This window comes from Streptomyces sp. NPDC054770 (assembly GCF_053611985.1).
Genome location: NZ_JBSHBL010000004.1, coordinates 184863 through 276563, shown reverse-complemented (window position 1 = coordinate 276563; position 91701 = coordinate 184863). Strand labels below are relative to the sequence as shown.

At 71.6% G+C, this 91701-nt stretch carries 80 protein-coding genes (1 of these 80 cut by a window edge); 53 read left to right on the top strand and 27 right to left on the bottom strand.

The window, feature by feature from the left end:
- The 3 genes from ACWGKQ_RS06630 to truA form a co-directional block, all read left to right on the top strand.
- A partial coding sequence (locus tag ACWGKQ_RS06630; protein ID WP_308437683.1) for a DNA-directed RNA polymerase subunit alpha C-terminal domain-containing protein occupies positions 1–456 on the top strand: 456 nt, incomplete at its 5' end.
- Between the two features lie 192 nt (positions 457–648).
- Positions 649–1146: a 50S ribosomal protein L17 gene (gene rplQ / locus ACWGKQ_RS06625; RefSeq protein WP_351957589.1), complete on the top strand. Its 498-nt coding sequence runs from the start codon at positions 649–651 to the stop codon at positions 1144–1146.
- A gap of 122 nt (positions 1147–1268) precedes the next feature.
- Complete coding sequence (gene truA, locus ACWGKQ_RS06620; protein WP_453290754.1) at positions 1269–2114, top strand: tRNA pseudouridine(38-40) synthase TruA; 846 nt, start codon at positions 1269–1271, stop codon at positions 2112–2114.
- A 3-nt stretch (positions 2115–2117) separates the two neighbouring features.
- Here truA and ACWGKQ_RS06615 read toward each other — a convergent pair whose 3' ends face one another.
- The 6 genes from ACWGKQ_RS06615 to ACWGKQ_RS06590 form a co-directional block, all read right to left on the bottom strand.
- The gene (locus ACWGKQ_RS06615) at positions 2118–4145 is read right to left on the bottom strand and encodes an acyltransferase family protein (protein ID WP_453290753.1); all 2028 of its coding nucleotides are present in this window, start codon (positions 4143–4145) and stop codon (positions 2118–2120) included.
- A 36-nt stretch (positions 4146–4181) separates the two neighbouring features.
- Positions 4182–5279: a sugar phosphate nucleotidyltransferase gene (locus tag ACWGKQ_RS06610; protein WP_453290752.1), complete on the bottom strand. Its 1098-nt coding sequence runs from the start codon at positions 5277–5279 to the stop codon at positions 4182–4184.
- 14 nt (positions 5280–5293) lie between these two features.
- Positions 5294–6520 carry a glycoside hydrolase family 113 gene (locus tag ACWGKQ_RS06605; RefSeq protein ID WP_453290751.1) on the bottom strand — a complete coding sequence of 409 codons (1227 nt, stop codon included), beginning with the start codon at positions 6518–6520 and terminating at the stop codon, positions 5294–5296.
- A gap of 21 nt (positions 6521–6541) precedes the next feature.
- Positions 6542–7993 carry a glycosyltransferase family 2 protein gene (locus ACWGKQ_RS06600; RefSeq protein WP_453290750.1) on the bottom strand — a complete coding sequence of 484 codons (1452 nt, stop codon included), beginning with the start codon at positions 7991–7993 and terminating at the stop codon, positions 6542–6544.
- Between the two features lie 261 nt (positions 7994–8254).
- Positions 8255–9643: a glycoside hydrolase family 26 protein gene (locus ACWGKQ_RS06595; RefSeq protein WP_453290749.1), complete on the bottom strand. Its 1389-nt coding sequence runs from the start codon at positions 9641–9643 to the stop codon at positions 8255–8257.
- A 247-nt stretch (positions 9644–9890) separates the two neighbouring features.
- Positions 9891–10769 (bottom strand): hypothetical protein, encoded by an 879-nt coding sequence (locus ACWGKQ_RS06590; protein ID WP_453290748.1) that lies wholly within the window; start codon positions 10767–10769, stop codon positions 9891–9893.
- A gap of 366 nt (positions 10770–11135) precedes the next feature.
- Here ACWGKQ_RS06590 and rplM point away from each other — a divergent pair, with 366 nt between their 5' ends.
- The 3 genes from rplM to glmM all read left to right on the top strand — a co-directional run bounded on the left by rplM (position 11136) and on the right by glmM (position 13673).
- Positions 11136–11579, top strand: coding sequence for a 50S ribosomal protein L13 (gene rplM / locus ACWGKQ_RS06585; RefSeq protein ID WP_123974783.1), 444 nt, complete (start codon positions 11136–11138; stop codon positions 11577–11579).
- Between the two features lie 42 nt (positions 11580–11621).
- Positions 11622–12134 carry a 30S ribosomal protein S9 gene (gene rpsI, locus ACWGKQ_RS06580; protein ID WP_093499626.1) on the top strand — a complete coding sequence of 171 codons (513 nt, stop codon included), beginning with the start codon at positions 11622–11624 and terminating at the stop codon, positions 12132–12134.
- A gap of 180 nt (positions 12135–12314) precedes the next feature.
- The gene (glmM, locus tag ACWGKQ_RS06575) at positions 12315–13673 is read left to right on the top strand and encodes a phosphoglucosamine mutase (RefSeq protein WP_453290747.1); all 1359 of its coding nucleotides are present in this window, start codon (positions 12315–12317) and stop codon (positions 13671–13673) included.
- A gap of 94 nt (positions 13674–13767) precedes the next feature.
- Here glmM and coaA read toward each other — a convergent pair whose 3' ends face one another.
- Positions 13768–14757, bottom strand: a complete 990-nt coding sequence (gene coaA, locus ACWGKQ_RS06570) for a type I pantothenate kinase (RefSeq protein WP_453290746.1) — start codon at positions 14755–14757, stop codon at positions 13768–13770.
- A 67-nt stretch (positions 14758–14824) separates the two neighbouring features.
- Entirely contained in the window at positions 14825–15208 is a 384-nt protein-coding gene (locus tag ACWGKQ_RS06565) for a hypothetical protein (protein ID WP_453290745.1), read from the bottom strand.
- Between the two features lie 169 nt (positions 15209–15377).
- Here ACWGKQ_RS06565 and glmS point away from each other — a divergent pair, with 169 nt between their 5' ends.
- The 8 genes from glmS (at position 15378) to ACWGKQ_RS06525 (ending at position 23700) form a co-directional block, all read left to right on the top strand.
- Positions 15378–17225: a glutamine--fructose-6-phosphate transaminase (isomerizing) gene (gene glmS / locus ACWGKQ_RS06560; RefSeq protein WP_453290744.1), complete on the top strand. Its 1848-nt coding sequence runs from the start codon at positions 15378–15380 to the stop codon at positions 17223–17225.
- Between the two features lie 16 nt (positions 17226–17241).
- A complete protein-coding gene (locus ACWGKQ_RS06555; RefSeq protein ID WP_453290743.1) occupies positions 17242–17613 on the top strand; it encodes a holo-ACP synthase in 372 nt (123 codons plus the stop codon).
- Positions 17614–17679: 66 nt separating this feature from the next.
- Positions 17680–19128 carry an NAD(P)H-hydrate dehydratase gene (locus tag ACWGKQ_RS06550; RefSeq protein ID WP_453290742.1) on the top strand — a complete coding sequence of 483 codons (1449 nt, stop codon included), beginning with the start codon at positions 17680–17682 and terminating at the stop codon, positions 19126–19128.
- A 218-nt stretch (positions 19129–19346) separates the two neighbouring features.
- The gene (locus ACWGKQ_RS06545; RefSeq protein ID WP_453290741.1) at positions 19347–20270 is read left to right on the top strand and encodes a L,D-transpeptidase family protein; all 924 of its coding nucleotides are present in this window, start codon (positions 19347–19349) and stop codon (positions 20268–20270) included.
- Between the two features lie 59 nt (positions 20271–20329).
- Entirely contained in the window at positions 20330–21538 is a 1209-nt protein-coding gene (gene alr / locus ACWGKQ_RS06540) for an alanine racemase (protein WP_453290740.1), read from the top strand.
- A 129-nt stretch (positions 21539–21667) separates the two neighbouring features.
- Positions 21668–22930, top strand: coding sequence for an alpha/beta fold hydrolase (locus ACWGKQ_RS06535; RefSeq protein WP_453290739.1), 1263 nt, complete (start codon positions 21668–21670; stop codon positions 22928–22930).
- Complete coding sequence (gene tsaE, locus ACWGKQ_RS06530) at positions 22896–23408, top strand: tRNA (adenosine(37)-N6)-threonylcarbamoyltransferase complex ATPase subunit type 1 TsaE (RefSeq protein WP_453290738.1); 513 nt, start codon at positions 22896–22898, stop codon at positions 23406–23408. The genes ACWGKQ_RS06535 and tsaE overlap by 35 nt, the downstream gene beginning before the upstream one ends.
- A 130-nt stretch (positions 23409–23538) precedes the next feature.
- Positions 23539–23700 carry a hypothetical protein gene (locus tag ACWGKQ_RS06525; protein ID WP_453290737.1) on the top strand — a complete coding sequence of 54 codons (162 nt, stop codon included), beginning with the start codon at positions 23539–23541 and terminating at the stop codon, positions 23698–23700.
- Between the two features lie 127 nt (positions 23701–23827).
- Here the strand turns inward: ACWGKQ_RS06525 and ACWGKQ_RS06520 are convergent, their stop codons facing one another.
- The gene (locus ACWGKQ_RS06520; RefSeq protein WP_453290736.1) at positions 23828–24391 is read right to left on the bottom strand and encodes a hypothetical protein; all 564 of its coding nucleotides are present in this window, start codon (positions 24389–24391) and stop codon (positions 23828–23830) included.
- 124 nt (positions 24392–24515) lie between these two features.
- On the opposite strand from ACWGKQ_RS06520, the gene tsaB reads away from it, so the two are divergent.
- From tsaB to ACWGKQ_RS06500, 4 genes are read left to right on the top strand one after another with little or no spacing between them, the layout of a single operon-like run.
- Positions 24516–25172 (top strand): tRNA (adenosine(37)-N6)-threonylcarbamoyltransferase complex dimerization subunit type 1 TsaB, encoded by a 657-nt coding sequence (tsaB, locus tag ACWGKQ_RS06515; protein WP_453290735.1) that lies wholly within the window; start codon positions 24516–24518, stop codon positions 25170–25172.
- Positions 25173–25189: 17 nt separating this feature from the next.
- Positions 25190–25756, top strand: a complete 567-nt coding sequence (locus ACWGKQ_RS06510) for a GNAT family N-acetyltransferase (protein WP_453290766.1) — start codon at positions 25190–25192, stop codon at positions 25754–25756.
- On the top strand, positions 25749–26843 hold the full coding sequence (tsaD, locus tag ACWGKQ_RS06505) for a tRNA (adenosine(37)-N6)-threonylcarbamoyltransferase complex transferase subunit TsaD (protein ID WP_453290734.1): 1095 nt from the start codon (positions 25749–25751) through the stop codon (positions 26841–26843). The genes ACWGKQ_RS06510 and tsaD overlap by 8 nt, the downstream gene beginning before the upstream one ends.
- Positions 26840–27103, top strand: a complete 264-nt coding sequence (locus tag ACWGKQ_RS06500) for a hypothetical protein (protein WP_453290733.1) — start codon at positions 26840–26842, stop codon at positions 27101–27103. The genes tsaD and ACWGKQ_RS06500 overlap by 4 nt, the downstream gene beginning before the upstream one ends.
- Here the strand turns inward: ACWGKQ_RS06500 and ACWGKQ_RS06495 are convergent.
- The 3 genes from ACWGKQ_RS06495 to ACWGKQ_RS06485 form a co-directional block, all read right to left on the bottom strand.
- Complete coding sequence (locus ACWGKQ_RS06495) at positions 27100–27741, bottom strand: TetR/AcrR family transcriptional regulator (RefSeq protein WP_453290732.1); 642 nt, start codon at positions 27739–27741, stop codon at positions 27100–27102. The two genes, ACWGKQ_RS06500 and ACWGKQ_RS06495, sit on opposite strands and share 4 nt — an antisense overlap.
- Positions 27738–28409 (bottom strand): DUF998 domain-containing protein, encoded by a 672-nt coding sequence (locus ACWGKQ_RS06490; protein WP_453290731.1) that lies wholly within the window; start codon positions 28407–28409, stop codon positions 27738–27740. The genes ACWGKQ_RS06495 and ACWGKQ_RS06490 overlap by 4 nt, the downstream gene beginning before the upstream one ends.
- Positions 28410–28655: 246 nt before the next feature.
- Positions 28656–30959 (bottom strand): beta-xylosidase/alpha-l-arabinosidase, encoded by a 2304-nt coding sequence (locus ACWGKQ_RS06485; protein ID WP_453290730.1) that lies wholly within the window; start codon positions 30957–30959, stop codon positions 28656–28658.
- A 169-nt stretch (positions 30960–31128) separates the two neighbouring features.
- Between ACWGKQ_RS06485 and ACWGKQ_RS06480 the strand changes: the two genes are divergently transcribed.
- The 7 genes from ACWGKQ_RS06480 to ACWGKQ_RS06450 all read left to right on the top strand — a co-directional run bounded on the left by ACWGKQ_RS06480 (position 31129) and on the right by ACWGKQ_RS06450 (position 38101).
- On the top strand, positions 31129–32160 hold the full coding sequence (locus tag ACWGKQ_RS06480) for a LacI family DNA-binding transcriptional regulator (RefSeq protein ID WP_453290729.1): 1032 nt from the start codon (positions 31129–31131) through the stop codon (positions 32158–32160).
- Positions 32161–32262: 102 nt separating this feature from the next.
- On the top strand, positions 32263–33615 hold the full coding sequence (locus ACWGKQ_RS06475) for an endo-1,4-beta-xylanase (protein WP_453290728.1): 1353 nt from the start codon (positions 32263–32265) through the stop codon (positions 33613–33615).
- Positions 33616–33699: 84 nt separating this feature from the next.
- Positions 33700–34761, top strand: coding sequence for an LCP family protein (locus ACWGKQ_RS06470; protein ID WP_453290727.1), 1062 nt, complete (start codon positions 33700–33702; stop codon positions 34759–34761).
- Between the two features lie 112 nt (positions 34762–34873).
- A complete protein-coding gene (locus tag ACWGKQ_RS06465) occupies positions 34874–35098 on the top strand; it encodes an FG-GAP repeat protein (protein WP_453290726.1) in 225 nt (74 codons plus the stop codon).
- A complete protein-coding gene (locus ACWGKQ_RS06460) occupies positions 35095–36255 on the top strand; it encodes an FG-GAP and VCBS repeat-containing protein (protein WP_453290725.1) in 1161 nt (386 codons plus the stop codon). The genes ACWGKQ_RS06465 and ACWGKQ_RS06460 overlap by 4 nt, the downstream gene beginning before the upstream one ends.
- Positions 36256–36379: 124 nt before the next feature.
- Entirely contained in the window at positions 36380–36736 is a 357-nt protein-coding gene (locus ACWGKQ_RS06455) for a YciI family protein (protein ID WP_453290724.1), read from the top strand.
- 111 nt (positions 36737–36847) lie between these two features.
- Entirely contained in the window at positions 36848–38101 is a 1254-nt protein-coding gene (locus tag ACWGKQ_RS06450; protein WP_453290765.1) for an RNA polymerase sigma factor, read from the top strand.
- A 19-nt stretch (positions 38102–38120) separates the two neighbouring features.
- On the opposite strand, the gene ACWGKQ_RS06445 is transcribed toward ACWGKQ_RS06450, so the two are convergent.
- Together ACWGKQ_RS06445 and ACWGKQ_RS06440 are read right to left on the bottom strand one after the other, a co-directional pair.
- Positions 38121–41432, bottom strand: a complete 3312-nt coding sequence (locus ACWGKQ_RS06445) for a hypothetical protein (protein ID WP_453290723.1) — start codon at positions 41430–41432, stop codon at positions 38121–38123.
- A 52-nt stretch (positions 41433–41484) separates the two neighbouring features.
- The gene (locus tag ACWGKQ_RS06440) at positions 41485–42663 is read right to left on the bottom strand and encodes a class I SAM-dependent methyltransferase (protein ID WP_453290722.1); all 1179 of its coding nucleotides are present in this window, start codon (positions 42661–42663) and stop codon (positions 41485–41487) included.
- A gap of 90 nt (positions 42664–42753) precedes the next feature.
- Between ACWGKQ_RS06440 and ACWGKQ_RS06435 the strand changes: the two genes are divergently transcribed.
- The 5 genes from ACWGKQ_RS06435 to groL all read left to right on the top strand — a co-directional run bounded on the left by ACWGKQ_RS06435 (position 42754) and on the right by groL (position 47620).
- Positions 42754–43641, top strand: coding sequence for a polysaccharide deacetylase family protein (locus ACWGKQ_RS06435; protein WP_453290721.1), 888 nt, complete (start codon positions 42754–42756; stop codon positions 43639–43641).
- Positions 43638–44456: a polysaccharide deacetylase family protein gene (locus ACWGKQ_RS06430; RefSeq protein WP_453290720.1), complete on the top strand. Its 819-nt coding sequence runs from the start codon at positions 43638–43640 to the stop codon at positions 44454–44456. The genes ACWGKQ_RS06435 and ACWGKQ_RS06430 overlap by 4 nt, the downstream gene beginning before the upstream one ends.
- Before the next feature lie 131 nt (positions 44457–44587).
- Complete coding sequence (locus ACWGKQ_RS06425; protein ID WP_453290719.1) at positions 44588–45355, top strand: pirin family protein; 768 nt, start codon at positions 44588–44590, stop codon at positions 45353–45355.
- Between the two features lie 212 nt (positions 45356–45567).
- On the top strand, positions 45568–45876 hold the full coding sequence (gene groES, locus ACWGKQ_RS06420) for a co-chaperone GroES (RefSeq protein WP_004955293.1): 309 nt from the start codon (positions 45568–45570) through the stop codon (positions 45874–45876).
- 118 nt (positions 45877–45994) lie between these two features.
- On the top strand, positions 45995–47620 hold the full coding sequence (groL, locus tag ACWGKQ_RS06415; protein ID WP_453290718.1) for a chaperonin GroEL: 1626 nt from the start codon (positions 45995–45997) through the stop codon (positions 47618–47620).
- A gap of 129 nt (positions 47621–47749) precedes the next feature.
- Here groL and ACWGKQ_RS06410 read toward each other — a convergent pair whose 3' ends face one another.
- The 3 genes from ACWGKQ_RS06410 to ACWGKQ_RS06400 form a co-directional block, all read right to left on the bottom strand.
- The gene (locus ACWGKQ_RS06410) at positions 47750–48457 is read right to left on the bottom strand and encodes an ester cyclase (RefSeq protein ID WP_453290717.1); all 708 of its coding nucleotides are present in this window, start codon (positions 48455–48457) and stop codon (positions 47750–47752) included.
- Positions 48458–48557: 100 nt separating this feature from the next.
- Complete coding sequence (locus ACWGKQ_RS06405) at positions 48558–49331, bottom strand: SDR family NAD(P)-dependent oxidoreductase (protein WP_453290716.1); 774 nt, start codon at positions 49329–49331, stop codon at positions 48558–48560.
- 96 nt (positions 49332–49427) lie between these two features.
- Positions 49428–50096 (bottom strand): MOSC domain-containing protein, encoded by a 669-nt coding sequence (locus ACWGKQ_RS06400; RefSeq protein WP_453290715.1) that lies wholly within the window; start codon positions 50094–50096, stop codon positions 49428–49430.
- A 79-nt stretch (positions 50097–50175) separates the two neighbouring features.
- Between ACWGKQ_RS06400 and ACWGKQ_RS06395 the strand changes: the two genes are divergently transcribed.
- The gene (locus tag ACWGKQ_RS06395; protein WP_453290714.1) at positions 50176–51075 is read left to right on the top strand and encodes a LysR family transcriptional regulator; all 900 of its coding nucleotides are present in this window, start codon (positions 50176–50178) and stop codon (positions 51073–51075) included.
- A 150-nt stretch (positions 51076–51225) separates the two neighbouring features.
- On the opposite strand, the gene ACWGKQ_RS06390 is transcribed toward ACWGKQ_RS06395, so the two are convergent.
- Positions 51226–51555, bottom strand: a complete 330-nt coding sequence (locus ACWGKQ_RS06390) for a WhiB family transcriptional regulator (RefSeq protein ID WP_453290713.1) — start codon at positions 51553–51555, stop codon at positions 51226–51228.
- A gap of 381 nt (positions 51556–51936) precedes the next feature.
- On the opposite strand from ACWGKQ_RS06390, the gene ACWGKQ_RS06385 reads away from it, so the two are divergent.
- From ACWGKQ_RS06385 to ACWGKQ_RS06370, 4 genes are all read left to right on the top strand, one after another.
- Entirely contained in the window at positions 51937–52548 is a 612-nt protein-coding gene (locus ACWGKQ_RS06385; RefSeq protein ID WP_003948568.1) for a response regulator transcription factor, read from the top strand.
- Between the two features lie 277 nt (positions 52549–52825).
- Positions 52826–53413 (top strand): sigma-70 family RNA polymerase sigma factor, encoded by a 588-nt coding sequence (locus ACWGKQ_RS06380; protein ID WP_352359547.1) that lies wholly within the window; start codon positions 52826–52828, stop codon positions 53411–53413.
- Between the two features lie 201 nt (positions 53414–53614).
- Positions 53615–55117 (top strand): IMP dehydrogenase, encoded by a 1503-nt coding sequence (gene guaB, locus ACWGKQ_RS06375; protein WP_453290712.1) that lies wholly within the window; start codon positions 53615–53617, stop codon positions 55115–55117.
- A gap of 116 nt (positions 55118–55233) precedes the next feature.
- Entirely contained in the window at positions 55234–56358 is a 1125-nt protein-coding gene (locus tag ACWGKQ_RS06370; protein ID WP_453290711.1) for a GuaB3 family IMP dehydrogenase-related protein, read from the top strand.
- 112 nt (positions 56359–56470) lie between these two features.
- Here the strand turns inward: ACWGKQ_RS06370 and ACWGKQ_RS06365 are convergent, their stop codons facing one another.
- Positions 56471–57679 (bottom strand): nucleotide sugar dehydrogenase, encoded by a 1209-nt coding sequence (locus ACWGKQ_RS06365; RefSeq protein WP_453290710.1) that lies wholly within the window; start codon positions 57677–57679, stop codon positions 56471–56473.
- Positions 57680–57921: 242 nt separating this feature from the next.
- Here ACWGKQ_RS06365 and ACWGKQ_RS06360 point away from each other — a divergent pair, with 242 nt between their 5' ends.
- Together ACWGKQ_RS06360 and ACWGKQ_RS06355 are read left to right on the top strand one after the other, a co-directional pair.
- Complete coding sequence (locus ACWGKQ_RS06360; protein WP_453290709.1) at positions 57922–58050, top strand: hypothetical protein; 129 nt, start codon at positions 57922–57924, stop codon at positions 58048–58050.
- Positions 58047–59753 carry a glycerol-3-phosphate dehydrogenase/oxidase gene (locus ACWGKQ_RS06355; protein ID WP_453290708.1) on the top strand — a complete coding sequence of 569 codons (1707 nt, stop codon included), beginning with the start codon at positions 58047–58049 and terminating at the stop codon, positions 59751–59753. The genes ACWGKQ_RS06360 and ACWGKQ_RS06355 overlap by 4 nt, the downstream gene beginning before the upstream one ends.
- Positions 59754–59875: 122 nt before the next feature.
- Here ACWGKQ_RS06355 and ACWGKQ_RS06350 read toward each other — a convergent pair whose 3' ends face one another.
- On the bottom strand, positions 59876–60919 hold the full coding sequence (locus ACWGKQ_RS06350) for a serine hydrolase domain-containing protein (RefSeq protein ID WP_453290707.1): 1044 nt from the start codon (positions 60917–60919) through the stop codon (positions 59876–59878).
- 169 nt (positions 60920–61088) lie between these two features.
- Here ACWGKQ_RS06350 and ACWGKQ_RS06345 point away from each other — a divergent pair, with 169 nt between their 5' ends.
- From ACWGKQ_RS06345 to ACWGKQ_RS06315, 7 genes are all read left to right on the top strand, one after another.
- The gene (locus ACWGKQ_RS06345; RefSeq protein ID WP_453290706.1) at positions 61089–63170 is read left to right on the top strand and encodes a serine/threonine-protein kinase; all 2082 of its coding nucleotides are present in this window, start codon (positions 61089–61091) and stop codon (positions 63168–63170) included.
- 137 nt (positions 63171–63307) lie between these two features.
- The gene (locus tag ACWGKQ_RS06340) at positions 63308–66205 is read left to right on the top strand and encodes a protein kinase (protein WP_453290705.1); all 2898 of its coding nucleotides are present in this window, start codon (positions 63308–63310) and stop codon (positions 66203–66205) included.
- A 182-nt stretch (positions 66206–66387) separates the two neighbouring features.
- On the top strand, positions 66388–68187 hold the full coding sequence (locus tag ACWGKQ_RS06335; RefSeq protein WP_453290704.1) for a serine/threonine-protein kinase: 1800 nt from the start codon (positions 66388–66390) through the stop codon (positions 68185–68187).
- A gap of 66 nt (positions 68188–68253) precedes the next feature.
- The gene (locus ACWGKQ_RS06330) at positions 68254–69903 is read left to right on the top strand and encodes a serine/threonine-protein kinase (RefSeq protein ID WP_453290703.1); all 1650 of its coding nucleotides are present in this window, start codon (positions 68254–68256) and stop codon (positions 69901–69903) included.
- A gap of 123 nt (positions 69904–70026) precedes the next feature.
- A complete protein-coding gene (locus ACWGKQ_RS06325) occupies positions 70027–71061 on the top strand; it encodes a serine/threonine-protein kinase (RefSeq protein ID WP_453290702.1) in 1035 nt (344 codons plus the stop codon).
- 136 nt (positions 71062–71197) lie between these two features.
- Positions 71198–72823 (top strand): succinic semialdehyde dehydrogenase, encoded by a 1626-nt coding sequence (locus ACWGKQ_RS06320; protein WP_453290701.1) that lies wholly within the window; start codon positions 71198–71200, stop codon positions 72821–72823.
- Positions 72824–72900: 77 nt separating this feature from the next.
- Positions 72901–74676: a GMC family oxidoreductase N-terminal domain-containing protein gene (locus ACWGKQ_RS06315; protein WP_453290700.1), complete on the top strand. Its 1776-nt coding sequence runs from the start codon at positions 72901–72903 to the stop codon at positions 74674–74676.
- Between the two features lie 138 nt (positions 74677–74814).
- Here ACWGKQ_RS06315 and ACWGKQ_RS06310 read toward each other — a convergent pair whose 3' ends face one another.
- Complete coding sequence (locus tag ACWGKQ_RS06310; RefSeq protein ID WP_453290699.1) at positions 74815–75864, bottom strand: LAETG motif-containing sortase-dependent surface protein; 1050 nt, start codon at positions 75862–75864, stop codon at positions 74815–74817.
- Between the two features lie 239 nt (positions 75865–76103).
- Between ACWGKQ_RS06310 and ACWGKQ_RS06305 the strand changes: the two genes are divergently transcribed.
- The gene (locus tag ACWGKQ_RS06305) at positions 76104–77243 is read left to right on the top strand and encodes a hypothetical protein (RefSeq protein ID WP_453290698.1); all 1140 of its coding nucleotides are present in this window, start codon (positions 76104–76106) and stop codon (positions 77241–77243) included.
- Positions 77244–77840: 597 nt separating this feature from the next.
- Here ACWGKQ_RS06305 and ACWGKQ_RS06300 read toward each other — a convergent pair.
- On the bottom strand, positions 77841–78122 hold the full coding sequence (locus tag ACWGKQ_RS06300) for a chorismate mutase (RefSeq protein WP_453290697.1): 282 nt from the start codon (positions 78120–78122) through the stop codon (positions 77841–77843).
- Positions 78123–78641: 519 nt separating this feature from the next.
- Here ACWGKQ_RS06300 and guaA point away from each other — a divergent pair.
- Positions 78642–80207, top strand: a complete 1566-nt coding sequence (gene guaA / locus ACWGKQ_RS06295; RefSeq protein WP_453290696.1) for a glutamine-hydrolyzing GMP synthase — start codon at positions 78642–78644, stop codon at positions 80205–80207.
- Positions 80208–80446: 239 nt separating this feature from the next.
- Positions 80447–81241 (top strand): class II aldolase/adducin family protein, encoded by a 795-nt coding sequence (locus ACWGKQ_RS06290; RefSeq protein WP_453290695.1) that lies wholly within the window; start codon positions 80447–80449, stop codon positions 81239–81241.
- Positions 81242–81273: 32 nt separating this feature from the next.
- On the opposite strand, the gene ACWGKQ_RS06285 is transcribed toward ACWGKQ_RS06290, so the two are convergent.
- Entirely contained in the window at positions 81274–82161 is an 888-nt protein-coding gene (locus ACWGKQ_RS06285; RefSeq protein ID WP_453290694.1) for a DUF4429 domain-containing protein, read from the bottom strand.
- A 188-nt stretch (positions 82162–82349) separates the two neighbouring features.
- Here ACWGKQ_RS06285 and ACWGKQ_RS06280 point away from each other — a divergent pair, with 188 nt between their 5' ends.
- Positions 82350–83627, top strand: a complete 1278-nt coding sequence (locus ACWGKQ_RS06280) for a hypothetical protein (RefSeq protein WP_453290693.1) — start codon at positions 82350–82352, stop codon at positions 83625–83627.
- A gap of 268 nt (positions 83628–83895) precedes the next feature.
- On the top strand, positions 83896–84435 hold the full coding sequence (locus ACWGKQ_RS06275; protein WP_453290692.1) for a DoxX family protein: 540 nt from the start codon (positions 83896–83898) through the stop codon (positions 84433–84435).
- 30 nt (positions 84436–84465) lie between these two features.
- On the opposite strand, the gene ACWGKQ_RS06270 is transcribed toward ACWGKQ_RS06275, so the two are convergent.
- Both ACWGKQ_RS06270 and ACWGKQ_RS06265 read right to left on the bottom strand, forming a co-directional pair.
- Entirely contained in the window at positions 84466–84675 is a 210-nt protein-coding gene (locus ACWGKQ_RS06270) for a hypothetical protein (protein ID WP_453290691.1), read from the bottom strand.
- Positions 84662–86089, bottom strand: a complete 1428-nt coding sequence (locus ACWGKQ_RS06265) for a PspC domain-containing protein (RefSeq protein ID WP_453290690.1) — start codon at positions 86087–86089, stop codon at positions 84662–84664. Before ACWGKQ_RS06265 ends, ACWGKQ_RS06270 begins: the two co-directional genes overlap by 14 nt.
- Before the next feature lie 199 nt (positions 86090–86288).
- Here ACWGKQ_RS06265 and ACWGKQ_RS06260 point away from each other — a divergent pair, with 199 nt between their 5' ends.
- Together ACWGKQ_RS06260 and ACWGKQ_RS06255 are read left to right on the top strand one after the other, a co-directional pair.
- Complete coding sequence (locus ACWGKQ_RS06260; RefSeq protein WP_453290689.1) at positions 86289–87581, top strand: PspC domain-containing protein; 1293 nt, start codon at positions 86289–86291, stop codon at positions 87579–87581.
- Positions 87578–88303, top strand: a complete 726-nt coding sequence (locus ACWGKQ_RS06255; protein WP_453290688.1) for a LuxR C-terminal-related transcriptional regulator — start codon at positions 87578–87580, stop codon at positions 88301–88303. The genes ACWGKQ_RS06260 and ACWGKQ_RS06255 overlap by 4 nt, the downstream gene beginning before the upstream one ends.
- A 35-nt stretch (positions 88304–88338) precedes the next feature.
- Here the strand turns inward: ACWGKQ_RS06255 and ACWGKQ_RS06250 are convergent, their stop codons facing one another.
- Positions 88339–89400 (bottom strand): NlpC/P60 family protein, encoded by a 1062-nt coding sequence (locus ACWGKQ_RS06250; RefSeq protein ID WP_453290687.1) that lies wholly within the window; start codon positions 89398–89400, stop codon positions 88339–88341.
- 426 nt (positions 89401–89826) lie between these two features.
- Between ACWGKQ_RS06250 and ACWGKQ_RS06245 the strand changes: the two genes are divergently transcribed.
- Positions 89827–90180 (top strand): hypothetical protein, encoded by a 354-nt coding sequence (locus ACWGKQ_RS06245; protein WP_453290686.1) that lies wholly within the window; start codon positions 89827–89829, stop codon positions 90178–90180.
- A gap of 39 nt (positions 90181–90219) precedes the next feature.
- Here the strand turns inward: ACWGKQ_RS06245 and ACWGKQ_RS06240 are convergent, their stop codons facing one another.
- Positions 90220–91197, bottom strand: a complete 978-nt coding sequence (locus ACWGKQ_RS06240; protein ID WP_453290685.1) for a tellurite resistance/C4-dicarboxylate transporter family protein — start codon at positions 91195–91197, stop codon at positions 90220–90222.
- 192 nt (positions 91198–91389) lie between these two features.
- Between ACWGKQ_RS06240 and ACWGKQ_RS06235 the strand changes: the two genes are divergently transcribed.
- On the top strand, positions 91390–91701 hold the 5' portion of the coding sequence (locus tag ACWGKQ_RS06235) for a class I SAM-dependent methyltransferase (RefSeq protein WP_453290764.1). The gene runs 498 nt beyond the window's last position; the window shows 312 of its 810 coding nt (coding positions 1–312); it begins with the start codon at positions 91390–91392; the stop codon falls past the right edge of the window.

Below are 91701 nucleotides of genomic sequence, written 5' to 3'. Positions count from 1 at the left end.
GACAAGCTGATCGTCGACGTCGAGACCAAGCAGGCGATGCGGCCGCGTGACGCCATGGCGTCGGCCGGCAAGACCCTGGTCGAGCTGTTCGGTCTCGCCCGCGAGCTGAACATCGACGCCGAGGGCATCGACATGGGCCCGTCCCCGACGGACGCCGCCCTCGCCGCCGACCTCGCGCTGCCGATCGAGGAGCTGGAGCTCACCGTCCGCTCCTACAACTGCCTCAAGCGTGAGGGCATCCACTCCGTGGGTGAGCTGGTCGCGCGCTCCGAGGCGGACCTCCTGGACATCCGCAACTTCGGTGCGAAGTCCATCGACGAGGTCAAGGCGAAGCTGGCCGGCATGGGCCTGGCCCTGAAGGACAGCCCGCCCGGATTCGACCCGACGGCTGCGGCTGACGCCTTCGGCGCTGATGACGACGCTGACGCCGGTTTCGTGGAGACTGAGCAGTACTGATTCGGCTGCCGGTCAGTTGTGGCTGGTCGCGCCCACGCGGCGGAGCCGCAAATGCAATGCAGCCCCGCGCCCCTTACGGGGCGCGGACCCTCCGGAGTTGAAAAGAACCCCGGATCTCCGACGGGCAACCGCCCGCTCGGATACTGACCCCGGTACCTGATACGGCCGGGGCAGAGACACAGGAGTAGAACCATGCCGAAGCCCACCAAGGGTGCCCGTCTGGGCGGCAGTGCCGCGCACGAGAAGCTGCTTCTCGCGAACCTCGCGAAGTCGCTCTTCGAGCACGGCCGCATCACCACCACCGAGGCGAAGGCCCGCCGCCTGCGCCCGTACGCCGAGCGTCTGGTCACCAAGGCGAAGAAGGGCGACCTTCACAACCGCCGTCAGGTGCTCCAGGTCATCACGGACAAGAGCATTGTGCACACGCTCTTCACCGAGATCGGCCCGCGGTACGAGAACCGTCCGGGTGGCTACACCCGGATCACCAAGATCGGTAACCGTCGTGGCGACAACGCGCCCATGGCTGTCATCGAGCTGGTGGAGGCGCTGACGGTTGCCCAGCAGGCGACCGGTGAGGCCGAGGCCGCGACGAAGCGTGCGGTCAAGGAGGCCGAGGAGACCAAGGTCGAGGAGACCAAGGCCGACGAGGCTCCGGCCGACGAGGCTGCCGAGGAGTCCAAGGAGGCGTAAGCCGTCCTTTGGCTGCCGGTCCGTCGTGGTCGCGCAGTTCCCCGCGCCCCTTCGGGGGCGCGTCAGTGGGCCCGTTCCTTTCCAGGGACGGGCCCGCTTTCTTGCCCTGAGAGGATTCTCCTGTGAGTGACGAAGTTCAGTCCGGCCGCGTCCGCGTCCGTCTCGACCTGTCCTACGACGGCACCCACTTCCACGGCTGGGCCAAGCAGGCCGGTGGGAAGCGGACCGTGCAGGGGGAGGTCGAGGACGCGCTGCGGGTCGTCACGCGGTCGCAGGACACGGTGTACGAGCTGACCGTGGCCGGGCGGACGGATGCCGGGGTGCACGCGCGGGGACAGGTGGCGCATGTCGATCTGCCGGCCGGGGTGTGGGAGGAGCAGCGGGAGAAGCTGCTGAAGCGGCTCGCCGGGCGGCTGCCGAAGGACGTGCGGGTGTGGTCGGTCGGCGAGGCGCCGGCGGGGTTCGACGCGCGGTTCGCGGCGCTGTGGCGGCGGTACGTGTACCGGGTCGGGGACCGGCCGGGAGGCGTGGACCCGCTGCTGCGCAACCATGTGCTGTGGCACGACTGGGAGCTGGACGTCGATGTCATGCACGCCGCTGCCAAGTCGCTCGTCGGGGAGCACGACTTCGCCGCCTACGCGAAGAAGCGCGAGGGCGCGACGACGATCCGGGAGATCCTCGGCTTCGGGGTGAGCCGGCGCGCCGACGGGGTCGTCGAGATCGAGGTCCGGGCCGACGCCTTCTGCCACAACCAGGTGCGGTCGATGGTCGGCGCGCTGCTGTTCGTGGGGGACGGGCACCGGGGCGTGGAGTGGCCGCGGAAGGTGCTGGACGTCGGGGTGCGGGACAGCGCCGTACACGTCGTACGGCCGCACGGGCTGACCCTGGAGGAGGTCGCGTACCCGGCGGCCGACCAGCTGCTGGAACGGCAGCGGCAGGCTCGCCGGGTACGGGTGCGGACGGCCTGAGGGTCAGCCGGCCAGGGCCTTCTTGACGGTCGGCTTGAGGAAGGGCGCCAGTGACTTGGCGTAGCTGCCGGTCATGTGGCTGTTGTCGAAGTAGACGATCTGGTCGGCGATCACCGTCGGGCAGACGTTGTCCGCGCAGAACGCGGGCAGCGAGTCGACGACCGTGGCCCCGTGGCGTTCCGCCACCTTCTGCTCGATGACGCGGAAGTCGGGGTATTCCACGGCCGTCTTCTCGTCGGGGCTGCAGGCGGTGACGTCGTGGATGTGGGTGGCGAGGCAGTCCGGGACGTTCCGGCCGGGCTGCGGGGTGTCGGTGATGTAGACGAGCCTGGCGCCGGAGGCCTCGAACTTCTTGAACGCCTTCTCGGCGCCGGACTCGGTCACCTCGCGCCGGATGCGGCTGGTGACCACGATGACGTCCGGCTCGAGGTCCCCGATGCTCTTGAACGCCGACTCCCGCCAGCTGTCGCACTCGGAGTACTCGCGGTTCAGCTCGGGGTTCTTGATGGCGTAGACCTCGGGGGAGCAGCCGCCCTTCGCCATGGTCACCACCTTGACGTGCAGGGACTGCCCGAGCTCGTTGAAGGCGTCGCCCCACTGCCAGGCGTGCGAGTCGCCGATGACGACGAGCGTGTGCTTCCCCGTCTTGTCGCCGATGACGCAGTTGTCGCGCATGACGAACTTCTCGACGTCGGTGTTGTCGATGCAGCCGTAGTGGGTCGTGTCCTTGGGCGCGGTCGCCAGCGCGTTCAGCGCGGTCGCCGACAGTTCGCCCTGGGTCGCGGCCTTCCGCACCGACGCCTCGCCGGCGTACCCGGTGGCGCCCCCGCTCACGGCGGCGGCCGAGGTGGCGAGGTTGAGCGGGATGAACAGGGCGCACGCCGTGGCGGCGGCGGCACTCGCGGTGGCCGTGCCGCCGGCGAAGATGCCCTTCCAGGGGGTCGCCACCAGCTGCGGGTTGTTCCGGAACCTGGCCTCGACGACGTAGTACATGAGGACGGCCAGGATGAAGGAGAGCGACAGTACCCGGAAGCGGTCCGAGTAGGTGATGTCCCGTCCCACGACGTCGGGCCACAGGACCAGGATCGGCCAGTGCCAGAGGTACCAGCCGTAGCTCACGTTGCCGACGTAGTTGGTCACCGGGTTGTGCAGGATCGTTTCCACGCCGAAGCGGGGGTTGGCACAGCCGCCGGCGATGATCACGCAGGCGCCCAGCACGGGGCCGGCCACCGCGTAGCCCGGCAGCGGGGTCTCCTTGGTGATGACGAGCGCCGTGCCGATGGTGGTCGCCAGGCCCAGCCAGGAGATCACGGCCGCCAGCCCCTGGTTCATGCGGGAGAGCAACGGCGCGCCGAGGGCCAGCAGGATGCCGGAGGCGAGCTCCCAGATACGGGTCTGGGTGCCGAAGTAGGCGAGGGGCTGGTTCTCGGCGGTCTGCCTGACCGACAGGTACAGCGACCCGCCGATCGCGGCGATCAGGAACACCGCGACCAGGGCGCGGTTGCCGAGAATCCTGCGGGACAGCCAGGCCGTGACGACGAGGACGATCGGGGCGGCCACATAGAACTGCTCCTCGATGCCCAGCGACCAGAAGTGCTGGTACGGGGACTGGGTCCCGTCGTTCGCGAAGTAGTCCGTGCCGGTCTCGACGAGGCGCCAGTTCATGAAGCTGAGCGCCGCGCTGAGACCGTCCTTCATGGTCTCGCGGAACCTGAGCGGGCTGGCGTAGAGCCAGGCCACGGCCGCCGTGGTGATCACGACGACGGCCATGCCCGGGGCGAGCCGCCGCATCCGGCGCGCCCAGAACTTGCTCAGCGACACCTTGCCGGTCCTGTCGATCTCGGCGAGGAGCTGGCTGCCGATGAGGAAGCCACTCAGCACGAAGCTGACGTCCACGCCGCCGTGGATGTCGATCAGGCCGACGTGCATCGTGACCACCATCATGATGGCGACGGCACGCAGGCCCTGGATGTCCGGCCGGTACTTGCGCAGGCGTTCTGTCTGCTCGGCCGGGGAGCGATGGCGGGTCAACGGTTCTCCAGTAACTGTGTCCGGTCGGACCGGCGGTCAGTGGGCCGTCAGGCAGGCGGCAGCCGTACCGCTGACGCGCACCCCTTGGCTGGGAATGCGGATGCCGCACGACAACCGCAGCTGGGCGGGCAGCTCGTTCTCGGCGCCGACGTGCGCGTGGCAGCCCACCACGACCTCGCGGAGGAACGATTCACTGCCGATCGAAGAGTCGTGGTCGACCACGGACTCGTGGATTCTGGCGCCCTCGGCCACGGTGACGTGCGCGCCGACGATGGAGCGCTCGACGACCACGCGCGGGCCGAGGACCGCGTACGGGCCGACCGTCGAGCCGCCCGTGACGAGGGCGCTCGGGTGCACGGTGGCCGTGGGATGGATCAGCGCCTCGGCCGGCGGTCCCACCAGCGGCGAGGCCGCCCTCCCGGTGACCAGGTCGGCCGACCCCTGGACGAAGGCCAGCGGGGTGCCGAGATCGCGCCAGTAGTCGTCCGTGGTGTGGCCGAAGACCCGCCCGCCGTCCGCGACGAGCCGGGGGAAGGTCTCCTGCTCGACGCTGACCTCCCGGTCGCCGGGGATGGCGTCCAGGACGGACCGGCGGAAGACGTAGCAGCCGGCGTTGATCTGGTCGGTGACGCACTCCTCCTGGGTCTTGGGCTTCTCCAGGAAGGACAGCACCCGGCCGGACCCGTCGGTGGGCACCAGGCCGAAGGCCCGGGGGTCGGCGACCCGGGTGAGGTGCAGCGTCACGTCCGCGTCGTTGGCCTCGTGGTACGCCAGGACGCCGCGCAGGTCCACGCCGGAGAGGATGTCGCCGTTGAGGACGAGCACCGGGGCGTCGGCCGGGCCGCGCAGCAGCCGCCCGGCGTTGCGGATCGCCCCGCCGGTGCCGAGCGGGACCTCCTCGACGGCGTAGGAGATGTCCAGGTCCCGGGAGAAGCCCCGGAACTCCTCCTCGAAGAGGCCGGCGAGATAGGACGTGGCGAACACCAGGTGCTCGACACCGGCGTCCATCAGCTTGGCCACCTGGTGCCGGATGAAGGAGGAGCCCGCGACGCCGAGCAGCGGCTTCGGGGTGTGGTTGGTCAGTGGGCGCAGGCGGGTTCCCTTGCCGCCCACCAGGATGATGGCTTCCTGCATGAGTGCCTCGCTGGTCAGCTAGCGGTGGTGGTTCCGGGGCCTGCGTAGTCCGAGGTGAAGCAGTTCTTGATCGCTTTCTCGGACTGGGGGCGGCCGGCGAAGTCGAGCCGGGAGGCGACCTTGTCGTCGGGCTTGGTGTTCGGGTCGTCGTCGAAGTAGATCGACCACCAGTAGACGCCGCTCATCTCGCGTTCCTGGACGACCTTGCAGACGGCGGTGTACCAGTTGGCCTGCACCTCGGGGTTGACCGCCCGCTTGGTGTAGAAGTCGCCGGGGGCGTGGTAGGCGCCGTTCATGGCCCCGATGCCGGCCTCGGCGACGGTGATCTTGGGGAGGGAACCGGTGGCCTTCTTGTCCAGCCACGTGTCCCAGCCGTCGACCAGGTCCTGCACCGAGGCGTCGTCGTCGACCTTGACCGGGAAGTAGGCGTCGATGCCGAGGTGGGTGACCGGCATGGTGATCGGGCCCTCGACGTAGTTGTCCCAGTTCGCGTCGTAGGTGACCTCGCCGCTGAACACCTTCTCGGCGCCGTCCACGACGGTCTCCCAGTGCGGGTCGCCCTCCAGGGAGTTCAGCTCGGTGCCGATGACGAAGGTGGCCGCCTTCTCGCTCTCCGCGGCCTTCAGGTACGGGGTGACGAGCTTCTCGTACGAGGTGAACCAGGCGCCGCGGTCGGCGGGCTTGATGGCGCCGCGCCAGCCGTTCTCGGACTTCAGGGAGTGCTCGTCCATCAGCGGCCGGATGGTGGTGCGCAGTCCGGCCTCGTGGAAGATCTCCAGGACCCGGGCGAGCCGGTCGGGGGCCGGCGTCTTGTCACCCCGGCGGACCGTCGTGGAGGCGAGCTTCCCGGTGAAGAACGGGAAGGAGATGCTGACCGAGTTGGCGTGCAGGCCGACCAGGTAGTTCGCGTGCAGCCGGGCCTGCTTCTCGATGTAGTCGAGGGAATGCCTGGGGTTGTCCTCCCAGTAGAGCTGGGCACCCCACTGCGGCATGCCCTTCTTCCACTCCTTGTCCACCTTGGCGACCTCGGTGGTCGGCGAGGGTGCCGCGGAGGTCGTGCCGTCGCCGCTCGTGGCGCCGGCCGGCCCGCTGGGCTCCTTGCCGTCGAGCACCAGGTGGGGCACGAACGAGCCCGACGACCACTGCAGCGGGTGGTCGCCGACCACGAAGGGGGTCGCGACCACGACGGCGATGACGGTGACGGGGAGCACGGCGAGCAAGGGCAGGCGTGCGCGCTTCATGACTGTGGGGTCTCTTCCGGGTCAGGCGGGCTTGGCGATGACGACGAACTTGTTCTCCTCGCGGCGGATGAACTTCCACAGCCCCTTGATGCCGCCGATCCCCTCGATGAGGGAGAAGAAGGGCAGCATCACGAGGACGGCCATGGGTTCCCACCACCGGCGCCTGCCGTTGACGGAGGCGATCGCGTTGAGCCGCAGCCCTTCCCAGTACGCCCAGATCACATAGGCGAAGCTGATCGACCAGAGGATGACCACGGACTGGGTCACGGGGGAGGTGTTCATGTCGCCGATGAACCAGGCCACGAACAGGATCGTGCCGACGTGCTGGAGCGGACCGAGGATCCAGCTCGTCACGCAGATGGTCAGGAACCAGCGGTAGCGCAGCGGCACCTTGCGGTTGAAGCAGAGGGCGACCAGGCCCCAGGCCCAGCGCTCGCGCTGCTTGATGAAGTCCTGGGTGTTGGCGGGCGAGGCGCCGTAGCAGCGGCCGTTGAACCAGTCGCTGCGCCCCGGGTAGAGGCGGCAGAAGGTCAGGGCCAGCCGGGCGTCCTCGACGATCTCCCTCGGGCCGAAGTCCCAGCCGATCTCCGCCTCGATGGAGGCACGGATGACGAGCAGCTCGCCGTGCACACCGGCGGCCGGGGTGCCGAGGCCGGTGAAGGCGCGGAACCGGGCGATGTCGTCGGCGGGGCGGATCGCGTCGGCGAACCAGGTGAGCAGGGACACCGCGTTCTCGCGCGGGTACGTGAGGATGCCCTGCGCCATGTGCTTGACCTCTTCGGGGGTCGCACGGCGCTGCCGGTTGATGAACTGGGCCAGGGACGCCGCGGTGTCGGGGCCGACCCCGGTGTCGTCGTCCATGTGCAGCACCCACACGTGGTCGAGGGCCTCGCCCTCCTCGATGCGCAGCTCGTGGGCGTAGTTGTTGGCGCGGGCCTTGAAGCGGGTGCCGTTCTTGGTCTGGTAGGCCTTCGGGACCGTGACCACGCGGATCAGGTGGCTGGTCGCGGCCAGCGCGTCGATCCGCTCGGCGGCCTCGCAGCCCTCCTCGGTGAGCACGTCCACGCGCATGTACGGGAACCACTCCGGCAGGTGCTCCACGTAGGAGAGCACGGAGCGCTCCAGGGCCGGGTAGGTGTCGTGGCGCCCGATCGTCGGCACCAGCACGATCAGGAAGTCCTGGTCGGCCGGCGCCGGCGGGGTCATCAGATGGGCCTTGCGGATCCGGCGGCGGATGAGCAGGAAGCCCTGGATCGATACCAGCACCCCGGGCACCGGAAGGGCCCAGCAGATGGTGATCAGCCAGGCCAGCGGCGAGTCGCTGGGTGTGTAGGACCACAGGCTGAAGAGAGTCAGGAACACCAGCGGGATCAGGAACGGCAGGATGCCCGGTTTCCAGTCAGCAGTGCGCTTGGCCAGCTTCGCGGTGTGCCGCGAATGCGGGTTTCCCCCGTCGACCACTGTCGATGCCATACGGCTACATGCTCTTCCGTGAGATCGGTGACTGCCGGACGGCATGGCTCGGCAACGGGACGGGTGACACGAGCAACCTCGTCCCACCCGCCTCGTTCCGGGCCGTGATGTGCCCCCCGGCGCCTTCTTCGGCGTTCTTCGGCCGGCTCAGATGCCCCCCCGGGCGACCTGCGCCACCGGCCGAGTAAGAAAACAAATCCTGCCACGTAAGAATCAGCCATGAAGCATCGGTGAGCAAGATGTAGTGGGAAAGTAATAAACCTATGTCTTGTGCAACGAAGTCCAGTCGAAACCCGTCCGCTTGTCCCCGGCGCCGGTGATGACCTGCGAAGACGCATAAGTCTGTTTCACGTCTTCTGGTGAGTTTTTTCCGGTCGGGCTGGAGGTGTTGGCGTATGTCAGTGCCTGGCCCCATACCGTCCAGAGCACCCACGGGGTGTCCGAAAGTGTGCTTCCCTGGGCGGAGCCGAGCGGAACGTAGAAGGACTCGGCCAGGGCGCGGGGGCGGTCGTAGCGCTCCAGACCGCGGTACCAGACCTCGGTCCACGGCCTGCCCCGGAACGGCCGCCCGGGGGTGTCGCTGTAGTCGTCCACGCCCACGACGTCGACGTACCGCCCGCCCGGGTAGTAGTCGCCGGGTTCCCTCGCGAAGGTGCCCTCCCAGGCGCTGGGCGCCCAGACGAAGAGCAGGTTGTGCAGGCCGCGGCTGTTCACGAGGTAGTCGTATGTGACATGCCACAGCTTCCGGTAGGCGGCCGGATCCTGCCCCGCCCACCAGAACCCGTGGCCCGGCCTGGCGTTCATCTCGTGGTACGGCCGCAGCAGGACCGGCACCCCGTGCTCGGCCAGGTACCCCAGGTGGTCGGCGAGGTAGCCGAGGTCCAGCAGCAGGGCCTGGTGTTCGGCGGTGCCTGGGGTGACCACCCGGCCGAACCAGCCGCCGTCCCGGGCCGCGGGGGAGTTCTGGTACCGGGTCTGCTCGAAGCCCTTGACGGTGCTGCCCGGGTAGGGCTGGTGGAAGGAGAAGCCGACGATGCCCGCCGGACCGCCCCCGTTCTGCGGCAGGCTCACCCGGGTCCCGGAGGCGCAGTCGAGGTGCGTGCCCGAGGGGTGGTACGACCCGTCCGCCGGGCGGGGCAGCCCCGCCCACACCCCGAGCGCCAGGTCCACCGCGTCGTCGACGTACCCCCAGCACCTGCGGCAGCTCGGCCACGAGGAACGGGAGTACGAGCGCGGCTCGCCCACCGCCCAGCCCGGCTGCCCGTACCCCGGCCCCAGGTCCAGCTCCACGAACCCCGGGAACCTGCCGGTGATGTCGTGGGCCTTCTTGTAGTAGTAGCCGGGCTGCTTGGTGCCCCGGTAGTCGCCGTACGACGCGTTGTAGCGCTCGTTGTGCAGCTCGACGTGCTGGCCGATGACCGTCCGGGACGGCTCGCCGCGCCGCGCCCGGTTCTCCAGGCCGGCGAGCAGGGCGTAGACCCGGCGGGCGGCGGGTGTCGCGTGCGGGTCCCGGGCGCGCAGGTCGGCGGGGACCGGGCGCGGGCCGCCGCTCCCGGCGGCCCCGGGCCGGGTCGCCCACCAGGTCAGGGGGGCGAGCAGCGCCGCCGCCACCCCGGCCCCGACGAGCCGGATCCGCCCGCGCATGTGCATGTCCCCGACCCCTCCCCGCCCAACCCCGTGCACACCGATTCTGCCTGGCGGCGGAACCGGCCTGCCGAGCCGTGCCGGCGGGGGAGCGGGGTGGGGCCTAAGCGGTCAGGCGAAGTCCGCTGCGGTTCGGCAGCGCCCCGAAGGGGCGCGGGGCTGTATCAACATGCGGCTCCGCCGCGTGGGCGCGACCAGCCAGGACGGCGCCGCAGTCGGCAGACGGCACAGTGCGGCACTTCCAGCGGAGCGCTCAGTTCTGGGCCGCTGCCGATGCCTGGGCCTCGCCGCGGCGGTGGATCTGGCGGAAGGTGAACTCCGCCAGGTCGTCGCCGGTCTGGAAGACCTTGGTGTCCTTGGTGGTGACGTTCTTGCCGTTGAGGAAGCCGGCGGTGGTGAAGTAGGCGTAGCGGCCGTACGCGTTGGTCGTCGTACGGCAGACGCCGGAGTCGCAGAAGGCCTTCACGCCGGAGCCCGCCAGGGCGGTGACGAAGCCCTTCTTGTCGGCCTCGGTCTTGGCCTTGCTCGCCTGCGCCTCGGTGTTGAAGACGGCCACGCCGACCGTCACCGCGACGCCGTCCTTGAAGTAGGTGACCCGCAGCAGACGGGTGCAGCCGCCCTTGTCCAGGATGTCCGGGAGGGTGCCCTTGGCGGCCGTGGAGCACTTCTTGGTGTCGGCCGTGGCGCCCTTCTTGTACACCGTCTCGCCCACGGTCAGCTGGGTGCCCGGGAAGAGGGTCTCGGCGCTGAGCGGCGCGGTGTCCTTCTGCACGCTGGATATGAACTCCTCCGGGTCCAGCGGCGGCGGCGCGCTGGTCGGCGCGAAGGACGGCACCGAGCCGGCCGAGTCACTGGGCAGCGAGGCGCTCGCGGGCAGGTTGGTGGGCGTGCCGGAGGCGTTGTCGTCGCCGTTCGCGGACACCACGGCCATCGCGACGGCGGTGCCGATCGCCAGCGTGGCGACCACGCCACCGCCGATGAAGAACACTCTGCGCCGCTTGTTCCGCGTTTCCGAGGCCTCGGCGAGCGATGCCCAGTCCGGCGTCTGGCCGGTGCCGCTGCTCCAGGGCTGCTGAGACTGCGGTTTCCACGGATCCCACTGGGACTGAGGTCCCCCCTGCCCATAACTCATGGGGCGCATCTTAGACGGGGGCCGGGGGGTACCGGTGCGACTGTACGAACAGTGATAGGGGACCTTTGGGGGCAGGACGGCGCATCCCGGTGCGGCCGGGCGCCCCGGGTTTCTGCCAATGTCGGCGGAGATTCGTCGGGAGGCCCGCGGGAGCTCGTTTTGACCCGTCCGGGGCCGTCCTTGTACGCTTGCTCTTCGTTGTGTATTGGCTTGCTCATTCTCACGGGACGGGCCCTTACACCGGTCCACCGGGCCGATGACCAGCAACCCCACGTACGCGGTATGCGTCGCCGCAGTGGCTCAGGCTGTCGTGATCGTTTCGGTGACCTGTTCAGGACCATTCACTCGAAGCGAAGGCTACGAACCGTGCGTACGTACAGCCCCAAGCCCGGCGATGTGACGCGCCAGTGGCACGTCATCGACGCCCAGGACATCGTCCTGGGCCGTCTCGCCACCACTGCGGCGTCCCTCCTGCGGGGCAAGCACAAGCCGATCTACGCCCCTCACGTCGACACCGGTGACTTCGTCATCATCATCAACGCCGACAAGGTGCACCTGTCCGGCAACAAGCGGACCCAGAAGATGGCCTACCGCCACTCCGGCTACCCGGGTGGTCTGCGCTCCGTCCGCTACGACGAGCTGCTGGACAAGAACCCCGAGAAGGCCATCGAGAAGGCCGTCAAGGGCATGCTCCCCAAGAACACCCTGGGCCGTCAGATGCTCTCCAAGCTGAAGGTCTACCGAGGCGAGAACCACCCGCACGCTGCGCAGCAGCCGGTTCCGTTCGAGATCACCCAGGTCGCGCAGTAGTTCCGGCCACCCCCTAAGACTGAAGAGAATCTGAGGAGCATCGTGGCCGAGACCACTGCCGAGCAGCCGCTCGAAGAGCTTGACATCGACAGCTACACCACGGAGTCGGACGTCCCCGTCGAGGGCGAGTACACCTCCGAGTCCCTCGCGTCCCGCTTCGGCGACCCGCAGCCGGCCGCCGGCCTGGGCCGTCGCAAGAACGCCATCGCCCGCGTCCGGATCGTCCCGGGCACCGGCAAGTGGAAGATCAACGGTCGCACCCTTGAGGACTACTTCCCCAACAAGGTGCACCAGCAGGAAGTCAACGAGCCCTTCAAGGTGCTGGAGCTCGAAGGCCGTTACGACGTCGTCGCCCGCATCGCCGGTGGCGGTGTCTCCGGTCAGGCCGGTGCGCTCCGTCTCGGTGTCGCCCGCGCGCTGAACGAGGCCGACGTCGACAACAACCGCGGCCCGCTCAAGAAGGCCGGCTTCCTCAAGCGCGACGACCGTGCGGTCGAGCGCAAGAAGGCCGGTCTGAAGAAGGCCCGCAAGGCCCCGCAGTACAGCAAGCGCTAATCACCAGCTGCCTGCACGTACTCCGAACGCCCCGGCGGCACGCCACATGTGCCGTCGGGGCGTTCGTTTATTCCAGCCAAGGGCGTATAACGACACAAGACGCTCAAAGGCTGGTGTGATCGCATGACTAAGCGCCTGCCATCATTCCCTGGCAGCAAGGACGCTTCTTCAGGAGGACAAGTGGGACGACTCTTCGGCACGGACGGCGTGCGCGGTGTCGCCAACGCGGACCTGACCGCCGAAATGGCGCTCGGCCTGTCCGTCGCGGCGGCGCACGTGCTGGCCGAGGCGGGCACGTTCGAGGGCCACCGGCCGACGGCGGTCGTCGGACGGGACCCGCGTGCGTCCGGGGAGTTCCTGGAGGCGGCCGTGGTCGCGGGCCTGGCCAGCGCCGGTGTCGACGTCCTGACCGTGGGGGTCCTGCCGACGCCGGCCGTCGCGTTCCTGACCGGCGCGCTCGGCGCCGACCTCGGTGTCATGCTCTCCGCCAGCCACAACGCCATGCCCGACAACGGCATCAAGTTCCTCGCCCGCGGCGGGCACAAACTCGACGACGAGCTGGAGGAGCGGATCGAGGCGGTGTACGAGTCGCACCGGCACGGCGAGCCCTGGGAGCGGCCCACCGGCGCGGGCGTCGGCCGGGTCCGGCCGTACGACGAGGGCTCCGAGCAGTACGTCACCCATCTCCTCGGCGTGCTCCCGAACCGGCTCGACGGACTGAAGATCGTCCTGGACGAGGCGCACGGCGCGGCCGCGGGGGTCTCGCCGGAGGTGTTCCGCCGGGCCGGCGCCGAGCTCGTCACCATCGGCGCGGAGCCGGACGGCCTCAACATCAACGACGGCTGCGGCTCGACCCACCTCGGTCCGCTGAAGGCCGCGGTCGTCGAGCACGGCGCCGACTTCGGTATCGCGCACGACGGGGACGCGGACCGGTGCCTGGCCGTCGACCACACCGGTGCGGAGGTCGACGGCGACCAGATCATGGCCGTGCTCGCTCTCGCCCTGCGGGAGCGGGGTGCGCTGCGCGCCGACACCGTGGTCGCCACCGTCATGTCCAACCTCGGCTTCAAGCTGGCGCTGGAGCGGGCGGGGCTGCACCTCGTGCAGACCGCGGTCGGCGACCGGTACGTCCTGGAGGAGATGAAGGAGCACGGGTACGCCCTCGGCGGCGAGCAGTCCGGCCACGTCATCATCCTCGACCACGCGACGACCGGTGACGGCACGCTGACCGGGCTGCTGCTGGCGGCGCGGGTCGCTCAGACCGGGCGGTCGCTGCGGGAGCTGGCGGGCGTGATGGAGCGGCTGCCGCAGGTGCTGATCAATGTGCCCGACGTGGACCGGACGCGGGTGAAGACGTCCGGGGATCTGGCGGCGGCCGTGGCCGAGGCGGAGCGGGAGCTGGGGGAGACGGGGCGGGTACTGCTTCGCCCTTCGGGCACCGAGCCGTTGGTACGGGTGATGGTGGAGGCGGCCGACATCGAGCAGGCGCGGTCGGTGGCGGGGCGGTTGGCGGACGCCGTGAAGTCCGCACTGGGGTAACGCCGTTCCGGGTTCGGGGTGCCGGGGAAGGTGCGCTGCGGGCTGACGGTTCGTCGTGGCCGGTCGCGCAGTTCCCCGCGCCCCTTCGGGGCGCTTAGAGCTTGCGGAGTCGCAGTCGCTGCACCTTGTGGTCCGGGCCCTTTCTGACGACCAGGGTGGCGCGGCCGCGGGTCGGGGCGATGTTCTCCACCAGGTTGGGCTTGTTGATGGTGCGCCAGAGGCCGCGGGCGTAGTCGACGGCCTCGTCCTCGGACACCTGGGTGTACTTCCTGAAGTACGAGTCCGGGTTCTGGAAGGCGGTCGCGCGCAGCTTGCGGAAGCGGTTGAGGTACCAGTGCTCGATGTCCTCGGTGCTCGCGTCGACGTACACGCTGAAGTCGAAGTAGTCGGCGAGACCGACCCGGGTGCGGCCGTCCTTGCCGGGGAGCGCGGGCTGCAGGACGTTGAGGCCCTCGACGATGAGGATGTCCGGGCGGCGGACCGTGAGCCTGCGCTCGGGGACGATGTCGTAGATGAGGTGGGAGTAGACGGGGGCGGTGACCTCGTCCTTGCCGGCCTTGATGTCGGCGACGAAGCGGGTCAGGGCCCGGCGGTCGTACGACTCGGGGAAGCCCTTGCGGGACATCAGGCCGCGGGCTTCCAGCTCCTTGGTCGGGAGCAGGAAGCCGTCCGTCGTCACCAGCTCCACCCGGGGGTGTTCGGGCCAGCGGGAGAGCAGGGCCTGGAGGAGCCGGGCGACGGTGGACTTCCCGACGGCCACCGAGCCGGCGACGCCTATGACGAACGGGGTGCCGGACTGGGAGCCCTGTTCGCCGAGGAAGGTGTTCAGGGCGCCCCTGAGGCCGTCCGTGGCACCGACGTACAGATTGAGCAGCCGCGACAGCGGGAGATAGATGTCCCGGACCTCGTCGAGGTCGATGACGTCACCGAGGCCGCGCAGCTTCTCGACCTCCTCGGCGGTGAGCGGCAGCGGCGTCTTGTCGCGCAGCGCGCTCCACTCGGCACGGGTGAGGTCGAGGTAGGGAGTCGCCTCCGGCCTGTGCCGGTGGGCGCTCCGGGGGATCGGGGAGACCGGAGAGATCACATTCCATTGTTAACGGAGTTTGAACGGGGTGGGAGGTGGGGTCGGTCACGTGGACCTCGTGGAGCCCTCAGTCCTCGCCGTCCGGCACGGCGCCGGAAGCCCTGCGCAGGACGAGGCTCCGGCCCGCCATCCGCGCGAGCGCCTTCGCGCGCGCGACGAAGATCTCCGGGTCGTCCATCCCGGCGGTCACCTGCGGCGGATAGATCTCGGAATCGACGTGACCGGGAAACATGTCGCGCAAAGCGGTCAGAACATTCGTCTGATCCGGCTCCGGGAATTCACCGACGAACACATGGCCCGAGGCGGCACCCGCGGCGATGTCGCGCCTGGCCCGGTCGTCCGCCACATACCGGAGAACAAAGGCGGCCACATCGGCGAAGAGGGCGGAAGTGGCGAACCAGTTGAGGTCCTCTCCCGGCCCGCTCGACGGCAATGACACGAGCTTGGTCATCGTTCCCCTTCCCTTGGCGAGTAGTGCGACCGGCGGACGCGGTACCGAACCTGTCACAGCCAGGCCCGGGAGTGGTACGGCGTCGGCCGGTCTCGAATGCCGGTTTAATTTCCGATTTCGGGCACGCTGAGCCGTGTTCGGGCGAGGGGTGGCACTTAGGCTGCCGCCCATGTGCGGAATCGTGGGATACGTGGGGGCGCAGTCTGCGCTCGATGTGGTGGTCGCCGGGCTCAAGCGACTGGAGTACCGGGGTTACGACTCGGCAGGCGTCGCCGTGCTCGCGGACGGCGGGCTGGCCTCGGCGAAGAAGGCCGGGAAGCTGGTGAACCTGGAGAAGGAACTGACGGAGCGGCCGCTGCCGGCCGGTGCCACCGGCATCGGGCACACCCGCTGGGCCACGCACGGCGGGCCGACGGACGCCAACGCGCATCCGCATCTCGACAACGCGGGCCGGGTCGCCGTCGTCCACAACGGGATCATCGAGAACTTCGCCGCGCTGCGGGGGGAGTTGGCCGAGCGGGGGCACGACCTGGCCTCCGAGACGGACACCGAGGTGGTCGCGCACCTGCTGGCCGAGGAGTTCTCCGGCACCGCCGACCTCGCCGAGGCGATGCGGCTGGTGTGCCGGCGCCTGGAGGGCGCGTTCACACTGGTCGCGGTGCATGCCGACGATCCGGACGTGGTCGTGGGCGCACGCCGGAACTCCCCGCTGGTGGTGGGCGTTGGAGAGGGCGAGGCCTTTCTCGCCTCGGACGTCGCCGCGTTCATCGCCCACACGCGGTCGGCGGTCGAGCTGGGCCAGGACCAGGTGGTGGAACTGCGCCGGGACGGCGTGACGGTGACGGGCTTCGACGGCGCCCCGGCGGACGTCCGCTCGTACCACGTCGACTGGGACGCGTCGGCAGCGGAAAAGGGGGGTTATGACTACTTCATGCTCAAGGAGATCGCCGAGCAGCCCAAGGCGGTCGCCGATACGCTCCTGGGCCGCATCGACGCGAACGGCTCGCTGACGCTGGACGAGGTCCGGATCGGCGCCGCCGAGCTCCGGGAGGTCGACAAGGTCGTCATCGTCGCGTGCGGTACGGCCTTCCACGCCGGCCTCATCGCCAAGTACGCCATCGAGCACTGGACGCGGATCCCGTGCGAGGTGGAGCTGGCCAGCGAATTCCGGTACCGGGACCCGATCCTGGACTCGCGCTCCCTGGTCATCGCCATCTCCCAGTCCGGCGAGACCATGGACACCCTGATGGCGCTGCGGCACGCGCGGGAACAGGGCTCGAAGGTCCTCGCGATCTGCAACACCAACGGCTCGACGATCCCGCGCGAGTCGGACGCGGTGCTGTACACCCACGCCGGGCCGGAGGTCGCGGTCGCCTCGACGAAGGCGTTCCTGACCCAGCTGGTCGCCTGCTACCTGGTGGCGCTGTACCTCGGCCAGGTACGGGGCACCAAGTGGGGCGACGAGATCAGCGCGGTCGTCCGGGACCTGTCCCACATCTCCGGCGAGGTCGAGCGGGTGCTGGAGACCATGGAGCCGGTACGGGCGCTGGCGCGCTCCCTCGCCGACAAGAAGACGGTGCTGTTCCTCGGCCGGCACGTCGGCTACCCGGTGGCCCTCGAAGGTGCCCTGAAGCTCAAGGAGTTGGCGTACATGCACGCCGAGGGCTTCGCGGCGGGCGAGCTGAAGCACGGGCCGATCGCGTTGATCGAGGAGGACCTGCCGGTGGTGGTCGTGGTGCCGTCCCCGCGCGGCCGGTCCGTCCTGCACGACAAGATCGTCTCCAACATCCAGGAGATCCGGGCCCGGGGCGCCCGCACGATCGTGATCGCGGAGGAGGGTGACGAGGCGGTCGCGCCGTACGCCGACCACCTGATCCGGATCCCGGCCACCCCGACCCTCCTCCAGCCGCTGGTCGCCACGGTCCCGCTCCAGGTCTTCGCCTGCGAACTGGCCACGGCCCGGGGCAACGAGGTGGACCAGCCGCGCAACCTCGCCAAGTCGGTCACCGTGGAGTGACCTTAGGGTGCAGGTCATGAGCATCATCGGGGTAGGCATCGACGTCGCCGAGATCGACCGGTTCCGGGAGTCGCTGGAGCGGACTCCCGGGCTGGCCGGGCGGCTCTTCGTCGAACGGGAACTGTTCCTGCCGAGCGGGGAGCGGCGCGGTGTCGCCTCGCTCGCGGCGCGGTTCGCGGCCAAGGAGGCGCTGGCCAAGGCGCTGGGCGCGCCGCCCGGGCTGCTCTGGACGGACGCCGAGGTGTTCGTCGAGGACAGCGGGCGGCCGCGGCTGCGGGTGCAGGGCAGCGTGGCCGCCTGCGCGGCGGAACTCGGCGTGCGGTCGTGGCATGTGTCGCTCAGTCATGACGCGGGGGTGGCATCGGCGGTGGTGATCGCGGAGGGGTGACGCGTGGGGTGCTCCCGGCCGGGGCGGCCGGATGCGCGTACCGCCGGTTCCGGGGAGACTCGGGGCATGCGGACTGCTTACAGCGTGGAGACGGTACGGGCTGCCGAGCGGGAGTTGATGGCGCGGCTGCCGGAAGGGGCGTTGATGCAGCGGGCCGCCGCCGGGCTGGCCGCCGCCTGCGCCGAGTTGCTCGGACGGGTGTACGGCAGCCGGGTGGTGCTGCTGGTCGGCAGCGGCGACAACGGCGGGGACGCGCTGTACGCCGGGGCGCGGCTCGCGCGCAGGGGCGCGGGGGTCACGGCGGTGCTGCTCGCGCCGGAGCGCACGCACGCGGGCGGGCTTGCGGCGCTGCGCCGGGCCGGCGGGACGGCCGTGGCGGCCGGCGGCGCCGAGGAGTTGATCCTGCGGGCCGATCTCGCCGTCGACGGGATCGTGGGGATCGGCGGGAAGGGCGGGCTGCGGCCCGAGGCGGCGGCGCTGGCGGCGGTCGTGGCGCGGTCCCGGGCCGCCGTCGTCGCCGTGGACCTGCCGAGCGGGGTGGAGGCGGACACCGGGGAGGTGCGGGGGGCGGCCGTACGGGCCGACCTCACCGTGACGTTCGGGACGCACAAGCCGGGGCTGCTGATCGATCCGGCGCGGGAGTACGCCGGTTCGGTACGGCTGGTCGACATCGGCCTCGAACTGCCCAAGGAGGCCGAACTGGAGGCGCTGCAGGACGTGGACGTGGCGCGGCTGCTGCCGGAGCCGTCGGCGGAGAGCGACAAGTACCGGCGGGGGGTGGTGGGCATCATGGCCGGGTCGGCGCGCTATCCGGGGGCCGCGGTGCTCGCCGTCGCCGGGGCGTTGCGGGGCGGGGCCGGCGCCGTGCGGTACGTCGGGCCGGCCAAGGAGGAGGTGCTGGCCCGGTTTCCCGAGACGCTGGTGACGGACGGGGGACCGCGGAAGGCCGGGCGGGTGCAGGCGTGGGTGGTCGGACCGGGGGTCGGGGACGACGCCGGCGCCGTCGCCGAGGTGGTGGCGGAGGAGGTGCCGGTGCTGGTCGACGCGGACGGGCTGCGGCTTGCCGACCGGGATGCGGTACGCGGGCGCACGGCGCCGACGCTGATGACCCCGCATGCCGGGGAGGCGGCGGCCCTGTTGGGGGTACGACGGGAGGAGGTCGAGGCCGGCCGGCTCGCGGCGGTGCGGGAGTTGGCGGCGGCGTACCGGGCCACCGTGCTGCTGAAAGGGTCGACGACGCTGGTGGCGGCGGGCGGGGGCGGGGCCGTACGGGTGAACGCGACGGGGACGCCCTGGCTCGCCACCGCCGGGAGCGGGGATGTGCTGTCGGGACTGGCGGGTTCGCTGCTGGCGTCGGGGCTGGAGGGGCGGGACGCGGGGAGTGTGGCGGCGTATCTGCACGGGCTCGCGGGGCGGTTCGCGGCGGAGGGGGCGCCGACGGTTGCCCATGCGGTGGCCGAGGAGTTGCCGTCGGCCTGGCGGGGCGTCTTCCCACCCGCCCACCCGACTCGGTAGACCGGACCGCACCGTCACGGGGCTCCGCCCCGGACCCCGGCCAGCGCCGGACGGTCGGGTGCGGGTGGGTGGGGGCTGGCCGCGCCCACGCGGCGGCAGCCGCACATCGATACAGTCCCGCGCCCCTGACGGGGCGCTGCACTTGCCCCCTGCATCCCCCGGGTGACCTCCCCGCGCGGCTCCCCGGAATTCCGGTACCTGCGGGGTTGTCTGATCGCATGATTAGTGGACGAATCGTGTGTAAGTGGGGTGGTCTTGCGCGGGGGGCCGCGGGGGCCCTCGTTGCCGCTGCGGTGGTGCTGTCGCTCGGGGCCGGGACCGGGGTCGCGGACACCGTCGCGCCCGGGCCGCCCGCCGCCGTGCCCGAGGCGGAGCTGGTGCCGGGGGTCGCGCCGGGGCCCTCGCAGCCCTGGCAGATCGACACGCCCGACCAGATGCTGGCGCCCAAGGTGTACACGCCCGGCGTCAAGGAGGACGCCGTCGAGCCGAAGGCGGCGGCGCCGGGGACGTACGACCTCATCGAGTACGTGCCGCTCAGCGACGCCGTCGCCAAGGTGAGCTGCTCCAAGCTGACCGGGCCGTATCAGAAGCAGATCGAGCAGTGGCTGAAGCTGAAGGCGGACGGGAAGCAGTCCGCCGCCGACTGCAAGGCCATCCAGAAGTTCCAGAAGCAGTACAAGATCAAGCCGGCGATCGGGTTCGCGGGACCCGTGACCTGGTACCAGATGATGCTCCTCTCGGCGAAGAAGAACCCCAACGCCAAGAAGAACTGCCCCGTGAAGTCGTACCGGGTCGCCTGTGTCGATCTCAACCGGCAGGTCACCTGGGTGCAGAAGGGCAGCAAGGTGGTCTACGGCCCGGTGCAGATGCGCAGCGGGCGCAAGGGGTACGCGACCCGGGCCGGGTGGCACACCGTCTACTGGCGGCACAAGAACCACTGGTCGACCCTGTACAACTCGCCCATGCCGTACGCCCAGTTCTTCGACGGCGGGCAGGCCTTCCACGCCGTCTACGGCTCCATCTACACCACCATCGGCTCCTGGGGCTGCGTGAACCTCAAGCTCGGCGACGCGAAGCAGCTGTGGGGCGTGCTGAAGAAGGGCGACAAGGTGTACGTGTGGGGTCACCGTACGGGTACCTGAGCCCTGTACCAGGACTGCGCCGGAGGGCCGGCGGAGGCCTCTGAGACACTGGGGGCGCGATGAGTGAGACAGCTGCTGCACCGACCGCGCCCCTGCGCGCCCGCGCCGAGATCGACCTGGCCGCCCTGCGCGCCAACGTGCGGACCCTGCGCGCCCTCGCGCCGGGCGCGGCCCTGATGGCCGTGGTGAAGTCCGACGCGTACGGTCACGGGGCCGCCCGGTGTGCCCGCGCGGCCGTCGAGGCGGGCGCGAGCTGGCTCGGTACGGCCACCCCCGAGGAGGCCCTGGCGCTGCGCGCCGACCCCGGGCTGCCGGCGGACGTGCGGATCATGTGCTGGCTGTGGACGCCGGGCGGCCCGTGGCGGGAGGCGATCGAGGCCGATCTCGACGTGTCGGTGAGCGGGATGTGGGCCCTGCGGGAGGTGACCGAGGCGGCCGGGGACGCCGGTCGCCCCGCGCGCGTGCAGCTGAAGGCCGACACCGGGCTCGGGCGCAACGGCTGTCAGCCCGCCGACTGGCCCGAGCTGGTCCGCGAGGCGCTGCGCGCCGAGGCGGCGGGGCTGGTCCGGATCACCGGACTGTGGTCGCACTTCGCCTGCGCCGACGAGCCCGGACACCCCTCGGTCGCCGCCCAGCTCGCCCTCTTCCGCGAGATGCTCGAGTACGCCGAGGAGCGGGGCGTGCGCCCCGAGGTGCGGCACATCGCCAACTCGCCGGCCACCCTCACCCTCCCCGAGTCCCACTTCGACCTCGTCCGCACGGGCATCGCGCTCTACGGCGTCTCGCCCAGTCCCGAGCTGGGCAGCGCGGCCGACTTCGGCCTGCGCCCCGTGATGACGCTGTCCGCCTCCCTCGCCCTGGTGAAGCACGTACCGGGCGGGCACGGTGTCAGTTATGGGCACACCTACGTCACGCCCGGCGAGACCACCCTCGGACTCGTCCCGGTCGGCTACGCGGACGGCATCCCGCGCCACGCCTCCGGAACCGGGCCGGTGCTGGTCGGCGGCAAGTGGCGGACGGTCGCCGGGCGCATCGCCATGGACCAGTTCGTGGTGGACCTCGGCGGCGACGAGCCCGAAGCAGGTGCGCAGGCCGTGCTGTTCGGCCCGGGCGACCGGGGCGAGCCCACCGCCGAGGACTGGGCCCAGGCCGCGGGCACGATCGCATACGAAATCGTCACCCGCATCGGAACCCGGGTTCCCCGCGTCTATGTGAACGGGCAACCGAGTGGGCAGGAACCAGGGGACGGGCCGGCGGACGCCAACTGATCTCCGGGGTTCGGCGGCGGCACAACCCGGTTACACCTGTATCAGCGGTAACAGCAGCAACATCCGTCTCATCGGCATCACCCGTGTCACCTATGTAGCGAACAGCAGTACGGCGAAGAGGAGCGATACGTGAGCGAGAGCAGTGCGGAGGCCGTAGCGGACGCCGCCGCGGCGGCCGTCGTCGCCTCGGCCACGGGGGCGGCCTCCGGCAGCTGGCGCAAGGTGACGGGCGTCGCCGGAGCCGCCATAGGGGTGCTCGCCGCCGGGGCGGCCGCCGGGGTCGCCGTGGAACGGATGACCGTCGGCCGCGGGATGCGCCGCAAGGCCCGCCTCGCGCTGGACTCGGCGGGCCCGTACGGCACCCTGCGCGGCACCCCCGGCAAGGCGTACGCCGACGACGGCACCGAGCTCTACTACGAGGTCGACGAGGTGGTGCCCGACCCCGGCCCCGCCGTCTCGCCGCGCCGCCGCCGGCTCTTCGGCCGCAAGGCGCCCGCGCCCGTCACCGTCGTCTTCAGCCACGGCTACTGCCTCAACCAGGACTCCTGGCACTTCCAGCGGGCGGCCCTGCGCGGGGTCGTCCGCACCGTGCACTGGGACCAGCGCAGCCACGGCCGCTCCGGGCGGGGCGTCGCCCAGCACGAGGGCGGGGTGGAGCTCACCATCGACCAGCTGGGCCGGGACCTGAAGGCGGTCCTGGACGCGGCCGTGCCGGAGGGGCCGATCGTGCTGGTCGGGCACTCCATGGGCGGGATGACGGTGATGGCGCTGGCCGCGCAGTATCCCGAGCTGATCCGGGGACGGGTGGTCGCCACCGCCTTCGTCGGTACGTCGTCCGGGCGGCTCGGCGAGGTCAACTTCGGGCTGCCGGTCGCCGGTGTCAACGCGGTGCGCCGGGTACTGCCCGGAGTGCTGAAGGCGCTGGGGACGCAGGCCGCGCTGGTGGAGAAGGGACGGCGGGTCACCGCCGACCTCTTCGCCGGGATCATCAAGCGGTACTCGTTCGCGTCCAAGGACGTCGACCCGGCGGTCGAGCGGTTCGCCGAGCGGATGATCGAGTCCACCCCGATCGACGTGGTCGCCGAGTTCTACCCGGCCTTCACCGACCACGACAAGACCGCCGCGCTCGCCTACTTCCAGGATCTGCCGGTGCTGGTGCTGGCCGGGGTGCAGGACCTCGTCACGCCCAGCGAGCACAGCGAGGTCATCGCCGACCTGCTGCCCGACGCCGAACTGGTGCTCGTGCCGGACGCCGGGCACCTGGTCATGCTGGAACACCCGGAAGTGGTCACCGACCGCCTCGCCGACCTGCTCACCCGCGCGGGTGCGGTGCCGGCGGGCGCTACGGTAAGTGGCTATGGAAGCACCAGCAGCACGGCACAGCCAGGCTGAGACCGAGTTGATCGTCACCTCCCCCGAGCAGATGGGGGAGCTGGGCCGCCGACTGGCGAAATTGCTGCGCGCCGGTGACCTCGTGATGCTCAGCGGGGAGCTCGGCGCCGGGAAGACGACGCTGACGCGGGGACTGGGCGAGGGGCTCGGTGTGCGCGGGGCCGTCACGTCGCCGACGTTCGTCATCGCCCGCGTGCATCCGTCCCTCGAGGGCGGGCCGCCGCTCGTCCACGTGGACGCGTACCGGCTGGGCGGCGGGCTCGACGAGATGGAGGACCTGGACCTCGACGTCTCGCTGCCCGAGTCCGTGATCGTCGTGGAGTGGGGCGAGGGCAAGGTCGAGGAGCTGACCGACGACCGGCTCGTGGTCCGCATCCACCGGGCGGTCGGGGACACCACCGACGAGGTACGGCATGTGACCCTGGCGGGACTGGGGGAGCGGTGGGACGGGGTGGATCTGGCGGTGGCGGCGGCCTGAGGGCCGTGTGAACGTTCCGACAAGGCGTCGGGAAGATATTGCGCCGGACGTATCGGGCGTGGTCACATGGTATCCAGTCAGTAGTTAGGTGTACCTAACTACGTCCGCCCCCGCACCTCAGGAGGCGCCAGTGTCCGTGTCCCAGTCCGAGGAGCGGCGACCGGTCGTGGTCGCCGGGGTCTCCATGCGTGAGCTTCTGGCGTCGTGTGCGGCCGCTGACGCGGTGTCCCGGCCGCCGAGCGTGCCGGAGCTGCCCGTGAAGCCGGTCGAGCAGGGCCGTAAGGCTGCCTAGGCGGGTTCGGCCGGTGGGTCGCTGCGGGTCGGTGGGGGCTTGTCGCGCCCACGCGGCGGAGCCGCATATCGATACCGCCCCGCGCCCCTGACGGGGCGCTCCCCTCGGGGGCGTTTGCGAGATCCACTCAGCGGATCACGACCACCTTCACGCCGATCGTCGCGAAGTTCCACATCGCGTCGCCGTCGGGACGGGTCTCGCGGATGCCGCCCGTTTTCACCGTGGGGTCGGGGGCGACGGCGGTGCCGTGGGCGGTGACCGCGCTGAAGCCGATGGCCGAGCCGTCCTTCGTGGTGGTGAAGCGGACCACGTGTTCGATGGGGAGGCCGTCCGTGCCCGTGACCGCCTTCGAGCGGGACGTCACCCAGTAGACGCCCGGCGACGGGTCGATGGTGCCGGGGTTCACCTTGAAGGTGCGCTCGGCGCGGCCCCGCTCGTTGACGAGCCAGACCCGGTCGTCGTCCACCGAGTACACCACCCGTTCACCCATACCGGAACTGTTCGGCAGGGCGGTCGGGTGGCGGTGGTCCCGGGGGGCCTTGGCGGCCGGCGCGCCGGGTGCGGGGCTCGCCGCCGATCTGCCGCCGAGGCCCGGCGGGACGGTGGCCGAGGCCTGGTAGGCGAGGAAACCGACCACCCCGACGGCCGCCGCGGTGAGGCCGGCCACGACTCCGGAGCTGGTCCCTGCCACGTGCGCCACCTCTGTCCTGCCGTAGAGCCCGCCGTATATGTCGTACTTCGTACAGACCGTAGCAGCCAGTGACCGTCCGTCCCCGGCGGCCGTGCTCACCGCGTCGGAGCCGTAGGCTGTTCGCGTGCTCTTGCTCGCTCTGGATACCGCCACCCCCGCCGTCACCGTCGCCCTGCACGACGGTGCGGCCGTCATCGCCTCGTCGAGCCAGGTGGACGCGCGCCGGCACGGCGAGCTGCTGCTGCCGGCCGTCGACCGCGTCCTCGCCGAGGCGGGGGTCGGGCTGGACGCCGTCACCGGGATCGTCACAGGCATCGGTCCCGGCCCCTACACCGGCCTGCGGGTCGGTCTGATGACCGCGGACACCTTCGGGCTCGCCCTCGGCGTGCCCGTCCACGGTCTGTGCACGCTCGACGGGCTCGCCTACGCGGCCGACATCGAGAAGGGCCCGTTCGTCGTCGCGACCGACGCCCGCCGCAAGGAGGTCTACTGGGCGGTGTACGAGGACTCGCGCACCCGGCTCACGGATCCCGCGGTCGACCGGCCCGCCGACATCGCCGAGCAGGTGGCCGGGCTGCCCGCCGTCGGCGCCGGGGCGCTGCTCTACCCCGGCACCTTCCCGGTCGCGCACGAGCCCGAGCACGTCTCCGCCGCGGCCCTGGCGTCGCTGGCCGCCGAGAAGCTGGCCGCCGGGGAGGAACTGCCCGCGCCCCGGCCGCTGTATCTGCGCCGGCCGGACGCCCAGGTGCCCAAGAACTACAAGGTGGTCACGCCCAAGTGACCGCACAGCTGCGCGAGATGCGCTGGTGGGACATCGACCGGGTCCTGGAGCTGGAGAAGGACCTGTTCCCCGAGGACGCCTGGTCGCGGGGGATGTTCTGGTCCGAGCTGGCGCACGCGAGGGGACCCGGGGCCACCCGGCGGTACCTGGTGGCCCTGGAGGGCGACCGGGTCGTCGGGTACGCGGGGCTCGCCGCCCAGGGCGCCGCCGACCATGCGGCTTCCGACAGCACGGCTTCCGGCGCCGCCGCCTCCGACAGCGGCTCCGCCGTGGTGGGCGACATCCAGACCATCGCCGTACGCCGGGACCAGTGGGGCACCGGGCTCGGCGGGGAGCTGCTCACCGAGCTGCTGCGGGCCGCGACCGCCTTCGAGTGCGCCGAGGTCATGCTCGAATGCCGGGTCGACAACATCCGCGCCCAGAAGCTCTACGAGCGGTTCGGCTTCGAGCCCATCGGGTTCAGACGCGGCTACTACCAGCCGGGGAACGTGGACGCCCTGGTGATGCGCCTGACGACCGGGCAGCCCGGCACCGGCTCCGCCTCCGGGCCCACCTCCGAAGAAGGAACCGAGATCAATGGCTGACGAACCCCTGGTACTGGGGATCGAGACCTCCTGCGACGAGACCGGCGTCGGCATCGTCCGGGGCACCACCCTGCTCGCCGACGCCATCGCCTCGTCCGTCGACGAGCACGCCCGTTTCGGCGGGGTCGTCCCCGAGGTGGCGTCCAGGGCGCATCTGGAGGCGATGGTCCCGACCATCGAGCGTGCCCTGAAGGAAGCCGGGGTGAGCGCCAGGGACCTCGACGGCATCGCGGTCACGGCAGGTCCCGGCCTGGCCGGTGCGCTGCTGGTCGGCGTCTCGGCGGCGAAGGCGTACGCGTACGCGCTCGGCAAGCCGCTCTACGGCGTGAACCACCTGGCCTCCCACATCTGCGTCGACCAGCTGGAACACGGCCCCCTCCCGGAGCCGACGATGGCCCTGCTGGTCTCCGGCGGCCACTCCTCGCTCCTGCTCTCCTCGGACATCACCTCCGACGTACGGCCGCTCGGCGCGACCATCGACGACGCGGCAGGCGAGGCCTTCGACAAGATCGCCCGCGTCCTGAACCTGGGCTTCCCGGGCGGCCCGGTCATCGACCGGTACGCGAAGGAGGGCGACCCTTCGGCGATCGCCTTCCCGCGCGGCCTCACCGGTCCCCGCGACCCCGCCTACGACTTCTCCTTCTCCGGTCTGAAGACGGCGGTGGCCCGCTGGATCGAGGCCAAGCGGGCGGCCGGCGAGGAGGTCCCGGTCCGTGACGTGTCCGCCTCCTTCCAGGAGGCGGTCGTGGACGTCCTGACCCGCAAGGCCGTCCGGGCCTGCCGTGACGAGGGTGTCGACCACCTGATGATCGGCGGCGGTGTCGCCGCCAACTCCCGGCTGCGCGCCCTCGCGCAGGAGCGCTGCGAGGCGGCGGGCATCCGACTGCGGGTACCGCGTATGAAGTTGTGCACGGACAACGGCGCGATGGTGGCCGCCCTCGGCGCGGAGATGGTCGCCCGCAACCGGACCCCGTCCGGCTGGGACCTCTCTGCGGACAGCTCCCTGCCGGTGACGGACCCGCACGTCCCCGCCGGCCACGACCACGATCATGTGCACGAGGTCAGCAAGGAGAACCTCTACTCATGACGGTCGCACTGATGTGGGAGGCGCGGGCGGTGCCCGGCCGGGGCGCGGAGTTGCTGGCCTGGACCCGGCGACAGGACCTCGCTCAGGCCCCGTCGCGCTGCGAGACCTTCCGGGCACCGCAGGACCGGGTGCTGGTGATCACGTGGTGGGAAGCGGCGTACGACGACCCTGACCTCCCCGAACTCACCGACCCGCCGCAGGAGTTGGTGACCCGCCCGGTGCACAGGTGGCGGTTCGAGGCCGTCGGGTCGGCCGACTAGAGCCTGGGCCAGGTGGTCCGGAAGGTCTGGTCGTCGGTCATCGCGGGCGGGTACGCCGCCGGGGCCTGCTCCAGGCCGAAGCCTGCCAGCAGGAACTCGGCGTAACGGCGCCAGGCCTCGGGCGCGATGTCGTGGGTGCGGTCCGCGACGGCGCCGATCATGTACAGGTAGGCGTACACGTCGGAACTGGCGAAGTCCTCGCGGACCGCGCCCGCCGCCAGGGCGCGGGCCACCATGCCGTCCACGTGCCGCCCGAGTTCCTCACGCATCGCGACGGTCGGTCCCGCTTCGAGGTTCGTGTGGGCGAGGATCACGTCCAGCGCCCGGTCCCGGGCCCGCAGCCGGGCCGCCTCCAACAGGTAGTGGCGCAGTGCCTGTCCGGGGTCCGCGTGTTCCTCGGCCTCCGCCGCCAGCCGCAGGAACCCGGTGAACCGCTCGGTGAACAGCGCGTCCATCAGCGTCCGCAGGTCCGGGAAGCGGCGGTACACCGTGCCGACCCCGACACCGGCCTCATGGGCGATCTCGTTGAGGGTGGCCACGGAACCCCGCTGCGCGAACAACCGGTCGGCCGTGTCCATGATCAGCCGGCGGTTCCGTTCCGCGTCCGCGCGCAGGGGGCGCTGCATGTCCTGGCTCACGCCACGACATTCTCCACCATCTCCGTCCGCCGCAGCCGTCCGGCCAGCACCAGCCCGCCGGTCACGGCGCTCCAGAGCAGCCAGGAGTAGACCCCGCCGCGTTCGAACGCCCCGGCCGTGCCGGTCGAGATGGTCACGCCCAGCTCGCTCAGCAGGCCCAGCACGCCGACCGTGACGCTGAAGACGCGGTACGGCCGTGGCAGGCCGAGGCCGCGCAGGCGTCCCGCCATGATCACCACCGTGTTGGCGCACAGGATGCCGATCATGGCCGCGACGACATGGATGACCAGGCTGTACCGGGGCCCCGCCGCGGAGCCGTGGAAGACGCCGATGAGCACGAAGGCCACTCCGTGGGTGACGCCGAGGACGGTCAGGACGCGCCGCATCCGGCCCTCGACCAGCCGGGCCAGCAGGACGACCGCGGTCGCGAACAGGATTCCCTGGACCGCGAACGACGTGTCCATCAGCGTGTGCGCGGGGGAGCAGATCTCCCGCCCCTGGAACTTCGTGCCGCACTCGGGCACGCCGAGGTCGCTTATGTAGTTCCGTGCGTAGCTGTAGGGCGGATCGCTCCAGGCCGCCGCGGCGACGCCTTCGGCGATCACCCACTGCAGCGCGTTCACCACCAGGACGACGGCTCCCACCGGAAGCCAGTTGCTGCGCGACATCGGCACCTCTCACGTTTCGGACGACGGCTGCGCAGCCACCGTAACACTAACCGGATACTTCTATCCGCTTACGTGGTACGGCTGCGCGGACGGTCGCCGGCCGTCACGCGGAGTGCATGAATGGTGGCGTCGAGGTGAAGGGCGGGTCCGACTCGTCGGACAGCATGAAGACGTTCGGGGCGAGGATCCGCGGTGGCCCGCGCCCTTGGGGGCGGGCGCGGCGCGCACGCTGTCGCCGACTGGCGGTCAGTTCAGGGTCGTCTCGCAGCGCAGCGCCCGGTCCGGGCCCAACCGGCGTACCGGACCTGTCAGTCGGAGGTGGGTCACCGACCGTACCTCCGCGCTCGAAGCCGCCACCCGCAGCTCCAGGGCCCCCGGCTCCACCACCCGCGCCCCCTCCCGGTCCGTGAACGCCGACAGGTCCGCGTGGAAGTGGAAGGTGAGCTGCCGGGATTCGCCGGGGGCGAGTGTCACCCGCTGGTAGCCGATCAGGCGGACGTCCGGGCGGGTCACCGAGGCCACCGGGTCGTGCAGGTAGAGCTGGACGACCTCGGCGCCCGCCCGTTCGCCCGTGTTGCGGACCGCCACCGTCACGTCGTGCGAACCGTCCGTGCCGATCTCGGCCGACGGGGGTGACGTCGGCTCCCAGGCGAAGCTCGTGTACGAGCGGCCGTGGCCGAAGGCGTACAGCGGGGTCGGGTCCAGGTTGCTGACCTCGCCCGCGAGGCCCAGCGGGGGCTGGAGGTAGGTCCAGGGCTGGCCGCCCGGCACCCGCGGGACGCTGACCGGGAGGCGGCCCGACGGGTTGACGCGGCCCGACAGCACTCCCGCCACCGCCGGGCCGCCCTCCTCCCCGGGGAAGAACGCCTGCACCACCGCGCCGAGCCGGCCGTGCCAGCGGCCCAGTGCGTACGGGCGGCCGGTGAGGAGGACGAGGACCACCGGGACGCCCGTCGTGAGCAACGCGTCCAGCAAGTCGGCCTGCACGCCGGGGAGTTCCAGGTCCGTCACGTCGCAGCCCTCGCCCGACGTGCCCCGGCCGAACAGGCCCGCGCGGTCGCCGAGCACCGCCACGCACACGTCCGCCTCCGCGGCGCGGGCCACCGCCTCCTCGAAGCCGGCGGTGTCGGGGTCCGAGACGTCGCAGCCCTCGGCGAACGTCACCTTCGCGTCGGGGAGTTCGGCGCGGAGGGAGTCGAGGACGGTCGGGATGGCGATGCCCAGGTCGGCCTCGGGGTGGTGGGTGAGGACGTGGGACGGGAAGGAGTAGCAGCCGAGCATCGCGAGCGCGTCGGCGGCTCGGGGACCCACCACCGCGATGCGGGTGTCGGGGGCGAGGGGGAGGGCGCCGTCCGGGTTGTCCAGCAGGACCACGGACTCCTCGGCCAGCCGGCGGGCCAGCGCACGGTTCGCCGACGAGTCGAGGTCGATCGGGCCGTCCCGTACGGGTTCCGGGGTCCAGTCCTCGTCCAGCAGGCCCAGGTCGCACTTCTGGAGCAGCACCCGGCGGGCCGCACGGTCCACGAGCGACTCCGGGATCGTGCCTTCCCGGACCGCCGCCACCAGCGGGCGGCCGTAGCACTTCAGGGTCGGCAACTCGACGTCGATGCCGGCCTCAAGGGCGAGGTGGGCCGCCTCCGCCTCCGTGCCGGCGACCCGGTGCAGGGTCTGGAGGAAGCCGATGCCGAAGTAGTCGGCGACGACCGTGCCGTCGAACCCCCAGTCCGTGCGCAGGAGTTCGGTCAGCAGGCGGGGGTCCGCGGAGGCCGGGACGCCGTCCGTCTCGTTGTACGCCGCCATCACCGAGCGGGCCCCGCCCTCGCGGAGCGCCATCTCGAACGGGAGGAGGGTGACGTCCGCGAACTCCCGGACCCCCGCCCGGACCGGGGCGAGGTTGCGGGCACCGACGGAGGAGGCGTAGCCGGCGAAGTGCTTGAGGGTGGCGATGACCCCGGCCTGCTCCAGGCCCCGGACATAGGCGGAGCCGACCGTGCCGACCAGGTACGGGTCCTCGCCGATCGTCTCCTCGACCCGTCCCCAGCGCGGGTCGCGGACCACGTCCAGGACGGGGGCCAGGCCCTGGTGGACGCCGACCGAGCGGAGGTCGTGGCCGATGCGCCGGCCCAGCTCCTCGACCAGCGGCGGGTCGAAGGCGGCGCCCCAGGCGAGCGGGACCGGGTAGGCCGTCGCCTGCCAGGCCGTGAAGCCGGCCAGGCACTCCTCGTGGGCGATCGCCGGGATGCCGAAGCGGCCGGCCGCGGTGATCCGGCGCTGGGCGCGGGCCAGCGCTCGTGCGCCCAGCGCCGGGGCCACCGGGGCGGTGCCGAAGGAACGGGTCAGCTGGCCGAGGCCGAGGGTGATCAGCTCGTCCCAGTCGTACTCGGCGGTCATCTCGCGTTGCAGCGGGGCGACCCCGTCGCCGTCCGTGGCGGCGCCCACCCACACCCCGTACAGCTGGGCGGTCTTCTCCTCCAGGGTCATCCGGGTGAGCAGATCGTCGACGCGGGTGGCGGCGGGCAGTGCGGGGTCGCGCCAAGGAGCGGTGGTCATGAAACTCCCGTCTCTGCTCTCTGCGGCGCGACTCCGCTGTGGAGCCTGCCGCGAGGTTCTCTGCTACGAACGCTGCTACGAATGTTTCGTACCACACACCGAATGTTCCGGGAACCTATGGCGTGCGAAGGTCTTCGTCAAGGGGGAGCGCGGGGATACGATCGCGGGCATGACGCCTTCGAAGCCCACAGAAACGCAGACGGCGACGCTCGCCGAAATCGCCCGTGAGGCCGGCGTGTCCGCTCCGACTGTTTCGAAGGTCCTCAACGGCCGCGCCGACGTCGCCCCGGCGACCCGTACCCGGGTCGAGGAGCTGCTGCGCGCCTACGGCTACCGGCGGCGCCGCGCCGAGGCCTCCCGGTCACCGTTGATCGACCTGGTCTTCCACGAACTGGAGAGCGCGTGGGCGATGGAGGTCATCCGGGGGGTGGAGAACGTGGCCCGGGACGCCGGGCTGAGTGTGGTGCTCAGCGAGAGCGCCGGGCGGCTCACCCCGGGGCGGACCTGGGCGGACCAGGTGGCCGCGCGGCGGCCGCACGGGGTGGTGCTGGTGCTGTCGGGGCTCGACGAGTCGCAGCGGGCGCTGCTGCTGAGCCGGTCGATCCCGTTCGTGGTGATGGACCCGGCGGGGGACCCGGGGCCGGACGTGCCGTCGATCGGGGCGACCAACTGGCAGGGCGGGCTCGCCGCCACCCGGCACCTGGTCGAGCTGGGGCACCGGCGCATCGGGGCGATCAGCGGGCCGTCCCGGATGATGTGCAGCCGGGCCCGGGTGGACGGCTACCGGGCCGCGCTGGAGACCGCCGGGCTCCCCGTCGACCCGGCCCTGATCAAGGCCGGCGACTTCCACCACGACGCCGGCTACCGGCTCGGCCTGGAGCTGCTGCGCATGCCGGACCGGCCGACCGCGATCTTCACCGGCAACGACCTCCAGGCCCTCGGGCTCTATGAGGCCGCGCGCGAGCTGGGGCTGCGGATCCCGGAGGACGTGAGCATCGTCGGGTTCGACGATCTGCCGGTGGCCCGCTGGGTGGGGCCGCCGCTGACGACCGTACGGCAGCCGCTGACCGAGATGGCCGAGGCGGCGGCGCGGCTGGTCCTTGAGATGGGGCGGGCGGAGGAGGCGACCACCGCGACCCGGGTGGAGCTGGCGACCAGCCTGGTGGTGCGGTCGAGCACGGCGGCGCCCGCGGCTTCGTGAGGGCGGTGGCCGGATGTTGACGTATTGACGGGTGGTGCGCGCGTCTACACACTCCTCCGAAGCCAATCGGTTGTATGACCGAAACTTTCGGAGGTACCCGCAATGAGATCTCTGAGAACAGGCTTATCCCTGGCGGCACTGGTCACCGGCGCCGCCCTGCTGTGCACGGCGCCCGCGGCGCACGCCGCCGACACCCCGCTGCGCGACCTCGCCGCCGCGAAGGGCAAGGTCATCGGCACCGCGGTCACCGGCTCCAAGCTCACCGGCACCTACGGCGACCTGGCCGGCAGCCAGTTCAGCTCGCTGACGCCGGGCAACGCCATGAAGTGGGGGACGGTCGAGCCCACCCAGGGCACCTTCAACTGGACCGAGGCCGACCAGATCGTGGCCTTCGCCCAGGCCCACAACCAGCAGGTGCGCGGCCACACCCTGGTCTGGCACAGCCAGAACCCCAGCTGGCTGACGAACGGCACCTGGACCTCCGCGCAGCTCAGCAGCCTGCTGCAGAACCACATCAGCACCGAGGTCGGCCGCTACAAGGGGAAGATCGCGGCCTGGGACGTCGTCAACGAACCCTTCAACGAGGACGGCACCTACCGGTCGACGCTCTGGTACAACGGCCTCGGTTCCGACTACATCGCCAACGCCCTGACCTGGGCCCACGCGGCCGACCCGGCCGCCAAGCTGTACATCAACGACTACAACGTCGAGGGCGTCGACGCGAAGAGCACCGCCCTGTACAACCTGGTGAAGTCGCTCAAGGCGGCCGGCGTCCCGATCGACGGGGTCGGCCTGCAGGCCCACCTCATCCTCGGCCAGGTGCCGGCCACCCTCCAGCAGAACATCCAGCGCTTCGCCGACCTGGGCGTGGACGTGGCGATCACCGAGCTGGACATCCGGATGGCACTGCCCTCCGACAGCACCGAACTCGCCCAGCAGAAGGCCGACTTCAAGTCGGTGGTGGCCGCGTGCGTGGCGGTGAGCCGCTGCGTCAACGTCACCGTGTGGGGCTTCACCGACTCCGACTCCTGGGTGGACAGCACCTTCCCGGGGTACGGCGCGGCGACCCCGTACGACGCCAACTACGCGCCGAAACCGGCGTACTACGGCATCGCGGAAGCGCTCGGCGGGACCACGACCACCCCGCCGCCGACCGGTGCCTGCACCGCCGCCTACAGCGTGGGCAGCCAGTGGAACACCGGGTTCACCGGCCAGGTGACCGTCTCCTGCTCGGGCGCCTCGCTCTCGTCCTGGAACGTGAACTGGACGTACGGCGCGGGGCAGCAGATCACCCAGGCCTGGAACGCCGTCTGCACCCAGTCGGGCGCGGCCGTGTCCTGCGCGAACGCCTCCTACAACGGGGCCGTGCCGGACGGGGGTTCGGTGACCTTCGGGTTCAACGCGTCCTGGAGCGGGAGCAATCCGGTGCCGACGGTCACGCTGAGTTCGGGCTGAGAAGGGTGAGATTTTCCGAAGAAAACCCTCTCGCGGCGCTCGCGCTAACAGTCCCCTAATAATTCGGACTTACGTTCCTGCCTTGTGACGGGACACGAGGAGCAAGGCGACGCGGGCAGACGGGTGGGCCGGCGGTCGAGAGCGCTGAAGATCGTCGGCCTCACCCTGGCGGGGGTCATGACGCTCGGCATCGCCGGCGCTGGGTGGGTCTACTGGCACCTCAACGACAACATCAAGAGCGTCGACATCAACAGCGCGCTCGGGGACGACCGCCCGGCGAAGGCGGTGACGACGCCGACGGCCACCGCGTCCGCGTCCGCCTCCGCGTCCCCGCTGCCCACCGGCTCGGTGAACATCCTGGTGCTGGGCTCGGACTCGCGCAGCGGCAAGGAGAACAAGAAGCTCGGCGGCGGCAGCAGTTCGGGCGCCCGCTCCGACACCGCGATGGTTGTCCACATCGACGCCGGCCGGACCTCGGCCACCGTCGTCAGCATCCCGCGCGACACCCTGGTCACCCGGCCCTCCTGCCCGCTGTCCTCCGGCGGCTCGACGTCCGTCGCCTACAACGCGATGTTCAACAGCGCCTACTCGGTGGGCGGGGCGGTGTGCGCGGTCAAGACGGTCGAGTCGATCACCGGCGTCCGCATGGACCACTACCTGGAGATCGACTTCTCGGGCTTCGCGAAGCTGGTCGACGCGCTCGGCGGGGTGACCGTGACCACCGACCAGGACATCAGCGACGACGACAGCCACCTGCACCTGAAGAAGGGCACCCACCACCTGAATGGCACCCAGGCCCTGGCCCTGGCCCGTACCCGGCACGGCATCGGCGACGGCAGCGACCTGGGCCGGATAGGCCTCCAGCAGAAACTGGTGAAGGCCCTCCTCGACCAGATGGCCTCCAGCAGCCTGCTGACCAACCCGGCCAAGCTCTACGAGGTCGCCGACGCGGTCACCTCCAGCCTCACCACCGACACCGGACTGGACTCGCTGAGCGAACTGATGCGCCTGGGCCAGAGCCTGAAGGGCCTGACCTCGGACAACGTCAAGACGGTGATGATGCCGGTGGTGACGGCCCCGTCCGACCCGAACCGGGTGGTCGCGAAGGAGCCGGCGGCGAGCGACCTGTGGGAGTCCCTGCGGTAGGCGCCGCGCCCCCTACGCGCCCTCTCCGCCCCGGACGGGCCGCCGGGCAACCATCCGGGCGGCCGGTGGGTCTGACGTGGTGACCAGTTCACCGTAATCGGGGGTTTCACCGGTGTTCTCCATACGTTCGCATGCTCACTGGGCGGTACCGCTCGCCCTGACCCTGACCGCTCTCGGCACGGCCGTCCCCGTCGCCTCCGCGACCGGCCGGGCGGCCTCCGCCGCGCCGGTCCGGGCCGCACCAGTCCGGGACGACTTCGACGGCGACGGCTACGCCGACCTGGCCGTCGGCGCCCCGGGAGCCACCGTGGCCGGACAGGCCAGGCCGGTGCCATGACCGTGATGTACGGCGGTCCGCACGGCCTGACCACCGCCCGCCGGACCGTCGTCACCCGCGCCACCTCGGGTGTCCCGGGCAGCCCCGCGAAGAACCAGGGCTTCGGCGCCCAGCTCGCCAAGGGCGACCTCGACGGCGACGGCTACGCCGACCTGGTCGTCTCGGACGCCGACGCCACCGCCGGCGCGGTGGTGCTCTGGGGCGGCCCGCACGGGCTGTCCGGCGGTACGGCGCTCCCGGCGAGCGACACCCAGACCGGCGACTTCGACGGGGACGGCCGGCTCGACCTGGCCCTCTTCCGCACGGGCAACGCCGTCGGGGACGACCCGGTGGGGACGACGGCCAGGATCTGGACCGGGCCGATCAGCCGCGCCGGCACCCCGGCCGCCGTGTCCGCCCTCCCCGACCTCGCCGAGGACGTGCGGGACGGCGTCGCCGGGGACGTCAACGGCGACGGCCGCTCGGACCTGGCGGTGACCGCGTACTGCGGCGACGGCAACGACTGCTCCTACCTCTACCTCAGCGGCCGCTCGGGCCTCACCCGGGTCACCGACACCCCCGGCGGCTCCTCCGTCGCACTCGGCGACTTCAACGGGGACGGTTACGACGACCTCGTCTCCGGCTTTCCCTTCGGCGAGCAGATCCAGCTGGCCTACGGTTCCGCGAGCGGGCTCGGCGGACGGTCGACGTGGCGGACGTACTCGCAGGACACCGCGGGGGTGCCCGGCGCAACGGAAGACGGCGACCTGTTCGGCTCGTCGCTCGCCGCCGGGGACATCACCGGGGACGGCATCGACGACCTGGTGGTCGGGGTGCCCGGTGAGAACGGCTACCAGGGCATGGTCGACGTCCTGCGCGGCAGCCGCTCGGGCCTGACGGGCGCCGGCGCCCAGGGCTTCACCCAGAACACCGAGGGCGTGCCCGGGACCGCGGAGCCGAACGACTCCTTCGGCGCCACGGTCCGTCTCCTCGACATCAACGGCAACGGCTACGCCGACCTGGCCGCGGCGGCGCCGGGCGAGGACGCCGGGAACGGCGCGGTGTGGGAGCTGCGCGGCCGGCCGACGGGCCTGGTCACGGACGCGGCACTGGTCTTCGGGCCGCGCGCGGTGGGGGCGCCGTACGCGAAGGCGGCGTTCGGCGGCGCCCTGCGCTGACGCCCGCAGGGGGCGGCGGAAAAAAACTTCGGGGAATTCCGGCGAGCGTGTCGATCGGGGTGCGGGCCGTTCGACGCAAGGGTGAGATGCGGGGAGAGACCCCGCCGGAAACCGAGGAGTCACCATGCCCCGTTACCTGTCGCTCGTACGGATCGACGAGACCACCGCTCCCGCCGAGGGGCCCAGCCAGGAGCTGATGCAGCGGATGGGCGAGCTGATCGAGGAGATCACCAAGGCCGGCGTGATGCTGGACACCGCAGGGCTCACGCCGACCTCGCAGGGCACTCGGGTGCACTGGGAGGGCGGCAGGATCTCCGTCACCGACGGGCCGTTCACCGAGTCCAAGGAGGTCATCGGCGGTTACGCGATCATGCAGTGCAAGGACAAGGCCGAGGCCCTGGAGTGGACCAAGCGGTTCCTCAAGGTGCACGAGGAGTTCTGGACCGTGACCTGCGAGGTCCGGGAGATCGCGGAGGGCTGACCCTCGCCGGCCTTCGCCGACCTTCCTGGCGTCCGTCCGGCGGTGGGTGTTGCATGGGGGGCTGTGAGCACACAGCCCCCCGCCGAGGCCTCCGCCGAGGCCGGCACCGACATCGACACCGAGGCCGACGCCCGCCGCGCCATCGAGACCGTCTTCCGGCTCGAATCGCCCCGCGTGATCGCCGGCGTCGCCCGGGTCGTCCGGGACGTCGGCATCGCGGAGGAGCTGGCGCAGGACGCGCTGGTGGCCGCCCTGGAGCAGTGGCCGAGGGACGGCGTGCCCGACAACCCGGGCGCCTGGCTGATGGCCACCGCCCGCCACCGCGCCGTCGACCTGGTCCGGCGCCGGGAGAACTACGCCCGCAAGCTCGCGGAGATCGGCCGCAGCACGGAGGCGACGGCGCCGCCCGAGGAGCCCGCCGACCCGGAGGACATCGACGACGACCTGCTCCGGCTGGTCTTCACCACCTGTCATCCGGTGCTGTCGCCCGAGGCCCGCACCGCCCTCACCTTGCGCCTCCTCGGCGGTCTGAGCACGGCCGAGATCGCCCGCGCCTTCCTCGTCCCCGAGCCGACGATCGCCCAGCGCATCGTCCGCGCCAAGCGCACCCTCGCGACGAGGAACATCGCCTTCGAGGTGCCGTACGGCCCCGACCGGGAGGCCCGGCTCGGCTCGGTCCTGGACGTCATCTATCTCATCCACAACGAGGGTTACGCGGCCACCGCGGGCGACGACTGGCTGCGCCCGTCGCTGTGCGAGGACGCGCTGCGGCTGGCCCGCGTCCTGTCCGCCCTGATGCCGAAGGAACCGGAGGTGCACGCCCTCACCGCCCTCCTCGAATTCCAGTCCTCCCGTACGGCCGCCCGCACCGGCCCCGACGGCGCACCGGTCCTCCTGCGGGACCAGAACCGCCGCCGCTGGAACCGCATGCTCATCGCCCGCGGCATCAGGGCCCTCGCCCGCGCGGACGCCACGGCGACCGGCGCCCCGGGGCCGTACGCCCTCCAGGCGGCCATCGCGGCCTGCCACGCGCACGCGTACACCTACGAGGAGACCGACTGGACCGCCATCGCCACCCTGTACGGGCTGCTCGCGGCCCGCTCCCCGTCCCCGGTCGTCGAGCTGAACCGGGCGGTGGCCGTCTCGATGGCGGACGGCCCGGCGGCCGCCCTGGCGATCGTGGACCCGCTGACCGCCGAACCCGCCCTGCGCGGTTACCACCTGCTGCCGAGCGTGCGCGGCGACCTGCTGGCCCGCCTCGGGCGCAGGGCCGAGGCCCGCACGGAGTTCGAACGGGCGGCGGGGCTGGCGCGCAACGAGCGGGAACGGGAGCTGCTGCTGCGGCGGGCCCGGGAGTTGGGATGAGCCGCAGGCCTGAGAGAGCTCAGCGTAGCCAGTCCGTGGTCTGCCACAGCCGTACGGTCATGTCGGCGCCGACAGTGGCGAGCAATTCGCCGTTGGGACTGAACGTCAGGGCCTCGATCCCTCCGGAGTGCCCGGCGGGGGAGGCGACATGGACCGGCTCGCCGTAGGTATATCTCCAGATGTGCAGATGGCCTTCGTCATTGTCGACGGTGGCCAATAGCGGCGCACTGGGATTGACCGCCAGGTGATAGGCGGAGACATGCCATGCAGTGCGAGACCACGGCGATGCGGGTGTGCGTCGAGTCCACAACTCCGACCGGTCGTCGTTGTCTTCGGAGTTGCTTTTGACGAACGCGAGCAGGAGACCGTCCCGATTGACGGAGAGCTCGCGGAGGGACGAACTCCCGACACCCTTCGTGGATGTCAACGGCCGGGCTTCGCGTGCCAGTGAGGGGACTGCACAGCGCCATGTGGCCCCGGTCCCGTCGAGGACGATCAGGTCGCCGGCGGAATCGAAGACGAGCGACGAAAACCCCGCATCGCCACCGTTCTCCTGGGCGACGGGAGCGCTGGTGAAGGTCCGGTCGGCTCCTCCTTCCCAGAGCCACAACCCGGAGCCGTCGGTGGCCGCGAACAGGTCGCCTGCAGGGGAGAACGCCATCTCCGGAGTCGCGCCGACGGAAGCTTTGAGCATCTTCCTCGTCGGGGTCCCACGCCGCATGTCCCAGACACCGGCCGTGTCGGCATCGCCGATGGCGACGAGTGGACGGTCAGGATGACAAGCCAGGCGGATCACCGGCAGATCGTCCGTGGAACGCCTGACCGGTTGGCGGCCGTCCGGCAGAAAGCGACGTTCGTGGTCCCAGAGCCAGACCGACCCGTCCTCCGCACCGATGGCGATCACCGTGTCCTGACGCGGGTGGAACGCGACCGCGGACATCGGTGAGGACGCGGCGAACACCTTGTAGCTCTCGTCCCGGACTCCGCTGCCGACGGCGGCCGCGACCGTCGCCGCGGCACCGGCGGTGAGGACCAGCCGCCGCCGCACGGCGTTGTGCACCACCGGAGACCTCTGGCCCTCCGCATACCGAGGCAGCCCCGCGAGCGTCTCCTGCAGTCGGACATGCCGGAACTGATAGACGCCGCCGGACTGCCGGAGCAGTTCTCTACGGCGCGCGTCGGCGAGGAATTCCATCAGTCGCAGGGGGAGCCGCCCGCGAACGGCGAGAAAGAGTCTGACCAGGAGGAAGCGGGGCCAGGCCCGGGTGAGCAGGAGCAGGAGCGCGAAGACGATTCCCGGCAGCACGACGGTCAGTCCGACCCGGATGGGGAGGTTGGGGTCCATGGCTCCGAGCACGGTGTGCCACTTGGCCGTCGCGAGGGCCCTGACGTCCGGAGTTCCCGGCCAGCCCACCCAGTCGTTGGCGACACGGCTTAGCCATGCGCCGCACAGCACCCCGCTGTACCAAACCGGCAATCCGAGTGTGGCCACCATGCATCCGGCCACCACCGCTCCGGTGAGTGCCGACGCACGATCCTGCTCGACGGACTTCGCGGGACTGACTTGCGCCGCGTGAGTGGGAGGGGCGTCGAGCCAGTTGTGGACCGCCAATGTCAAGCCGATGACGATCAGCAGCCCGAGGCAGACCATGAACATCTCGTAGTACAGCTCGACGGCCTCGAAGGAGCCCGGACCTTCGTCCTGCACCAGTGCGGCGAAGCAGGTGACCCCCGCGAGCAGGGGCGCCACGGCGACTGCGGTGAGCATCAGCCCGGTGCGGAATCCCCGTCGAAGCCGGCCCAGCGAACCCCGCGCAGCGAAGGAGAGCCGCCCTGGCACGGCCCCCGGCGTCGAATGCCAGACGATGGTCGACAAGAGTGCGAAGCCGCCCCCGACGGAACCACCGATCACCGGCAGGACGCTGACCGGGTTCGCCTCGAGGACATCGGCGGCGACGATCCAGCCCGCGGAACCAACCGCAAGCACGAGTCCGGCAACAACGCCCAGTGCGGGTGCGAACCACGGTGACAACAGCCGCCCGCTCATCCGCCACCAGGCCAGGTCGCGTTCGCGGTGGTCGTGCAGATAGCAGGCGAGGAAGGTCAGCCATTCCCGGGCCTGGGCGGCGGTCCAGGAGCCGCTGCCTCCGTTGTCGGGGAGCCGAGGATCCGGGGCATATGCGGCGTCGATCAGCAGGTCGGTGAGGTGCTGTTCGACCGCGAGCCGGCAGTCGAACCTTGCGGTGTCCAGGAGCTCCGCCGGATCCCGGCCGAGCCGTTGGTAGACGAGCCGCGCCGAGGTCACCATCAGAGGCGTGGAGAGGGCCGCGGCGATCGGGCTGTCGGGGCGGGAGCGCACCTGCTGGTAGACCGGGGCCCAATCGGTTGTCGTGGGCCACTCCATGTCCCGCAGATAGGCGATCACGTCACCGGGGGAGACGGGAGTCACCTCGATCACCGGCGCCTCCCGCAGGGTCGGGGCGCCGCCACGGATCAGGTCCTCGTACTCTGCCGCCCGGCAGGTGACCACGATGGGGCGCTCCACTCCGATCGCGGTGTTGATGCCGCGGATGGCGCTGCGCCGTGCCGACTCCGGGATCTCGTCCAGGCCGTCCAGGACGGGCAGCAGCAGGCCGTGCGTGAGCAGAACACGGGGAATCTCCGGACGGCTGCCGTAGTACGGCAGCGCCAGGGCCCTGACGATCCAGTCGTCGAGAGGCTCACGGACCGGGTCCCAGGAGGACGCGGGCAGCAGGACCGGCACGGGGCCGCCTGGTTCGCGCGCGTTCAGCAGACCCAGTGTCAGGAGGATCGCGAGCACGCTCTTGCCGGCGCCGGGCTCGCCGATGGCGACGAGTCGGCGATTGGGCAACCGGCCGTACCCGTCGGCAAGTTGGTCGACCACCTCGTGGAACCGGCCGTCAAGCCTGCCGTTCAGTCGCATGCGCAGCACCCGAGCGCTCGCTGTGCGCGGCAGCTGGGCGATGTTCCGGTCTGTCGCCGACCAGGACAGCGGCAGAACACGCGGATCATGCAGGCCCCGGGCCGTCGCCTCGTCCAGCCACTGTTCCTTGAGGATGAGAGCCAGGTCGTCGGCGAGCGCTGCGGGATTCAGCGGTGCCGTTTCGTCGCGGAAGAAGTCCGCCAGGGCGAGAAAGAGAGAGACGAGACCGACGAACAGGCCTGCCACCGTGGACGCAAGGTCGACGTGTTCAGCTTCACCGTCCAGCAGCATCCAGCCGCCGAGCCCCGTGCCGGCGATCGCTGTGGCCAGCAGCAGACCGCCACGGATCAGCCGCCTTCGGGATCGCCGTCGCATGCTCCAGGTCACGGCAGCATGGTGGGGCGATGTCGACGGCGGCGTCCGGGAGAGTACGGGTGCGTCACCCCAACGGGTGGCCCACCAGCATCGTCGGCGCCCCCGCCACCCGGGTCAGGAACACGGTCGCCGCGTTCGGCCCGTGCGGCTTGACCTTCCTGCGCAGTTCCTCCGGCTCCACCGCCGACCCGCGCTTCTTCACGGTCAGGGTGCCGACCTCGCGCTCGCGCAGCAGTGCCTTCAGCTTCTTCACGTTGAAGGGGAGCTGGTCGGTGATCTCGTACGCGGTCGCGTAGGGGGTGGCCCGGAGCGTGTCGGCCGTGATGTACGCGATCGTCGGGTCGACGAGGCCGCCGGTGAGCTCCTCGGCGGCCTCGGCGACCAGGTGGGCGCGGATGACGGCGCCGTCCGGCTCGTAGAGGTAGCGGCCGACCGGCCGGACGGCGGGGTCGGGGAGGCCGCGGCCGAGCAGGGTGCGCGGGCCGGGCAGGAGGGTGGCGCGGACGGCTCCCGGGGCGCCGGTGCCGAACCAGAGGACGGCCTCCTTCACGTCACCCGCGTCCGAGATCCACTCCGCCTCGGCGTCCGCCGGGACCGCCTCGTGCGGGATGCCGGGGGCGATCTTCAGCGCGGCCACTCGGGCGGTCGACGCGGCCTCGACCGCCCAGGATAGGGGTGGTGAGTAGGCCTCCGGGTCGAAGATGCGGCCGCGGCCGCCGCGCCGGGCCGGGTCGACGAAGACGGCGTCGTGGCCGGCCGTGTCCACCTCCTGGACGTCCGCCTCCCGGACCTCGATCAGATCGGCGAGCCCGAGCGCGTCGGCGTTCGCCCGCGCGGTGGCCGCCGTCAGCGGATCCCGGTCCACGGCGAGGACGCGGATGCCCGCCCGTGCGAGCGCGATCGCGTCGCCCCCGATCCCGCAGCACAGGTCGGCCACCGAGGTCACCCCGAGCGCCTTCATCCGCTCCGCCCGGTACGTGGCGACACTCGCCCGCGTCGACTGCTCGACCCCGTTCGGCGTGAAGAACATGCGGCCCGCGTCCGCGTCCCCGAACTTCGCCGCCGCCCGCTGCCGCAGCCGGGCCTGGGCCAGCGCGGCCGACACCAGATCGGCGGGGTGCTCGCGGCGCAGCCGGGTGGCCACGGCGAGCTCGTCGGCGGGCGCGGTGCCGCGCACCTCGTCGAGGAGGGCGCGGCCCTCGGGGGTGAGGAGGGTGAGGAGGGGCGAGAGGTGGTCGTTCACCGGGTCATTGTCGGCCAGTCGGTGGATGGTTCGCCTCCGGCCGAGGTGTCTGCCCGGGTTCCGGGGAGGTGCCTGGAAGGATCCGACGCCATGCGAGCAGTCGTACAAAATGACAAAAATAGGTCGGTATTGGTGATCGCCGCCCTCTCCGTCGCTGCCGTCGCCGTCGTCTCCGGCTGTGCCGGGCCGGGGGACGAGGCCGAGGTCCGCCCCGCCGCGGGCCAGCAGGCCCACCGGGCCGCCGCCCCCGACTCCCACGCCGACCTGGTCGCCGCCGCCAGGCGCTGGGGGCTGGACGCGGTCCCGCTGCGGCCCCCGGCCCCGCCGGCGCACAAGCCGAGGATCACCGCTCGCGACGGCTTCGAGGTGGACGGCCAGGTGGAGGACGACCTGCCCCCGGTCTTCACCACGATCCCGACCAGGAAGAAGGTCGTCTTCCTCACCATCGACGACGGCGCCGAGAAGGACCCCGACTTCCTGCGGATGATGAGCCAGCTGCAGATCCCGTACACCGCGTTCCTCAGCAACTACCTGGTCAAGGACGACTACGGCTACTTCCGCCGGATGCAGGCCGAGGGCCACACCCTCAACAACCACACCCTCACCCACCCCTACCTGCCGGGGCTGACCTACGACGAGCAGAAGCACGAGATCTGCGGCATGCAGGAGATCATGAGGAAGCAGTTCGGCAGGGCGCCGACGGTCTTCCGCCCGCCCTACGGCAACTACAACGGCGACACCCTGCGCGCCGCCAAGTCCTGCGGCATCAAGTACGCGCCGATCTGGGACGAGGAGGTGTTCGTCGACCACTGGGAGTACCGCGAGTGGGACCGCGGACTGCACCCCGGTGACATCGTCCTCACGCACTTCCGGGGCCGCAACGACTGGGACGGCACCATGGTCGACGACATGCGCCGCTTTCTGAACAAGGTCACCCGCGACGGCTACGCGGTGGCGCGCCTGGAGGACTACCTGTGAGCCGACCGAGGGCGACGGCCGCTGTCCTGGCCGCCGCCCTCCTGGCCGCCGTCCTGCCCGTGTCGGCCTGCGCCCCGTCCGTCGACCCCATCGAACGGCTCGGCAGGAAGGCGGCCGACCGGGTGCACCCGCACGGCCCCACCGGCCTGCCGCCGTACCGCCGGTGGGGCCTGGCCGCGCCCCTCTCCCCGGCGCCCCGCCCGCCGCTGCACCCGCTGTCCTTCCGCGCCGCCCTGCCGCCGGTCGTCGACCACATCCCCACGTCCGACCGGGTCGTCTTCCTCACCTACGACGACGGCGCCGAGAAGGACCCCCGCTTCGTCGACATGGTCCGCGAACTGCGCCTGCCGGTGAGCATGTTCCTCACGGACAGCGTGGTCGGCCCCGGCTACGGCCACTTCGCCCGCCTGCAGTCGGTCGGCGCGAGCGTCCAGAACCACACCCTCGACCACCCGGCCATGCCCGGGCTGCCGTACGCCGGCCAGCGCGCGGAGATCTGCGGCCAGCAGGAGAAGCTGAAGTCGCGCTTCGGCATCCGCCCCCGCCTCTTCCGTCCGCCCTACGGCACCTACGACACCACCACCCTGCGCGCGGCCGCCGACTGCGGGGTCACGGCGGTGGTCCTGTGGCGGGCGGCGATGACCCCCGACGGCATCACCTACCGCGGCGGGGACAAGCGGCTCCGCCCCGGTGACATCGTCCTGGTGGGCCCCGACGAGGCCCTCGGCCCGACCCTCAGGGAGCGCACCGCCCGGCTGCTGCGCCGGGTGCAGGCGAGCGGGCTGACGGTGGGTCGTCTTGAGGACTACCTCTAGTCCGGCAGGACTGCGAACTTCAATGCTCAAGTGATCTACGGTGCCCATAGCTGGCTCTTACAGGATAGTTGAACGCGTGATAACTTGAATATTCACGTTATCAGATCCTTGTGTGGAGCGGGAGGCACGGCATGGGCGCACTACTGGCACCCGGTGTGGAGGTGCGGCGCGGTGACGCGCGGCTCGAGAGCCGGCTGTCCTGGCTCGACTCGAAGCACTCGTTCTCCCTCGGCACGCACCGGCCGGACCCGGCCAACACGCACCACGGGGTGCTGCTGGTCCACAACGAGGACCTGGTGCAGCCCGGGACGGGCTTCGAGACCCACCCGCACCGGGACATGGAGATCGTCACCTGGGTGCTCCAGGGCTCGCTGGTCCATCAGGACTCCGGCGGCCACTCCGGGGTGATCTACCCGGGCCTGGCCCAGCGGATGAGCGCCGGCACCGGCATCCTGCACTCGGAGAAGAACGACAGCTACCGGGACGCCGGCCGGCCCCCCGCCGACCCCGTGCACTTCGTCCAGATGTGGGTCGTCCCCGACGAGGCCGGTGTCACCCCGGGCTACGAACAACTGGAGATCGACGCCGAACTGCTCTCCGGCGGGCTGGTCACGGTGGCGTCCGGCATGGACCGGCACAAGGACGCGAGCGCCATCCGGATCCGGAACCGGTACGCCGCGCTGTACGCGGCACGGCTGCGCCCCGGCGGGCGGGTGACCCTGCCCGAGGCTCCCTACCTGCACCTGTTCGTCACCCGCGGCACCGTGGACCTGGAGGGTGTCGGAGTGCTCGGCGAGGGTGACGCCGCGCGTTTCACGGCCGCCGGCGGGCACCGGGTGACGGCCACCGGCCCCGCCGAGATCCTGGTGTGGGAGATGTACGCCGCCGCCGCGCTGTAACACCCGAAGGGGGCGATTCCGGCGCCGCGCCGGTCGCAATTGGCACTCCGCTTGACCGAGTGCTAATCGCGGTCATAGTCTCGGCTCTGGCACTCGGCAGATGAGAGTGCCAACAACGCGACGGGCAGGTCCGGCACCCGCGACGACGGATCCACCTGGTCGCCACCTCAGACAGTTAACCCCGTGAGATCTCCGAAGGGGGAGGTCGGATCGTGACGACCGCCAGCTCCAAGGTTGCCATCAAGCCGCTTGAGGACCGCATCGTGGTCCAGCCGCTCGACGCCGAGCAGACCACGGCCTCCGGCCTGGTCATCCCGGACACCGCGAAGGAGAAGCCCCAGGAGGGCGCCGTCCTCGCCGTGGGCCCGGGCCGTTTCGAGAACGGCGAGCGCCTGCCGCTCGACGTCAAGGTCGGCGACGTCGTTCTGTACAGCAAGTACGGCGGCACCGAGGTGAAGTACAACGGCGACGAGTACCTCGTCCTCTCGGCTCGCGACGTGCTCGCGATCATCGAGAAGTAATTCACCTCAAGCACATTCTGCTTTGAGCTGCGCCCCTGGCCCCCGCGACCTTATGAAGCCGGGCGTCAGGGGCGCGGTTCGTTTCACCCACGTTTTCCGAGAGGGCTGAACCGCTCCCATGGCGAAGATCCTGAAGTTCGACGAGGACGCCCGTCGCGCCCTCGAGCGCGGCGTCAACAAGCTTGCCGACACGGTGAAGGTGACGATCGGCCCCAAGGGCCGCAACGTCGTCATCGACAAGAAGTTCGGCGCCCCCACCATCACCAACGACGGTGTCACGATCGCCCGCGAGGTCGAGCTCGACGACCCGTACGAGAACCTCGGCGCCCAGCTGGTGAAGGAGGTGGCGACCAAGACCAACGACATCGCGGGTGACGGTACGACCACCGCCACCGTGCTGGCCCAGGCGCTGGTCCGCGAGGGCCTGAAGAACGTCGCCGCGGGTGCCTCCCCGGCCGCCCTGAAGAAGGGCATCGACGCCGCCGTGGCCGCCGTCTCCGACGAGCTGCTCGCCTCGGCCCGTCCGATCGACGACAAGGCCGACATCGCCGCCGTCGCCGCGCTGTCCGCGCAGGACACGCAGGTCGGCGAGCTCATCGCCGAGGCGATGGACAAGGTCGGCAAGGACGGTGTCATCACCGTCGAGGAGTCCAACACCTTCGGCCTGGAGCTGGACTTCACCGAGGGCATGGCCTTCGACAAGGGCTACCTGTCGCCGTACTTCGTGACGGACCAGGAGCGCATGGAGGCCGTCCTGGAGGACCCCTACATCCTCATCAACCAGGGCAAGATCTCCTCCATCGCCGACCTGCTCCCGCTGCTGGAGAAGGTCATCCAGGCGGGTGCCTCCAAGCCGCTGCTGATCATCGCCGAGGACGTCGAGGGCGAGGCCCTCTCCACCCTCGTCGTCAACAAGATCCGCGGCACCTTCAACGCGGTCGCGGTCAAGGCGCCCGGCTTCGGTGACCGCCGCAAGGCGATGCTGGAGGACCTGGCGACCCTCACCGGCGGCACGGTCGTCTCCGAGGAGGTCGGCCTCAAGCTCGACCAGGTCGGCCTGGACGTGCTCGGCTCCGCCCGCCGTGTCACCGTCACCAAGGACGACACCACGGTCGTCGACGGCGCCGGCGACTCCGCGGCCGTCACCGGCCGTGTGGCCCAGATCAAGGCCGAGATCGAGAACACCGACTCCGACTGGGACCGCGAGAAGCTCCAGGAGCGCCTCGCGAAGCTGGCCGGCGGCGTGTGCGTGATCAAGGTCGGCGCCGCCACCGAGGTGGAGCTGAAGGAGAAGAAGCACCGTCTGGAGGACGCCATCTCCGCGACCCGCGCCGCGGTCGAGGAGGGCATCGTCTCCGGTGGTGGCTCCGCGCTCGTCCACGCCGCCAAGGTGCTGGAGGGCGGCCTCGGCAAGACCGGCGACGAGGCCACCGGTGTCGCCGTCGTGCGCCGCGCGGTCGTCGAGCCGCTGCGCTGGATCGCCGAGAACGCCGGCCTGGAGGGCTACGTCATCACCTCCAAGGTCGCCGAGCTCGAGAAGGGCCAGGGCTTCAACGCCGCCACCGGCGAGTACGGCGACCTGGTCAAGGCCGGCGTCATCGACCCGGTCAAGGTCACCCGCTCCGCCCTGGAGAACGCCGCCTCCATCGCCTCCCTGCTCCTGACGACCGAGACCCTGGTCGTCGAGAAGAAGGAAGAGGAAGAGGCCGCCGCCGCGGGCCACTCCCACGGCCACTCGCACTAGGCACCAGTCTCCGAGGCACCAGTCTCCGAGGCGTCAGTTTCTGCGGAAGCAGTCTCTGAGGAAGCCCCCGTTCCCGGTCGTCCGCCGGGAGCGGGGGCTTCGCCCCTCGCGGGTACTTCGATGGTCGGCCTAGTTCTCCAGCCCGTCCAGCGCACCGAGCTGTGTCAGCAGTCCCATCCGGTCGTACTGCAGCCAGCCCTCCGCCATCTTCCCGCCGGCGTCGAAGCGGTGGATCGTCGTCCCGGCCATGGTGACCTGCCGGCCGGTGTTTGGCAGCCCCAGGAACGCCGCCTTCTGCACCCCCGTCCACAGCCACCTGGTGCACACCCGGTCGCCCTGGGTGATCTGGTCCTCGACGAGGAACGTGAAGTCGAAGGCCCCGCGCCACATCTCCAGCTTGCGCCGCATCGCGTCCATGCCGATGGCGTCCTGGCCCTCGACCGGATCGTGGTCGTGGTAGTCCTCGGTGAGCAGCCCGTCCAGCGGAGCCAGCGGGCCGGCCGCGGAGATCGTCTCGAAGAACCGGCGCGCGGTGCCGGCGTACGACGGCTCGTCGCGCACCACGTCCAGATCGGTGAAGGTCGGCGTCCCCTCGCAGAGCGCCAGCAGCTCGTGGAACACCTTGTCGGTCTCCGGGAGACGCGAGTTCCGCATCGCCTCCTCGTACGACGGGAACTCCACGATCTCCACGACGTGCTCCGCGTCGGTGCGGTCCCTGCCGACCAGCGTGTGCGTCGCCGTCCGCTTCCCCTTGGTCTGCTCGACCCACCTGTCCATCAGCCGGTCCATCTCGTCGAACCGTCTGGTCCTGCACTCGATGAGCTGCACGAACGTCATGACACCGCCTCCGGCCCCCCTGCGGGCGCGACCGAACGACACCATCGTCTCACCGGCCCCGTTCCGGTGTGTCCCGGTATGTCCCGACGTGGGGGGTGGGCTACTGCGGCCCGTACTTGCGGCCCGTCTTCGAGCTGATGCCGCCCAGCAGCCCGCGCGGCGCCACCTTCGCCAGGCCCGTCAGCACCTTGTAGCGGGGATCGGGGATCGACAGCGTCTTCCCGCGCGCGAGGTCGTCCAGCGCGGCCGAGACCAGTTTGTCGGCGTCCAGCCACAGCCAGCCCGGGATGTTGTCCGTGCCCATCCCGGCCCGCTGATGGAACTCGGTACGGACGAACCCGGGCGCCAGCGCCATCAGCCGGACCCCGCTGCCCGCGAGATCACGCGCCGCGCCCTGGGTGAACTGCACGACCCACGCCTTGGAGGCGCCGTACGTCCCGCGCGGCACGAAGGCCGCCACCGACGCCACGTTGACCACACCGCCGCGACCGCGCTCCCGCATCGCCTCGGCCGCCGCCGCCGTCAGCCGCAGCACCGCCTCGCAGTGCACCTTGAGCATGCGCAGCTCGTCGGCCATCGGCACATCGAGGAAACGGCCCTTGTTGCCGAAGCCGGCGTTGTTGACCAGCAGGTCGACCGGGTTCTTGCGATCACTCAGGCGCGCGGCGACCGACTCGATGCCGGTGTCCTCGGCGAGGTCGGCGGTGAGCACCTCCGCCTCGATGCCGTGCCGGTCGTGCAGCTCGGTCGCCTGCTCGCGCAGCCGTTTGGTGTCCCGCGCCACCAGGACGAGGTTGTGCCCGTCAGCCGCCAGCCGCCGCGCGAACGCGGCACCGATCCCCGCGGTCGATCCCGTAATCAGAGCCGTTGTCATGGCCCAAGGGTAGTTACCCGGACCGACAGCGTCCGCTGTGCGCACCGGGTCTGCGAACCGTGAAGTGCCGGTGAACGGGATGCGCGTGACGGCCGCTCAGCCGCCCTGCGCCGCCATGTGCTTCCGCGCCTGCGCCAGCGCCTTTGGGTGCAGCGCCGCGCCCGCCGCGAGCAACCGGGGCAGCAGCTCCCGCTCGGTGGTGACCGCGCGGAACTGCATCGCGGCCGTCACCCCGTGCTCCGGCCGGAGCACGATCTCGATCGGGTCGCCGGCCCTGATCTCGCCCGGTTCGATCACCCGGAGGTAGGCACCGGTCGCACCCTTCCGCGTGAATCTCTTCACCCATCCCCGCTCGCCCAGATGGCCCTGGAAAGTGCGGCACGGGATGCGCCCGGAGGTGACCTCCAGTACGGCCTGGGAACCGATCCGCCAGCGCTCGCCGATCAGCGCATCCGACACGTTCAGCCCGTTTGTCGTGAGGTTCTCACCGAAACAGCCGTTCGGCAGCGGGCGGCCCAGCTCCTTCTCCCAGTCGTCGAGGTCCTCGCGTGCGAACGCGTACACCGCCTGGTCGTCGCCGCCGTGATGACGCAGGTCGCACACCGCGTCCCCGGCCAGGCCGCTGCCCGCGGCACCCTTCGGCCCAGGCGCCTGCACCCGCACCGGGCCCTCGACCGGCCGCTTGCCGATGCCGGTCACGCCGTCCTTCTGATCCGTATGGGGCGAGGGCGTCGGACGGCCGAGGTTCACCGAGAGAAGCTCCATACTCCGACGGTACGGGACCAGCCTCAAAGCGTCGACGCATTATCGGGCGCCCTGTCCAAGCCTGCCTTATGCTCGGCGGATGATCGAGGCCCGTCATCTCCGCGTCCTGCGCGCCGTCGCCACCACCGGTTCCTTCTCGGCGGCAGGGCGCGAACTGGGCTGCACCCAGCCCGCCGTCAGCCAGCAGATGAAGGCCCTGGAGACCTCCGTTGGCACCCCGCTGCTGGTCCGCAACGGCCGCGAGATGCGTCTGACCCAGGCCGGCGAGGCACTGGTCAGACACGCCTCCGGGATCCTCGCCGGGCTCACCGCCGCCGAGGAGGAGGTCGCCGCGATCGCCGGGCTGCGGGCCGGCCGGGTGCGCCTGGTCTCCTTCCCGAGCGGCAGCTCCACCCTGGTCCCGACGGCCCTCGCCGCCCTGCGCGCCGCCCACCCCGGCACCCGCGTCTCCCTGGAGGAGGCCGAGCCGCCGAAGTCGGTGGAGCTGCTGCGCGCGGGCGACTGCGACATCGCGCTGGCCTTCCGCTACGCGGGCGCGGCGGGCGCGGAGGAGTGGGACGACCTGGTGGTACGGCCGTTGCTGAGCGACCGTCTCGTCGGCCTGGTGCCCGAACGGCACCGGCTCGCCGGCGCGGAGTCCGTCGCCCTCGGCGAACTCGCCGACGAGCCCTGGATCGCGGGCTGCCCGCGCTGCCGGGGACAGCTCGTCCAGGCCTGCGAGAAGGCGGGCTTCACGCCCCGCATCGACTTCGCCACCGACGACTACCCGGCCGTGGTCGGCCTGGTCGGCGCGGGTCTGGGTGTCGCCGTCCTGCCCCGGCTGGCGATCGAGTCGGTACGGCCGAGGGGCGCGCGCACGGTGGTGCTGGAACCCGCGGTTCGGCGGGAGATCGTCGCCCTCACCCTGCCCGACCTGGCACAGGTGCCGGCCGTGGCGGCGACGCTGGAACAGCTGGGCCGGGCGGCCCGGCGGGCGTGACGCATGGCGTCGGTACGCGTAAAGGTGTCGGTTCGCGTAAAGGCGCCGGTACACACGCGCGTGCCCGAGCTGCAGCGGATCGGGATCAGGTCGGAATCAGGTCGGATTCAGATCGTCAACGGATTGTCAACAGATTGAAGAAACGTTCTTTCATGTGTCGGAGGCGGTGCCGCTGCTGGTTGTCGACGCCGACACCAGCCTGTTGCGCGCCCGCCCCATGAGCTCTTCGCGCTCGTCCTCGGTCAGGCCGCCCCACACGCCGTACGGTTCGCGGACCGCCAGCGCGTGCGCCGCGCACTCCGCGCGGACCGGGCACCTCATGCAGACCTCCTTGGCCGAGTTCTCACGGGCACTCCGAGCCGCCCCGCGCTCGCCCTCGGGATGGAAGAAGAGCGAGCTGTCGACCCCACGGCAGGCAGCCAGGAGCTGCCAGTCCCACAGGTCCGCGTTCGGTCCGGGAAGGCGGGAGAAATCTGCCATTACGTGACCCCTTGTAGCCGTTCTGGGCGGATACGGTGCCAACGACCGTACATCTCCGGTCTAGAGAGATGAAAATATGACTCATTGGCAATCTAGCCCCAGACACCGTGAAACGGGAAGAAAAAGGGCTAAATGGGGCATTGGTTGTGATGAAAAGTTGAGGGTCTGACGTCCATGTCTGCACCGTGTCCGCCCCCTCACGTAGAGTGCCGAAGACGGCATGCAGCCCCGTAACTCTTTCGAGTGACCGTCGTTGAGAGTGCGGTGGCGGTTGAAGCAACAAGCGCTCGGGCAGGCGTCCGAGACGTTCGACCGCACAGGTGACGATTCCGTACCAGCCTGGAGGCTCAAGGTGACGCGCATCAGCTGCGGAGGGCGGTCATGACATCCGTCCTCGTCTGCGACGACTCCCCGCTTGCCCGAGAGGCGCTGCGCCGCGCGGTGGCGACCGTGCCCGGCGTCGAGCGTGTGACGACGGCGGCCAACGGCGAGGAAGTCCTCCGCCGCTGGGGCGCCGACCGATCCGACCTGATCCTGATGGACGTGCGCATGCCCGGACTGGGCGGCGTCGAGACCGTGCGCCGGCTGCTGTCCGCCGACCCCGGCGCACGCATCATCATGCTCACGGTCGCCGAGGACCTGGACGGCGTGGCTCTCGCCGTCGCCGCCGGCGCCCGCGGCTACCTGCACAAGGACGCCTCGCGCGCCGAACTGCGGGCCACCGTGACCCAGGCCCTCGCCGACCCGACCTGGCGGCTGGCCCCGCGCCGCCTGCGTTCGGCCGAGATGGGCGCCGCGCCCACTCTCACCGCGCGCGAGATCCAGGTCCTGGAGGGCATGAGCCACGGCCGCTCCAACGCCGAGATCGGCCGCGAGCTGTTCCTCTCCGAGGACACCGTGAAGACCCACGCCCGGCGCCTGTTCAAGAAGCTCGGAGCCTCCGACCGCGCCCACGCGGTGGCCCTCGGCTTCCGCTGGGGACTGGTTCGTTAGTACGGCGGTGAGCTGCGCCGCAGCGCGGAAGCGGACCGGCCGGACGCCCCCGCCTACCCCATGGTGGGCGGGGTCCGCAAGACGGAGCGCCTCGGGCCCGCTGCTCGTTTCGGCGCGGATGCCGCATCCTTGAGGTGTGGAGTCTCTCGGGGACGAGTCGTTCGAGCGGAAGGGGAGGGCGCAGGAGATGAGTTCCGGCGCACCTGCTCATAACGCTTCGGTGCACAACGAAGGACGCGATGCCACGCCGCCGACGGCAGCAGGGCACCATGGACCGATGCGCGAGGACGAGGCGGTCACTGCCGTAGGGACGATCGGTGCTCTCGTCCATCGCGCCGTAGACGGGGACGAGCAGGCCACGCACGACCTGCTCGCCCATGTCCACCCCCTCGCGCTGCGCTACTGCCGTACCCGGCTGTCCCGCCTCCCGGGCGATGCCCGGCACTTCGTCGAGGACCTCGCCCAGGAAGTCTGCGTGGCGGTCCTGCTGGCCCTGCCCCGCTACCGCGACACCGGCCGCCCCTTCGAGGCCTTCGTCTTCGCGATCGCCTCCCACAAGGTCGCCGACCTGCAACGGGCCGCGATGCGCCACCCGGGCTCCACGGCCGTCCCCTCGGACGAGATGCCGGAACGCCCCGACGACTCCCTCGGCCCCGAGGAGCGCGCGCTGCTCAGCAGCGACGCCGAATGGGCCAAGAAACTCCTGGCCAACCTCCCGGAGAACCAGCGCGAGCTGCTGCTGCTCCGCATCGCCGTGGGTCTCACGGCCGAGGAGACCGGACAGATGTTGGGAATGTCACCGGGCGCCGTACGGGTCGCCCAGCACCGGGCCCTGAGCCGGCTGCGGGCGCTGGCGGAGCAGTAGGCGGAAAGCCGCCGCCGCACCCTTCCGCCCCGGCTCTCCGGCCTGCCGCGGCCCCACCCCCGCGCCCCCGATGAACAGGTCTGCGCCCGTTTCCGTACGAACATACGAAGCCCGGAGCTGAGTCGTACCGTGGAATTTGGGGCCTGTGCTTCCCGTTAGCATGGACATCCGCACCGTTCAAGGCCATTTGGGGAAGGTGTCATGACTGCCAACGTCGACGGAGTGCCCGCCAAATTCGCGACACTCGGGCTGACCTACGACGACGTGCTGCTGCTGCCGGGCGCATCCGAGGTGCTCCCCAACGCGGTCGACACCTCGTCCCGCATCTCCCGCAACGTCCGGGTCAACATCCCGCTGCTCTCCGCGGCGATGGACAAGGTGACCGAGTCCCGCATGGCCATCGCGATGGCCCGGCTCGGCGGTGTCGGCGTGCTGCACCGCAACCTCTCCGTCGAGGACCAGGTCAACCAGGTCGACCTGGTGAAGCGGTCCGAGTCCGGCATGGTCACCGACCCCATCACCGTGCACCCGGAGGCGACCCTCGCCGAGGCGGACGCCCTGTGCGCGAAGTTCCGCATCAGCGGCGTGCCCGTCACCGACCCGGCCGGCAAGCTGCTCGGCATCGTCACCAACCGCGACATGGCCTTCGAGTCCGACCGCACCCGTCAGGTGCGCGAGGTCATGACCCCGATGCCGCTGATCACCGGCAAGGTCGGCATCTCCGGCGTCGAGGCCATGGAGCTGCTGCGCAAGCACAAGATCGAGAAGCTTCCGCTGGTCGACGACGAGGGCATCCTCAAGGGCCTGATCACGGTCAAGGACTTCGTCAAGGCCGAGAAGTACCCGAACGCCGCCAAGGACTCCGAGGGCCGCCTCCTCGTCGGCGCCGCCGTGGGTGCCAGCCCCGAGGCCCTGGAGCGGGCCCAGGCGCTCGCCGAGGCCGGTGTGGACTTCCTGGTCGTCGACACCTCGCACGGCCACAACAGCAACGCCCTCAGCTGGATGGCGAAGATCAAGTCGAGCGTGGACGTCGACGTGATCGGCGGCAACGTGGCCACCCGCGACGGCGCGCAGGCGCTGATCGACGCCGGTGTCGACGGCATCAAGGTCGGCGTGGGCCCCGGCTCGATCTGCACCACCCGCGTGGTCGCCGGCATCGGCGTCCCGCAGGTCACCGCCATCTACGAGGCCTCGCTCGCCGCCCGCCCGGCCGGCGTCCCGCTGATCGGCGACGGCGGCCTCCAGTACTCCGGCGACATCGGCAAGGCCCTCGCCGCCGGTGCCGACACCGTGATGCTCGGCAGCCTGCTCGCCGGCTGCGAGGAGTCGCCCGGCGAACTGCTCTTCATCAACGGCAAGCAGTTCAAGTCCTACCGCGGCATGGGCTCGCTCGGTGCCATGCAGTCGCGCGGCCAGGGCCGGTCGTACTCCAAGGACCGCTACTTCCAGGCCGAGGTCTCCTCCGACGACAAGCTCGTCCCCGAGGGCGTCGAGGGCCAGGTGCCCTACCGCGGCCCGCTCGCCAACGTGCTGCACCAGCTCGTCGGCGGTCTGCGCCAGACCATGGGCTACGTGGGCGCGGCCACCATCGACGAGATGGAGTCCAAGGGCCGCTTCGTCCGGATCACCTCCGCGGGCCTCAAGGAGAGCCACCCGCACGACATCCAGATGACGGTCGAGGCGCCGAACTACAGCCGTAAGTGACACGCACGCGCGCGTGAAGCTCTTCCAGGGCGGTCCCGGGACGTACCGGGGCCGCCCTTGCCGTGCCCGTCGGCGATACTGGGAGACGCTGAAACGCAGAGGGAAAGGCCACAGACGTGACTGAGATCGAGATCGGGCGCGGCAAGCGCGGCCGCCGGGCGTACGCCTTCGACGACATCGCCGTCGTCCCCAGCCGCCGTACGCGGGACCCGAAGGAGGTCTCGATCGCCTGGCAGATCGACGCCTACCGCTTCGAGCTGCCGTTCCTGGCCGCCCCCATGGACTCGGTCGTCTCCCCGGCCACCGCGATCCGCATCGGCGAGCTCGGCGGCCTGGGCGTGCTCAACCTGGAAGGCCTCTGGACGCGGCACGAGGACCCGCAGCCGCTGCTCGACGAGATCACCGAGCTGGACGCCGACACCGCCACCCGGCGCCTCCAGGAGATCTACGCGGCCCCCATCAAGGAGGAGCTGATCGGCGCGCGCATCAAGGAGGTGCGCGACTCCGGCGTGGTCACGGCGGCCGCGCTCTCCCCGCAGCGCACCGCGCAGTTCTCCAAGGCGGTCGTGGACGCGGGCGTGGACATCTTCGTCATCCGCGGTACGACGGTCTCCGCGGAGCACGTCTCGTCCGCGCACGAGCCGCTGAACCTGAAGCAGTTCATCTACGAGCTCGACGTCCCGGTGATCGTCGGCGGCTGCGCCACGTACACGGCGGCCCTGCACCTGATGCGCACGGGCGCGGCGGGCGTGCTCGTCGGCTTCGGCGGCGGCGCGGCCCACACCACGCGCAACGTGCTCGGCATCCAGGTGCCCATGGCCACCGCGGTCGCGGACGTGGCCGCCGCCCGCCGCGACTACATGGACGAGTCCGGCGGCCGCTACGTCCACGTGATCGCCGACGGCGGCGTCGGCTGGTCCGGCGACCTCCCCAAGGCGATCGCCTGCGGCGCCGACTCGGTGATGATGGGCTCCCCGCTGGCCCGCGCGACCGACGCGCCGGGCAGGGGCCACCACTGGGGCATGGAGGCCGTCAACGAGGAGCTGCCGCGCGGCAAGAAGGTCGACCTCGGCACGGTCGGCACCATCGAGGAGATCCTCACCGGCCCGTCCCACACCCCCGACGGCTCGATGAACCTCTTCGGCGCCCTGCGCCGCGCCATGGCCACCACCGGCTACAGCGAGCTGAAGGAGTTCCAGCGCGTCGAGGTGACGGTGGCGGACTCGCAGCACAAGCGGTAGCCCGTACGACGGACGGGGCCGGTCACCCGGTGCGGCCGGCCGGGCCGGTCACCCTGGGCGGGCGACCGGCCCTTTCGCATGCCCGCGCGGGCCGGCGGGGGCCGGGCCCGCCTCAGAGCCGGTGTGCCGCCCCCGTCGGGGTCGCCCCGCGCGTGTCCAGCAGCAGCTGGGCCTTCACCGACAGGCCCTGGAGGTCGTACGTGCGGTGCTGCTGGACCAGGATCGTCAGGTCGGCGTCGGCGGCCGCCTCGTAGAGCGAGTCCGCGCGCGGGACCGGGCGGTCCAGGACGCTCCAGGACGCGATGTGCGGGTCGTGGTAGCTGACCGAGGCGCCGAGCTCCATGAGGCGGATCGCGATCTCCTGGGCGGGGCTGTTCTGCTCGTCGGCGAGGTCGGCCTTGTAGGTGACCCCGAGCAGCAGCACGCGCGCGCCGCGCGCCGACTTGCCGTGCTCGTTGAGGAGGGCGGCGGCGCGCTGCACGACGTACCCCGGCATCCGGCTGTTGACCTGCTGGGCCAGTTCCACCATGCGCAGGCCGCGGCTCGGGCGGCCGGACAGGTCCTGGGCGACGCCGTGCCCGCCGACCCCGGGGCCGGGGCGGAAGGCCTGGAAGCCGAACGGCTTGGTCTCCGCGCAGCGGACCACGTCCCACAGGTCGACGCCCAGGTCGTGGCAGAGGACGGCCATCTCGTTGACGAGGGCGATGTTGACGTGCCGGAAGTTGGTCTCCAGGAGCTGCACGGTCTCGGCTTCCCGCAGGCCACGCGCGCGTACCACCTTGTCGGTGAGCCGGCCGTAGAACGTGGCGGCCGACTCCGTGCACGCGGGCGTGAGGCCGCCGATGACCTTCGGGGTGTTGGCCGGCGTGAAGCCGCGGTTGCCGGGATCCACCCGGCTGGGCGAATAGGCGAGGTGGAAGTCGCGGCCCGCGCGCAGGCCCGAGCCCTTCTCCAGCAGGGAGCGCAGGAAGTCCTCGGTCGTTCCCGGGTGGACCGGCGACTCCAGGATCACCGTCGTGTGCGGACGCAGCCGCTCGGCCAGGGTGCGTGCGGCGGCCGCCACCTGGCTCAGATCGAGCCCGCCGTCGGCGCCGCGCGGGGTCGGCGCGCAGATCACGGCGGTACGCACCCGCCCCAGCTGAGCCGGGTCCTCGGCCACCCGGAAGCCCCTCGCGAGCATCCGGCGCAGCTCGGCGGGGCTGAGCGAGCCCGCCTCGGGTCCGGTGGCATAGCCGATGGTGGAGACGCCGGCGGCCACGGCGGCCTGGGCGAGGGGCAGGCCGTAGGGACCGAGTCCGATGACGGCGAGGTCTGCGGGCATGGCGTGGGCCGTCCTTCCCAGTAACCGAAGCGGGACAGGTGCGCAAGCCCTGTGGACAGGATGAGCGAGGCGCACGGTCAGACTAGGAGTAAATATGACCGTTATGCGGGATTGTGTTCATGTGTCTTCCGTGGGTTCGGTGACCGTTGTCCACAGGCTGGGGGTGAGTGGTGGCTGAAGTCGGGCAAGCCGGTCAGAATTTGGGCAGGGGCCACGCCGACCGGGCGCGGCCGACGCGACCTATGACCGACGACGCGATCGACGTCGTGACCGACGACGCGATCGACGACCGACGACGACCGATGACCCACGGCGAGCGACGGCCGATGGCGAGCGATGACCGATGGCGGCAGAGCGGGAGGCAGCGGTGAGGACAGCGACACTGGGGCCAAAGCAGCGTGCGGAGTCCCTGGCGGCCATGGCCGAGCGCGAGTTGGACGTGCTGGTGGTGGGCGGCGGAGTGGTCGGCGCGGGCACCGCGCTGGACGCGGTCACCCGGGGCCTGAACACCGGCATCGTCGAGGCCCGCGACTGGGCCTCCGGCACCTCCAGCAGGTCCAGCAAGCTGATCCACGGCGGCCTGCGCTATCTGGAGATGCTCGACTTCGCCCTGGTCCGCGAGGCCCTCAAGGAGCGCGGCCTGCTCCTGGAGCGCCTCGCCCCGCACCTGGTCAAGCCGGTGCCCTTCCTCTACCCGCTGCAGCACCAGGGCTGGGAGCGCCTGTACGCCGGCTCGGGCGTCGCGCTCTACGACGCGATGTCCATGGCCAGCGGGCACGGCCGGGGCCTGCCGGTCCACCGCCACCTGACCCGCCGTCACGCCCTGCGTGTCGCCCCCGCGCTGCGCAAGGACGCCCTGGTCGGCGCCATCCAGTACTACGACGCCCAGATGGACGACGCCCGCTATGTGGCGACCCTGGTGCGCACGGCGGTGTCCTACGGCGCGAAGGCGGCCAACCGCGCGCGGGTGACCGGGTTCCTGCGCGAGGGCGAGCGGGTCGTCGGGGCCCGGGTGCAGGACGTCGAGGGCGGCGGGGAGTACGAGATCCGCGCCCGGCAGGTCGTCAACGCGACCGGGGTCTGGACCGACGACACGCAGGCGCTGGTCGGTGAGCGCGGCCAGTTCCACGTCCGCGCGTCCAAGGGCATCCACCTGGTCGTCCCCAGGGACCGCATCCACTCCACGACCGGCCTGATCCTGCGCACCGAGAAGTCGGTCCTGTTCGTCATCCCCTGGGGCCGGCACTGGATCATCGGCACCACCGACACCGACTGGGACCTGGACAAGGCCCACCCGGCCGCCTCCAGCGCCGACATCGACTACCTCCTCAACCACGTCAACTCGGTGCTCGCGGTGCCGCTGACGCGCGACGACGTCCAGGGCGTCTACGCCGGTCTGCGCCCGCTGCTGGCCGGCGAGTCCGACGCCACCAGCAAACTCTCGCGCGAGCACACGGTCGCGCATCCGGTGCCGGGGCTCGTGGTCGTCGCGGGCGGCAAGTACACGACGTACCGGGTGATGGCCAAGGACGCCGTCGACGAGGCGGTGCACGGGCTCGACACGCGGGTCGCCGAGTGCGTCACCGAGGACATCCCGCTGCTCGGCGCCGAGGGCTACCGGGCGATGTGGAACGCCCGGGCCCGGATCGCCGCCCGCACCGGCCTGCACGTGGTGCGCGTCGAGCACCTGCTCAACCGGTACGGCTCGCAGGCGGAGGAGGTCCTCGACCTCATCGCCGCCGACCCCGGCCTGGCCGAGCCGCTCTCGGCCGCCGACGACTACCTGCGCGCCGAGATCGTCTACGCAGCCTCCCACGAGGGCGCCCGCCACCTCGACGACGTCCTGACCCGCCGCACCCGCATCTCCATCGAGACCTTCGACCGCGGCACCCGCAGCGCCCGCGAGGCCGCCGAGCTGATGGCACCGGTCCTCGGCTGGGACAAGGACCAGATCGAGCGGGAGGTCGAGCACTACGAGAAGCGCGTGGAGGCGGAACGCGAGTCCCAGCTCCAGCCGGACGACCTGACGGCGGACGCGGCACGGCTGGGAGCACCGGACATCGTGCCGCGGTGAACCCGGGCGGGCGGGGGCCGTGGTGCCGGGGCCACCCGCGCCCCCCGATGCGCCCTCCGATCGTCCGACCTCACCCGATCGAGTGACCCGGCACCGGGATCTCCGCCCGGACCCCGGCCGTTCTATCCATTGCGAGGGCAGAACTCGGCCGTGAGCAGTGCGGGTTCGAGGGCCGGGTCTGCGATCGCCGTCGTGTTCACCCGGAAGGTGAGGACATGCCGGCCGCCGATCGAGACAGCGCTCCGCACGTAGCTGCCCGCGATCCGGCCGTTGTGCCCCCACACCGTGGTCCCGCACGACAGCTTCACAGGAAAGATCCCGAGACCGTACGCCCCATGTGCGGCACGGGTGTCGAGCATCTCGCGCAGCCGGCGCGGGGGCAGCAGCTCGCCGTCCAGCAGCGCCGCGTAGAAGCGGTCCAGGTCGTCGAGCGTGGTCACCAGCTCACCCGCCGCGCCGGCCACGCGCGGGTCGAGCTCGGTGACGTCGGAGCCGTCGGTCTCGTAGGCGCGGCCGTGCGGCGAGGGCAGCGTGGTGCGGGTGCCCGGGAGGGACGTGCCCGTCAGACGGAGGGGAGTGATGATGCGGCGCCGGACCTCGGTGGCGTACGAGTGGCCGGTGACCCGGCGGATGGCCATGCCGAGCACGACGTAGTCGGTGCTGGAGTACGCGTAGCGACCCAGCCCGGTCGAAGGGAGGGAGAGCGCGATGCGCACGGCCTGAAGCGGCGTCAGGGGGACGGCTCCCCGGGTGACCGTGGTGAAGTCGGCGAGCCCGCCGGTGTGGCTGAGCAGCGCCCGCAGGGTGATCCGCCGCCCGTCGACGCCGCGCCCGCGCAGCAGCCCCGGCAGATACCGCTCCACGGGGTCGGACAGGGAGAGCCGGTGTTCCGCGGCCAGTTGCAGGACGACGGTGGCGATGAAGGTCTTCGTGATGCTGCCGGCCCGGAAGCGGTCGGCCCGGGCGATGCCCCGGCCGGCGGCCGCATAGCGGACGTCGTCGCCGTCGCGGTCCAGGAAAGCGGCGGCGGGTGCTCTGCCTTTGGTGACGAACTGTGACAGGAGCGGGTCCGTGGCCTCCGCCGAGGACGCGGAACCGGCCGTCAACGGGGCGAACAGCAGGGCGAGAGAGACCGGTATGGCCAGCAGTGTCCGAAGCGGCGGCATCCGGGTTCCTCCCTTCACGTGGCCCATCATCCCGGCTCGTGTGACGCCCTCGTCACCGGGGGTTCCGGTCGGCCGGCCCCGATGTGCGATCAGGGGCCCCTGGGCGTCGGGCACTTGTCGGGTGAGGGACAATGGAGGCTCTGTCAGGGCGGGTTGCATGAGGGGACGCATGTCGGAGGCGGAGCGGGCGGGTACTTCTCGTCAGGGGACTCGTCAGGACAACAGCGAGCGTCTTCTCGCCGGGCGGTACCGGCTGGGAGGAGTGCTCGGCCGCGGCGGCATGGGCACCGTGTGGCGGGCCGAGGACGAGACCCTGGGCAGGACGGTGGCCGTCAAGGAACTGCGGTTCCCGTCGAACATCGACGAGGAGGAGAAGCGGCGCCTGATCACGCGCACCCTGCGCGAGGCCAAGGCGATCGCCCGGATCCGCAACAACAGCGCGGTGACGGTCTTCGACGTGGTCGAAGAGGACGACCGGCCCTGGATCGTGATGGAGCTGGTCGAGGGCAAGTCGCTGGCCGAGGTCATCCGGGAGGACGGCCTGCTGGACCCGAAGCGGGCGGCCGAGGTCGGGCTGGCGATCCTGGACGTGCTGCGGTCGGCGCACCGCGAGGGCATCCTGCACCGGGACGTGAAGCCGTCCAACGTGCTGATCTCCGAGCACGACGGCCGGGTCGTGCTCACCGACTTCGGCATCGCCCAGGTCGAGGGCGACCCGTCCATCACCTCCACCGGCATGCTCGTCGGCGCCCCCTCCTACATCTCCCCGGAGCGGGCCCGCGGTCACAAGCCCGGCCCGGCGGCCGACCTGTGGTCGCTCGGCGGCCTGCTGTACGCGGCGGTCGAGGGCGCACCGCCGTACGACAAGGGGTCGGCGATCGCCACGCTGACGGCGGTCATGACCGAGCAGCTGGAGGAGCCCAAGAACGCGGGACCGCTGAAGGACGTCATCTACGGGTTGCTCAACAAGGACCCGGCCAAGCGGCTGGACGACGCGGGTGCCCGGGCGATGCTCGACGCGATCGTCAACGCGCCCAAGGAGCCGCCCGCGGACGCCACCCGGGTCGTACCGCTGCCTCCGCAGCCGGACGCCCCGCAGGAGCAGAAGGGCGCCGGGGCCAAGCGGGGCGAGGAGGCCGGGGAGAAGCTGCGCGGGGCGCTGCGCTCGGTGCGGAAGGCCGCGGGGGCGGCCGGTGCCGCGGCCGCGACCCGGACGAAGAGCACCGGCACCGGCACCGATACCGGCGCGGGCGCCGAGGCGGGCGTCGCCGCGGGCCCGGTCGTGACCGGTTCGCCCTCGGTGCCGGTCGCGGGTGCGCGTCCGGCCGCCGCCGGCGGCGGGTCCGGCGCCGGTAGCGCCTCTGCGGGGACCAAGCCCACGGCCGGCAAGGCGAGTTCGGGATGGCCCATGATGCCGCCGCCGGATCTTGACCTGGCCCCCCGGCCCGTGCCCAAGGCGCCGCTCACCGACGTGGTGCCGAAGCGCACCCTGGTGATCATCGCCGTGGTGGTGGTGCTCGCGGTGCTCGGTACCGTGCTCGCCATCGTGCTGAACGGCGACGACGGGGACAGCAAGGGGAGCGGCAAGAGCGGCGGTTCCAAGGCGGTGGCGACCTCGGGGGCGAGCGCCAGCGCCGGTTCCGGTTCCGGTTCGAAGTCCGGCTCCGGGTCCTCCACCAAGGAGGACACGAGCGGCGGCACGGTGGCGGACGGGGACGCGTCGACGGCCCAGACCGCCGGGAGCGACGGCTCGGACGAGTCCGGGGACGACGCCTCCTCGGCGTCGAACTCCAGTGGCAGTGACAGCGGCAGTGGCAGCGCGCCGGTGGTGACGAAGTACAAGGGCGACCAGGGGTACTCGATCGGGCTGCCCAAGGGCTGGAAGTTCCAGACCAGCAGTTCCGCCGGGGACCGGTTCACCGGACCCGGCGGGCAGAAGCTGCTGATCGCCTGGACGAGCACGCCCAAGGACGACCCGGTGGCGGACTGGGAGAACCAGGAGCGCTACATGGTGCGCTCCCAGTACCACAAGATCCGCATAGCCTCGGTGAGCTACCGCGGCTGGAACACGGCCGACTGGGAGTTCACCTACGTGGACGGCGGCACCGAGTACCGGACCATCGACCGGGGGTTCGTCGTCAGTTCCCAGCAGGGGTACGCGCTGATGTACACCGCGAAGGCCGGCAACTGGAGCAGTGAGCTGCGCAAGGACACCTGGAAGACGCTGACGGCGTCCTTCGAGCCCAAGTGACAAATTCGCATCCCCACAATGCAACTTGCCTCCGGCACGTATCGTGAGTGGTTGCGGACCGTACGCATCCAGGTATGCATACGGAACGGGCCGCAAAACGAACGGATTTGACCAGCCGGGCGGCCGGGGGAGGCAACGTGGACGACTACGCGGGTCGGGTGCTCGCCGACCGGTACCGCCTGCCGTTGCCCCCCTCCGACGAGTACGAACACACCGAGACGCGGGCCTTCGACACCTACAGCGGGCAGGAAGTGTTCGTCCGCCAGGTGCCGTTGCCGGAGGTCGTCGAGGCGGAGGTGCTGGACGCCGAGGGGCTGCCGCAAGGGTTCACGGCGCGTGACCGTGGCGCGCGCCGGCCGCCGACGGCGCGGACCGCGACACGCCGGCCCAGCGATCCGGTGGTGCGGCGCGCCGTGGAGGCCGCGCAGGCCGCCGCCCGGATCCCCGACCACCCCCGGCTCGACCAGGTCTTCGACGTGTTCGCCGAGGGCGGTTCGCTGTGGATCGTCAGCGAGTCGGTCGCCGCGCGGTCGCTGGCGGCGGTCCTCGCCGAGCAGCCGCTGAGCCCGTACCGGGCTGCGGAGGTCGCCTCCGACGTGCTGATGGCGCTCCGGGTGCTGCACGCCCACGGCTGGGTGCACCGCAACATCACCGCCCGCACGGTCCTCGTCTGCGACGACGGCCGGGTGATGCTGACCGGCCTCGCGGTCGGGGCGGCGGAGGAGGCGCTGTGCGGGTACGACCCGGTGCCGACTCAGGAGGGCGCGAGCGGTGGGAGCGGCCAGGAGGCGGTCGGCGGTCGGCGGGCCGGGGAGGCGGAAGGTTCCGCCACGCCCGGCAGCCTGCCCGGCAACGCGCCCGGCCTCCCGTCCGGTTCGCCCGGTTCGGGCGGTTCCGCCGGCTCGGGTGCCGTCGCCGTCGGAGGCATCGGGAGCATCGGTGGTGCGTCCGGTGGTACAGGCGGCGTGCAACGGGCGCCCGGCGCGCCGGAGACCGATCCCGAAGCCGCTCGGCGCGCCGCGATTCAGGCCCGGGCGGCCGGCGGGCTGCCGAGTGCCGGTCCCGACGAGGGTTCGGGAGGTTCCGGTACGGGTGGCTCGGGAGGTTCCGGTACGGGCGGTGCGGAGCGGCGGGCGTTGGAGACCGGCTCCGACATCCGGGCCGCCAGGGCCGGGGCGATCGCCGCGTACCGGGCGGGAGCCAGGGCCGCCGCCCGGGTCCAGGAGGCCCAGCAGAACGGGCGGGCCGCGCTGCCCGGTGCCCGGCCGCCGGCCGAGGGCGACACCGCGGCGCCCGCACCGCAGCCGCCGTACGGCCCGGGACACGCCAACGGAGCGGCCCAGCAGCCGTATGCCAACGGCGTGGCGCAACCGCCGTACGCGAATGGGCAGGCCCAGGCACCGTACGCGAACGGACAGGCACAACCCCCCTACGCGAACGGGCAGGCGCAGGCGCCGGGCGGGGAGCAGCGGACCGGGGCTGGGGTGCCGCCCGGTCAGATAGCCGATCCGTACGGGGTGGGCGGCGCGCCGTCGCCCTGGCACGGCGCCGCACCCCGCCCCCGCCCCGGCACACCCCCGGCGGTGGCCCCCGGCCAGGAACGCACCGCGCTTCCGGCCGCCGGACCCGGCGCGGGCACGCCCCCGACCGGTACCGGCGCGCCCGCCCCGCGGGCCGGCGCCGAACTCCACGGTGCGCAAGGGCAACCGCACGTCGTCGTGCCCGCGCAGGGTGCCGGACCCACCGCCCGCTGGGGCGAGCCCGCCGCCGTGCCCGGGCGGCGCGGACCCGCCACCGCGCTGGCCGCCGAGCGGGCGCGGCAGGTGCGGATGACCGTGGTCGGACCGGTGACCGAGCGCTGGGCGCCGGAGCAGGCCGTTCCGGTGCACGAGAACTGGCAGCTGGCGGCGCCCATCGGCCCGGCCACCGACCTGTGGGCGCTCGGCGCGCTGCTGTTCCGGGCGGTCCAGGGGCACGCGCCGTATCCGGAGGAGTCGACGGCCGAGCTGGTGCAGCTGGTGTGCTCGGAGCCGCCCGCCTTCGCGGAGGAGTGCGGGTCGCTCCGGCCGGTCGTGGAGTCGTTGCTGCGTCAGGACCCGATCGAGCGGCTGGACTTCGAGGAACTGCGCGGCTGGCTGCGCTCGCTGGTGCGGTCCGCGCCCGAGCCGGACGCCGGCGTGCACGTCGTCGCCGCCCCGCCCACCGACCCCAGGCGGCTGCCGATCATCCGGCGCCGCGGTGAGCTGGTGCGCAGGCGCAAGGCCGGGCTGCCGGCGACACACGGCCGGCACAAGCGGGCCCGGCAGGAGGCCGAGTCCCCGCGCCGGCTGGGCCGCACGCTGCTTCTGCTGGTCCTGCTCCTGCTGGCCGCGGCGGTCGCGTACGCCATGCTGTTCCTGCCGAAGAAGGGCAGCACGGACGACGGCGGCGCGCCGGCCGGCGACCGGACGGGCGCGGCCGGCGAGGCGAGCTCCGCACCGGGCCGGAGCGCGACGCCCACTCCGACACCGACGCCGACGCCCACCTCGACGCCGTCCACCGAGACCCAGACCACCGCCGGCTCGACGGGCGGCGCCACCGTCGCCGACGGGTTCACCCTGCGCCACGACCCGAACGGCTTCCGGATCGCCGTCGCCAAGGGCTGGACCCGCACCCCGAAGAACGGCAGCGGCCAGGTGATCTACTCGCACGGGAAGTTCGAGCTGATCGTGGTGGCCGGACGGGACAGCGCGGCGACCTACGGCAGCGACCCGATGGCGTACCAGCGCGACAAGGAACCGGAGTTGCAGCCGTACCGGGACTCCAGCTGGGCCACCGCCGGCGGGCTGCGGACCATCACGGTGGGTCAGCAGGTGTCGGCCGAGGGGCAGTTCACCTGGACGGACAGCCAGGACGGCGACCTGTTCGTGCGGAACATGGTCTTCCTGATCGACGGGAGGTACCACATCGTGCAGGTACGCGGCCCGGAGGCCGACCGGGACGAGGTCACCACGCTGTACGAGCAGGCGTCGTCGACGTACAAGTACACCGGCTGAGCGGCGCTCAACGCGTTCCGGGCCCGCGTGGTTCCCGTTCCGATGAGGGAATTTCGTTCACATCCCGTAAGGGAAGCGAGAACCGTCACAGTGCTGTCTCCGTGGGACCCCGCTGGTTCCCTGACCGCGGGCCGGTCCTTAGTCTGACCCTGACAAGAGCATTGCGGGGCAACGTGAATCAGATGCAGGGCCTGCTCATCGCGGGCCGCTACCGGCTGGCCGACATCATCGGCAGCGGCGGCATGGGCCGGGTGTGGCGCGCCCATGACGAAGTGCTGCACCGGGCGGTCGCCATCAAGGAACTGACGGCCGCGCTCTACGTCTCCGAGGGCGACCAGGCCGTCCTGCTCGCCCGCACCCGGGCGGAGGCCCGGGCCGCGGCGCGCATCAACCACTCCGCCGTCGTCACCGTCCACGACGTGCTCGAACACGACGGTCGTCCGTGGATCGTCATGGAGCTGGTCGAGGGGTGCTCGCTGGCCGACGCGGTCAAGGAGCGCGGGCGCATCGAGCCGCGGGAGGCCGCGCGGATCGGGCTGTGGGTGCTGCGCGCGCTGCGCGCCGCGCACGGCGCCGGGGTGCTGCACCGGGACGTCAAGCCGGGCAACGTGCTGCTCGGCCGGGACGGCCGGGTCCTCCTCACCGACTTCGGCATCGCGCAGATCGAGGGCGACACGACGATCACCCGTACCGGGGAAGTCGTCGGATCCGTCGACTACCTCGCGCCGGAGCGCGTGCGCGGGCACGATCCGGGACCGTCCTCCGACCTGTGGGCGCTGGGCGCGACGCTGTACACGGCGGTGGAGGGGCGCTCGCCGTTCCGCCGCACCTCGCCGCTCACCACCATGCAGGCGGTCGTCGAGGACGAGGCCGCCGACCCGCAGCTCGCGGGCCCGCTGGAGCCGGTCATCACGGCCCTGCTGCGCAAGGAACCGGCACACCGGCCGAGCCCCGAAGAGGTCGAGCAGATGCTCGCGGAGGCGGCGGAGGGGCGGCGGCCGAGCGGGGCGCAGGCATATGTACCGACGCAGTCGGGGCTCGGCGGCGGCAGCAACTCGTACGGCGGCAACTCGTACGGCGGCGAGTCCTTCGGCGGCGACTCGCACGGGAGCAACGCGCACGGGAGCAACTCGCACGGCAGAAACTCGTACGGCGGCGACGCCTACGGCAGTGACCCCTACGGCAGTTCGTACAGCGGTTCCGTCGGTGGTTCTGCCGGCGGCTCCGTCGGTGGTTCTCACGAGGGGCGGCATCCCTCCGGCGGTTCCATGAGCAGGGTGACGGTCGTCGGTCCGTCGTCCGCGCCCGTCACCGTGCAGCCCGAGCGGCGCCGGCTGCGGACGCTCGCGCTCGTCGTCGCGATGGCCGCGCTGCTCGGCGGGGGCACGGCCGTGGCCCTGCAGAAGTGGGACTTCGGGCAGCAGGACGACACCGGCGGCTCGGCCTCGCCGGCCACGTCCGGCTCTTCCTCGCAGGGCGCGACCACGGCCCCGGACGGCACGATTCCCGCGAGCTGGAAGAAAATCGACGACCCCGCGGGCTTCACGGTGTACCTGCCCGCGGGCTGGAAGCGCTCGGTGTCCATCAAGAAGACGGGAGGCCTGCAGCAGATCGACTACTCGCCCGACGGGGGCAAGCACCTGGTCCGCATCGCCGTCGACAGCTCTCCCGACTTCTCCGACGCGCTCGCGCACCAGAAGGACCTGGAGCAGCAGTTGCATCTGGTCGACTACAACCGCGTGAGCATGAAGCAGAACCTGTACCGGGACCAGCAAGGGGCGGTGTGGGAGTTCACCTGGACCGCGCTGGCCAAGGACTGGCCGTATGCGACCGGGCCGCAGCACGCGATCGAGGAGACGTACGACTCGCGGACGGGGACCGAGTACGCGATCTACGTGGCCTCGCCGGCGCAGGACTGGGCCACGACCAGTAAGCAGTTCAAGTGGGTGCTGCAGAGTTGGGACCCCGGAACCTACGAGTGACGCCTCTCCGGCGGCTTGGCTTGTCACCGTCCGGAAGGTTCGGGTCCGGTGCGGCATCATGGGGCCATGGGGACCGACGGGGACGCCGTCCGTCTGATCGCGGGGCGATATCGCCTGGAAGCGCGGCTCGGGCGGGGCGGGATGGGTGTCGTATGGCGGGCGACCGACCAGTTACTCGGACGGCAGGTCGCCGTCAAGGAGCTCACCGTCGACGACTCCCGCTCGGACGACGACGCCCGGCTCCGCCGCGAACGCACGCTGCGTGAGGCGCAGGCCGTCGCGCAGTTGCACCACCCGCACATCATCGTCGTGCACGACGTGGTCGAGGACGGCGGACGGCCGTACATCGTCATGGAGTTGATCGAAGGCGGTTCGCTCGCCGACCGGATCTCACGGAGCGGGCCGGTGGATGTCGGCGAGGCCGCGCGGATCGGGATCGCCCTGCTGAGCGCGGTGCGGGCGGCGCACGGGGCGGGGGTGCTGCACCGGGACATCAAACCGGCGAACGTGCTCGTCGAGGCGGCCACCGGGCGTGTCGTGCTCACCGACTTCGGCATCGCCCAGGTCGCGGGCGCCACCACGCTCACCGAGACCGGTTCCTTCGTCGGCTCGCCCGAGTACACCGCGCCCGAGCGGATGTCCGGCTCCCGGTCCGGCCCGGCGGCCGACCTGTGGTCGCTGGGCGCGCTGCTGTGCGCGGCGCTCAGCGGCGAGTCGCCGTTCCGGCGCGACTCGCTCGGCGGGATCCTGCATGCCGTGGTCTCCGACGAGATCCGGCCACCGGCCCAGGCCGAGCCGCTGCTGCCGGTCGTACGGGGGCTGCTGGAGCGGGATCCCGAGCGGCGGCTGGGCGCGGCGGAGGCCGAGCTGATGCTGCGCGGGTTCCTGGAGACCGGGACCGTGGCGGACGCCGCCACGGCGCAGGACGCGGGCGCCGCGTCGTACACCCCGACCCAGCGGGACGTGCCGTGGCCGCCGGCACCGGCCCCGGAACCGGCCGCACCGCCCCGGCCCACCTCGACGCGCGGGGTGCTGGTCGCCGCGCTGCTGGTCGCCGCGATGGCCGGGGCGGGGGTGTCGGCGGCCACGCTGCTGTTCAACGGGGGCGGGAGCGGCACCGCCCCGGGCCCCGGCGGTACGACGGCCGTCTCCGCGTCGCGCCCGGCCACCGCCACGGCCACCCGGTCCCCGTCGACGGCCCTGCCCTCCTCGACCGCCCGGCCTTCCTCCTCGACCGCCCCGCCGCCCCCCACCGCCCACTCCTCCACCGCGCCCTCCGGCTACCGCTTCGCGCGGGACCCGGCCGGTTTCGCCCTCGCCGTACCGGAGGGCTTCACCCGCGACCCGCAGGGCGAGCGCGTCTTCTACATGTCGCCGGGGCAGACCTTCCGGCTCGGCATCAAGGTCTCCGAGCCGCAGACGGACGGACCGGGCGGGGTGATGCGGCGGGCGGCGGCCGAGGGACCGAGCACCAACCCCGGGTACCACGACGGCCGGGTCACCGACACCACCCACTCCGGACACCCCGCCGCGTTCTGGGAGTTCACCTGGAAGGGGTTCAGCGCGACGGAGGGACCGCGGCACACCTACGACCTCTGCTGGGAGGAGAGCGGACGGATGTACGACCTGTGGGTGTCGGCGCCGGTCGGGAAGGTGCGGGAGGCGCGGGAGTACTTCGATGTCGCGGTGGACACGTTCACGGCCAACTCGGGCTGACCGGCGCCGACATACGCCGGCACGGGACGGTCGCGGGCACTTCCACAGGAAGGGGCCCGCGGCCGGCGGACCTCTGACCGTGCCGCTTCGACAAGGGCATGGTGCGCAAGGTACTCATGTGGCATGAGTGAAGACGGCGAACAGCCGGTCGAGGGACGCCTGATCGGTGGGCGCTACCGGCTCGCGGAGCGCATCGGCTCCGGGCCGACCGGCACGGTGTGGCGTGCTCACGACGAGCAGGACGATCCGGACCGATCCGGCTCGGACCGATCCGGCTCGGACCGATCCGGCTCGGACCGATCCGGCTCGGACCGATCCGGTCCGGACGGATCCGGCCCGGACTCGGCGGACCGCCGGGACGTCCGAGGTGCTCGGGACGCACGGCACGTCGCCGTCAAGGAGCTGTGTCTGACCGGTGAGCCCGCGGGCGAGGAGCGGCAACGGGTCGCGCACCGGCTGCTGCACGAGGCCCGTGCCGCCGCCCGCGTCGACCATCCGGCCGCCGTGGCCATCCACGACGTACTCATGGACGGAGAACGTCCCTGGATCGTCATGGAGTTGGTGACGGGGGAGTCGCTGCGGGCCGCCCTCGCCGCCCGCGGTCCGCTGCCGACCGCCGAGGCCGCCCGGATCGGGCTCGCCGTCGTCGGCGCCCTGCACGCCGCCCACTGCGTCGGCATCGTCCACCGTGACCTCAAGCCCTCCAACGTCCTCCTCGCAGCCGGCGGCGAGCGCGTCGTCGTCACCGACTTCGGCATCGGCGCGGCGCAACAGGAGCCGTGCAGCGGTGACTTCGTGGCTCCGGAGTGCGGTGCGGGGCTCGGGGCCGGGCCCGCCTCCGACCTGTGGTCCCTGGGCGCCCTGCTCCGCACGGCGATGGACGGCGCGGAGGGCCCCCTCGACCCGCTGCTCGAACAGCTGAGCGCCGCCGAACCGGAGGCCCGGCCGGCGGCCGCCGACGTCGCCGAGACGCTGGCCGAGGCCGCCGGCGTGAGCCTGCCGGAGTGGGTGACCGCACCCCCGGCCCCCGTTTCGGACGCCGCCGCCCCCGCCGCCCCCACCGCGCCCACCGCGCCCTCGGCGGCCGCCGAACCCCGCCGTCTCACCCCGCTCGCCGCCCTCGGCCTGCTCCTCGCCAAAAAACCGGAACGCGGCTGACCGGCGCTGCTCGTCCCCGTCCAACCTCCTGATCAGCGCATTCTCTGCCAGTGATCACTGGCGGTGTGTGTGCGGTCCGTGAAACCGGGTTACCCACGGGTACCCAAAGGCCCCGCTCCCGAATACCCTGCGGCTCATGACGGACTCGCAGGCCCCGGCCCACGCACCGGCCCCCACCGGCACGAACCCGCTCGCCCCCGCCCCCGCAGGGGCCCGAACCGCCGCCGACGTGGTCACGCCCGAGCTGGTCGCCCAGCTCACCAAGGGTGTCGCCGGCTCCGGCCGTACGGCCAACCACACGCCCTTCACCGGCGAGAAGCTGGCCGACCTGCCCGAGTCCACCCCCGAGGACGTGGCCAAGGCCTTCGACGCGGCCCGTGCCGCGCAGGCCGTGTGGGCGAAGGTGCCGGTACGCCAGCGCGCCGCGGTCCTGCTCCGCTTCCACGACCTGATACTGGCCCGCCAGGCCGAGGTCCTCGACCTCATCCAGCTGGAGACCGGCAAGGCCCGCCTGCACGCCCACGAGGAGGTGCAGGCCGTCGCCGTCGCCGCCCGGCACTACGGCCGCAAGGCCCCCGCCTACCTGCGCCCCAAGCGGCACGCGGGCGCCATGCCCACACTCACGCGGGTGACCGAGCTGCGCCACCCGCGGGGCGTGGTCGGCCAGATCGCCCCCTGGAACTACCCCCTGGAACTCTCCGTCGGCGACGCGCTCCCGGCCTTCGTCGCGGGCAACGCGGTCGTCATGAAGCCGGACACCGAGACCTGCCTGACCGCCCTGTGGGCCCGGGACATCCTCATCGAGGCCGGCCTGCCCGCCGACGTCTTCCAGGTCGTGCTCGGCGAGGGCCCGGTCGTCGGCCCCGAGGTCGTCCGGCACGCCGACTACGTCTCCTTCACCGGTTCCACCCGCACCGGACGCGAGGTCGCGCAGGGCGCCGCCGCCCGTCTGGTCGGCGTCTCCCTCGAACTCGGCGGCAAGAACGCCATGCTGGTCCTCGACGACGCCGACATCGAGAAGGCGGCCGCGGGTGCGGTCCGCGCCTGCTTCTCCTCGGCCGGTCAGCTCTGCATCTCCATCGAGCGGCTGTACGTCCACGAGTCGATCGCCGACACCTTCGTCGAGCGCTTCGCCGCCCGCACCAAGGCCATGCGTCTCGGCAAGTCCCTCGCCTACGGCGCCGACATGGGGTCCCTGGTCGGCGAACGGCAGCTGGAGACCGTCACCCGGCATGTCGAGGAGGCCGTCGAGAAGGGCGCGACCGTCGTGGCCGGCGGCACCGCCCGTCCGGACATCGGCCCCTACTTCTACGAGCCGACCATCCTGGACGGCGTCGAGGACGCGATGGCCGTCTGCACGGAGGAGACCTTCGGCCCGGTCGTCTCGATCTACCGCTTCAAGACGGAGGACGAGGCCGTCGAGCACGCCAACGGCACGCCGTACGGCCTCAACTCCTCGGTCTGGACGAAGAACGGCAGCCGCGGCCGCGCCGTCGCCGCCCGCCTGCGCACCGGCACGGTCAACGTCAACGAGGGCTATGCCCCCGCCTACGGCAGCGTCCAGTCCCCGATGGGCGGCATGAAGGACTCGGGCCTGGGCCGCCGGCACGGCTCGGAGGGCATCCTCAAGTACACGGAGGCGCAGACGGTCGCCCAGCAGCGCCTGCTGCCGATGGCCCCCTCACTGGGCATGGACGACGAGAAGTACGCCGCCTTCATGTCCACCAGTCTCCGGGTGATGAAGGCACTGAGGCTGCGCTGAGGCGCCCCTTCAGGGGCGCGGGGAACTGCGCGATCAACCACTGACGGCCCGCACGCGAAACTCAACGAGGAGCCCCCGTGCCCCAGGACACCTACGACTACGACGTCATCGTCGTCGGCTCAGGCTTCGGCGGTTCCGTCACCGCCCTGCGCCTGACGGAAAAGGGCTACCGCGTGGGCGTCCTGGAAGCCGGCCGCCGCTTCACCCGCGAGTCCCTCCCCAAGAACTCCTGGGACATCAAGAACTACCTCTGGGCCCCGCAGCTCGGCTGCTACGGCATCCAGCGCATCCACCTCCTCGGCAACGTCATGGTGCTGGCCGGCGCAGGCGTCGGCGGCGGCTCGCTCAACTACGCCAACACCCTGTACGTCCCGCCGAAGCCCTTCTTCGACGACCCCCAGTGGCGTGACATCACGGACTGGCAGGACGAGTTGAAGCCGTACTACGACCAGGCGCAGCGCATGCTCGGCGTACGGCTCAACCCCACCATGACCCCCTCCGATGTCCACCTGAAGGCGGCGGCGGAGAAGCTGGGCGTCGGCGACACCTTCCACCTCGCCCCGGTCGGCGTCTTCTTCGGCGACGGCAAGGACGCCGACGGCGAGGCGAAGGCGGCCCCCGGCGACCAGGCCGCCGACCCCTACTTCGGCGGCGCGGGCCCCGCCCGCAACGCCTGCACCGAGTGCGGCGAGTGCATGACCGGCTGCCGGCACGGCGCGAAGAACACCCTCAACGAGAACTATCTCCACCTCGCCGAGCAGGCGGGCGCGGTCGTCCACCCCATGACCACCGTCGTCTCCGTCACCGACGACTCCCAGGGCGGCTACGCGATCGCCACCCTCCCCACCGACGACAAGAAGGCGGAGGGCCGGATCCTCAAGGCCCGCCGCGTCGTCATCGCCGCCGGCACCTACGGCACCCAGACCCTCCTGCACCGCATGAAGGCCGGCGGCCAGCTGCCGTATCTCTCCGACCGGCTGGGCGACCTCACCCGCACCAACTCCGAGGCCCTGGTCGGCGCGCAGACCGACGACCGCCGCTACCGCAAGGCGCACGGGACGCCCAGGGCCGACTTCACGCGCGGCGTCGCGATCACGTCGTCCATCCACCCGGACGAGAACACGCACATCGAGCCGGTCCGTTACGGCAGGGGATCGAACGCGATGGGCGGCCTGTCCATCCTCCAGGTCCCGTACGCGGAAGGCTCCTCCCGCGTCCTCGGCTGGCTGGCCAACGCCGCCCGCCACCCCCTTCTGGTGCTGCGCTCGCTCTCCAACCGGCGCTGGTCGGAGCGGACCATCATCGGCCTGGTGATGCAGTCGCTGGACAACTCCCTGACGACGTACCTGAAACCGGACGGCGTCGGCAAGGGCCTGCTCACCGCTCGGCAGGGCCACGGCGCCCCCAACCCCAAGCAGATCAGGGCCGCTTCGGAGGCGGCCACCGTGCTCGCCGCCGAGATCAACGGTTTCGCCGGCAGCAACGTCGGCGAGCTGATGGGCACCCCGCTCACCGCCCACTTCCTCGGCGGCTGCCCCATCGGCGACTCCCGCGAGACTGGGGTCATCGACCCGTACCACCGCCTCTACGGCCACCCGGGCATCTCGGTCGTGGACGGCGCCGCCGTCTCCGCGAACCTGGGCGTGAACCCGTCCCTCACCATCACGGCGCAGGCCGAGCGCGCGATGTCGTACTGGCCCAACAAGGGCGAGGCGGACCCGCGTCCGCGGCAGGGCGAGCCGTACGAGCGCCTCCGGCCGGTCGAGCCGCTCCGTCCGGCGGTCCCGGCCGAGGCCTTCGGCGCACTGCGGCTGCCGTTCCTCGGGATCCCGGCCGTACCGCCGAAGAAGTAGCCGGAAGAAGAAGTAGCCGGAAGAAGAAGCAACCGGTAACCGAAGAGGGACCTGTGCCCCCCTCCGAGCCCAGGTCCCTCTTCGATCGGTGCGCGACCGCCGCCTGACGACGGTTCGCGCGACCTTGCTCCGTGCGGCTCAGGCGCCCGCGTCCACCCCGGTTCCGCTCTTCCGCCGCCGTACCAGGACCACCGCTCCGGCGCCGACCACGACGGCCGCTCCGCCGACCAGGCCGACGACCGGGAGGGCCGAGCTGGAGCCGGTGTCGGCGAGGTTGCCGGTCGGCAGGTCGGAGACGTTGCCCTGGGGCTTCTTCACGGAGTCCTTGCTGCCGTTGTCGCTCGGCGTGGCCGTACCCGGGTCCGGGTTGGACGAGCCGGCCTTGAGGACCGTGAAGTCGTACTGGGCCCAGCCCTCGGCGATGCAGTCCTGGCCGTCGACCTTGTCGAGGTAGGCACCGGAGCCGAAGGAGTAGGCGTCGCCGGCGGGGGCCTTGGCGTCGATGGAGACCCGCAGGTCGACCGACTTGCTCGCGCCCGACTTCAGCTTCGGCACGTAGAAGAAGTAGTCGCCGGCCCAGTCGTCGCTGCCGATCCGGTCCCAGGAGCCGGTGTCGGGGTTCTTGAACTCCAGGTCGACGTACGGGCTGAGGTACTTCGACTCGTCGAGCTCGTAGTTCTCGATCTCGGCGTAGAAGGCGACGCCCTGGACGTCCGTCTTGGAGTCGTTCGTCACGACCAGCTCGAAGCCGTGGAAGCCGTCGCCCGCGACGATCTTGCCCGGCAGGCCCTTGATGTCGGCGGACACCTTGGCGTTGCCGAAGTCCTCGTCGAGGTCCTCGCAGTACGGCACGTCGGGGTCGGACGGGTCCTCGCTGGGCTCGGCCGACTCGGACGGCTCGGCGGAGGCCGATGCCGACGCCGATGCGGAGGCGCTCGCGCTGTCGCTGGGCGATGCGGAGGCCGGCGCGGACCCGGACGCCGACGCGCCGTCGCTCGGTGGGACGGAGTCGGACGGCGAGGCCGAACTCGTGTCGCTCGGTATCTCGCTCGGCGCGCTCTCCGACGCGGACGCCGACGGCGACCCCGACGTCGACTCGTCCGCGAACGCGGCGGGCGCGGACAGCAGGGCGACCGGCGCGATGACGGCCGTGACGGCCGCCGTGGCCATGACCCGGCGAAGTTTCATGAGGACCCCCGTACGTCAGCTGCGGTGGATGGATGTCACCGCTGGTTCCGCTGATGTGACCGGCGAGTCCTGTGAATGGTTGCCTCCACATTCACACCATCCTTATGTGATGTGGGTCACTCGACTTCGGTCTCGATCCCGGGGCTGCCGTCGCCCGAAACCGATTGCGGGGGGTGGCATGGACACAGTCGATTCCAAGGCTATTCTCGCCCCGTCGAACGGCCGAGCGAGAGAGTGTCATGTCTGACAGACGGTCCGAAGAATCGTCGGGGGACGAGCCGTCGTCCTCCTCCATACCCGACGAGGTGTGGGAGCAGTTCCTCCGCGACACCGACCGGGACATCCGCAAGTCCGCCCCCAAGGAGCCCTCCGCCCGGGCCCGTGAGGTGACCGAGCGGCTCAAGAAGCAGAAGGGGGAGCCCGAGGGGTGGCGGACCGGGCCCGCCTGGCAGGAGATGAACGGGCGGGCCGGCCGCCGCCGCAAGGCATGGGCGCTCATCGGCGTCCCGCTGGCGATCGCCGTGGCCGTCGTGGCGATGCGGCCCTCCCTGATCCCCGGCCACCCCTTCGGCTCGTCCGCCGGCACGGACACCGCCACCACGCCGCTCCCCGCCGAGACCACCACGCCGACCGCGCCGCCCTCCGCGGTCGCCGCCCGCACCCCCACGCTCGCCCGTCCGTTCGCCGGTTCCCCGGCGCTGCGCTGGGCCGACGGTGCGGCCGGCATCGTGCTGCCGAAGCCCACCGCGCTCGGTGCGATCCCCAAGGACCGCGTCGAACTGGCCCTCCAGAGGACCAAGAAGCTGCTGGTCGACGCCAACCTGAACCCCGAGGTGGTGGCCGGCGGCAGCCCCGGGGCCGCGCTCTCGGTGCTCGACCCCAAGCAGCCCGACGTGCTGGACGACCTCAAGACCTCGCTGCGCAGCCCGAGCAAGACCCATGACCCGCTGTTCCTCTTCAGCCGCTTCGACCCGAAGGACGTGAAGCAGGCCGGGAAGGTCATCAAGGTGCGCGGCCGGATCACCTTCGCGAAGGGCAAGTACGAGGGCGTGGCCGTGCACGCCGACTACACCTTCGTCTACCCGGTGGTCCGCGTGGGCTCCACCGAGGTCACCCGCACCATCGTGCGCCGGGTCATCGACGCCGAACTCCCCGACCCCACGCGGTACCAGGTCACCCCCGGCCGGCTGACCCTCCTCCGCTTCGACGAGGACGCCGGCAACTCGGCCTGCGACATCAACGACGGCTATCTGCACCCGCAGTTCCCGTCCCAGGCCCCGACCGGCAGCGCCGCCCCGAGCGGGCCGTCCGTCGACCCGTACGACCGCAGCCGGGACATCAGCAAGCAGGAGGCCTGCGGCACGGTGAGCCGTACATAGCGCTGCACGCAGGCGAAGGGCCCCGCGGGACGGAGCCGCGGGGCCCTTCTTTCGTCAGCACCGACGTCAGGGCAGCGTCGGTGCCTGGAAGCGGCGCCGGGGGGTTGCGCCGCTGGTCTGTGCGCCCTGTGCCACCGTCCGAGCCCCGGTCTGCGCCCCGGCGCGCTCGGGGCGTACGGCAGGTCTCGACCTTTGGCGGACGGTCGGCACACGGCAATACCGTTGCCTGAACTGGGACTTGGGAACTCGGAAGGCTTTGCGGGCCTTCTACGCATCGTGCTGGATGGACCCGGCCTCCGCAACCGTTTGACCCAGCCCTTATGCATTTTTGCAATTTTCCGCCGGTCGGCCCCGGGCGTCCCCGGAGCCGGCCGTCTCTTGGGTGACCGGGCTGCTGTCCCCTGCCGTCCGGTCACTTGACTGGAGCGAGGTCCCACGACGCACGGCACGTTCCGTACGTCTCATCGCCCCAGTGAGCCACGCGTGGTTCTTTCGGGCCCGCACCTGGCTGGCACGGACACCCCACCAACGAAACGGCCCGCGGGCCGGTCACGCGCCGTACGGGTGAGAAGACCCCCGAACTCAGATCCGCCCGACTCAGATGCGACCCCGGCACAGCTCCAGGAGCGTCATGGCGAGGGCGGTGCCGGGCTTGCCGAGCGCCGCGCTGTAGTGGCCGAGGATCTCCATCTCCCGGGAGAGGTTCACCCGGCGGCCGCCGGAGGCGATCCGGGCCTCCTGGACGACCGCGGAGACGGCGATCCGTTCCTGGATCAGACCGATGATCCGGTCGTCGAGCGCATCGATGCGCTCCCGCGCACCGCTGATCACCTCGGCGGCCTCGGGGGTACGGGCACCGGTCACGTCGATCGCGTTCATGGGGGCTCCTCGCCGGAAGGGTTGTGGTGCCCCGAACCGACAGGATCCGGAGAAACACCAGGCGCCCCGGACCTTGTCGGCCCGGGGCGCCTGGGGAAGTCGCTTGTCAGTAGCTCAAGCAGCACGACCATGGCAGCCGGTGGGCCGGTTGCCATAGGTAAAGAGGAAGGTCGTCTGGGTGAGCATGGGGCCGAGTATGCCACAGAACCCCCGGGGCGGACCGAGGTGGGCTGGGCGGACCGGGCTGGCCAGGCGGGGTTGGGCTCGCTGGGCCGGGCGGTGGCTTCTCGGCTGGCTGGCAGGCTGGCCGGCCGAGCCGTCGTGGGCGGTGGGCGGGGCGGCCACTTTTTGGCCCACCGAGTCGAAGGGGGGCGGTCACTTTTTGACTGACCGAGTCGGGTGGTGGGTGGGCATAGGAACCGGGGGTCTGGGGGCGGAGCCCCCAGGGACGGGAGCTGCCCCACCGCGCCCCGTTAGAATCGAAGACACAGACCCCGCCCACCCGCCGAAAGGCACCCCGTGTCCTCAGCCATCCCCGACACCGTCCTGGTCGTCGACTTCGGCGCGCAGTACGCCCAGCTCATCGCCCGCCGCGTCCGCGAGGCCCGGGTCTACAGCGAGATCGTGCCCAGCACCATGCCGGTCGCCGAGATGCTCGCCAAGAACCCGGCGGCGATCATCCTCTCCGGCGGCCCCTCGTCCGTGTACGAGGAGGGCGCTCCCCGCCTGGACCGCGAACTCTTCGAGGCCGGCGTCCCCGTCTTCGGCATGTGCTACGGCTTCCAGCTGATGGCACAGGTCCTCGGCGGCACCGTCGACAACACCGGCGCCCGCGAGTACGGCCGTACCGACCTGCACGTCTCCAAGACGTCCTCCACCCTGTTCGAGGGCACCCCCGGCGAGCAGCACGTGTGGATGTCGCACGGCGACGCCTGCTCCGCCGCCCCCGAGGGCTTCACCGTCAGCGCGTCCACGGACGTCGTCCCGGTCGCCGCCTTCGAGAACGACGAGAAGAAGCTCTACGGCGTCCAGTACCACCCCGAGGTCATGCACTCCACGCACGGCCAGCAGGTCCTGGAGCACTTCCTGTACCGCGGCGCGGGCCTGAAGCCGACCTGGACCACCGGCAACGTCATCGACGAGCAGGTCGCCGCGATCCGCGAACTGGTCGGCGACAAGCGCGCCATCTGCGGCCTGTCCGGCGGCGTCGACTCCGCGGTGGCCGCGGCCCTCGTCCAGAAGGCCATCGGTTCCCAGCTGACCTGCGTCTACGTCGACCACGGCCTGATGCGCAAGGGCGAGACCGAGCAGGTCGAGAAGGACTTCGTGGCCGCCACCGGCGTCCAGCTGAAGGTCGTCGACGCACAGGCCCGCTTCCTCGACGCCCTCGCCGGCGTCTCCGACCCGGAGCAGAAGCGGAAGATCATCGGCCGCGAGTTCATCCGGGTCTTCGAGCAGGCCCAGGCCGAGATCATCGCCGACGCCGGCCCGGCCGTGGAGTTCCTGGTCCAGGGCACCCTCTACCCGGACGTCGTGGAGTCCGGCGGCGGCACCGGCACCGCGAACATCAAGTCGCACCACAACGTCGGCGGCCTGCCGGAAGACCTCGAGTTCAAGCTGGTCGAGCCGCTGCGCAAGCTCTTCAAGGACGAGGTCCGGATGGTCGGCCAGGAGCTCGGCCTGCCGGAGGAGATCGTCCAGCGCCAGCCCTTCCCGGGCCCGGGCCTCGGCATCCGGATCGTCGGCGAGGTCACCAAGGAGCGCCTGGACCTGCTCCGCGAGGCCGACGCGATCGCCCGCGAGGAGCTGACCGCGGCCGGTCTCGACCGGGACATCTGGCAGTGCCCGGTGGTCCTGCTCGCCGACGTCCGCAGCGTCGGCGTCCAGGGCGACGGCCGCACCTACGGCCACCCGATCGTCCTGCGCCCGGTCTCCTCCGAGGACGCCATGACGGCCGACTGGTCCCGCCTGCCGTACGAGGTCCTCGCGAAGATCTCCACCCGGATCACCAACGAGGTCCGTGACGTCAACCGGGTCGTCCTCGACGTCACCTCCAAGCCGCCGGGCACCATCGAGTGGGAGTAGTCCCGGGCGCGCCCGATCGCGCCCGGTGCCGAAGAAGCGGAAGAAGCTGATGGAAGAGGTGGTACCGCCCCGGCGGTGCCACCTCTTCGGCATGTGCCGTACGGGCCACCCGGCTGTCGAATCGCGACATCTTCTGTCGTGATGTGTTCGCGTGCGTCATCTTTACAGAACAACTCTGTTTTCCTGCGCTGACCGGCGGTAACTTCCGGCCGTAACACAAACCCAGTGCAGGAGGACCTATGCACGGGCCGACCCCGCCCCTGCCGCTGCCCACCGATCAGCTCCAGTTCGCGATGCCGCCGATGTACGACTCGCTCGACGACGAGCGCCGGCATCGCAAGGAGCGGCTCGCCGGTGCGCTGCGGATCTTCGGCCGGGCCGGACTGGAGGACGGGGTGTCCGGCCACATCACCGCCCGCGACCCCGAATACTCGAACTGTTTCTGGGTCAACCCGTTCGGCATGCCGTTCAAGCACGTCACCGTGAGCGACCTCGTCCTGGCCAACCAGGACGGCCAGGTGATCGAGGGCCGCTACCACATCAACCAGGCCGCCTTCACCGTCCACGTGCAGGTGCACGCGGCCCGCCCGGACGTCGTCGCCGTCGCCCACTGCCACTCCGTGCACGGCCGCGCCCTGTCCGCCCTCGGCGACCTGCTCGACCCGATCAGCCAGGAGAGCTGCGCCTTCTACGAGGACCACGCCCTCTACGACGCCTACACCGGAGTCGCCGTCGACGCCGAGGAGGGCCGCCGGATCGCGGGCGCCCTCGGCACCCGCAAGGCGCTGGTGCTGCGCAACCACGGGCTGCTGACCGTCGGCGACTCGGTGGACGCGGCGGCCTGGTGGTTCCTGTCGATGGAGAAGTCCGCGCAGGTCCAGCTCACCGCGAAGGCGGCTGGCCGGCTGCTGCTCATCGACCACAAGCTCGCCGTCGCCACCCGGGAACAACTCGGCGGCGACCTGGTGGCCTGGATCAACTACCAGCCCCTGTGGCAGGACATCAGCCGCAGCGAACCGGACCTGCTCAGCTGACCCCTCGGCTGACCCCTCGGCCGACCCCCGGCTCAGAAGCTCCGCAGCACGGCCGCCTTCGTCACCGCGAACTCCTCGTCCGTGAGCACCCCGTCCCGGTGCAGCTCGCCCAGCTCCCGCAGCCTGCGCAGCAGGATGTCGTGGTGGTCGGCCGACTGGCGCGGCACGGTCACCGGGGGCCGGTCCGGGTCGGCGTACTCCGTGCCCGGCCGGGTCGACGGATGCGGCAGCCGGGCCGTGACCGCCGCCGCGACCAGCGCCGTCAGCAGGTCGCGGCGGACACTGCCCCACAGGTCGAGGGCGTACGGGTCGCGCTCGGCCGGCAGCTTCGAGAACACCGTCTCCCGGGTCACGAACCGCAGGAGACCGTCCTCGTAGCCGGAGTTGGGCAGCCACTCCACCTGCACCAGATCGCCGACGCCGATGATCCGGGGCCCGGTGGCCCGCTTGACCCGGTCGGAGGTGTCGGCCCAGTCGATGCGCACCTGCGTACCGTCGAACGACACCGTCCCGTCCGAGGACCGCACCGACACCGGCACCGGCGGTCCCGGCAGCAGATACGTCTTCGCCGGCTCCTGCGGGACCTGTTCCAGCAGCAGCGACTGCCGGATCTCCGCCACGACGTACTCGGCCACCCCGGACCGGTCCCCGTCCACCGCCAGCCGATACGGATCCGCCCCCTCCGGCAACCGCCCGCCCGTCGCCTGCAACAGCGGGTCCGCCCCCTCGCGCAGCCGCATCCGCAGCCGCCCCCGCTTGCGCTCCGGCTCGTACACCACCCCCGACACCGCCTCCAGGGGTACGGCGATCTCCCCGTAGGTCTGCCGGAACAGCGGTACGGAACGGTGGCGTCCCGGCGTGATCCGGACCGTGCTGCCGTCGAACGCCCAGGTCCCGTCCCGCTGGATGATCTCGGCCATGGGGAAATTCTCGCAGCCGGGTCAACACGTCCGCCGTACCTTCACTCGTCGTGACCTGCCCACTGAACGCGAACGGCATGGCGTAGGGCACAATTCGCACTCGACACAAGGGAGTTGCGCGACGCCGTCCGGCCCCGGGGAGGGCCCTGCGGGTCGTGCCCCGGGCGTGGGGAAGGCGGGCGTCGGGCGTGGCGGTGCAGGAGGCGAGGCAGGGCGCCGGTTCGGGTGTCCACGGAGGCGGCTGCGCATGCGGGGACTGTCCGCACGGCGCACGTGAGGGACACCGGCGCGCGGTCGCCGCGTTCCTCGTCAAACGCGACGAGTTCGCGGCCGGGCAGGGGCTGCCCGCGGCGGTGGCCCACTCGGCCTCCGCCTCCCGCCAGTGGGTCTCCGAGGAACTCACCCAGTCCGCGGAGGAGGTCGCCGAACGCGGCCGCGCCGAGGGCGAGGCCTGGCTCGCCCGCCTCTGGCTGCGCACCGTGTGCACCGTCTGGGCAGCCGTCGTGATCATGCTCCTCACCCAGTCCCTCACCGCCATCGGCGCGGGCTGGACCAGCGCCCGCACCGCCGGCCTGCTCGCCGCCCTGACCGTGGCCCTCGCCCTCACCGCCGCCTCCTGGTTCCACCGCGCGCGCGGCGGGGTGCTCGCCCCCGTCATCGGCGAGGACAACCGCATGTCCACCTCCCGCACCGTCGCCGCCTCCTGGGTCCTCTTCGTCTCCTACGCCGTCCTCGTCCTGGCCGGCCGGCTGGCCGCCGCCTCCTCTCCCGCCGAGCGGGACGCCCTCATCTCCGGTCTCGACCTCGCCCGCGGCGCCGGTGCGGTGACCGTCCTCGCCGTGGTCTGCGGCATCGCCGTCCTGGTGCGCCGGGTGGTCGGCCTGCGCATCGTCGGCCAGCGCCTCCAGAAGGTGCGCGCCCACCGCCCCCGCGCCGCCGACCTGCTCACCGACGACGCCGGCCGCGGCACCTTCGCCGACATCCAGTACGTCGTCATCAGCGCCGTCGCCCTGCTCTTCGCCGCCGTACGGCTCGCCCGCCGCCCCGACCAGCTCCCGGACCTGCCCTGGGGCCTCGCGACGGTGGTCCTGATCTCCGCCGCGACCTACCTGGCCGGCAAGTACGCCGAGGGCGGCCGCCCGGTGATCCTCTCCGTCGTCCGCGCCCGCGAGGCCGGTGACCTGGACGCCCCGATCCGCACGGGCGACGACATCGAGATCCGCGGCACCGGCTTCGTCCCGCCCGGCGCCCAGACCGCCGACCGTCTCTCCCGCATGGTCGTCCGCATCGGCGCCGTCAACGTCCACGTCCCCCTGGTCCCCGTCACCGGCGGCTTCAGCAACCCCACGGACGACGTCCTCACCGTCCCGGTCCCGGCCGACGTGGAGCCCGGCTGGGTGGAGGTCCAAGTGGTGACGGCGGCCGGAGTGGCGACCAACCGGTGCGTGGTCGACGTGACGGAGTGACCGGACCGGCCGGCGGACGGGCGGACACCCTGGCGCGGGTGACGGGCCGCCCCCGTCCGTCCTCACCTGTCACCTCTTCGGACCTCCCGTACCAGAAGCCGCCGAGTCCGCATCCGACCCGCCTTGCCCTCCTTTCTCCCCGCTCCCGGGCGGGTGTGTCCGGCAGAAATTCGGAAAAACGTCCGGGAGAGGGTTGAGCGGGCTGCGGTTGTCGTACGTATGGTCTGTTGAGGGGCCTGGGTACAGCGGCGAGAGGCGGCTACTGGCGATGACTCACGGCATTCGATCGGACACGCACACCCCGTATCTCGACGGCGACCGCGGACTGCGGGACACCGCCACCCGGTACGCCCTCCTTCCTTTGCGGATCTTCCTGGGCGTCACCTTCATCTACGCCGGCCTGGACAAACTGACCGACAGCGCCTTCCTGAAATCCGGCGGGTCCGGGTCCATCGGCGACACCATGCGCGCGGTCCGTGACTCCGCCGCGATCCCGGCCCTGGTCGACCTGGCCCTGAAGAACCCCGTCGGCTTCGGCACCGCGATCGCCATCGGCGAGCTCGCCGTCGGCCTGGGCACCCTCTTCGGCCTGCTCGCCCGCCTGGCCGCGCTCGGCGGCGCACTGATCTCGCTCAGCCTGTGGCTGACCGTGAGCTGGGCCAACTCCCCGTACTACTACGGCAACGACCTCGCCTACCTGATGGCCTGGCTGCCCCTGGTCCTCGCCGGCGCCCCCTACCTGTCCCTGGACGCGATCCTCCGCGCCCGACGCCGACACCGCTCCGCACGGGCCTCGCTGGGCCTCTGAGCCGGCTCCGCCCGGCTCCTTGGCCCCTGCCTAGCCCTCCGGTGTGCCGCGGCGCCTGCGTATCGCCCGCGTCAGGGCCGCGGTCACCCCTGCCAGGAAGAGGCCGACCACCAGTACGGGGATGACCGCGAACCACTCGGTGTCCCACCAGCCGCCCGCGTCACCGGCGTAGGCGATCCCCGCCCCTGTCAGGAAGACACCCACGACCAGCCGTCCGGGCTGGAACTCATGCCGCAGCACGGGCCACCTCCACCTGTCCCGCGCCGACCTGGAGATCCAGGTCGAGCGTGCCCGAGTTCTTCGCACCGCTCGTCGGCGGCAGCGTCACGTCCTTGTGCTTGCCCGGCTCCACGTCCACGTCCTTCTTGTCGTCACCGGGCAACTGGATGTCACCCACCCCCACGTCGATACTCATCCGCACGGTCACGTCCGCCGGCACGACGATCTTCAGCTGACCCGCGCCCACCTCGGCCGACGTCGACACCGTCTGCCCCTGGGCGACGCGTATGTGCGTCAGGTCCAGCGTGGCCACTCCCGTCCCGAGGTCGTACGCCGACGACACCTCCGCCGCCGAGGCCGGGGTCCAGGACGCCCGCCTCCAGTGGGTGCTGATGTCGGACGGCATGGCCGACGCCGCCGCCAGCAGTACCGCCGTGACGAGCGCCAGGAACAGCGAGCCGGCTCCCGTGCGTCCCAGGAACGAGCTGACCGCCGTACCCAGTCCGAACACGATCAGCGCGCCGGCCAGACCGGCCTGGAGGCTGGTGCCCAGCGGGTGGGTGTCCCACGTCAGACCCGTGCCCAGGACGCCCGCGACCAGGGCGAGCAGGAAGATCCAGCCGCCGATCCAGCGCGGTCCGCGGGGCTTCGGGGGCGCGCTCTGCCGGGCGCGCACGTCCTGGCCGTGGACCCACGGGGTGCTCAGCCGGAAGTCGAGCCCCGGGGCGTCCCGGCCGCGGACGTCGGCCGGGCCCCACAGATAGCCGGTGCCTCCGACATGGGTGCCGTCCTTGACGATCGGGTCGCGCCACCACGAGGGGTAGGAGATCGGGATCGGCGGTGCCTGGGCCTCCGGCGGCGCGTCGGCGACGGCCTGGGCGGACAGTGGGTCGGGGTCGGGGGCGCCACGGCGCCGTGACCAGTACCCGGCGCCTGCCAGCAGCAGGGAGAGGACGACGGCGAACGCCAGCACCTGGCCGTTCCTGATCATCGTCAGCAGCACTCCGCAGCCGACCAGCGCGAACAGCACGGCCGCCAGGGCCTGCCCGTCGACCCGGCCGGTCAGCAGCTTGCGGACCTCGTTCTCCTCGTCCTCCTCGTAGGGCACGAAGAGCCAGGCGAAACCGTAGAAGAGGAGGCCGATGCCGCCCGTCGCGGCCAGCACGGCCAGGGTGATGCGGAAGATCACCGGATCCAGGTCGGTGTGGCGCCCGAGCCCCGCGCACACACCCGCGATCACCTTGTGCCGGCGGTCGCGCCGGAACCGGGGGGAGGCCGCGGCAGCCGCTGACGCGGCCTCGGCACCGGTGGCGTCGGCCCCCGTCGCGGCCGTCTCCGCCGCGGCGGGCGCGGCATCCGACGGCCCGGTGCCCGCGGCGGGGCGCGGGCCGGGGCCGGGTCCCGGACCCGTCGCGGCGTGCTCGTGATCTGTCATGAGTCAATGGTGACGGCCGTGCCGCCGCAACGGCAGTCGGGATGACCCTGGCCGAACCCTGAAATCGGCCCCGAGGCCGGACCGGGAAACGTTCGAACAGCGCCGTGGCGCCCCGGCGCCAGGGGAAAACCGAAGATCAGGGGAGTCTCGGGGGTCGACCCTGATGCTCCGCAACTCCGGGCGTGTGAACATCGATGGCATGCCGGAAGCCGCAGCAGCGCCCCTCGAAGACCCGCGGCCGCCGCGCAAGCTCTACCGCAGCAGCGACGGCCGCTGGCTCGGCGGAGTGGCGCGAGGCCTCGCCGGGCATCTCGGCCTGCCCGTCGTCTGGGTGCGGCTCGTCTTCGTCGGCCTGTTCACGGCCAACGGCCTCGGCGCGCTGCTGTACGCCGCGTTCTGGTTCTTCGTACCCCTCGGCGTCGGCGGGGTCGGGGGCCAGAAGCCGCCGTCCCTGGTCGCCACCGAGACCTCGGCGGACGGCCGCCGCAGACTCGTCGCCCGCAAACCCGACAAGGGCCAGATCGTCGCCCTGCTCCTCATGGTCGTCGTGTCCATGGTGTTCGTGGGCAGCGTCAACCTGACCAGCGGCGCCAAGGCCTATCTCCTGCCCGCGGTCCTGGTCGCCGCGGGTGTCGCCCTCGTCTGGCGCCAGGCGGACAACGCCCGCCGGGCCCGCTGGGTCGAGGTCGGCAGCCGGCGCCGTACGCTCACCCTGCTGCGCGCGGGTGTCGGCGTCCTGCTCGTCACCGCGGGCGTCTCGGGCGTCTTCGTCATGAAGGGCTCCGCCGCGCACATCGGCGCGGTGCTCCAGGCGGCCCTGGCCGTGCTCGTCGGCATCACGCTGCTCGCCGGCCCGTATCTCGTGCGGATGACCCAGGACCTCTCCGAGGAGCGGCTGATGCGCATCCGCGCCCAGGAGCGCGCCGAGGTCGCCGCCCATGTCCACGATTCCGTGCTGCACACCCTCACCCTGATCCAGCGCAACGCGGAGAACGCGGGCGAGGTGCGCCGCCTCGCCCGCGCTCAGGAGCGCGACCTGCGCACCTGGCTCTACAAGCCCGAGGGCACCGGCAAGGACGAGGCCGACGAGCCCGCCACCCTCGCCGAAGCGGTCCGGCGCAACGCGGCGGAGGTGGAGGACAAGCACGGCGTCCCCATCGAGGTCGTGGTGGTCGGGGACTGCCCGCTCGACGAGCGGACGGGCGCGCAGATGCAGGCCGCGCGCGAGGCGATGGTCAACGCGGCCAAGTACGGTGGCGAGGGCGGCGCCGTCCAGGTCTACGCCGAAGTCGAGGGCAGAACGGTCTTCGTGTCCGTCCGCGACCGCGGTCCCGGCTTTGACCTCGACTCGATACCCGCCGACCGCATGGGTGTCAGAGAATCGGTCATCGGCCGTATGGAGCGTCACGGCGGCACGGCACGGCTGCGGTCCGTGCCGGGCGGCGGCACGGAGGTCGAGCTGGAGATGGAGAGGGCGGAGAAGACGTCATGAGCGACGCGACCGAGGCGAACGGTCCGGGGAACGGCCCGGCGGAAGGCGCGGACCAGGCCGGGCGTCGGGTGCGGGTGGTCCTCGTCGACGACCACCGGATGTTCCGGACGGGCGTCCAGGCCGAGATCGGCCAGACCGAGCAGACCGGTGTCGAGGTGGTCGGCGAGGCCGCCGACGTCGACCAGGCGGTCTCGGTGATCACCGCGACCCGGCCCGAGGTGGTCCTTCTCGACGTGCACCTGCCGGGTGGCGGCGGGGTCGAAGTGCTGCGCCGGTGCGCCCCGTTGACGGCGGACGCCGAGCGGCCGGTGCGCTTCCTGGCGCTGTCCGTGTCGGACGCGGCCGAGGACGTGATCGGCGTGATCCGGGGCGGTGCCCGCGGCTACGTCACCAAGACGATCACCGGCACCGACCTGGTCGACTCGATCTTCCGGGTCCAGGAGGGCGACGCGGTCTTCTCTCCGCGGCTCGCCGGGTTCGTCCTGGACGCCTTCGCCTCCACCGACGCCCCGCCGGTCGACGAGGACCTCGACCGCCTCACCCAGCGCGAGCGCGAGGTCCTGCGCCTCATCGCCCGCGGCTACGCCTACAAGGAGATCGCCAAGCAGCTGTTCATCTCCGTCAAGACGGTCGAGTCCCATGTGTCGGCGGTGCTGCGGAAGTTGCAGCTGTCGAACCGGCACGAGCTGACCCGCTGGGCGACCGCGCGCCGCCTGGTCTGAGGCCGCAGGGACCTGCCGGGACCTGCCGGGGGGGCTCACGCGACCCGCGTGGCCCCCGCGAACGGCATCTCGTCGATCGGGGCGATCCGTACCGGCGCCGACGGGTTGGGTGCGTGGATCATCTGGCCGTTGCCGATGTAGATGCCGACGTGACTGATGCCCGAGTAGAAGAACACCAGGTCGCCGGGCTGCAGTTCGGAGCGGGAGACGCGGCGGCCGGCGTCGATCTGGGCGTAGGTGGTGCGGGGGATGGAGACCCCGGCCGAGCGGTAGGCGGCCTGGGCGAGGCCCGAGCAGTCGAAGGCGTCCGGACCGGTCGCGCCCCAGACGTAGGGGCTGCCGAGCTTCGAGTAGGCGTACGCGACGGCGGCCGCGGCGCGGGAGTCGGGGGCGGCGACGCTGCCCGGGCTCAGGGCGTCGCGGCCGTCCGAGGCCGAACGCGAGGCCCGGCCGGCGTCGGCACCGTCCGCCGTGACCGCCGCCCGCTGCCCCGGCGAAAGCTGTGACAGCAGCCGCCTGGCCTCGCCGAGCTTGCCGTTGACGTCGGTCTTCTGCTGCTTCAGCTCGGCCTGCCGGGACCGCAGCGCGGTCAGTTCCACGTGCGCCGCGCCGCGCAGCCGCTCGATCTCCCGCAGCTGCCCGCGCACCCGCGCCACCGCACCGGCCTGCCGGTCGCCGGCCCGTTCGGCGAACGCCGCGTCGTCCAGGTAGCGGTCGGGGTCGCTGGACAGTGCCAGCTGCCAGGCCGGATCGATGCCGCCGTCGCGGTACTGCGCGGCCGCTATCGAACCGAGCGCGTCCCGGGCGGAGTTGAACTTCTCCTGCGCGCGGGCCGTCTCGTCCTGCAACGACTTCAGCCGCCGCTGGGCCGTGTCGGCCTTGTCCTTCGCTCCGTCGTACTTCTGGGTGGCCGCCTCGGCCTCCTGGTACAGCTGGTCCACCTTGGCCTTCACCTGTGCCGGTGTCAGTTGCGGCTCGGCGTTTCCGGTCCCTTCGAAAGCCGTCGCGGTGGCCGCGCCCGCCAGGGCGAGGGTGGCGGCCGTGCGGGCCGTGTTACCGCTGAGCGAGCGCTGTCGGGGCTTGCGGTGCGCTGCCACCTGGACTGTCCCGTCCTTTCGTACGACCGCGGAGGAGTGCGGACTGCGCGTCCGGCGGCGGTCCGCCACAGGGGGAGCGGACCGCCGCCGGACATTCTCGGCGGTGGTGTCCGACTGCCGCCCCTGGCCCGGGCGGCGGTGGGGAGTCGGTCACCTGGGGGAGGACGCTAGGCCCGGGTGTGTCGGGCTGGTAACGCGATGCACGGAATTGGCGTGACCGGATCGTTACCCGACGGTATGTGAACGGGATTCCGGTCCGGAGCCGTCGGCTTCTCGGGACGGGATGACCGAAGAGACGGTTCCGGGGCAGGCTGGGGACAGGGGGTGCTATGGGGTGCATATATGCGGTGCGCCTCGCGGGGGGAGGGAAAAGAAAGAGGGGCCGGTGCCCGGGGCCCCGGGAGGCCCTGATTAGGCTCCGGGGCCATGGACGTACTCATCCATCTCTTCGTCGGCCTGCACATCATCGGCATCGCCGCGCTCCTCGGCGGCTTCCTCACCCAGATGAAGGCGATGGGCCAGGGCACGGCCCGGTTCGTCCCCGGGATGCTGCACGGCGCGTTCACCATGCTCGCGACCGGCGTGATCCTGGTCGGCCTCAACGAGGCCGACGGCCATCACGTCAACACCATCAAGATCGGCGTGAAGCTCGCCCTGCTGATCGTGATCCTCGGGCTCGTCTACGTGAAACGGGACGACGAGAAGGTGGAGAAGAGCGCCTTCGGCGTGGTGGGCCTGCTCACGATGGTGAACGTCTTCATCGCCGTCCTGTGGACGTGACCCGCGGCATCCCAGGCACCCCCGGCATCCCCCGCATCCTCAGCGGGCCCTGCTGAGGGCGGCACGGGTGGCACGGGCGGCCGCCACCGCTCCGGCCGCCACCGCCAGCCAGGCCGCCACCGTGACCCACACCAGCACCCGCCCCGGCCACTTCAGCCACGCGCCGCCGACGGAGGACGCGACCGACAGTGTCGCCGCCGCCGTCATCCCCATCGGGAATACCGTCGCCCAGCGGCGCACGTCGTAACGGAGCCGGGGCCATGCCACCTCCGCGGCCAGCAGCACGACGTACCAGGCCAGGTCCAGGACCAGCAGCGCCACCGTCACCGTGCGCAGGACACCGCTGTCGTCGTCGTTCCACAGGTACAGCCGCGCACTGTCGGCGCCCAGCAGCCGCGCCCCGGCCAGCGCGGAGATCGCCAGCGCACCGCCCGCCACCCACTGGTCACCGGGTCCGGCGGCGATCTGCCGCCACTCGAACCGCGGCACGGCGAGCCCGTACATCGCCAGCCCCAGCCAGAAGAGGACCAGCGCGAGGTGCGCGAGCCACGCCGTGGTCACGGCCGCGGCCAGCGTCGCTCCCAGCACGGCCAGACCCTGCGTGGCCACACAGGCCAGGAACACCGCGCCGGACATCCGCGGTCTCCAGTGCCTCACGACGAGGACCAGCAGCGGCGGCCACAGGACCGCCGACAGCGCCAGCAGGGCCCCGGCGGGCGTCTGCCACCCGAGCGCCGAGAACCGCGTCCCCAGCACCGTCGTAGCCGCCACGGCGGTGAGCGCGCCCGGCGTCCGTGCCTCCGCCGCCCACCGCCGGCGGTCGAGCACCAGCCGTACGACGAAGTCCGCGGCCAGCGCCGCCCACATCGCGCAGGCAAGCACCAGCGCCACCCGGGACACGGTCTCCGCCCCCGCCAGGTGCAACCCCACCGACATGATGCCGGTGGCCATCACAGCGGCCCCCGCCGCCGGCGGACGCTGCGCCCACCAGGCGCGCAGGAGTGAAATGCCGGACATGCCGCTGATGCTAGGGAGAGCCGGCCACGGCAGGAACGGGCCACGCGCGCGTGCGGCCCGAAAACCGCGCGGTCGCGGGACAGCGGCAGCGGAAGCCGTCCGCCTTCCAAGCCGTCCGCGCTGATCAGACGGTGGGCTAGGGTCGTGACGACACGTCGATCTCGGCTGAGGTCAGGGAGGGCGCCGGTGACGATGACGACGTTCGACAAGAGTGAGCGGTTGATCTGGGCGGGCCGGGGGGCCGCTTATGCCGGAAGCTTCGCCAAGCTGTGCGCCCATCCGGTGTCGCGGTTGCTCGATGCCGCCGAGGTCGGACCAGGCGCGCGGTTGCTGGACGTGGGGACCGGGCCGGGGACGGTCGCCGCGGCCGCGTGTGTCCGGGGCGCGACGGTGACGGCCGTGGATGCGGAGCCGACCATGGTCGAGTTGGCTGTTCAGGCCGCACCCGCGGCTGATGTGCGGGTGGCCGTTCTTCCCGCGCTTCCCTTCGCCGACGGAGAGTTC

What these genes read in the sequence shown, in the direction of transcription:
- rplQ (WP_351957589.1), top strand. Translation starts at nt 649, where the DNA reads ATGCCGAAGCCCACCAAGGGTGCCCGTCTGGGCGGCAGTGCCGCGCAC.
- ACWGKQ_RS06610 (WP_453290752.1), bottom strand. Translation starts at nt 5,279, where the DNA reads ATGCAGGAAGCCATCATCCTGGTGGGCGGCAAGGGAACCCGCCTGCGC.
- ACWGKQ_RS06605 (WP_453290751.1), bottom strand. Translation starts at nt 6,520, where the DNA reads ATGAAGCGCGCACGCCTGCCCTTGCTCGCCGTGCTCCCCGTCACCGTC.
- ACWGKQ_RS06600 (WP_453290750.1), bottom strand. Translation starts at nt 7,993, where the DNA reads ATGGCATCGACAGTGGTCGACGGGGGAAACCCGCATTCGCGGCACACC.
- ACWGKQ_RS06595 (WP_453290749.1), bottom strand. Translation starts at nt 9,643, where the DNA reads ATGCACATGCGCGGGCGGATCCGGCTCGTCGGGGCCGGGGTGGCGGCG.
- ACWGKQ_RS06590 (WP_453290748.1), bottom strand. Translation starts at nt 10,769, where the DNA reads ATGAGTTATGGGCAGGGGGGACCTCAGTCCCAGTGGGATCCGTGGAAA.
- ACWGKQ_RS06565 (WP_453290745.1), bottom strand. Translation starts at nt 15,208, where the DNA reads ATGACCAAGCTCGTGTCATTGCCGTCGAGCGGGCCGGGAGAGGACCTC.
- glmS (WP_453290744.1), top strand. Translation starts at nt 15,378, where the DNA reads ATGTGCGGAATCGTGGGATACGTGGGGGCGCAGTCTGCGCTCGATGTG.
- ACWGKQ_RS06555 (WP_453290743.1), top strand. Translation starts at nt 17,242, where the DNA reads ATGAGCATCATCGGGGTAGGCATCGACGTCGCCGAGATCGACCGGTTC.
- ACWGKQ_RS06550 (WP_453290742.1), top strand. Translation starts at nt 17,680, where the DNA reads ATGCGGACTGCTTACAGCGTGGAGACGGTACGGGCTGCCGAGCGGGAG.
- ACWGKQ_RS06545 (WP_453290741.1), top strand. Translation starts at nt 19,347, where the DNA reads ATGATTAGTGGACGAATCGTGTGTAAGTGGGGTGGTCTTGCGCGGGGG.
- alr (WP_453290740.1), top strand. Translation starts at nt 20,330, where the DNA reads ATGAGTGAGACAGCTGCTGCACCGACCGCGCCCCTGCGCGCCCGCGCC.
- tsaE (WP_453290738.1), top strand. Translation starts at nt 22,896, where the DNA reads ATGGAAGCACCAGCAGCACGGCACAGCCAGGCTGAGACCGAGTTGATC.
- ACWGKQ_RS06510 (WP_453290766.1), top strand. Translation starts at nt 25,190, where the DNA reads ATGCGCTGGTGGGACATCGACCGGGTCCTGGAGCTGGAGAAGGACCTG.
- tsaD (WP_453290734.1), top strand. Translation starts at nt 25,749, where the DNA reads ATGGCTGACGAACCCCTGGTACTGGGGATCGAGACCTCCTGCGACGAG.
- ACWGKQ_RS06500 (WP_453290733.1), top strand. Translation starts at nt 26,840, where the DNA reads ATGACGGTCGCACTGATGTGGGAGGCGCGGGCGGTGCCCGGCCGGGGC.
- ACWGKQ_RS06490 (WP_453290731.1), bottom strand. Translation starts at nt 28,409, where the DNA reads ATGTCGCGCAGCAACTGGCTTCCGGTGGGAGCCGTCGTCCTGGTGGTG.
- ACWGKQ_RS06485 (WP_453290730.1), bottom strand. Translation starts at nt 30,959, where the DNA reads ATGACCACCGCTCCTTGGCGCGACCCCGCACTGCCCGCCGCCACCCGC.
- ACWGKQ_RS06480 (WP_453290729.1), top strand. Translation starts at nt 31,129, where the DNA reads ATGACGCCTTCGAAGCCCACAGAAACGCAGACGGCGACGCTCGCCGAA.
- ACWGKQ_RS06475 (WP_453290728.1), top strand. Translation starts at nt 32,263, where the DNA reads ATGAGATCTCTGAGAACAGGCTTATCCCTGGCGGCACTGGTCACCGGC.
- ACWGKQ_RS06460 (WP_453290725.1), top strand. Translation starts at nt 35,095, where the DNA reads ATGACCGTGATGTACGGCGGTCCGCACGGCCTGACCACCGCCCGCCGG.
- ACWGKQ_RS06455 (WP_453290724.1), top strand. Translation starts at nt 36,380, where the DNA reads ATGCCCCGTTACCTGTCGCTCGTACGGATCGACGAGACCACCGCTCCC.
- ACWGKQ_RS06435 (WP_453290721.1), top strand. Translation starts at nt 42,754, where the DNA reads ATGCGAGCAGTCGTACAAAATGACAAAAATAGGTCGGTATTGGTGATC.
- ACWGKQ_RS06425 (WP_453290719.1), top strand. Translation starts at nt 44,588, where the DNA reads ATGGGCGCACTACTGGCACCCGGTGTGGAGGTGCGGCGCGGTGACGCG.
- groL (WP_453290718.1), top strand. Translation starts at nt 45,995, where the DNA reads ATGGCGAAGATCCTGAAGTTCGACGAGGACGCCCGTCGCGCCCTCGAG.
- ACWGKQ_RS06410 (WP_453290717.1), bottom strand. Translation starts at nt 48,457, where the DNA reads ATGACGTTCGTGCAGCTCATCGAGTGCAGGACCAGACGGTTCGACGAG.
- ACWGKQ_RS06405 (WP_453290716.1), bottom strand. Translation starts at nt 49,331, where the DNA reads ATGACAACGGCTCTGATTACGGGATCGACCGCGGGGATCGGTGCCGCG.
- ACWGKQ_RS06400 (WP_453290715.1), bottom strand. Translation starts at nt 50,096, where the DNA reads ATGGAGCTTCTCTCGGTGAACCTCGGCCGTCCGACGCCCTCGCCCCAT.
- ACWGKQ_RS06395 (WP_453290714.1), top strand. Translation starts at nt 50,176, where the DNA reads ATGATCGAGGCCCGTCATCTCCGCGTCCTGCGCGCCGTCGCCACCACC.
- ACWGKQ_RS06390 (WP_453290713.1), bottom strand. Translation starts at nt 51,555, where the DNA reads ATGGCAGATTTCTCCCGCCTTCCCGGACCGAACGCGGACCTGTGGGAC.
- ACWGKQ_RS06385 (WP_003948568.1), top strand. Translation starts at nt 51,937, where the DNA reads ATGACATCCGTCCTCGTCTGCGACGACTCCCCGCTTGCCCGAGAGGCG.
- ACWGKQ_RS06380 (WP_352359547.1), top strand. Translation starts at nt 52,826, where the DNA reads ATGCGCGAGGACGAGGCGGTCACTGCCGTAGGGACGATCGGTGCTCTC.
- guaB (WP_453290712.1), top strand. Translation starts at nt 53,615, where the DNA reads ATGACTGCCAACGTCGACGGAGTGCCCGCCAAATTCGCGACACTCGGG.
- ACWGKQ_RS06365 (WP_453290710.1), bottom strand. Translation starts at nt 57,679, where the DNA reads ATGCCCGCAGACCTCGCCGTCATCGGACTCGGTCCCTACGGCCTGCCC.
- ACWGKQ_RS06360 (WP_453290709.1), top strand. Translation starts at nt 57,922, where the DNA reads ATGACCGACGACGCGATCGACGTCGTGACCGACGACGCGATCGACGAC.
- ACWGKQ_RS06350 (WP_453290707.1), bottom strand. Translation starts at nt 60,919, where the DNA reads ATGCCGCCGCTTCGGACACTGCTGGCCATACCGGTCTCTCTCGCCCTG.
- ACWGKQ_RS06345 (WP_453290706.1), top strand. Translation starts at nt 61,089, where the DNA reads ATGTCGGAGGCGGAGCGGGCGGGTACTTCTCGTCAGGGGACTCGTCAG.
- ACWGKQ_RS06335 (WP_453290704.1), top strand. Translation starts at nt 66,388, where the DNA reads ATGCAGGGCCTGCTCATCGCGGGCCGCTACCGGCTGGCCGACATCATC.
- ACWGKQ_RS06330 (WP_453290703.1), top strand. Translation starts at nt 68,254, where the DNA reads ATGGGGACCGACGGGGACGCCGTCCGTCTGATCGCGGGGCGATATCGC.
- ACWGKQ_RS06325 (WP_453290702.1), top strand. Translation starts at nt 70,027, where the DNA reads ATGAGTGAAGACGGCGAACAGCCGGTCGAGGGACGCCTGATCGGTGGG.
- ACWGKQ_RS06320 (WP_453290701.1), top strand. Translation starts at nt 71,198, where the DNA reads ATGACGGACTCGCAGGCCCCGGCCCACGCACCGGCCCCCACCGGCACG.
- ACWGKQ_RS06310 (WP_453290699.1), bottom strand. Translation starts at nt 75,864, where the DNA reads ATGAAACTTCGCCGGGTCATGGCCACGGCGGCCGTCACGGCCGTCATC.
- ACWGKQ_RS06305 (WP_453290698.1), top strand. Translation starts at nt 76,104, where the DNA reads ATGTCTGACAGACGGTCCGAAGAATCGTCGGGGGACGAGCCGTCGTCC.
- ACWGKQ_RS06300 (WP_453290697.1), bottom strand. Translation starts at nt 78,122, where the DNA reads ATGAACGCGATCGACGTGACCGGTGCCCGTACCCCCGAGGCCGCCGAG.
- ACWGKQ_RS06290 (WP_453290695.1), top strand. Translation starts at nt 80,447, where the DNA reads ATGCACGGGCCGACCCCGCCCCTGCCGCTGCCCACCGATCAGCTCCAG.
- ACWGKQ_RS06285 (WP_453290694.1), bottom strand. Translation starts at nt 82,161, where the DNA reads ATGGCCGAGATCATCCAGCGGGACGGGACCTGGGCGTTCGACGGCAGC.
- ACWGKQ_RS06275 (WP_453290692.1), top strand. Translation starts at nt 83,896, where the DNA reads ATGACTCACGGCATTCGATCGGACACGCACACCCCGTATCTCGACGGC.
- ACWGKQ_RS06265 (WP_453290690.1), bottom strand. Translation starts at nt 86,089, where the DNA reads ATGACAGATCACGAGCACGCCGCGACGGGTCCGGGACCCGGCCCCGGC.
- ACWGKQ_RS06260 (WP_453290689.1), top strand. Translation starts at nt 86,289, where the DNA reads ATGCCGGAAGCCGCAGCAGCGCCCCTCGAAGACCCGCGGCCGCCGCGC.
- ACWGKQ_RS06255 (WP_453290688.1), top strand. Translation starts at nt 87,578, where the DNA reads ATGAGCGACGCGACCGAGGCGAACGGTCCGGGGAACGGCCCGGCGGAA.
- ACWGKQ_RS06245 (WP_453290686.1), top strand. Translation starts at nt 89,827, where the DNA reads ATGGACGTACTCATCCATCTCTTCGTCGGCCTGCACATCATCGGCATC.
- ACWGKQ_RS06240 (WP_453290685.1), bottom strand. Translation starts at nt 91,197, where the DNA reads ATGTCCGGCATTTCACTCCTGCGCGCCTGGTGGGCGCAGCGTCCGCCG.